Origin of the sequence: Acinetobacter sp. KAM396, assembly GCF_021602765.1 — a bacterium.
GTDB lineage: Bacteria > Pseudomonadota > Gammaproteobacteria > Pseudomonadales > Moraxellaceae > Acinetobacter > Acinetobacter towneri_A.
This window is the reverse complement of record NZ_BPPH01000009.1, coordinates 1-102,411: the sequence shown is the minus strand read 5'-3', so window position 1 is coordinate 102,411 and position 102,411 is coordinate 1. Positions and strand designations below refer to the sequence as shown.

The following is a 102,411-nucleotide window of genomic DNA, read 5'->3' as shown; positions in this document are numbered from 1 at the left end:
TGTTAGATATCGACGATTTTAAAAAATTAAATGATCAATATGGACATTATGTGGGTGACTGTGCTCTACAACATCTCTCTCATATAGTTAAAGGCAATTTACGTAATCATGATTTATTTTGTCGTATTGGCGGTGAGGAATTCATTATTTTACTAAACAATATTAACTTAAATGAAACTCAACGTATTGCGGAACGTATTCGCTTGTGTATTGAACATCAATCATTACATTTAGAAAACTGTGAACCTATAAGATTTACAGTAAGCATGGTGATGTTACATATTCAATTGCCAACCAATCTCCCTTTACAAGAATTAATTATTCAAGCAGATCAGGCGCTATATCAGGCAAAGATGCAAGGTCGTAATCGGGTCATTCTTGCTTCTTATACAAAAATAGCATACAACTGAAATTTGACAATAAAGATTTTCAGGATTGAAATGAAACTTGCAGAATACCTCCAATATGATGCTTTAGGCTTGGCAGAGTTGGTTGCCAAAAAGGATGTTCAAGCTTCTGAATTATTAGATATTGCATTATCACGTGCCGAACAAACGAATCCTCAATTAAATGCCATTATTATTCCAATGCATGAACATGCACGTCAACGCACACAAACACAATTAACAGGTCCATTTGCAGGTGTGCCCTTTTTAGTCAAAGACTTATTTCAACAATATGCAGGCTATCCGACTTCATATGGCTGTCTGGGTTTAAAACGTGCGCATCATCTTGCAGAACAAAATGCAGAAATTGTAAATCGTTGGGAAAATAGCGGAATCGTTACCTTTGGACGTACTAACACGCCTGAATTTGGGATTAAAGGCATTACTGAGCCAGATGCTTGGGGCGCATGTAAAAACCCTTGGAATTTGAAACACAATAGCGGTGGTTCTTCTGGTGGTTCTGCGTCGGCAGTTGCAGCAGGTATTGTCCCAATTGCAGGAGCAAGTGATGGCGGTGGTTCAATTCGTATTCCTGCATCTTACTGTGGTTTGTTTGGTTTAAAGCCAAGTCGTGGACGCACACCATGGGGGCCGCAACTCAGTGAAGCTATGCATGGTGCAGCGATGCAACATATTTTAAGTAAAAGTGTACGTGACAGCGCAGCAATGCTCGACGCAACACATGGTGCAGATGGTCATTCACTTTTCAAAATTGAAGCTCCTGAACGCAGTTATTTAGATGCAATTCAGCAAGCGCCAAAAAAATTAAGAATCGCATATTCGACCCAATCTCCGATTGGTACAGCTGTTTCACAAGATGCCATCAATGCCATTCAAAAAACCGTACAGCTTTTAGAATCTTTAGGGCATGAAGTGGTTGAAGACCGTCCTGCTATTGATGGCATGCAATTGGCCAAAGATTTCATTACCACATGGTTTAGCCAATTTGCTTATTTAATTGCTGAAATTCAAACTCGCCTGCCAAATCATTCCGATAATTTTGAGCTAGACTCTTTGGCTTTGGCTGCCTTTGGCGCAAAAACCACGTCAGTAGATTACATTCGCAATTTGAATAATTGGGGGGTATATGTCGCACAAATGAATCAATTCTTTGAGCGTTATGATTTATACCTCATCCCTGCAACTGCCTCAGTTGCACCAAAAAATGGCGAAGTTAAAACTCCTGCATGGCAAAAACCAATTTTAAAAACACTATTACATGCAGGTAAAGCACATTGGTTAGCGCAAGGTAAATTGGTCGATCGCATTGTCAAAGAAAACCTAAAATGGGTGCCATTTACTCAACTTGCCAATATTACTGGGCTGCCTGCAATGTCTGTGCCATTGTATTGGAATAAAGATAACTTACCATTGGGTTCGCAATTTATTGCGCCTTTTGCACGTGAAGATGTGCTTTTACAACTGGCTGCACAACTTGAAACGGCTCAACCGTGGTGGCATCAATACGCTAAAATCCGTATTTAATGTAGCAATCAATTAGTAAGAAGCAAGCAAACTATACCCATCCAACTTTGCTTGCTTCTATTTTTGATAAAAGAACGGTATCACTGCAAAATCACCAATCTAGGCTTTGGTATCACTCGACATTGACTGCGATTCTAATTGCTTTGGCAATCCCCAAATAAAACACAGACCAACGAGTGTAGATAATCCTGCAAAAATAAAAATCCATTCGCCTGAAACAATATCCCAATAATGCCCTGCCAAAATACTCCCCAGTGCAACACCTAAACCCCACATGGTACTGTAAAGTGCTTGCCCACGACCTTGTTGCCCTGCAGAAAAGTTTTGAAAAATCAACCGCATGGCAATGATATGAAATAATCCAAAACTAAAGGCATGGATGCTTTGTGCAAAAAAATGTGCAAAAAATATGGATGGAAATAAACCAACTATCACCCAACGTAAGCCTGTTAAAATTAAACATACGGCAACCAGTGAACGCCAAGACCAACGCTTTAAAAACAAACTCGCATAGGCAAACATAATGATTTCAGCAACCACCCCGACAGACCACAATAAACCGATCTGACTTGTGCTAAATCCTGCCTGACTTAAAAAATTACTATAAAAACTATAAAATGGTGCATGCGAAAACAGCAAAATCAATTCAATAATAAAAAATGAATAGACCACTGGGCGCTTTAAAATGGGCAATAAGGGTTCAAGTTGTTTTTGTGCAATGGGTGCGGTGCTTGGTTCTTGAATACTGAACGACCATAGAAATGCCAGTAAAGAAATACTGAGTAGCAACATCGGTAACATGGAGATTGGTATAATTTCTAAAATAGCACCTATGCCAAAAACCCCGACAATAAAACCTATAGAACCCCATTTACGCACTTTGCCATAGAGTTCTGCACGTTTCTCGCCCAACCAAAACAAAGTCACGCCTTCAAATTGTGCCAAAATTGCATTTTGAAAAAAGCTAAAAATCAGCATAAGTAATGCAACAGACTGAAAGCTATTCGGAACAATAAAAATCAGTAACCAAATGCTGGCTTCCATCCAAGTTGCGATGCGTACCAAAAGCATCCGTTTGCCTGATTTATCTGCAATCCATCCCCAAATAAAAGGCGCGAAAAATCGAGTTAAAATGGCAATGGAAGATAAAACACCAATTTCCTGATAATTAAAGCCCTGATCTTCTAAATACAGGCTCCAAAAAGGCAAAAACGTCCCAACAATTGCGTAGTAGAAAAAGTAGAATCCACCTAAGCGTGTCGATATATTCAAGGCTTGCATCAATGTGTATTTCCTTGATTTTTCAAACACATAAATAAGTGCATTATCTGACCTGATCTAAAATTTTATGACAACCGATATATTAACACTGTAGTCCTTTAATTTTGAGTGATTGGCTGATTAAAACGCAAAACCCTGAAAATCAGAGCAAATTTTCAGGGTAATATTGAGAAAATTTCTTAAAATTTTTAGCCGCAAGAAGCTTGTATAATAATTTTAGTTTTCGGATCGACCACCACAGTGACTCGATTCATACGATAATCCATTGTTACAGGCTGACCTGGTGTAACCATTCTCACAATTTCAGCTCGGGTAAGCGCTTTAATTTGTGTTTCAGTCAAACCTGTTTTACCAACTAACTGCGCAGCAGATTCTGGGACACAATTTTGCATGGTCTGTGGCACCTGAGTTTGTTCATTGATAGGCTGATTACTACACGCCGCTAAAGTTGCCACACTTAAAACAGCCAAAACACTATATAACTTTTTCATGTTGATACTCGTTTTTAATTTCTTCAACGCAACTTAAAATAACATAACTGATTTAATACTAGAACTCTTGCAAAAATCATTTTTTAATCAATTCCATGTTGTAAATTACAGCTATTAAATTTAGGCGTAAACCCATGCGTTTGCGCCGATTGCGATAATGCTCAGCAAGGAGAATGGTTTGGTGCAACAAAGCCATGCACTTATAAAAATTGGATAAGCCGAGTAGCGTCAGACGCATTTAAAAATCCCCAATATAATTTATGACAAGTTATAACATTTCATATAAATGGTGTGATTTTTTAATGATCAGTAAATTTTTTAAGTATCTAAATACTGAAAAACCAAATCGAATTTTGAGAGTTTTTTATACAATTCATCTTATCTTGATCTTTAATTTGTTTCACTTTTATACATAAAAAATAATGGCTTATCTTAGTAAATACTGCCCTAGGCTAAATTTAAGACAAAAAAATCCCACATGGGAATGTGGGAAAACTAAGAAACTACAGCTATGTTTCGTTCGATTATTTTATCGTCATCTCACCAACAAACAGTGGCAAAAAATTACTTTTTAAGTCTATTTTACACCTTTAACACAGCCATTAAAAAGCATCGAATGATAGAATTTACGCAAAGTTTATTTCTGATCCAACTCTAGCAAACCCAGTTTGGCTTCAGAAATGATCATCTAATTTTCTTCATTTTGCTTTTTCTTTTGCTAAAGTGGGAAAGCACTAACATCAAGACGCTCCACTAGTCTGATGTTACATTGAGTCTCTGTCTAATTTAGATTGATATGCCTTTAAATCACTAGAACTCTAACAATGATGGTTTGATGTTCTTCATTTTCATCAATCAGTTGTAAACGCTTTTGTTCTTTACTCACCACTTTAAAACGCAAGTTTTGATATTCAATAATGCTCGGAATTTGATCAAAATATTGTGCATCAGCATCAAATTCATCTTCAAATAATGATGTACCAAGTTGATAATCAATGCTTTTTAAAACGATGTATTTCACCGTTGTTTTCATCCTAGCATCCTTTCATTAGTTTTTTGCTTTACTTTTATTTGTATCACCGTTCATGTAAAGATTAAACCTATAATTGTAAATTTTGCTGTATTTATAAGCAGTTAAATCATGAATATCTTATTTTAGTATTTCACTTTTTATGTTTTCACACAATTCGATAAAATTCAGTATAGTTGAGCAGCTTACTCTATTCTTTTGTAGATTTATCATGATCAAACAATGCTGTGCTTTACTTGAAAAACGCCAACAGACTGTGGCTTTTATTGAAAGTGCCAGCTCAGGTTACTTATGTAGCCAGTTTTCTATTTATAAAAATAGCGGTGCGAATATTTTACTTGGTGGACTAGTCAGTTACGATCCAAATATTAAACGTGAAATCCTGAAAGTCAGTGCAGAACTGATTGATACTTATAGTGCAGAATCACCCGAAGTCACTCAAGCCATGGCAATTCAGGGGCAAAAGTTATTTAGCCGTGCTGACTTTGTTGTAGCGTGCACAGGCTTACTCAAACCAGGTGGCAGTGCCACACCTGAAAAACCCGTCGGGACATTTTTTATCGCTATTCAATATCTGCAGCAGACTTATCATTACCAATATTTTTTAGAAGGTAATCCCTTACAGCGTCTAAAAAAACTAACCAATTTGGTTGCTCAAAACCTGATTAATTTAATCCAGCAAGATTCTAATACGCCAACGACATCTTGAAATAAACCTAAAGAATAAACTGCATAACTCACACAATTTATTCATGGTTCAGTCGTACACTCATTTTTATGTATTAAGTGGATGATCTATGCCATGCGCTACAACGCTATTCTTTTCGTTACTACCAGTTTATGGCTACCTAGTTTTGCTTTTGCAACTGTTGGTGGTCCACAAAATATTGAAGTTTTAGGTTTAGATCAAGCAGATAAAAAAATCTATTTATTGCGACACTATTTAGATGGTCGCGGACGTTTACCGCAATTGTATTACTATCAACTCAACCGCAAGCAGTCACCTGCGAAACTGATTGAAGTTCAATCACTGTATATCAATCCAAAAACCAAACGCATTGATTATGATCAGAACAGTCAAAAGTTTGATCGTGAAATTGCTAAAATTAGAAAACGGTTGAAACCTTTGACGCCAATCCGAGCCAGTTCTGCCAAAATTAAAACCCTTTCAAAAAAGACAGCTTATGTCGCATCATGGTTTGATCCTGAAATTAAAGTTCCCCAATTCAACTACACCTACCGCATACGCTATGGCAATTTAAAAAGTCCGATTCAACAGGCGGTAGATTATAAAACAGGGTTAAGTATTTCTCAGCGCTATCAAATTCCACAGCAGAATAAAGTGTTGATGACCGTAAAATATTTAGGTATCCCTTTTGAAACAGGTTATAGCATTGAAGACCCTGTTCTTCTGTCACGCTAATCTCAGCAATGATCCCTCAAAAAAATAAGGTTCCATTGCTTAACAATGAAACCTTATCTTCAGCCTAAACTGCTGCATCACATGATGTTCATGCACGGTACAGCTTTTTAGACAACCAATTAAGCAGCCGAACGCTCTGCAATTGGTACAACTTTACGCAATTCTGGGCCTGTATAATCTGCACTTGGGCGGATAATACGGTTATCTGCACGCTGTTCCATCACGTGTGCTGCCCAACCTGTTACACGGCTCATCACAAAGATTGGTGTAAATAGTTTGGTCGCAATGCCCATGAAGTGATACGCAGAAGCATGGAAGAAGTCGGCATTACAAAATAATTTCTTCTCACGCCACATGACTTCTTCACAACGCACTGATACTGGATAAAGTACGGTATCACCTACATCTTGCGCTAAACGCTCAGACCAGATTTTGATAATGCCGTTACGTGGATCATTGTCTTTATAAATCGCATGACCAAAGCCCATGATCTTTTCTTTACGTTCCAACTTGCCTAGCATTTCACGTTCAGCTTCTTCTGGCGATGTCCAATTTTCAATCATTTCCATCGCTGCTTCATTCGCGCCACCGTGTAATGGGCCACGTAATGAACCAATCGCGCCTGTAATACATGAATGCATGTCAGACAAAGTTGATGCGCAAACACGTGCTGTAAATGTTGATGCGTTGAACTCATGCTCTGCATACAAAATTAATGACACATTCATGACTTGTTCATGCAATTCATTTGGTTTTTCACCACGTAATAAATGCAGGAATTGTGCGCCAATTGAATCATCATCCGTATTTTCTTCAATACGCACGCCATCGTGGCTATAACGATACCAGTAGCAAATAATAGCTGGCAAAGTCGCCAAGATGCGGTCTGCTACATCTTGTTGCTGTTCAAATGACTGTTCGGTTTCTAAGTTACCTAGCATTGAAACACCTGTACGCATCACATCCATTGGGTGTGAATCTGCAGGAATACGCTCAAGCACTTCTTTGAGTGCTTGAGGCAATGCACGTAAAGATTTCAATTTTGCTTTATAGGCAGCCAATTGCTCTGAAGTCGGCAATTCACCAAAGAAAATCAAGTATGCAACTTCTTCAAACTGACAGTTTTCTGCCAAGTCTTGCACATCATAACCACGGTAAGTTAAGCCTGCGCCACTTTTACCAACAGTTGAGAGTGAGGTTTTACCTGCCACTTGTCCACGCAATCCTGCGCCTGTGAGTACTTTTCCTTCAGCCATTTTTTTAATTCTCCTGTTTGAACAGCTTGTCTAATGTATTTTCAAAAGTATGATAATCAAGGAATTCGTATAATTCTTTACGTTGTTGCATTTTGTCTAAGACATTCACTTGCGTGCCATCTTTACGAATGGATTGCATCACTTCAAGTGCTGCTTTTTGCATAGCACGAGTTGGTGAAAGTGGATACAACACCATGCGAATGCCCTGCTCAGCCAATTCTTCAGTGGTGTAATAAGGGGTATCACCAAACTCGGTAATGTTTGCCAATACAGGTACACCTACGGCATCACATACAGTTTTATACATGGTAATATCAGTCATAGCTTCTGCAAAAATTGCATCTGCACCCGCTTCCACACATGCGCAAGCACGGTCAATAACCGCCTGTAAACCTTCTTTTTGCAAGGCATCAGTACGTGCCATGACTACAAAGTTTGAATCGGTTTTCGCATCAACAGCCGCTTTAATACGATCAACCATTTCTTGCTGGGTTACAATTTCTTTGTTTGGACGATGTCCACAACGCTTTTGTGCAACCTGATCTTCAATATGAACTGCAGCAGTACCCGCAGCAATCATTTGTTTAATACTGCGGGCAATATTGAATGCACCGCCCCAACCTGTGTCAATATCCACCAATAATGGTGTATCAACACGCTCAGTAATACGACGTACATCTTCCAAGACGTTGTCTAAACTGGTCATGCCCAAGTCAGGTAAACCGTAAGAATAGTTGGCAACACCTGCACCAGATAAATAAATGGCTTTATAGCCTACTTGTTTTGCCATCATGGCAGCATAAGCATTTACCGTGCCGATAATTTGTAATGGCTTTTCGACTTCCAAGGCTTGTCTGAATCTTAAGCCCGCAGATGTTTGTTCTGTCATCTTCCTTTCCGCTTTTCTTACTATATTTTTCGAGATTCGAGTATATCGAGAATGCGAGATCACGCCATGGCTTTTTAGAATCTATACTCTAAAACTTTAGTCAAATAATTTTCAAATTTATTGCACAATAAATTTTCGTGATGTTGGTTATTCTTTATTTTTGATAAACACAGCTTTTTAGTACACTAAATAAGCAAAATTTAAACTATTTTCTAAAAATATGGCTTTTTCAGCTCAAATCATGCCATGTGCAAGTACACTTCGACACAGCACGCTGTACATATATTTGTTATAATGACAATCTCCCTTCTATTTAATTGATGATTTTTTACTCAATATGCACGAACTCGCCCATTTCGCTCCTTTAGGTAAAGATATACCACCAACCAAGCGTGGTCATGAGCGATGTGTAGCGTTATTAGTCAGTGCAACTGAGCTATTTTTAGAGCGTGGTTACGATGCCGTATCTTTAGATGATATTGTACAACACGCAGGTGGTTCTAAAGCGTCGATCTATAAATACTTTGGCAATAAAGAAGGGCTATTCAAGGCCATTTGCGATTATCGCCGTGATAAGTTTTTTCAGGATATTCACATTCCTTTTGAACAAATTGATTCAAATTTACGTGGTTATCTGATTCAAACTTTGTTGAATTTTTACTATCACATTCTAGAACCTGAAAATGCAGCCTTTATGCGTCTGGTATTAGAACAAAGTCAGCGCAATCCTGACATTGCCTTACACATACATGAGCGTGGACCTTTGCATGTTCAATTGTGTATTGCCAAAGTGCTAGAACATGCCAGTCAACAAGGAGTTATTCACTGCGAACACCCAGTTTATTCGGCACAACTTTATTTTGGTATTCTAAGAAATGTTGAGTGGCGCATCATTATGGGGATTCCAAAACAAGAAACATTACAAGAAACAACCAATTATTTAAGTTATTGTGTAGATCGCTTTCTAGAAGCACATCAAAAAGCTTAGAGTTTTTGCAATTTGTGCATCTTATAGTATATTAGCCGATTCCCTTTTTTCACTTAACTAACCAACAACTAATTGTTGTTTTTTCTCATTCAGCAATTATTGTGGAGTAACGAATGGCTCTACGTCACTTTCTAACATTGCGCGATTTTTCGACTTTAGAACTGAATCAAGTTTTGCAACGCGCCATTGAGCTCAAGCGTAAACAGCATAATAATGAAGTTTTCCAGCCTTTTCTTGGCAAAGTTATGGGTATGATTTTTGAAAAATCCAGCACCCGAACCCGTGTATCGTTTGAAGCTGGCATGAGTCAGTTTGGTGGTAGCGCTATTTTCTTATCATCACGTGACACTCAATTAGGTCGTGGTGAGCCAATTGAAGATTCTGCACGTGTCATTTCAAGCATGCTTGACATTGTGATGATTCGTACCTTTGGTCACGACATTGTAGAACGCTTTGCTTCTTACTCTAAAGTTCCTGTCATCAATGCCTTAACTGACGATCATCACCCATGCCAACTCCTTGCAGACATGCAAACCTATGTTGAACACCGTGGTTCAATTGAAGGTAAAACTGTGGCGTGGATTGGTGATGGCAACAATATGTGTAACTCATATATTGAAGCAGCACACATGTGGGGCTTTAATTTAAAAATTGCGACACCGAAAGGTTATGAGCCAGAACAGCGCTTCCTGTCTGAATTTGCACACTGCGTAGAATTGGTCGATTCTGCTGAGGATGCAGCAGTGAATGCTGATCTGATTGTGACCGATGTTTGGGCAAGCATGGGACAGGAAGAAGAACAAAAAATTCGTGAAAAAGCGTTTGCAGACTATCAAGTGAATGAACGCCTGATGGATTTAGCACATCCTGATTGTTTATTTATGCACTGCTTACCTGCGCACCGTGGTGAAGAAATTTCTGAAAATATGCTCGATCACAAAAATGCTGTAGTGTGGGATGAAGCAGAAAATCGCTTACATGCTCAAAAAGCATTGGTTGAGTTTTTATTGAATGAAAATCTTAAAAAAGACTAAGCTTTAAAACCCGTCTTAAATATTCGCAAAACTTTGATGAGTTTTGTTACAAACAGCACCAAAAGGTGCTGTTTTTTTATTTGGCTCGCTATAATCTTGAGTTATGGTCTATTTTTCTAAAATTTCTAAAAGAGCCTAGATAAACAATATGATTGATAAAACACTTGCCACAATTACGCTGTGCACTACTACACTGATCGCGAGTGCTTCACTTTATGCCAAAGCCAGTGAATTAGATCAATATTTAGTCCAACAAAAGATTCTAAGTGCAGATTATAAAATTCAAAATATCGTCGCTTTAAATGAAATTTTAGATGTCATTAGTGATGAAGATTCTCGTACTATGCCTTATCAGGTCGATCAAAATACAGTGATTGAACAAAGTACGGCGACAGACAAACAAATCAATATTCGTGGCATGATTATTTCACCTGACTTCACGCAGTTTGTAGAAAGTACGGGTTATAACAATGTCAAAAATATGATTAAACAAAACTTAATTCATAATTGTGAATCTATTTTTGAGCATCAGTTCCAACGGGTAAATCCCTATGTATTGAACTTAAAACTCAGTGCAGAAAAAACCCAGTTTAATGTGCACTTAGCGAATAATGAATGTCAATTTAAAGTGGACTGAATTGCTTTTAAACTAAAGGAACCTCTGTCTTTAGGTTTAGTATTTAGGTCAAATACGATCTACCGTATTAAACCTTGAGGTTGTAAAATAATGATCAATGCACCTAAAACCACTACCATTCCACCGAACATATCCCAACGTGTTAAATTGACCTGATCTACATACTTTAACCAAATCAAGGCAGTGCAAATATAAATGCCACCATAAGCAGCATAAATTCGCCCCGATGCCGCAGGATGTAAAGTCAGCAGCCATACAAAGGCCGCTAAAGCCAAAACTGTTGGCACCCAAAGCCACTGCGATTTTCCCTGGTTCAAAATTAAATAAGGAAAATAACAACCCAATATTTCCATCACTGCTGTTATAAAAAACAAAAGTATGGTACTGGCAATTTTTGTGATCTGAATATCCATAACTGACTTTACTTAAAAGAGGAATACACAAAAAATAACCCATGTTCAACATGGGTTATTTTCATTCATGATGATGCAAGATAAAAGTTAAGCAGGTTCAGCAGTTTGATCTTCAAATACTTCAAGTTTCAAACCAACCGCTTTACCATTCTCTTTCTTCACAGAAACAGCGACATTACCACCCTGTTCAGCCAATTCACCGAATAAAATCATTTCTGCCAATGGCTTTTTCAAGTGTTCCTGAATCAGACGTTGCATTGGACGTGCGCCCATTAATCGGTCATAGCCATGCTCAGCCATCCATTCACGCGCATCTTGATCAACCTCAAGAATGACTTTTTTATCATCCAATTGAGCTTGTAATTCAGTCAAGAACTTATCTACTACATTTTCAATCACGGTAGTAGGTAGAGCCTTAAATTGAATCACACCATCTAAACGGTTACGGAATTCTGGCGAGAAGGCTTTTTTCATTGCTTCCTGGTTATCATTACTGTTGTCTTGATCCATGAAACCAATACTCACGCGGGAAATACTTTCCGCACCAATATTGGTGGTTAGAACCAAAATCACATTACGGAAGTCTGATTTACGACCATTATTGTCGGTCAATGAGCCGTGATCCATAATTTGCAGCAATAAGTTAAATACGTCAGGATGTGCTTTTTCAATCTCATCTAGCAACAACACACAATGCGGGTTTTTATGAATCGCATCGGTAAGTAAGCCGCCCTGATCAAAACCGACATAACCCGGAGGCGCGCCAATTAAACGTGAAACTGCATGACGCTCCATATACTCAGACATATCAAAGCGTACTAATTCAACACCTAACAATTTTGCCAACTGCTTAGTGACTTCGGTTTTACCCACACCTGTAGGGCCTGCAAAAACAAAGCTGCCGACTGGTTTGTCTGGTGTTTTTAAGCCAGCGCGTGACAGTTTAATTGCAGATGCCAAAGCTTCAATGGCTTCATCTTGCCCAAACACTACGCGTTTTAAATCACGCTCTAAATGTTCAAGTACGCTCTTGTCATCTTTCGATACGGTTTTTGGTGGAATACGTGCAATTTTCGACACGATATCTTCAATGTTTTCAACTGTGATTAAGGTATCATCCTGCTCGGCTCTTAAACGGCGCTGTGCACCCGCTTCATCAATCACATCAATAGCTTTGTCTGGCAAGAAACGGTCATTAATAAATTTAGCCGATAGCTCTACCGCAGACACCAAGGCTTTATCGTCATATTTCACTTGGTGAAATTCTTCAAATTTCGATTTTAAACCACGTAAAATATCAACTGTTTCAGAGATTGAAGGTTCATTGACATCAATTTTTTGGAAACGGCGTGACAGCGCATGGTCTTTTTCAAATACCTGACGATATTCTTGGAATGTAGTCGAGCCAATACAGCGTAAAGTACCATTTGCCAACGCAGGTTTAATTAAGTTTGACGCATCCATAGTGCTGCCCATGCTCGAGCCTGCACCAATAATCATGTGGATTTCATCGATAAATAAAATTGCATCAGGTTTCTTTTTTAAGGCATTTAATAGTTGTTTTAAACGCTTTTCAAAGTCACCACGGTATTTGGTACCCGCGACCAACGCACCAATATCTAAACTATATACTTCAGCATTTTCGAGTGGCTTTGGTGCTTTACCATTCACAATCAACCATGCCAAACCTTCGGCAATAGAGGTTTTACCCACCCCAGGATCGCCCACTAACAATGGGTTATTCTTACGACGACGGCACAGAATTTGTGCAGCACGCTCAATTTCTTTTTCACGACCAATTAATGGATCGGTTTTTCCCTTTTGTGCCTCGGTATTCAAATTTAGCGTGTAAAGTTCTAGCGGGCCTGCGTTGGCAGAGTGTGAACCTTCCCCATCTAACTCTTCAACCTCGTCTTCAGCCTGCGCTTCATTTTTACGCGTACCATGTGACAGGTATTGCGTCAAAGTTAAACGGTTGATTTGATGGCGTTTAAGTAAATAGACCGCAAAAGAATCACGTTCTGAGTACATCGCTACTAAAATATCGGCGCCTTCTACAGTACGGTCACCACCGCTCGATTGCACATGGAAAATGCCACGTTGCAAAATTCGGTCAAAACTTTCTGTTGGATGCGGGGCTTGATCATTATTTTCAGCAAGTTTAGGGGTATGTTGTTCTACATATTCTTCTAGTTCTTTACGCAGTACAACTACATCTGCACCACATGCTTTCAACGCATTTACAGCAGAGTCATTATCTAATAAAGCCAATAATAAATGTTCAACCGTTAAGAACTCATGTCTCTTCTGACGAGCCATGCTAACAGCCAAACGTAAGGATACTTCTAATTGACGACTGAGCATGTAACCCCCTTAATCTTTAGGCTCAATCTGACAAAGCAATGGATGACCTTGTGATCGAGCGTAATTATTGACTTGGTTCGCTTTCGTTTCCGCAATGTCCCGCGGATAGACCCCTGCGATACCTTTTCCTTCATAATGTACAGTTAGCATTACTTGAGTCGCTTGGTCAAGATTCATTGCAAAGTATTGTTGTAAAATTTCAATTACAAAGTCCATTGGGGTGTAGTCATCGTTCATTAAAACGACAGCATATAAAGGTGGACGCTTTAATTGAGGCGGTGCTGTTTGTAACGCAATATCGCCGTCGTCTTCATGCCCCGCATCATCCACACTTAAACGTGGACTCACATGCCAATCGACATAGCCAGATTGGTGAAACGTATTTTTTATTTCATTTAAACAAATTGATCGTTTTTGACTTCGCATAAGGTTTATATATCACACATTATTGAGCACTGGCTTCTGCTTGTGGAATTTCAGAAATAAATGCTGAATCGGCTTCCACAGCTTTACCTTTGCTCCAACTGAAGCGTTTAATCACAGGAGTTGCGCCATTTAAACGGACTTCAATAAAGTCTGGATTAAAGCCTTTAGGCATGCTCCAGCGCCCTGTTAAACGCTCATAATTATCAAAATTAAAATTGCTATCTTCCATCGGAACAACCAGCACTTCTGTGCCTTGAATTAAACGCAGTTCTAGCGTACCGCTTGCACGTCGCTTGCTAGGACTCACTTGCACCAAATCGATCTGATATTCATAAGCATTGTCTGGTAATGGTTTTACCCCAAGATTTTGCACAGTCAGGCTTAAGCCACCACGTTGGCGCAAGACTTCACGATAAATCGCGCTCATGCCTTCAGTACGTTGCTTATCTTCAGTCGCTTGAGTGAAAGCTTGATACAAGTCATTGGAATTACTGACCGCAACATCACGTTCTTGAATCGCAACGTTTAAGCTCTTATTCAGACTTTCAAGACGCGTTTTTTGTTCTTGCACCACTTCAACCAGTTGTTCTGCATCGGCATCGTAACCAACCACAGTTAAGCCCTGACGATGCCCGACTGAATAGCCCAAAAAGCCACTACCTAAAATTAAAATGGCAGCACCAATTGCCAAAGGCGCATTGCTTTCAAGAAATGGCTTTTTTTCTGGCGGTGTAGATGAGGGTGTCGTGGTTGAATTCGACTGTGACGTGGTTTCTGTATCGGTGTTATGCATCGTCATCTCTTGTTTTGATTCATTCAAAACACACATTTAAATCGAAATCTAAATGTGTGTGAAGTTGAAAAACGTGTTCTTATGGTAATAAACCAATCACCTCAAGTCCTGCATGTTCTGCAAAACCAAACAAGAGGTTCATATTTTGTACTGCTTGCCCTGCTGCACCTTTCACCAAGTTATCTTGTGCCACCAAAAGTACTAATTTTTTCGGTTGTGGCTTATACAATGCGATACGCAACTGGTTAGCGCCACGTACCGAGCGCGTTTCTGGTGAACTATTGGCAGGCATAACATCTACAAACTGTTCATTGGCATAAAACTGCTCATATATGCTTTGTAAATCTACTGCATCACCTGCATCAGTTAAATCTGCATAGATAGTGCTGAGCATACCGCGAATCATAGGGACCAAATGCGGTACAAATATAATGTGATTAAACACATCTTTTTGACCTGAAATATTTTCCAGTGCTTCTACAATTTCTGGGTGATGGCGATGTCCTGCTACACCATACGCCTTGAAGTTATCTGCATTTTCAGAATAAATCATACCTAGACTAGCTTTACGACCTGCACCAGATACGCCTGATTTTGCATCAATGATAATGCTTTCAGGTTTCACTAAAGCTTCAGTTTGTTTAAATAGTGGCGCTAAACCAAGTTGCACAGTAGTCGGATAACAACCCGGGTTACCAATCACCTGTGCTTGTTTAATTTGTTCACGGTTGAGTTCAGACAAACCATAAACTGAGTCTTTCAAAATCTCAGGACAAGCATGTTGCATACCATACCACTTTTCAAACTGTGATAAGTCTTGCAAACGAAAGTCTGCTGCTAAATCGACCACCTTGGTATTGGCTGCTACAAGCTCTGCAGCATGTTGCATTGCAACACCGTGGGGTGTAGCAAAGAACACCACATCACATTTTTTTAATTCTTCGATGTTTAAATCTGAGTAGCACAGATCTGTGTGTCCACGCAGACTTGGAAACATATCGTCTACACGACGACCCGCTTCTGTACGTGAAGTCAATACATTTACTTTTACATTTGGGTGTCGTAGCAAAAGACGCAATAATTCAACGCCTGTATAACCTGTACCACCGACAATACCAACTGAAATCACGTGCATTACCTCAATTCAAAAGCATGTTTAAGCTAACGCTATAGTATGACAGGAAGTTTTAGTTTTCTAAACTGTTTTGCTTAGTTATTAGTTGAAATTAGTATTTTCTTTATCTTAAAATATCCAAGTTAGCATCTGGTTTTAATTTATAATAATTTACTAAAATTTAAGCACCCATTCGCCCATTAAATAATGATAGCTATAGTCGGCACCATAATATGAAGCACTGTTACTATAACCCGCATTTAAGCGCACAAATTGGTTTTGATGAATTGGACTCTGTATGTTCAGTTCAAGTAATTCTGTTGATTGGCTCGGTGCATCAGCCACTTTTTCTCGTCCATAACCGAGGGTAATCCCAGTCATCCAACCTTTGTATCTTTTACGCCACCCCAGAGCTAACATACTTTCTTCATAATCTTTAGGATTAAAATACAACCCCGCAACATCATCCGCATCACTTTGATACATACGGTATCGCGCCTGCAATGTTAAGCCATGTTCTAAGGATGGCTGGTAGATTAATTTTAAGCGACCATGATCACGGCGATTATCATCTGAAAATAGTTGCGTTGCTGCCAAACCAACCACAGTAACATGTGGCCCTATTTGCTGATCAACCGCGCCACCCAAATAGGTAAAATGTATACCTTGCTCTAAAGCTGAACGTGTTTCGACCCAATCACGATTTGCAAATACTTCTACTGCGGTACTTTTAGTTAGTGGTTGACGGTAGCTACCATCAAAGGTGGCTAAGGTATGGTCATTTTGTTCAAAGACCCCAGCTTCAAGCGTCCATCCATTTGCAGTTGCAGCTTCTACATTTTTAGCAATAATTGATACTTTGTAAGCGTCACTCTGCCAATCATCAATTTTGTAATTATAAGCACTAAAACGTACACCTAAATAATCATTTGCATTGTTGTATTGAGGAAAAACTTCAGCTGATATTTTTTTTGTTTCAAAACCTTCACTATCATGGCTAATGAAAAACTCCATGCCTGCAGCCAAGTCTAAGGGTTGTATTGCTGACGACTCACCCGACTGCACATGGGTTGAAAGTAAGCAAAAAAAGCATAATGAGAAACCAAAATTCATATTGCTAGATTTCATTTAGTACCCCATTTTTTACGTGTTTTCAAAATTTCATCCAAGTAGCCTAAAATGCTTGCTGGTTGCAACAAGAAACTATAAGCCAAAACATAAATAAAGAAACCCGTTAGGTTTTTACGTATTTTAAGATCCATAGCTTTAAACATACGTTTTTCAATACTGTAGTTGAGAAAACCCAACAAAAAAGCCATAGGCAAGAGTGCCAAAGTCATTGGACCAACTATCCAAAAATGACCAAAACATGCCAAAATAATTCCAGGAATAAAACCAAAGGTAAAGGCAATATCTAACCATGGAAACAGCACATTCCAATAAATAAAGAATGTAGATAACCGCGGCTTAATCAAAATACCTGGATGCTTAATAAAAGCCTCAATCATGCCCCGTGCCCAACGCTGCCGTTGTTTAACAAACACTTTGAGTTCCGTCGGCGCATTGGTAAATACACAAGCATCCTCCGAATGTCCAATACGGTAACCTGCTCTGAGCAATGCCCAAGTAAGTACAATGTCCTCACCTACACATTCAGGCCAGCCACCCACCTCAACCAGTGCATTACGATCATAAATTGAAAATGCGCCTTGAGCCACCAGCGTACCTTGATATAAAGACTGCAAGCGTTTTGTCGCAGCAATGCCCAAAAAATAATCCCACTCTTGCGTTTTTGTCAGTAAATTATGACGTGAATTTCGAACCAAAATTTTACCTGCAACGGCGCGTGTATTCGAGGGATCTGCAACATAGCGCTCCACAATGCATTGCAAAGCAAAATGGTGTAAGTAGGAATCTGCATCAACAGTAAGCACCAAATCATGTTTGGCTAATTTCAAACCCTCATTTAAGGCATGAGCCTTACCTGCATTTTGGGTTAAATCCAATAAAGTCAGCCATGAATACTGAGTTTCAGCCTGTTTGACCAGTTGTGCAGTACGATCTTTAGAACCGTCATTGATCACAATGACTTGCAGTCCACCCAGATAATTCTGTCTATCTACACTCTTAAGCGTGTCTAGAATAGAAAATTCTTCATTGTATGCAGCTATGAGAATTGTAATATTCGGATATACATCTAAAATTTTTCGTTTAGGCCTTTTATCCATCAACAAACTCAAAGCAGCAAAGGAATTCATAAATCCAGGAATAATCGCAATACCATAAATAAAGAATATCGCTGCAACTGACCCAATCAATTGGCTCAAATCACGTATCCAATTTTCAGCCATCCATAAAGAAAACCATGTCCACAGACAGGCTCCAATGAAAGCGATCACAAATTTAACGCGTACAGAAATATAAAACCGTTTAGCAACACTGCTACGATCATGAGTAACCATATACACACGCCCCAACCCAAACACATAATATCAACAAAGTTTCACAAATCAACAATAAAATGTGACCTATGTAACATTTTAAATTATTTATAATTATCTCAACAAAAATAGTTGAGTAAATACTCTAATTATTACCATAAGAAAATAATCATAATCCAGTTTCTACACTTACGCGGAAGTAAAGATTTCGTAAAGTAGCAAGAGCAAGACAATAGATATTTTGAGTTGGAATGTAATAATTAGTTACATTTAATAAAAAACATTTTCAATATTAACCACACCAATATGCTTTACATCATCGGGGTAATCTTACTTAATTATCCTTCAGTACAAATTATATCGTGCAGAACCCTTTTCAGTTGTATATTTCTTCTTTTCAATACTTATGTAAATAACTTTTTGTCTTAATCAAAAGCTACCGCATTTTGCATTATTTTTTAAATAAAGAATAAACCTCAAACAATATTCCACCACCACGGCATCGGTGTACTTTTTAAAATTTTCCGATGCTGCTGGAAATCAACATCATGTTTTTGAACTTCTGCCCAAAAGTTGGGACTATGATCAAAATGCTTGGTATGCGCTAACTCATGTACTGCCACGTAGCGTGTGATTTCCTGCGGAAAAAAAACCAAACCACTATTAAGCATAATGTCATGTTTAGCAGAACAACTCCCCCAGCGAGTTTTGGGCTGACGAATTGAGCAATCACCATATTTCAAGCCTATTTCACTGCTCACTTGCTTTAAATAAATTGGTAAATACTCTTTGGCATAAGCAATAATAAATGCTTTTAAATATGCCGCAGGTTGACGGTCACTGACCCAAAGACAATGCTTTTTTAAATCTAAACTAAAATTTTGCTTTTGTGTTTGATAGTAGATATTTAAAGGCTCACCTAAATTAAAAAGTGACAACTGATTAGGTAGATCCCGCTGCACAAGTCCTTGCTGTGCCTGCTGTTTATGCCAAGTTTCGATCATCCACTGCTCGGATTGCTGCAAAAAATCCTGAATTTGACGCTGAGTACAATATTTCGGCACAGTTAAGCGAATTTGATGCGGCTCAACACGCAATCGTAAACGTGTTGCTTTTGCATGTGCTGTGATTTGAATTTCAGGAAGGTCGGATAACATCATTATTGTTCTTGTTTGAGAATCCACCCCGCCCACCTTTAAAAAAAAAGGAAGAGAAAGTCCTGCTTTTAAAAAAAGGGGTTTGGGGGAGATTAACTCTAAAAGGTGTGGAGTTTAAATTGCAATACGTTCTTCAATGCCATTATTGGTCGCTACTATTGCAATATCAGCTTTATTGATCGCAAAAATACCGTTGGTCACAACACCTGGAATATCATTCAAGGTTTTTTCTAATTCCAGCGCATTTAAAATATTTAAATTATAAACATCTAAAATCACGTTGCCATTATCAGTTACCACACCTTCGCGGTAAGCAGGATCGCCACCTAAAGCCACAATTTTACGTGCCACTGCTGAACGAGCCATTGGAATCACTTCAATTGGCAAAGGAAACTCACGGCCTAACTGCTCTACCCACTTTGAATCATCGACAATACAAATAAACTTACGCGCAATCGAAGCCACAATTTTTTCACGGGTCAATGCTGCACCACCACCTTTAATCATGTGCATGTGACGGTCAATTTCATCGGCACCATCAACATACGCATCTAAACTGCCTACAGAGTTCATATCGACTACTTCAATACCAAGCTTCTTTAATCGCTCAGCAGTCGCTTCAGAACTTGCCACAGCTGCTTCTAATTGTAATTCAGGCAATAAATCAATCAGGAAATTCACAGTACTACCTGTACCTACCCCCAAAATCCCACCTTTAGGCAAATGTTTTAATGCTGCTTTGGCAGCCGCTTGCTTCTTTTCATCTTGGGTAGCATACAGACTCATGACTTCACTCAACTATTTTGACATTTGTTGCCGATTTTACAGCGCAAATGTCTAGGGGTTTGTTACAATACCCGCCTATTTTAAACTGTTAGATGGAAGATTAACATGCTGTCTCGTTTGGTTCGACAAATTTTACAAGCAACGGTCTACGATGTTGCAATCGAAACCCCACTCGACGCAGCGCCACGAATTAGTGAAAAACTGAACAATAACATTCGCTTTAAACGTGAAGACTTACAACCTGTATTCTCTTTTAAATTGCGTGGTGCGTATAATCGTATTAGCCAGCTACCCCAAGATCAACTTAAACGTGGTGTAATTACTGCCTCTGCTGGTAATCACGCGCAAGGTGTAGCACTGTCTGGACAAAAACTAGGCATTCGCGCGATTATCGTTATGCCTCAAACTACGCCAGATATTAAAGTACAAGCAGTAAAACGCTTAGGCGGCGAAGTAGTATTACATGGTGACTCATTCGATGTTGCCAATAAATATGCCATTCAACGTGCTCAAAATGAAGGCATGACCTTTATTCCACCTTATGACGATGAATTAGTCATAGCAGGTCAAGGTACGATTGCCAACGAAATTTTGCGTCAATGGCGCGATGTCGAATACGTTTTCGTTGCTGTGGGTGGTGGCGGCTTAATTGCAGGTGTGGCAGCTTACTTGGGCGATGTCGCACCGCATGTCAAAGTCATTCCTGTAGAATATGATGAATCGGCTTGTTTAAAAGCGGCTTTTGAAGCCAACGAGCGAGTCATTTTGCCGCAAGTTGGTTTATTTGCCGATGGTACTGCTGTCGCACAAATTGGTGAGAAGCCGTTTGAAGTCTTACAACTACAAAAATCAGATCAATCAGGCCCGATTGTTGAACGCGATGTGGTCTTGGTGAATACCGATGAAATTTGTGCGGCAATTAAAGACACATTTGATGAAAACCGCAGCATTGTTGAACCTTCAGGTGCCATGGCTTTGGCTGGTATCAAAAAATATGTCGAGCAACACCAACTGCAAAATAAAAACATGGTGTCAATTGTTTGTGGCGCAAACATGAATTTTGACCGTTTACGCTATATCGCGGAACGTACTGAACTCGGTGAACATAAAGAAGCAATTTTTGCCGTGACCATTCCAGAAGAAAAAGGGGCGTTCCTTAACTTCTGCCGTGCGCTGCAAGGTCGTAATATCACTGAGTTCAACTACCGCGCCAGTGATGCCACTGCCGCGCAAGTCTTTGTCGGCATCAGCCTAAAATCAGGTGAAAAAGAGCGCCACGACATTTATGAGTTGCTTAAAACTCAATACGATGTTGATGATTTGTCAGATGATGAAGTAGCAAAACTACACATTCGTTATTTGGTCGGCGGTCATGCCGATATTGAAAATGAACGTCTATTTCGTGTGGAATTTCCAGAGCGTCCAGGCGCATTACTCACCTTTTTGGAGCGTTTAGGGCCAACCCATAACATTACTCTGTTCCATTACCGTAACCACGGTGCAGCGGAAGGTCGTGTATTGGTGGGTTTAGAAGCTTCGGATGCTAAACAGAACCCAGATGGTTTAATCGAAACTTTGGAAAAGATCACTTATCCATACCAAGAAATTACCAACAACTTGGGTTATCAGCGTTTCTTAAAATAAAAGATTATACACGCCAACAAATACTAAAGACCGCTAATTCCAGCGGTTTTTAGTCATTTCGCTACAGTATAAATCCATAAAATATTTTAGTATATTGCAAGAATAATATAATTTTTTCAGGATGATGCTATGGCGCAATTTGCTGTCATTGGTTTAGGTAGTTTTGGTGCAACTGTGGCGACACAATTGGTCAAACTCAACCATGATGTCATTGGGATTGATAGCAATAAAAAGTTTGTAGAAAACATTGCCGATCAAATTACCCATGCAGTGATTGCCGATGCAACCGATGAACACGTTTTGGAAGAACTGAATATTCAAAATTGTGATGCAGTGGTGGTCGCCATTGGTGAAGATATTGAAGCCAGTATTTTGTGTGTCTTAAATTTAAAGAATTTAGGTATTTCTAAAATTTACGTTAAAGCCAAAAGCAAAGCACACACCATGATTTTGACCCATTTGGGCGTAAGTAAAATTATTCACCCTGAAGAAGATATGGGCGTTCGCATCGCGCAATCGCTGAGTTATCCGATGGTGAGTCGTTATATGAGCCTAAACGACAACCACTATATTGTAAAAGTAATAATTACAGACAACTTGCATGGCATACGCATTCATAGTCTGATGTCACATGCACCCGAAGTGAAACTTTTACTGTTTAAACGTGCCGAAACTATTTTCTATACGCTTGAATCCAATTTAATGTTACAAACAGGTGATATTTTGGTGGTTGAGGGACAACTTGAACCATTAAAGCGCTTATCTAAACAATTTAAGTCAGAATGAAAAAAACAGCGAAACAACCAATTAAAACTGTCAATTTAAGCCCACCTAGTCTGTTGGCGCTTGGCTTTTTAAGCTTTATTTGTATTGGCACAATCTTACTAAAACTACCCATTTCCCATCATGGTGAGATGAGCTGGATCAATGCCTTATTCACTGCTACATCCGCAGTGACCATTACTGGATTGTCGGTGGTGAATATTGGCGATGCTTATACCGTATTTGGACAATTGGTCATTATGTTGTTATTACAATGTGGTGGCTTGGGTTTCATGACCTTTGCAATTTTAGCGGTTTTGAGCTTTTCATCCAAAATTGGTTTAAAACAACAAATTATGGCGCAAGACACCATTGGGCAAACCAACCTATCTAAAGTGTCAATGACCATTAAAGGCGTATTGCTCTACTCATTGTTTTTTGAAGGGATAGGCACAGTTATTTTAACCTTGGCATGGATGCAGGATTATCCATTAAGCGATGCGTTTTTCTATGCGGCTTTCTATAGTGTTTCAGCCTTTAACAATGGTGGATTTTCATTATTTCCAAATAGCTTAATGAGCTTTGCAGATCAATACCTGATTACCTTAACTATTAGTATGCTGTATATCATTGGCGGTATTGGTTTTGTGGTGCTCATGGATATTAAGCGCGCCAAACGCTGGAAAAAACTCTCACCCAACAGCAAACTCATTTTGTCGACCATTGCCAGTTTAAACTTTGTGGCTTTTCTGCTCATTTGGGCGATTGAAGCCAATAATCCACACACCCTTGCAGCCATGAGTATTGGCGATCAAGCCCTCAATGCGTGGTTTCACGCTACCGTTCCTCGCTCTTCAGGTTTTAATAGCCTAGATGTCGCAAGTATGCAAAATAGCTCAACCTTGCTCACCATGCTGCTGATGTTTATTGGTGGTGGCTCGCTCAGTACCGCAGGCGGTATTAAAGTTGGTACATTTATTATTGTCATTTTAAGCGTGATCAGTTTTTTAAGACGTTCAGATGAGGTGCGTGTGTTTAATCATGCCGTATCTGAACGTACCACCTTTAAAGCTTTGGCGGTGATCAGCATTACAGGCATGTTAATTTGCATCGGTTTGTTTAGCTTGCTTGCCCTTGAACCGAAACTAAATTTCTTAGACCTGATGTTTGAGGCTGTATCTGCAGCATGTACAGTGGGTTTATCACGTGGTGTTACGGGTGAATTACAACCTGCTAGTCTAATTATTTTAATGTTGTTGATGTTTGCAGGTCGTTTAGGGCCGCTGACTTTGGCTTATTTAATCGCCACACCACAAAAAAGCCGAATTAAACATCCAACCGCAGATATTCAAGTTGGATAAAAGCTAGATACGATCCGACTTCAAAAACAAACGCCAATCATCAAGATTGGCGTTTTATATTCAGCTAGCAAGGGTAAGAAATCAAACTCAATACGCCTAGAACCAATTCATTAAAGACACACCTAAACCAACATAGGTGGCGCGGTGGTTATAATCAATCAGGCTTTCACCATAACCATCAAATAGTTGAAAATGACCGCGTAATTTGCCACTGATTGGGAAAACCCAGTCAAACTGCGCTGCGCCGTGTGAGTCATCACCACCTTTTAAACTATGACGAAGCATCAAAGAAAAGTCATGCTCTTTCCAGCGATAAAATGCCAACATATCGCCACGCCCGATATAATTTTTAATTTCGGGGTTATTGTCATCACTGCGGTCTTCTTCAATGCGATACCACGGACGTAACATCAAGGCAAAATTGTCTTTTTCAAAACCCAAATTAAACATAACCCGATTCCAACTGCGTGATAGCGGATCAGAACGACCATTGGATTGATGGTTCAGCGTCACACCTAATAAACGACCATACAGCCCCAAAAGTGTATAGTTAGTACGGAACATCAAACTGGCTTCAGGCTCATAATTGGTTTCACGAAATGGACGTGATTCATCACCATTATAAACCTGCCAACGTGATGACTGGGTATAACCTAACCACACATCACCGTTATCCCCCAACAGATTTTCTACTGCTTTGGTTTTTAAAGACAGCTGAAATTTGGTTTCCATTGAGGTCAGATTTTGTTCTTTACCTACTGGAACGGTATTTTGCCCATTCAAACTTTGTGGACGTTCATTTTTATCGGACGTCCAAAAAGTAGGCATCAAATACACCGGTTGATAAGCACGTAAATTCCATGTGCCTAATTTACTATCGGATGAAAGCTCCCAGCGCTTATCCAGTAAAGATACATTCGGATCAAGCTTTGGTACATCAAATGAAAATAAATTACTCACACCCACTGCAATTTTTTCTTTCAGGGTTTCAGGTGCAGGAGCAAGTGCCTGAGCGGCTTGGCGTTCGCTAATTAGTGGTGTTTTTTCTGCTTCAGGAATTTTAAACAATGCATCATAGCACGCCAAACGATCAGCATTTGCCTCTAAAGCCACACAGGCTTCAGGTGTTGCAGGTGCAACTAAGCTAGCTGGGTCTTGTGCATAGGTTTTCGCCACAAACACAGTGCTGAGTGCAGCAACACTCAGCGACAGTCCTCTGTATTCAAAAAGTTTGAACGCGCTCATAAATCACCCCAAGTTTTCGTTGTTATTTCACGTATCAGTTCACTTGTTTAATTTCAAAACCAAGTTCGAGCAATGCTTCACGTTTTGACACAGGTGCGACTACGGCTTTAGATGCTTGCTGCTGACGCAAATATTGCTCCGCAACACGTTTTAAATCGTCTAAAGTCACCGCCAATAAACGCTCTCGCAATACTGTGCGGAATGCGGGTGTACGCGCGTGCAATAATGCATAACATGCAGTAATCGCTTCACCTGCAGGCGAACCTGGTTTATCCATACTAGCAATTAAACCTAAAATCGCTTCTTCTAGTTGATGCGGCAATTGCTCTGTATTAAATAACCAATCAATACTCGCTTCAAAGTCTGCGAAAGTTTCTGCCAAGCGTGGATCACGGTAACTGTAAAAACGGAATGAACATGCATTGCCATCGTAGGTTGCACCGCCACCGTAAGCACCGCCTTTTTCACGGATTGCGCTGTGTAAGAAACCATTACGCAAATATGCAGCCAATACCATCAAAGGTGCAGCATCAGGATGCGACACTTCCACCGCAGGATATGCAGCTGCACAGAATTGCACATTGGCTTGAATCAACCATGCCTGATCTTGCTCTGAATGATATACAGGAACTTTGGTTAAAGCTGCAGAACTCTCTGCGACAGTGAGTTTATCCCAAACTTCTTGAACTTCTTCGACCAAACGATCAGATTGATGTTCTTCACATACCAACAAAAATTGCTTAGGTGCTTGCAGTAATTTATGGTGAATCAATTGCAATTCAGCAATCAGTTTATTGTATTCCGTTGCATCATTTTCAATTTTATCAACCAAATCTACCAACCAATTTAATGCGCCCAAACCTGTATTGTTGTAATCACGCAGCGCCAAAGCACTGTGATGTCGCCCTGCAATTTGCATAGCATAACTGTGCCCAGAACCCGATAAACGTGACTTCCAACGGGTTTTACGTTGTTGCAACAACTCAATAATGCGATCTTTTTCATCAAAACGTAATTGCTCAAATGCCAGTTTCAGCAAGCGGATAGCTTCAAGATTATTCACCAATGATTTGGTGGTTAAGGTGAGCCATGCACTGATCTGATTTTTGTCATCGACTTTAGAACGTAAAGATGCACCCATGCCCAAACCACCGCTGACTGCGGTTTGTAACTGTTGCAATTCTAAATAGTCGTATTCACCTGCACCCACTTCGCCCATCAAAATAGACAGCAAATTAAAATATGGCGATTGAACAATTTCATCAGGAATTTGAATCAATACTTGCTGATAGTAAATTCCATTGGTCCCTGCATGATATAAATTTAAAGGATAATCAATGCGGTTACTGATAATTTCACGCAACTCACCCTGCACAATATGCAAAGCTGCAGGCACATCTTCCAAACCAACTTTTGGCAATAAATTCAAATCATCTGGCGTATCTTGACGGACTTTTAAAGCTTCCGTTTGCGCGACGATTTCTGCTTTTTGCTCATCTGTGAGTTGTGCGCCAATTTCTGCTAAACGTGCTTTTTCAAGTGCGGCATCTTTGGCCGATTTTTCTGCATCTGGCACCAAAGTCATTTGCACACGGTGCGGGTTATCAATTAAATGTGTCTGAATTAATTGCGATAACCACATTGGGTCTTTAAGTTCTTTTTTGACTTGCTCAATCGCAGTATCTACATCCCACACCTGAATTGGGTCATTGTGGTGAATTGCACTGCTTAAACCATTTAAAATCAAGCTCAAACCGTATGGCATACCATCGCCATTAATTTCACGCTGATGCAATTCAATTTGATGCAAAATTGCATCAACCAATGCAGTATCCACAGGCTGTGCAGCCACATCTTGTAAAACTTTTAAAACGCCCGCCTGAAATTCCGCTGCATGTTCAGGGTTAGAACCTTGCACACCACAGAAGAAGGTCATTTCAAAGTTGGAATCATCCACGCCCATCAATGGCCCTGTAGATTGTGCATGCGCCCAAGTTTCCAAATAATGACGCAGTGGTGATGCAGAATTTTCAAGTAAAACACCTTCAACCAAACGCATACCTAAGCGTAATTTAATATCGCTTGCTTCAGGCAATAACCACGCCAAAACATGATAAGTTTTATCTTTCAGTTCTTCTGCATCGACTGCATAGCTTTCAGTCACTGCAACGGGCGCAGTTAAACGACGCTCAGGTTTCGAATACAGCGTTTCGCCCTGCTCAAATTTTGCCAAAGCCAATTGTTCAAACTGTTCTTGTAAATCGTATGCAGGCGTATTGCCGAAAGTCATAAATACCGCATTACTTGGGTGATAATGTGACTTATAAAAATCTACCAATTCTTGATAGGTTAAATCTGGAATATCTTTCGGGTCGCCACCTGAATTGTAGTGGTAAGTTGTTTCAGGGAATAAATGATAAGCCAATTGGTGATAAAGCTGATCGGATGGCGAACTCATCGCACCTTTCATTTCATTAAATACCACGCCTTTATAAACAGGCTCGCCATTTTCCAGCTCAATACGAATACCTTCCTGAGCAAAATCGAGAGGATTTAAATTGGCTGCAAAAGCCGCATCCATATACACCGCAAGCAGGTTTTGGAAATCTTTTTTGTTTTGAGTCGCAAATGGATAAGCCGTCCAATCCGCCGCAGTAAATGCATTCATAAAAGTGTTCAAAGAACGACGAATCATTAAAAAGAACGGGTCACGTACAGGGAATTTTTCCGAACCACACAACACAGTATGCTCTAAAATATGCGCCTCACCTTTGGAATCCATCGGCTGAGTGCGAAATGCGACTAAAAAAACATTTTCATCATGTTCTGTCGCTAAGTGATAATGCACCGCACCTGTCACTTTATGTTTAAATTCAGACACTAAAATGTCTAAGGCTTCAACATGGTGTTGACGTACCAACTGAAACGCAGGATGTACAGTCTGGGAAATGGTTTCAGTGACATCTACAGTCATGTGATCTCCTAAAATAAGCAAATAAAAAACTAAAGCCATTATAGCTTTAGTTCTTTAAATAATTCACGTTGAAAACCCGACTAAATTGCTTGAAATTTGCAAAGTATCAACAAAATATTGCGCTGCGATGCTTGAAGCATAAGCAAAACTAGATCAGGTATTTAAAATAACTATAATTTGGATGATTTTCGACATACACATAATTCTGTTTTTGATAAAAATGTGCTGCCGATTTAGTGTCAGTGTTTAAACATAACGCCGAGAAATTGGCACGAGCTTTTTTCTCTAAATGTTGTAGCAGCTGTTTGCCCACGCCATGTTTACGATAATTTGGCAAAACATAAAAACGACGTACCCGTCCAATACGACTTTCAATATCCTGCTCATTCCATTGCTGGTTTAAACCACCACATGCAACCAGTTGATCACCATCGTAAACAAACAATAAAAATTCACCAGGCTGATTAAAGCGGTTTTTGCCACTTTCCCATTCTTCAATTAAACGATGGACAAAATCAAACCCTTCTTGAGCAGCATGTTTGGCCAAATTCTGTATTTGCGTTGGTAACTCTTGTGCTTCTTTAATTTCGATGTTCATCTCACCTTCCTGATAACTCTGCTAAACCCCTATTTTTCATCAATAACCTTCAATCAGCTGAATTTTATTCATGAAACTACAGCAATCCTGAGCATTGGTGTAAACTTAGTGTTTTTAATTTTGACTGTGATTTAAAGACATGGCAACTGTAGACCTTTTTGCAATTGGTAATGCATTAATTGACCAAGAATTTCAAGTCTCGGATGACTTCCTTATTCAACATAACTTGCAAAAAGGTACTATGCAATTAACCGATGGTGAAACACAAGCAAGTTTATACAACAACTTAATTAAAACGCAAAGACATAAAGGCCAAGCTTCAGGTGGTTCTGCTGCAAATACCACCGTTGCATTTAGTGCTTTAGGCGGTCAAGCCTTCTATGCTTGCCGTGTGGGTAACGATGATTTGGGTGATATATACCTCAAAGGCTTAAATGAAGCAGGTATTCACACCACAACCAAATCAGTCAGTCAAGGTGTTACAGGGACTTGTATGGTACTAGTGAGTGATGACTCTGAGCGTACCATGCACACTTACTTGGGCATTACCGCAGAACTTTCTGCCACACAAATTGATTTTGAGCCACTTAAAACAGCAAAATGGCTTTATATCGAAGGTTATTTATCTACGAGTGACACTGCACGCGCTGCGGTAAAACAGGCGCGTGAAATTGCAAAGGCCAATCAAGTAAAAATTGCACTGACTTTATCTGATCCTGCTATGGTGCAATATGCCCGTGAAGGTTTGGATGAGTTACTAGATGATGGTGTGGATTTGATCTTCTGTAATCAAGAAGAAGCCATGATGTACACAGGAACAGAAACGGCAGAAAGTGCTTTAGAACTGTTAAAACAAAAAAGCAAATACATTGTCATTACATTGAGCGCACAAGGTGCCTTAATTTTTGATGGACACAACTCTTTTAATGTACCAGGTCGTGCAGTCACTGCTGTTGATGCTAACGGTGCCGGAGATGCCTTTGCAGGTTCATTCTTGTATGCACTCAATGCAGGTTTAGGTTTCCAAACAGCAGCTCAACTCGCCATTCTTGTTTCAAGTGAAGTGGTTGCTCAATTCGGCCCTCGTCTTGCTGTAGAGGATTACGCTAAACTTTTGCATAACATTCAAAAGGAATTTGCATAATGAATAAAATTTGTATGATGGAAGACATTCCTGAGCGTGAAGCTCGCTCCTACGAAACGCCAAATGGTGATACGATTTTCATCACCCAACGCGATGGCATGTTTTACGCTTACAAAAATGTGTGCCCACATCTACAAGTGGAACTAGAGTTTTTAGAAAACCAGTTCTTAGACCGCGACCAAGAATATATTGAATGCTCAACACATGGCGCATTGTTCATGGTTGAAACGGGCGAATGTATTTCTGGTCCATGTTTAGGTCAGTCACTCGAGAAAATCGAGATCAGCGTTCATTCAGATGGTGGGATTTACTTAATCAACGACTAAATTTTAGCGGCTTTCCCTAAGCTAAAAAAACTCAAAGTTCCAAATCTTAGCTCTATACAAAACCAGATCATTTATCTATTCTCTCTATGTAGAGTTAGATCAATGATCTGCATCTAATCACATCAACTATAAATATTTCAACAGGCGAGTTTAGCGCATGCATGAGTTTTTATCTGATTTGCACTTAATGCCCTTTCATCTCAGCCTGGTTATTTTAATGCTAATCAGCACTGCCGAAACGATTGGTTACTATTTTAATTTTCGTCCAAGTCAGTTGCTTGAAAATGTATTTTCACAACGGATTACAGAATCGCCGCTTTTAGATGTTAAATTTTCTAAAGTACTGATTTTTGTTTTTTTACTGATGAATTTCAGTGTTTCAGGATATTTTTTACAGTTCTTCATTTACTCACAAAAACAGCATTTTGTTCCTGCATATTACATTATTTTTCCAGCGTTTATTATTGCTATCTTTTTTACAGTCTTCATGATTCACTGTTTAGACCAAGTTATCAAACCTAAATACAGCGTGCGCCAAGTCGATTTGCTCGGACGTTTGGCCACAATTTCAAGTGGCAATGCACGTCCTGGTTTTTCTGCACAAGCACGTGTGCGTGATGAGTTTGGGCAATTGCATTATGTGCAGGTTGAACCTGAATTTGGTGAACTTGAATTTCAAGGTCAAGTAATTATTGTTCGCAAAAAACAATTTCACTATCTTGCCAAAAAAATTTCACCATCAAATAACTTATTTAGCAATCAATAGACCTCTTTTGAAAGTCAAAATTTGATTATGTTGGCCCCATGAAATATCAAAATCTTAACTCGATTCAATGATGATGAATTTAAACAACTTGTTGGAGTTTCTCGTCAATTATTCTTAAAAATAATATCGGTGAGAATACGCTTAACTTGCCTATAAAAAATTTGCAAGACCGTATTCGTTGCGTTTAGAGTAACACTTGATGTTATATTTGAATTTCTTACGCTTTGATAAATCGCAAATTGAGCTATCTGCTAATTAGAATCTAGTTGAAAGCAGTGTGAAACGTACTCTTCAAAAAGTTGAAAATGTTCTGATTCAATCACGAATTTCGCAATGCCGAAAAGTAATCCAAAGTTTAGCGAGACGAATGATTTGATCTTTCAAGTCATTGAGTCACAGATTGAACTTCAAAAAAACCAAGTAAATTCTATAGCGGTAAAAAGAAGAAACATACGTTAAAAATACAGGTCATTTTTAACCTAGAGCTAAACCTAATTGCAAGCATACAGGTCGAATGTGGCAGAAAACATGATCTGACGATTTCTCGTAAATATTTGAATATTTATACATTATGGCAAGTTTAGGCAATAAAAGATTTTATCATATTAGGAGTTAAGTTACTCATTCCAATCAAGAAATTTAAAAATTTATCATTAGCCAAATAGCACAACAGATTAGCTAAGAAATCAGTGCGCATAGGATTACAATTGAACCTATATACGGCAGAATTAATCATTTTCGGCTATGAAAATAACGCTATAGAAAAGGACGGAAATGATGAAGTCTCCGACAAACCTGATACGGTTCATGTTCCCAAGTTAACTTTCTCAAGAGATCCATTGTAGGAAAATAAAATAAGAGAAATCGTCATTAAACTTTAACAAATCAATGAGAATAATTATTAGCTGATAATATCTCTAATTTATTGCTATTTTTAGATTGATTTTTATCCATAGCAATTTAGTCTGATTTGATTTTTTAAAATATAAGTATTTTAGTCAGATTTTAAATAATTAATTACAAGTGTTTCTGTCAAGTTTAAAAAAACTACTTTCCTCCATTTATTTTCTTCACCACCTGAAAATAAAATATTGATTTATAACAATTTAACAATATATTTTCATTTTAACTGTTCCAGCTATTTTTTTTTGTATGTTTTTGTTTAATAATATAAAACACAGTTTAAAAAATAGGCTTATAAAAGTGAGCTTAGTTCCTAAAGATTTAAATAGAAAAGTAGTTCGTGAACTCACGATCATTTTAATAATTAAGGTCGTGCTGTTAATGGTCATCAAAAATATTTGGTTTGATGCCCCAACTATTCCTCAAAATTTTGATTCACAAGTTGCTGAGCGTATTGCTGGCAGTCCTTCCTCAATCAAGGAGACACGTTGATGATTTCTGAAAGCGTGGTCGATCTCTCGCGGTTCCAATTCGCAATGACCGCGATGTATCACTTTATTTTTGTTCCACTGACTTTAGGTCTGGCTTTTATTCTTGCCATTATGGAAACCACTTATGTGATTTCTGGTAAAGAAATTTATAAAGACATGACTAAATTCTGGGGAAAACTCTTCGGTATTAACTTTGCTTTGGGGGTAACCACTGGTTTAACCATGGAATTCCAGTTTGGTACAAACTGGGCGTATTACTCACACTACGTGGGTGATATCTTTGGTGCACCACTTGCAATTGAAGGTTTAATGGCCTTCTTCTTAGAATCGACCTTCATTGGTTTATTCTTCTTTGGATGGGATCGACTCACCAAAGTGCAGCACTTATGTGTAACGTGGCTAGTTGCGCTTGGCTCTAATATGTCCGCACTCTGGATTTTAGTCGCCAACGGCTGGATGCAAAACCCAGTGGGTTCTACCTTTAACTACGAAACCATGCGTATGGAATTGGTTGACTTCGGGGCGTTAATTTTTAACCCTGTTGCACAAGTTAAATTCGTACATACTGTTTCTGCTGGTTATGTAACGGGTGCTATTTTCGTTTTAGCAATTTCAAGTTATTACTTATTGAAAAAGCAAGACTTACCATTTGCACGTCGCTCTTTCGCTATTGCAGCAATTTTCGGTTTAGCTTCTACTTTATCTGTAATTCTACTTGGTGATGAATCAGGTTATGAATTAGGTGATGTTCAAAAAACTAAACTCGCCGCAATTGAAGCAGAATGGGATACTCACCCTGCTCCTGCAGCGTTTACTTTATTTGGTATCCCCAACAAAGAAACGCAAACAACAGATTACGCAGTTAAAATTCCTTATGTCATGGGAATTATTGCAACACGTTCTGTTACCGAAGAAGTAACTGGTATTAAAGACCTGATCGCAAACCACGAAGTTCGTATTCGTAACGGTATGGTTGCTTATCAACAACTTGAGCAATTACGTGCAGGCGACCAATCTCCTGAACTTAAAGCGGCGTTCGAGCAAACTCAAAAAGACTTGGGCTACGGTTTATTGTTGAAAAAATATACACCAAACGTTGTAGATGCGACTGACGAACAAATTAAAATGGCTGCTGCGGATACTATTCCACACGTACCAAGCTTGTTCTGGGCATTCCGTGCCATGGTCGCTTCTGGTTTCTTAATGCTGTTGTTATTCGCACTTGCAACTTTTGCAGTGGCTAAACGCAATGCAGAAAGCAAACCTTGGTTATTAAAATTTGCATTATTCTCATTACCTTTACCTTGGATTGCTGCGCAAACAGGTTGGTATGTTGCAGAAGTTGGCCGTCAACCATGGACAATTGGTGAAGTACTTCCTACACACCTTTCTGCATCTTCACTCAGCACAGGTGACGTATGGGGCTCAATCATTGCATTGGCTGCGTTCTACACCGTATTGCTGATTATTGAAATGTACTTGATGATCAAATTCTCACGTCTAGGCCCAAGCTCGCTTCATACTGGTAAATACCACTTCGAGAAACTTGAAGCTGCGAAAAAAGCCAATGAGGAGGCTTAAGCATGATCGAATATGAATTACTCAAAATCATTTGGTGGGTGCTAGTTGGTGTACTACTAATTGGCTTTGCCCTTACCGATGGCTTCGACATGGGCTCAATGGCAATCATGCCATTTGTAGGTAAAAATGACGAAGAACGCCGCGCTGCAATCAACACGATTGCACCGCACTGGGATGGTAACCAAGTTTGGTTCATTACTGCTGGTGGTGCGTTATTTGCAGCATGGCCTATGGTATATGCAACTGCATTCTCAGGCATGTACTGGGCACTACTCTTAGTCCTATTTGCCCTGTTCTTGCGTCCAGTCGGTTTTGACTACCGTTCAAAACTTGAAAACACCAAGTGGCGTACATCTTGGGACTGGGGTCTAGCTGTAGGTGGTGCAGTTCCTGCATTAGTATTCGGTGTAGCTTTTGGTAACATGTTCCTCGGTGTGCCATTTACCCTAGATGAAACTGTACGTTCAACATATACAGGTAGCTTCTTTGCGTTATTAAACCCATTCGCTCTGGTATGTGGTTTAGTGAGCTTGTCTATGCTTTGTGCGCATGGTGGTGCTTGGTTAATGCTTCGTACAGATGGTGACTTACGTGCACGCTCTGCTAAAGCAACACAAATCATGGGCATTGTGTTCCTTGTGTGTTTCTTAGGTGCAGGTGCATGGTTATACTTCGGTGGTATCGAAGGTTATACCCTTGTTACTCCATACGACACAAATGGCGTTGCGAATCCATTGGCTAAAGAAGTGCTTACCAATGGTAACCCTGGTTGGATGAATAACTACTCAACTTACCCAATCACCATGATTGCGCCAGTAATGGGCATCTTGGGCGGTATCTTGATTATTCTTGCAGCTGGTAAAGGCAAGGCAGGTTTGAGTTTTACTGGTTCATCTTTAGCGGTAATCGGTGCAATTTTAACTGCTGGTTTTGCACTGTTCCCATTCTTAATGCCTTCAAGCCTCAACCCTGTTGCAAGCTTGACTATGTGGGATGCGGTATCTAGTCAAAATACGCTAACTGTTATGACTGTAGCAGCATGTATCTTCGTACCAATTATTTTGTTGTACACCACTTGGTGTTACTACAAAATGTGGGGCGTTATCACCAACAAGCACATTAAAGAGAATTCACACAGCCTTTACTAAGGCTGTGTCTAAGGAGAATAAATTATGTGGTACTTTGCATGGATTCTCGGTATTCTGATGGCATGCTTTGCAGGTGTCTTGAGTGCCCTGTATATTGAATCTCATCAAGACCTTGACGAGGAATAAATAGATGACAGACACTGCAGTGAACGCTGAAACAACAGTTCAAAAACCTAACAAAATTGCGATGGTTATTTCATGTTTATTGGCATTCCCGCTCGCAGCTGTACTGCTTCTACATCCAGCAGCAATGCTGGATGCCAACGGTGAATACAGCCACCGCGCCATGATGTTTATTATGATTGGTATTTCTGGTGGCTTTGTTCATGGCGTTGGTTTCATTCCACGCTTCTGGTTTTGGAAATGGCTCTTTAGCCCGTTTGTGGCATGGCCGTTGATGATTTGGGGTTATTACACTTGGTTCTTTAGTTAATTAAGTGAACATCCTTTAAAAAGAGCGCAAAATGCGCTCTTTTTATTTATTGAATGTCTGGCTATGTTTCAGCATAAAAAAAGCTAAACCATTTGGTTTAGCTTTTTTTAAAACTCAAAATAAAATCTTAGATCAGACCGTTATTTTGGTTCAATAGGTGCAAACGGTGCAACCACATCAGCATTTTGTGCACGATGACGCATAAAATGATCCATTAACACAATCGCAAGCATTGCTTCTGCAATTGGTGTTGCGCGCACGCCCACGCAAGGGTCATGGCGACCTTTAGTCAATACGTCTGTGTCTTCACGGTTTAGGTTAATGGTTTTACCTGGTGTGGTAATACTCGCCGTTGGTTTTAAGGCTATTGCAACACGGATATCCTGCCCGCTTGAAATCCCACCCAAAATACCACCTGCATGGTTTGCCAAAAAACCATCCGTTGTGAGCTCATCACGAGTTTCATGTCCAAACTGTTCTGCCACGGCAAAACCATCACCAATTTCTACACCTTTCACAGCATTGATTGACATCATGGCATGTGCAATATCGGCATCTAAACGGTCAAAAACAGGTTCACCCCAACCCACAGGTACTTTTTCTGCCACAATTTCAAGCTTCGCACCGCAGCTTGTGCCTTGCTCACGCAAAGATGTTACTAAAGCTTCAAAACGTGGCACAGCATCTACATCACCACAGAAGAATGGATTATTGGCTACTTCATTCCAATCCAGTTTTTCAGCTTTTTCTGTACCAATTTGCGTTACATGACCACGAATCACAATACCAAATTTTTCAAACAGGTATTTTTTAGCAATTGCTCCCGCAGCAACGCGCATAGCTGTTTCACGCGCACTAGAGCGACCACCACCGCGATAATCACGGAAACCGTACTTTTGGGTATAGGTATAGTCTGCATGTCCAGGGCGGAACGTTTGCGCAATGTTGCCATAATCTTTAGATTTCTGGTCAGTATTACGAATTAATAAACCAATCGACGTTCCCGTAGTTTTACCTTCAAACACGCCTGAAATAATTTCTACTTCATCGGGTTCTTTACGTTGTGTCGCAAATTTAGATGTACCAGGTTTACGGCGGTCTAAATCTTTTTGCAAATCTTCAGCAGACAGTTCAATGCCTGGTGGCACGCCATCTACAATGGCCATAAGCCCTACGCCATGAGATTCGCCACAAGTCGTTACACGGAAGAGTTGCCCAATACTATTGCCTGCCATGTCCAACGACTCCTTATGCTTGAACAGATTGAATAAATAAATCGCGGTACTGACGACATTGTGCTGCAGTCAGTGCAAAAATGCCTGATCCACCTTTTTGGAATTTAAGCCAATGTAAATCGACCGTATTGAAGTTTTGCTTCATTGCCCATTCAGAATTGCCCACTTCAATCACAATCAGACCATCTTCAGTGAGGTAATCTGCAGCCTGCGCCAGCATTTTACGCACTAAATCTAAGCCATCTTGCCCTGCTGCCAATGCCAACTCAGGCTCATGGTGAAATTCTTCAGGTAAATCTGCCATATCTTCGGCATCAACATACGGTGGGTTAGATACGATTAAATCGTACTGATTTTCTGCTGGAATTTTGGCAAATAAGTCCGATTCCAATAAAGCAATCTGATACTGTTTGTTGTGATGCTCAGTATTGATTTGAGCAACTTCCAAGGCTTCTTTAGAAATATCAGTTGCATCCACTTCTGAATCTGGAAATGCATAAGCCAATGCAATCGCAATACACCCTGAACCCGTACACATATCTAAAATACGTTGTGGTGTTTTTGGTGCAAAATTAGCAGGTAAATTATTATCTGCTTCACGCATTTGACCATTTTCATCTAGACAATATGGCGCAAAACGATTTTCAATTAGTTCTGCAATAGGTGAACGTGGAATCAAAACACGCTCATCTACATAAAATGGTTTATTAAAGAAATAAGCCAAATTCAACAAATATGAAGTAGGTACTTTTTCGTTAATACGTCGTTCAAGCAGACTTAAAAACTCAGCCACTTCGCTTGGTAAAAGTTTGGCATCTAAAATTTCTGGGTCTGCATTCCAGTCTAAAGACATGGTTTGCAATACCAATGCAGAGCTTTCTGCAAAATAATCTTCTGTACCTTGACCTAAATGTGCATCGTATTGACGTAGTGCTGTAACCCCAAAGCGAATAAAATCACGAATGGTTGATAGGTTTTCAGCAGCTTCCTGCAAATGTTCAGGGCTAATTGTCGGTCGATCCACTTAAGGCGCTCCAAGGTCAAATTTTAAAACGCCTTATGATACCTTGTTTTGCTCGGTTTTATAATGTTTAAGCAGTTTCCAAGTAATTTATTTGCTATGGTTTTACTTATTTGATTCCCACAAACTGCCCTTGATAATAATCTGCACGCTCTACTGTCTGTAGCAAAACACATTGCGCGCGCTGCAATTCCGCAAAATCACTTTGAGTAGATAAATAGCAGCGCTGTTTTACACGGTTTTCCCAAAGTTGATGCTGTTGTTGAATATTATTGGCATTGCCTGCGCTGCGTTTCACATAGGCTTTATAGTGTTTTTTGAGTCGTTTAGTTTGTGCTTTTTGCTCAGTTTTAATACATTTTTGCGATTGAGAAATTTTGCCATAACTATTGTTCATACATTGCGTATAGCCTTGTGAAACGCCATTCGCCCAAACTTGAGCTGTACCCAAAGTCAGCATCCCCAATAGTGTAAATGTCCAAACTTTCATATTTTCCCCTGAGCGTAGTCTGGTTTTAAAGCGCGGTAAATTTTCAATATTTTATAATTTTAAAAAACCCAAATTGCTGTATTGATGCTACAAGATTCAGGTTAAAAAGCATATAGTCAATCTCCTGCTTTTTATAGCTGAGTCGATGATAAATGCACAATAATCATTGAAAAATGTGACAATATCCCAATAATTGAATTACTCATTTTATAGATGAAGCTTTCAGCCTTATGAGCTACAAACACAATAATTTGATGGCCATGCGCCAAAGCTATTGGAACGACAACCACTCTGATGCAGTCTTGATTGAAAAACAATTTTTTCAGCAAATTTTGATTGAAAACGGCATTTTTGAAAATGCGTCATTTGATGATGCCAAATATCTATTTTTTTGTTTGCCCAGCGTGATTATTGTAAAAGGTTATGCACACGGTTTTTTACACGATTCTGTAAAATTGATGATTCTCAAATTTATCCAAGACAACAAAGCACAATTGATGAAAAAAGCCGAAACCAAAGTGCAATATCGGATGTAAAAGTACTTTTAAGCCGTTTTTCATACTTTTTTCACGAGGAAACTCGTCGTTCAGCAAGTTGAACTTTTTTAATACGTTAAGACGCGCTAATATCCGTTACAATCTAATTTACCTGCGTATTGCTGATTTAAGGATTGATTTTAATGTCAGATCAGAACGATAAGCTTAAACAACTCAAGACTTCCTCTATGGATCGACGCTTATCCATCGCAAAGGCATCTTTACTGGCAGGAACACGATGGGCAGCCTCGAATGCCACCTCTATGTTTTCAAGCGAAGAAGAAAAAGAACGTAAACGCAAAAAAGCCATGAAAGAACAAGCCGATTATTTGGTGGCTGAAATTGGCAAACTCAAAGGCTCTATCGTGAAGATTGGGCAAATGATGGCGCTGTACGGCGAACATTTTTTACCTGAAGAAATTACGCAAGCACTCAACACGCTGAATAACCAGACTGTCGCATTGGCATGGCCTGCAATTAAACAGCAATTACAGGCGCAGTTAGGTGCCAAACTTGATGATCTCACCATTGATCATGAACCATTAGGCACAGCCTCTTTGGCGCAAGTTCACCGCGCAACTCGCAAGTCAGATGGTTTGGAGTTGGTATTAAAAATCCAATATCCTGGCGTGGCAGATGCGATTGACTCAGATATGAGTCTATTTAGAAATATGCTCAAATTGACTCGCATGGTGCCGCAAACCCGTGAATTTGATCAGTGGTTTGATGAAGTGCGTGAAATGATGCATCGTGAAGTCAACTATCAAATTGAAGCGGAAACGACACGTCGTTTTGCTGCCCGTTTAAAAGATGATCCGCGCTACATTGTGCCGCGAATTGTAGATGAATACTGTAGTGATCAAGTACTGTGTATGACTTTTGAACGTGGTGTACCTATTAACAGCCCTGTTATGCTGTCATTACCTCAAGAACGTCGTAACCAATTGGGTGAAGCCTCTTTGGAAATTGCTGTGCGTGAAGTATTTGAATGGGGCGAAATGCAGACTGACCCGAATTTTGGCAACTACTTGGTTCGCTTAGGTAATGGTGAAGATATTCACGATAAAATTGTACTACTCGACTTTGGTGCTATTCGTCAATTTGACCAACAACTGCTGACCGTGGCGCGTAATCTAATTAAGGCGGGTTATTACCACGACCCACAAATGATGGTGAATGCCATGACGGGTTATGAGTTTTTTGACAGCATCCCTGAAAGCATTAAACCTGACATGGCAAAAGTGTTTCTATTGGCAACCGAAGCCTTTAGTCACTTAGACAATAACCGCGATTTACCTGCAGGCGTGATAGATGAACAATCGCGCTATGACTGGAAAAAAAGTCAGCTGCATAGCCGTGTCATGCAACAAGCATCTAAATCGATGGCTTCGCGTTACTTTAGTGTGCCGCCTAAAGAATTTATGTTTATTAGCCGTAAATTTATTGGTGCCTACACCTTTATGACCGTGATTGATGCGAAAACCAATGTCCGCAAAATGATTCAAAAGTTTATTTAAGTCCCAACTTTTATTTCTTTGATCAAAGCTGTTATATAGACCTAAATGATTGTTGCCCACTCGATGCAATTGTCATTTAGGTCAATTTATTTCAAAAGCGCACATCTTTATAAAAATAATAAGAGGTGGCCCCACTTGTTTGAACAACTAAAAGCGTATTTATAAGTGATATTCCGCTCTAGTTAAGCCACCTTGTTTTGTTGGGGTAGCTGATCATAGTAAAACTCATTGGGTGTCATTTTGTCTAGACTCGAATGAGGTCGTTTTAGATTATAAAACTCAAAATATGCACTCAATTGCTTTTTCGCGTCTGTGACACTGCTATAAGCTTTGAGATACACCTCTTCGTATTTAACGCACCGCCATAATTGTTCGACCATCACATTATCTACCCATCGATCTTTACCATCCATACTGATTTGAAAACAGCGAATCAATCGCTGACTAAACTGTTTAACGATTTAACATTGCCAAAATTGCTTGCGCAGGGTCTTCACTGTTATCGGACAATAATTGCTTATGCATAGTGATATGCTGCATCACCTGAATTTGTGCTGTTTCGATATCAATTAACTTTTCAATTTCTACTGCCAAACGCTCAGGTGTTGCATCCTCCTGAATTAACTCCTGAATCACCTTTTTACCTGCAATAATATTTGGCAATGAATAATAAGGAATTTTCACCAACAGTTTCGCAATCCAATACGTGATCCAATTCAGCTTATAAAACGTAACCATTGGACGATGTAATAGCATTGCTTCTAGCGTCGCCGTGCCTGAAGCCAGTGCAATTATATCGGACGCATTCATCACCTGACGTCCAATTTTAGATTCTGTGCTACGATTTTCCATCAATTGCACTTTGTCTTGTAATGCACTCGGATAAGACTGTAATAACGCTTCAATTTGTTGTTTACGTGCATCATTAATGGCAGGAATTAAAAAGGTAAACTGCGGATATTTTTGCGTCAAAATATAAGCCGCGTCTAAAACTAACGGTCCTAAACGCTCAATTTCACCACGTCGGCTACCGGGCAATAACGCAATATGTTGTTGCTGTTGGTCTAGACCCAATTCTTGTTTTGCTGCAGCAATTGGATTTTCCAACGGCAATTGACTCGCCAAAGGATGTCCGACAAAGGCTGCAGGCACATCCCATTTTTTAAAAAAGGCTTTTTCAAACGGAAATAAACATAGCACCAAATCTATACTGGCTTTAATGCCATGCACTCGACCTTGTCGCCATGCCCATACCGAAGGACTAACATATTGCACGGTTTTAATTGGCAAGTTTTTCTGTTTTAAACTTTTGGCAAGACGTAAATTAAAATCGGGTGCATCAACCCCAACAAAGACATCAACAGGATGTTGGCTCCACTTTTCGACCAAACCATCCCGAACTGCAAAGAGTTTTTTCAAATCTTTGAGTACTTCAACAATGCCCATTACCGATAGAATATCCATCGGATAATGACTTTTAAAACCTTCGGCAATCATTTGCGGACCACCAATGCCTTCAAACTCTGCATCAATGCCTTGCTCACGAAAACGTCGCATAAGTTGTGCCCCTAAAGTATCACCAGATACTTCTCCCACAACGATACCTATTTTAAGTTTCCGATTTTGCAAGCGTTTTATCCTCTAAATTTTAATGGATATGAGTTTTCACATTTTAGCATAGCCACATTATTTTGTAAGAAACAGAAAGTAAGCCGTGGAATGAATCTGCAATCATTTGCGCAGATTTTCTATATTGACTATATCTGTTTTAAGAATAAGTAAATCATTAATCATGACAACAGTTTATTGCCAAAAGTCATAATATATTCACGTTTTTTTGACTTCGGCATATCTTCATGGTTGGTCCTATTGAGTTTATTTTGGCAGGTGTATTGGTCGGCTTCTGTGTGGGTGTGACTGGCGTGGGTGGCGGCTCGCTGATGACTCCCATCCTGATCAGCTTGTTTAAAATTGAACCGCATATCGCAATTGGGACAGACTTACTCTATGCTGCCATTTCAAAATTCTGCGGTTCATTGGTTCATGCCAAAAAAATGAATATTGTATGGCCCATTGTGATTTGGCTTGCAGTGGGCAGTATTCCTGCTTCATTTGCGACCCACTGGGTTTTAGAGAATTATTTAAGCCAATCTACCCATTATAAAATGGTACTGACCGTGGTATTGGGCTTTATGTTGACCTTAACTGGCATCTCAATTATGTTTCGCAGTCAAATTGAATCGTTTTTTAATAAACACCGTAAACAAGAATTGCCCGATATGACCCAGGACCTTGAAAAGGTTAAACTACAAGCTGCAGATAAGCGCGCCCTGATTGTGATTATGGGGATTGTACTGGGTGTATTTGTCACACTTTCTTCAGTAGGTGCTGGTGCTTTTGGCATCATGGCATTGGTGCTCATGTTTCCCAATTTACCCATGATTCGTATTATTGGTTCAGATGTCGTGCATGCTGTGTTACTCACCCTAGTTGCAGGTTTAGGTCACATGAGTTCAGGCAATGTCGATTTTCACCTATTGGGTTGGTTGTTAGTAGGTTCGATTCCTGCAATTGTGGTGGGGACTTTAGTTAGTTCACGTTTACCTGAAAAAGTGATTCGTAAGGTTTTAGGTATTACCTTATTTATTCTCGGAATTAACTTTATGGTTAATCCTGTGAAAACAAAACCGATTAGCACGCCAGAAACTGCAACAGCAGTTTCTGAAGCACAAGCCAGCCAATAATGAGCTTTATCTGACAGAATTTTGCCAAAACAGACCGTTTAATTTATCTACCCGATTCATCACTTATTTTTTAAAGAAGTATTCATCTTTTTATAACAAAATATAGTGAAATTCATGTTATATTCAGGCTATTAAACAATCTTTTGTATCATCAAACCAGTGACGGCAATGAATACTTTACAGTCTAATCCTCTTACACAATCAGACATCGATGACGTGAATATTGAAAGTATTCAGCCACTCGTGACTCCTGCAGAATTAAAAACTGAGTTACCTTTAACTGAAAATGCTTATCAAACCGTTCTTCGTGGTCGTGAAACAATCCGCAATATTTTAGATGGTAAAGACAAGCGTCTATTTGTGGTGATTGGTCCATGTTCTATTCATGACCCTGTTGCTGCACATGAATATGCAGATCGTTTAAAAGAATTAAGCGAAAAAGTAAAAGATTCTCTTTACATTGTGATGCGTGTTTATTTTGAAAAACCACGTACTACAGTGGGCTGGAAAGGCTTAATTAACGATCCAGACATGAATGACTCTTTTAACATTGAAAAAGGCTTGCGTCTTGGTCGTAAACTTTTACTTGAGTTAAATGAAAAAGGTTTGCCATGTGCGACTGAAGCACTTGATCCAAACTCTCCGCAGTATTATCAAGATTTAATTTCTTGGTCTGCAATTGGCGCACGTACTACTGAAAGCCAAACGCACCGTGAAATGTCATCTGGTCTTTCTTCTCCAGTCGGCTTTAAAAATGGTACAGATGGCGGCTTAACAGTTGCTACCAATGCCATGCAGTCGGTAAAACACGGTCACAGCTTCTTGGGTCTTAATGATCAAGGTCAGGTTTCAGTAATTCGTACTAGCGGCAACCCGTATGCACACGTGGTTTTACGTGGTGGTAATGGCAAGCCTAACTACGATGCAGGCTCTGTTGCAGATGCTGAAAATGCTTTAAACAAAGCCAAAGTCAGCACCAAAATCATGATTGACACCAGCCATGCTAACTCAAACAAAGACCCATTCTTACAGCCATTGGTATTAAAAAATATCACTGAGCAAATTTTAGATGGCAATAAGTCTATTGTTGGGATTATGGTCGAAAGTCACCTGAAAGGTGGTCGTCAAGATATTCCTGAAAACTTATCCGATTTAGAGTATGGTAAGTCTGTGACTGATGGTTGTATCGACTGGGACACCACTGAAAAAGCTTTGCTAGAAATGCATGAAGCATTGAAAGACGTTTTAGTGAATCGTTAAGATTTAAAAACGCCATCTTTATGATGGCGTTTCTATTTGTAGCATAGGAAATTCTGCGCGCATGAATGACATTGAAACTCAACTTAGCCAAATTAAAAATTTCCAATTCATTCATGAGCGTTTGTTTTCTTCAGGTCAGCCCACGGCTGAAGAATTAAAACTAATTAAAGAATATGGTATTGGCACTGTTATTAATTTGTCTGAAAGTGATGCTGAACACACCCTTCCTCATGAGGACAAAATTTGTCTGGATGTTGGACTGAACTATATTCAGCTGCCAATTTCATGGGAAACACCATCTTCTGATCAATGTTTATTATTGCTCGATTTGGTCAATCATTTATTAGAAAGCCAAATGGTGTGGGTACATTGCAGCAATAACAACCACGTCAGTAGTTTGATGTATTTATATCGTCAATATTTTATGGATGTGGATATTGCAACAGCTCAAGACTTTTTACATGATATTTGGAAACCCAATGAAACTTGGACAGGCTTAATTCATGCCGTTTCTTTGCAACTACAAGGTCGTAAAGCCACGCAAGATTTACAACAAGCTTTGGAATCTGCTGAACTGTCTTAATTCAGCAGATTACGCAGTTAAATTGCAATGCGATTATTTTGTATGAGAAATCAATACAGTCGCCGTTGCTAAAATACCTTCCTGACGTCCAGTAAAACCTAATTTTTCAGTGGTTGTCGCTTTAATACTAATTTGAGTGACCTCTACATCCAATACATCAGCAACACTTTGGCGCATTTCTAGCGTATGCGGTGCAAGTTTAGGACGTTCACAAGCTACAGTAATATCGGCGTTATTCAGTTTATAACCACGGTCTAAAATAAGTTGATAGACCTGTTTAAGCAATACCCGACTATCTGCACCTTTGTAATTTGGATCGGTATCTGGAAAATGCTGACCAATATCCCCTAGCGCCAAAGCACCTAATAATGCATCGCATAGTGCATGCAGCACTACATCGCCATCTGAGTGTGCTTTTAAACCTTGTGTATGAGGAATTTGAACACCTGCAAGGGTCACAAAATCTCCCGCTTCAAAGGCATGAACATCTAAACCTTGTCCAATACGAATCTGTGCAACCATGTTCAACTCCTGTAGAAATAAATCATTGAAATCTTGTATTCATACTTTCGATTTCGCTATATTAGACCTAGCGCAACATAGTGAAAGTATAAGCGATCATGCTGTTGAAATCTGAGACTCATCTTATCAAAAACTTAAGCACACTGCTGTTATTTGGCTGTTTATATTCATCTTTCTCTTATGCACAAGGGATCGATTGTACGTCTACATCCAATAAAAAGTTAGCGCAGGTGTGCTCGGAGAATTTCTCAGAATTACGTGAAAAATTAAGTGATCAACATTTAACAGCTTATTTGATGAGTGATGCGCCTATTCGCTTGTTAGAAGATACCCAGCAATTGTGGATACAGCGCTTACAGCAGTGCAAAAGCTTGAATTGTTACACTCAGCAATTTGATTTCAGAATTGATCAACTGAATTTTTTCACCTCTATGAATCAAAGCATGACTCAACATTATTTAAAATATGAAAATGGTCAATTTGCTGCGCAGCCCGTACATTTACAAATTCATCAGCTCAATAAAAACAGCATTAAAATTGAAGGCATTGCTTATCGTAATCCAAATAACCGTATTGAAACCCAAAGCATCGCCTTTTTAGCCTATACAACGCCTGAGCAAAAAAACAAAATCATCGACAATGAACATGATTGTAGTTACGACTTTGAATATTCTAAAGCGATCTTAAAAATTCAGACCAAACAAAAAGGTTGTGAACGCTTTGCGGGTATCTATCGTTTATACGATTAATGCTTAATAATAGATTTTATTAAACAAATTAAATGAGCAACCACAACACAATTGGCAAAGTTAAAGCGGCAAATACGGTTTGCAGGCTAATAATTGTTGCCATTAAACGACTATCTCCCCCTAAAACTTGTGTAAGTACATAAGCCGCAGATGCGGTAGGTAAAGCAAAAAACAAGACTAAAATTTGTGACTCCAACACGGGAGTATTTAGACTTAGACAAATTAGCCATGCTAAAGCTGGCATAAATAACAAACGCCCAAATACATTTAATGTCAATACAAACACATCGCGTTGCAAACCATTAAATTGCAATGCTGCTCCCACACACATTAATCCCAAAGGCAAACTGCATAGGGCCATTTGACGAATAAAATGCTCTGCACCTTCCCACAAGGTCAGACCTGCTAAATTAAATAGACCACCAACAATACAACCCAAAATTAATGGATTTTTCATCAATGACCACAGGATTTGCTTTGCCTGTAAAGCCTTAGTATCGCTTAAAGCCAACACTGATAACACATTCACTAATGGGATGCAGAACACCAAAATAATCGCGAACAGCGCCATGCCCTGCACCTGAAACAATGCTGCGACCAAAGCCAAACCGATATAAGTATTGAAACGTACCATGCTTTGCATATACACCCCAAAACGGACTGCGGGGGTTTTAAAATAGCCACGCAAGGCATATAACAAACAACTTACCAAAGCCACAACAAGCCCCACGACCAACAAAATCTGTGTGATTGATTTCGCTTCAATATTTGCTGTTGCGAGGTTTAAAAACAGCATGCTAGGAAATAAAATATAGTAATTTAACTTTTCTGCACCCTTCCAAAATGGCTCATCCAGCATACGTGATTGCTTAAGGAGATAACCCATTGCAATTAAGGCAATCAAAGGGAAAAGTGCAATAAAAATTAAATGGCTCATGGGGTGCTCTGTGTGTTACTGCTACGCTATTGTTTTTGAATTATTGCTTAATAAGTAAAGTAAATTTATTGGATATTATAGAGATTGTTTTGTGTTTACCTCATTAGCTTAGGCTATTTTAAAATCACAGACATGATAAAGATGATGATCGCAACTTACACTTACATCATCTTCCACATAGATTCAGCATTAGCGATGGGTATGGATAGACATCACAATCCCCATACTCGCCAACATGGAAATGACTGCCGTTCCACCGTAACTCATGAGCGGTAATGGGTCACCCGTTACAGGTAAAATACCACTCACCATCCCAGAGTTTAAAAACACAAAGAAAAAGAAAGTAAGACCGACTGTGCCTGCATACAAACGCCCGAAATTATGGAAACAATTCATCCCAATCATCAAACAACGTAAAATAATCGCCGCAAACAAACTGAATAGTAAAAATACGCCAATAAAACCAAACTCTTCGGCATAGGTCGACATAATAAAGTCAGTATGATGTTCAGGTAGATAACCCAAATGCGATTGTGTTCCTTCTAAATAACCTTTACCCGTAAAGCCGCCTGAACCAATGGCGATTTTGGATTGAATAATATTCCAGCCCGCCCCCAAAGCATCAGATTCAGGATCAAACAAGGTCAAGACTCTTTTCTTTTGGTATTCCTGGAAAAAGAACATCCAAAGCAATGGTGCTACAACAGCCAGTGCGGTGATAGCTCCTAAGATTAATCGCCATGACATGCCACTTAAAAACAGTGCAAAGACACCGGGAATAATCAAACCAATGTTTAAGTCGGGTTGCAATGCCACCAAGACAAAAGGAATCATCATAATCACTAAAGCGACAATGATGTGGATAAATTTAGGCGGGAATGCACGACGCGAAAAGTGCCATGCCATCATCAATGGCATGGCAAATTTCATAAATTCACTGGGCTGCATACTGCCAATACCTGGCAAGCTGATCCAACGTTTTGCCCCCATACGGGTTTCACCAATGACCAGAACCAAAGCTAGCATGATCACTGCAAAGATATAAAAATATGGACTGGCAGCTTGATATACCTTCGGCGGAATTTGCGCCAAAATAATCATGGCGATAAAACCAATGCCAAAACTGGTCGCTTGGCGCAGCACCATCCCCATATCTTGCCCGGTGGCACTATATACCACCATTAAACCTAGAATCGCATTTAAAATCAGAAAACACAGCAACCATGGATCTAAATGTAATTTAGTCCAGCGTGAAGATTCATTTTTAATGCTTCTACCATCACGTAATGAGTGACGTAAAAAACGATACTGCTGCGATGGGTTCATGCGACTCGAAAATAATTTAAAATAGACAGGATGAACAATTATAGAAGCAAAGCCGCACAGAGTGAATCATTAAAGCTGAATCGTTAAAGATTCAAGTTTAACGCGTTGTTTATCACACTAGATTTTTATCATCCACGTTGTTGTGAGGCTAAAATTAAACGCGCCAACTCTAGATCATCCGGATAGGTAATTTTAATATTATCTGAACGACCTTGCACAACATTTACAATTTGCCCTGCTGCTTCTAAAGCACTGGCCTCATCGGTAATCGTCAATTGCTGTTTTAATGCAGATTCTATAACTGTTTTAAGCACATCAAGTTTTGCAATTTGCGGAGTTTGCGCTTGCCAGAGTTGATCACGGCTTACCGTAGTTTCAATTTTTGTGCCTTGACTTACCTTTTTTAAAGTATCACGCACAGGAATAGCCAAAATGGCACTTTGATCTGTTGCCAGTGCAGTCTGATACAACTGTTCAAGGCATGCAACTGTCACACAAGGACGCGCTGCATCGTGCACCAAAACCCAGTCATCTGCATGAGCGATTTCAGATAAATAATGCAGTGCATTCAAGACTGAATCCACTCGCTCTGCACCACCTGCGCAAAAATGTGCTTTTGCTTTTTGCGCCAAGTTTAGGCTTTCTGCTACATCATCTGCTTGACCAATCGCTAAAACATAACCTGCCAAAGGCAAATGATTTAAACGTGCGATGCTGTGCTCTAAAACTGTTTGATCTTGAATATACTGATATTGTTTGAGGTCAGTTCTAGAAAAACGACGACCAGAACCCGCTGCGGGAATAACCGCCCAAAGTTTAGGGTGTCGCGGCGGTTGTTGATGCTGCAGGTTGTTGTGATTCATTGTTGCGTAAATCTACTGAGGAGTCTGGTTGAATATAAATTGGTTTATATTGTGTACTTATGGTGCTCATTTGCACAAAGGTTTCATGTGGCTTAATTAAGCCTAAATCTAAACGGGCATGCTCTTCAATCGCTTCTACCCCATTTTTTAAATCATAAACTTCTGCTGCAAGTACGCGATTGCGTTCCTTCAGTTCTGTATTTAATTCTATTTGTTGTTGAATTTTTTCTGTCAGTGCAGCATGGTCACGATAACCACCCTCACCAAACCAGTGTAAATATTGAAACCCTGCGATCAAAAAGATCGCAAGGCCCAACAATGCTTTACTCGCCTTGGAGTCAAATACATTTAATAGAGACATCTACTGATTTCGCTTAGTTCAAACCTTTGAACTCAGCTTTACCGCGATATGCAGCATTAGTCAATTCTTCGATACGAAGTAATTGGTTATATTTTGCTACACGGTCAGAACGGCAAAGTGAACCAGTCTTGATTTGACCTGCTGCTGTACCTACTGCAAGATCTGCAATTGTAGAGTCTTCAGTTTCACCTGAACGGTGTGAAATAACAGTTGTGTAACCATTCGCTTTAGCAAGATAAATAGCATCAAGCGTTTCAGTCAAAGTACCAATTTGGTTGTACTTGATTAGGATTGAGTTACCCACTTTTTCATTGATACCACGTTGTAAGATTTTCGGGTTAGTTACGAACAAATCATCACCGACCAATTGAATCTTATCACCTAAAATCGAAGTCAGGTAAGACCAACCTTCCCAATCAGATTCATCTAAACCATCTTCAATTGAGATAATTGGATATTGATTCACAAGACCTGCTAAATAGTCAGAGAATTGGTTGCTTGTGAATGCTTTGTTGCCTTCACCTGCAAGAATATACTGACCATTTTTGTAGAATTCTGAAGATGCACAGTCAAGCGCCAACATGATGTCAGAACCAGCTTTGTAGCCAGTCTTCTCAATAGCTTCAAGAATAACTGTGATGGCTTCTTCGTTAGAACGTAAGTTTGGCGCAAAACCACCTTCGTCACCCACTGCTGTGTTCAAACCTTTTTGGTTCAATACCGATTTTAATGAGTGGAAAATTTCTGCACCAGCACGTAATGCTTCAGAGAATGAAGTGAAGCCGACTGGCTCAATCATAAATTCTTGAATATCAACGTTATTGTCCGCATGTGAACCACCATTTAAGATGTTCATCATTGGTACAGGCATAGTTAAAATGCTGTTGTTACGAAGGTTAGCGATGTATTGGAACAGGGGAATTTTCTTTTCGTCAGCAGCAGCGCGCGCAGCAGCCAAAGACACGGCTAAAGTTGCGTTTGCACCTAATTTTTCTTTGTTTTCAGTACCATCAAGTGCAATCATAGTGTTGTCGATGTCTTTTTGTTCAAACACCGACTTACCAAGTAAAGCATCACGAATCAAAGTATTTACGTTGTTTACCGCAGTTTTAACGCCTTTACCTAAATAACGTGCTTTGTCGCCATCACGAAGTTCTAGAGCTTCACGAGAACCAGTTGAAGCACCTGATGGTGCACATGCACGGCCAACTACGCCAGATGCTAAGATTACGTCTGCTTCGATGGTTGGGTTACCACGAGAGTCCAAAATTTCACGTGCACGAATGTCAACGATTTGGCTCATGAACAATTCCTCAGTTGATTAATAACGTGATGCTTTAGGCATCAATGATTCTATAATTTAATAATGGGTCTAATTTAGTGTGTATCTAGCTTTTGGAAACCTTTTACCAAAGTATCCAACTCTTTAAGCTGTGACAAGAACGGCTCAAGTTGTGATAAACGCAACGCACATGGGCCATCACACTTTGCCTGCTCTGGTTCAGGATGTGCTTCTAAAAATAAACCTGCCAAGCCAGTTGCCATACCAGCACGTGCCAATGTGGTAATTTGTGCACGACGACCACCTGCCGAATCCGCACGACCACCTGGAGTTTGCAAAGCATGGGTTACATCAAAGAACACAGGTACATTCATTTCTTTCATAATGTCAAAGCCCAGCATATCGACAACCAAGTTGTTGTAACCAAATGCTGAACCACGTTCGCAAAGAATCAATTTGTCATTCCCTGCTTCTAAACACTTATGCAAAATATGACGCATTTCGTGCGGTGCAAGGAATTGTGCTTTTTTGATGTTGATAATGGCTTGAGTTTTCGCCATCGCTTCAACTAAATCGGTTTGACGGCTTAAAAAAGCAGGAAGCTGAATAATGTCCGCCACTTCTGCCACAGGCGCCGCTTGATACGGCTCATGTACATCGGTAATGATTGGCACATTAAAATGCTTTTTAATGTCAGCTAGCCATTCAATGCCTTTTTCTAAACCCGGACCACGAAATGAGTTCAGGCTAGAACGGTTGGCTTTGTCAAAACTAGCTTTGAATACATACGGAATATTTAAGCGTGTGCAAATATCCACATAAGTTTCAGCAATTTCAAATGCAAGGTCTTTAGACTCAAGTACATTCATGCCGCCAAACAATACAAATGGCAAATGATTCGCCATTTGTATATCACCCAAACGAACAATTTCTTGTGGTTTTAATTGTGACATTTCAACTTCCTAGTTTATCCCTAAAGCCATCTTATTTGTTTTTTTGATGCTGTTGTTTTGCTGCATCAATAAAGCTAGCAAACAATGGATGTCCATCACGTGGCGAGCTGGTAAATTCTGGGTGGAATTGTACCGCAATAAACCATGGATGTTGCGGAATTTCAACCGTTTCAACCAAGTGCTGAATAGGTGAATAACCCGAAATTTTAAGACCAGCTTCTTCAAGTACTGGAATATAACGGTTATTCATTTCATAGCGATGGCGATGACGCTCTACAATTTCTGCCGAACCATACACTTCACGAGTTTTAGTACCTTCAACCAATTCAGATTTTTGTGCACCTAAACGCATAGTGCCACCCAAGTCAGAATCGACAGAACGCTGTTGAACTTCACCGCGCTCATCTAACCATTCAGTAATCAAACCAATAAGTGGCGACTTAGTCGAACGGTTAAATTCTGTTGAACTTGCATCGGCAATACCTGCCACATTACGGGCATATTCAATCACAGCCAACTGCATACCCAAACAAATTCCCAAGAATGGTACACTGTTTTCACGTGCATATTTGATGGCTTGCATTTTGCCTTCAGTACCGCGCTCACCAAAGCCGCCCGGTACTAAAATTGCATCAGCCTCTTTAAGTACGCTATTAACGTCTTGGCTTTCAAGCTCTTCTGCATTGACATAGTCAATTTCAACTTTGACGCGGTTTTGAATACCCGCATGTAATAATGCTTCGTTTACAGACTTATAGGCATCTGGTAATTCAACATATTTACCCACCATCGCCACACGAACGCTGTATTCTGGGTTTAATAATGCATCGACTACGTTATCCCAATCAGATAAATCTGCTTCTGGAAAATCATTGAAGCCAAAACGCTCACAGATTAAATCATCTACGTCTTGTTCATAAAATGTACGTGGAATTTGGTAGATAGTTTTTGCATCTTTACATACCACAACCGCACGTGCTTCTACGTTAGTAAATAACGCAATTTTACGGGTTGTGTCTGCATCAACATCGTGCTCAGTACGGCAAATGAGAATATCTGGCTGAATACCGATAGATAACAATTCTTTGACTGAGTGTTGAGTTGGCTTGGTTTTTAACTCTGCCGCAGATTTGATATATGGCAATAAAGTTAAGTGCATAAGCATGGTGCGCTTATGCCCTAATTCCACCATCAATTGGCGTACAGATTCCATGAATGGGAGAGATTCAATGTCACCTACTGTACCGCCAATTTCTACGATTGCGACATCGTAGCCTTCGCCAGCGCGAAGTACACGTTCTTTAATATTGTCGGTAATGTGTGGAATCACCTGAACGGTACCGCCCAAGTAATCACCACGGCGCTCTTTATTTAGAACGTCTTGATACACACGACCAGAGGTAAAATTATTTAACTTGGTCATTTTCGCACGACGCAAGAAACGTTCGTAATAACCCAAATCTAAGTCAGTTTCGGCACCATCCTCTGTGACAAAAACTTCACCATGTTGGAAAGGACTCATTGTCCCTGGATCGACATTAATGTATGGATCCATTTTGACCATGGTTACTTTTAAACCACGGGCTTCTAAAAGTGCAGCAACTGAAGCAGCTGAAATACCTTTACCTAGTGATGAAACTACACCACCAGTTACGAAAATAAAATGGGTCATTGGGTTTCTCGTACAATCGAGCCTAAACAGGCCTGCAATGTTGCGCAATTTTACTTTACTCTGCACCAATAAAGCAAAGTCATTCCGCATCAATTCATAGAACAATAAACAATTGGCTATTTTATCAGCATTTCCTGTAAAAAATTAGAACTTCTTGAGAGGATTTTCATCTGTCATTTTATTGCTATAATACGTCCGTCTATCCGATCTTTAATTTTGTGCAATTATGAATAAGAAACTTTTAATTTGTGGTGCAATTGCAACGGCGTTGTTAGTGACTGCATGTGTAAAAAAAGAACAGCCAAAGCAAGATGAGCAAGAACAAGTAGAGGTTCAAACTGAACAAACTACTGAAACTACTCAATTTGAACCGCTAGAACCTGTTGAAAACATTCAAGATGCTGAACCAGAATCGCCCGCACAGGTAGAAGTGGAACGTACTGAAACAGCGAACACCACGACTGAAATCCCTCGTGAAACACCTTCACAACCTGCTGCTGCACCTGCACCTAAAGCGGCAGCTCCTGTTGCAGAAGACAAACCAACTCAAGCACGTCCAAGCAATAACGCAGGTGCTCAATCTGAAGATGATGCTGTTGCCGCTGCAATTGCTGCTGCAACCCCAGCACTTGAGAACTAAACGCTCACTTAAAACTTAGCTTTAAGTCAAAGTCAGTTTTAACAAGTCAGTTCTCATCTTGGATTTGAATTAACGTAAAAAAACCCAGTCATTTCGTACTGGGTTTTTATTAACTTGAATGAGTCGTCACCAGGATAATTCGTGAATATACTTTAAATGCAAATACATACTTCTGTATGCAATTGTGCGATTCACTTTAACTTGCCTGCTGCAACTGCGAATGTACTTTAAAATAATTCGAAATCAAACGTGAAGCCCAAGATTTAGTAAAACCGACACCTTCATAAAAACCACAATGACTGCCTTTACGGGTCGTCACTACCATAATATTTGGCATTTTTCGGATGGTTTCTTTATAAGGGTCAAAGTTTTTGATGTGACACACAGGATCATCTTCTGCATTTAAAACCATAAGTGGAATTTTGACATGCTCAAACACATAAATTGGGTTAATGGCTTTTGTGTAGCTGTCATAGTCTTCAAAACCCGCCATTTCAAAATATGCCTTTTCAAACTCGGCTAGACTGGTCGCACTCAATACTTGTGATAAAGATTTAAGATTTTTCCAAATGTCCTGATGGGGGTGAATAAAAAACTGGAATAATTTTTTGGTCATCACTTTACTGTAAAAAGGATGCACGTATTGAAAGCCTAATTCGGTGTTATATCCTGGGCACAGTGCAAATGCTGCTTTAATTGGGGTTTGCTCACCTTCTTCACCCAAATAGCGCACTAATAATCCTGACCCTGCCGAAGAACCGACTCCATATAATTCAGAATGAGGAAATTGCTGCTGAATAAACGCTATTTGCTCACGCAAATCATGTGTCGAACCGAAGATATTTATTTGTGGTACAGGCATAGGTAAATCACCATGTCCCCGACGTAAACATAAGGCAATGCGCCACTGTGTCTGTTGATGTAAATCACGCACCAACTCACGCATACTCTCCAAAGAACCTGTAATGGTGTGCATTAAAACAATCGTGGGAGTATCTGCAGGCAAGTCGTACCCCACCCAAGCAACTGCGGTGATACCGCCATCTTGCATAGTGAGTTGATCAACCTGATCATACTGCTGACGAATGGTTTTCTTTTTAATTAAATCAAAATACAAAAGATGCACGTGCGTATTTGACAACCACGGCGTTGGTCGGTATTTTTCTTTGAGCTGGGGTAAATAATCCAATACCCGACGGATTTCCCCATGCGGATGATAATATAGTGTCGGTATATCTGCGCCTGTGATCTGATCTAAAACCGCTTGTGTAATTTGCGCTATTTTTTGTAGTGTAGACATCATTTTACTCCCAGCAATCCATTTACTTCATCCCACAGCGACCTAAAAACGATTTCTATAAAACAACTACATCGCCATACACACGCTTTATTTTATTTTTCAGTTGGCATAAAGGCAATCATACGTTGTCCCATTTGTACAGCCAATGCTTCTAAACCACTCTTCGGGCGAATCATCACTTCAAAGTCCACAATTTGTCCTTGTGTATTGAATTGAATCATATCAATTCCTTTAAGTTTTTTATCTCCGACATTGGCGGAAAATTCAAGTACAACATTGCAACCATCTTCCGTATAAAACTCACGGTGATAAGAAAAGTTTTCAAAAACCTGAATTACATTGGTTAAAATAAAAAACACCACTTGTTTGCCCGCATACGGTTGATACGCCACAGGTGAGCGAAACACCACATCATCTGCCAGCAATTCACTCAGAATAGACATATCGCGGTTTTGCAGCATTGTATGCCAACGCTGTACGGCTGATTTTGTTGTTTCTAAGATCATCTTAAGTTCCTTTTTTTATTTTGATATTTCCTTACTATGTAAAGTGCCTAAGCGAGACTGAAGCACTGCTTTAATTCGAAGCACAGGAAAAGTAGATTAGAAAATTTTGTATAAGAATCACTCTCAAGCTCCATTTTTTCAAAGGACAGAGACGGTTATTAACCCTCTCCCTAACCTTTTCTCATAAGGAAAGGGAGAAGGAGTTGCATTAAATTTTCGCAGCCAATTCAGCACCCTGACGGATTGCACGTTTGGCATCTAATTCACCTGCTTCTTTCGCCCCACCAATCAAATGTACATTCTTACCTGCTGCCTGTAATTGCTCATACATGGCGGTGTAAGATTCCTGCCCCGCACAAATCACTATATGATCAACCTCTAGCACTGTGCTTTGACCATTTACGGTAATGTGCAAGCCTTGATCATCAATCAGGTCATAACTTGCCCCTGCAATCATTTTAACGTCACGTTTTTTTAAACCTGTGCGATGAATCCAGCCTGTTGTTTTACCCAAGCCTGCACCCACGGACGATGCTTTACGTTGTAACAAATAAATTTCACGTGGAGATTCTTCAACTTTTGCAGCTTTTAAACCACCAACATGCGCATAATTGGTATCAATGCCCCATTCATCGTAGAATTTTTCAGGATTTAGGCTACCACTTTCACCTTCATGGCTTAAATATTCTGCAGTATCAAACCCAATACCGCCTGCCCCAATAATCGCAACACGTTGACCTACAGACTTACGTTCTTTTAAAACTTCAATATAACTCAGCACTTTAGGATGATCGATACCTGGAATATCAAGCTGGCGTGGGGTTACCCCTGTTGCCACGACAATTTCATCAAAGGAAGAATTTTCTAGCTGCTCAAAAGTCGCCACATGATTCAGTTGTAGTTTAATATTCGGTTGTAACTCAATTTGACGCTTGAAATAGCGTAAAGTTTCATAAAACTCTTCTTTACCAGGAATAGTTTTGGCGATATTAAACTGCCCACCAATTTGATTCGATGCTTCAAAAATCGTCACCTGATGCCCACGTTCTGCTGCATAGGTTGCAAAGCTTAAACCCGCAGGCCCAGCGCCAATCACCGCAATATTTTTAGTTTGAGTCGCTTCTTTAAAAATCAGTTCTGTTTCATGGCAAGCACGTGGATTAACCAAACATGAAGCAATTTTCATAGAGAAAATATGGTCTAAACAGGCTTGGTTACATCCAATACAAGTATTAATTTCATCACTACGTCCTTGCTCTGCTTTTTGTACAAAGAACGCATCGGCTAGCATTGGACGTGCCATAGACACCATATCGGCATGTCCTGCAGCCAAAACATGCTCAGCCATTTCAGGGGTGTTAATACGGTTTGAAGTGATCAGTGGCACTTTAACCAAACCTTTTAATTTCTCTGTCACCCATGTAAAAGCTGCGCGAGGGACTTTGGTAGCAATGGTTGGGATACGTGCTTCATGCCAGCCAATCCCTGTATTGATAATGGTTGCACCTGCTTTTTCAATCGCTTGTGCCAATTGCACCACTTCTTCAAAACTCGAACCGCCTTCGACTAAATCCAACATCGACAAGCGGTAAATAATAATAAATTTTTCACCGACTTCTGCACGGGTACGCTTCACAATTTCAATTGGGAAGCGAATACGGTTTTCATAACTGCCGCCCCATTCATCATCACGATGGTTCGTACGCGCAGCAATAAATTCGTTAATTAAATAACCTTCTGAACCCATAATTTCCACACCATCATAGCCTGCATATTGCGCTAATTTGGCACAGTTCACAAAGTCGGCAATGGTTTGCTGTACTTCTGCCGAAGTCAGTGCATGTGGTTTACTTGGGTTAATCGGTGCCTGAATTGCTGATGGTGCGACAATATCAGGCTGATAAGAATAACGCCCCGTATGTAAAATCTGTAAGGCAATTTTGCCCCCTGCATCATGCACAGCCTGAGTCACTACTTTGTGTTTTTCTGCCTCTTGAAGAGTATCGAGTTTATTACCACCTGCAAATGTTAAGCCTGCATCATTCGGTGAAATTCCACCTGTAACAATCAGACCCACACCACCTTTGGCACGCTCTGCATAAAAAGCCGCCATGCGTTCGTATCCACCCGGTGCTTCTTCTAGTCCAACGTGCATTGAACCCATTAAGACCCGATTTTTTAAAGTGGTAAACCCTAAATCTAGAGGTGCAAGTAAATGTGGATAGTCAGACATATAATCTCCCTGCTGGCAAAAATGCTGGCTGTTTTATGCTTAATGCAACTTGTTGCATACTTTTATATTCTAGATTTGATTTTTATGCAACATGTTGCATAATAAAAGCTGAAAAATAATGTTGCTCTGTTTATGTCGCTCGCTCACGTTTTATTGACCAGTCTAATTGAAAAACCCAGTAATGGTATTGAATTGGCACGCCGTTTTGACCGTTCTATGGGTTTTTTCTGGAATGCGACCCATCAACAAATTTACCGTGAACTGAATGGCATGCTAAAAAAAGGCTGGATTTCAACCTTAGAAGATGAAGATTCTAGCAGTCGCAGCAAAACCTATCAGGTAGAAGCGTTAGGACGGCATGAACTGGCAAGATGGATGATTGAGCAAAGCCCTCCTGCGCAATTACGCGAAGAGCTTATGGTACGTTTACGTGCCGAAGCCCAACTTGGCGGCAACAGTGTCTTGCCAGAACTGGAACGTCATTTGTTGCTCCATAAAGCCAAGTTGCACACCTATCAACAGATTTTTGCCAAAGACTTTAGCCAAGCACCAGCGAATAACCGCACCCTGTATATTCATAAAATGATTTTGCAGCTGGGAATAGATCAGGAAATTGGCTGGATTGCATGGCTAGAAAACGTGATTCCTGAACTAAAAAAATTTGATGCCGAAGCTTCATCTTAAAAGTATATTTTTAAGTAAAAGCCCCCCATCAAAACTAAATCAGGATTACTCACCATACAGAAATGATCAGGCTATGCTATAAAGAATAACGTATCTTTCATCACAACCATGCAAGGAAATGCTGATGCCTTTTTACCGCATGCTCGATGGCGAAGCCCTATTTGTACGTGAATTTGGTCAAGGTGAGCCTGTGGTTGTACTTTCAGGTTTAGGCATGCACAGTTGGCAATGGTTGCCGTTTCAATATCAACATAAAAAACAGTATCGTTTTATTATTCCAGATTGGCGTGGCTTTGGAGGTTCTACCCTGTGTGCCGTTCCAGAATTGGATGCCATTTCTAGCCATTGGCAAGATTTAAACAGTCTACTTCAACAGCAGAACCTGCAGCAATTTAAACTGATTGGCTATTCCATGGGTGCAACCACTGCTATGCATGGTATGCAGCATGGGCAACTGACTGCCCATTTAAGCAGTTATTTACAAATTGACCAATCCCCTAAAATTGGAGTAGATCAAAACTGGCCTTATGGCCTATTTGGCAATCAACACCAACAATTTAAACAGTTAATGATTCATCTGTCCGATTTTTTGCATGATCATGCGCAATATACTGATATTCATCAAATGGATATATTGCAGCGTAAAAATTTAGTCGAACTTTGGCTGAAATTAATCGAGCTACAAGCCAGCAATAAAATTAGTCCGTTTTTATTTAAACTCGCCGTCAAACGTCCTGTTTTACAACGCTATATTTTGCCTACACAGCGTTTAGATTATTTACGTTGGTATATCGACAATTATTTACACCATCAGGAAGATTATCGTGAGGCTTTAACTCAACTCAGTTGCCCGACAGTGTTTTTTACAGGTGCACAATCGATCTTGTATGCGGCAGAAGGACAACGTCAAGTGGTAGCAGCTATGCCAAATGCGAAACAAGTGATATTTCACCAATCTGGGCATACTCCTTTACTAACTGAACCCCTGAAGTTTAGTCAGGAAATTGGGCGGTTTTTAAAATTAAACAGCTAAATTGCTAAAACAAAATGGTGGAAGTCTTCAACACCTTCCACCATAACATCATATCCACATTTAATTGGCAAAAGACGCGTTGGCTCTTTGGGCATAACCTAAAATTAACGCATGCACGTCATGCATCCCTTCTTAGGTATTCACGACTTCTCAAATGACTAGATGTCGTGGCTCACAAAATTGATTGATGATGTCATTACTACCAAGCATATCACGCGCCCATTGGGCAATCTCAAGGCCTTGCCACAGTTGTTAAGTTTAATCAACGAAGTTCCTTCGAGTGAAACAGTGCCCTCGTCTTTCATACCACTAAAAAATATAAAGTAATTTTTAACCTAGCATGATTTAAGCTTACATATCAGCAAGTTTCTTTTGAATGAGCTGATTGGTCCTCAAAGGACGTACGAAATGAATCCGATGCATCGTATACTGATGCGCAGTAGGCCAATAACATTCAGCTGTCACCCCTAGCACCTTATGCGATAACAGATCTCGCCATGTTTAAACAAGTGCTAGACAATGTTTTGAGCAAGACGAAAATATGTTACCTAACGTGCATGGTTTAAATAGGCGCTATCGCGAATCATAGACTCAGTTTCAGTCAATTGCTGTTCAAGCAAAATAGCCTTGAAGGTTTACATTTTTAAAACTTAAAATTCTGAAAAAATTGCTGCAGATTTGTTTTTCACTTTTCGACACCTATACTCAAATCTGACCATCCATCAAGAGGATAATACATGCGTAAATTAGTGGTTTTTTCGGGTGCAGGTATGAGCGCAGAAAGCGGAATCAACACCTTTAGAGATAGTGATGGCTTATGGGAAAAGCATCGTGTAGAAGATGTCGCAAGTCCTGAAGCATGGGCAAGAAATCCTGAATTAGTACAGCGCTTTTATAATGAACGCCGAAAAAACATTCTTAATGCGCAGCCTAACTTAGCGCATTGCTTAATTGCTGAGCTTGAAGATGATTTTGATGTGCAAGTGATCACCCAAAATATTGATGATTTGCATGAACGTGCAGGCAGTTCTGAAGTTTTACATTTACACGGCAATATTCGTTTAGCTAAAAGCTCAGGGCCTCATGCACAATACACCACTGAATTTTTTCCAATTGAAGGTGACTCACTGAACTTGCAACAGGATCTTTGCCCACAAGGCTATCCTTTACGTCCGCATGTGGTTTGGTTTGGCGAAGCAGTTCCTGCTTATGAAGAAACACTGGATTTGGTTCAAGATGCCGATATTTTTATTGTGATTGGGACAAGTTTGATGGTGTACCCTGTTGCCGGATTAGTACACGAAATTCCTGCAAATTGTCAGGCTTATTATATTAATCCAAAAGCCGTACAAGCTCAACTTCCTGCTCAATTTCAACGGATTTCAAAAACTGCCACTGAGGGCATGCAGCAATTATTCGATCAATTACATAAAATTTAAAGTAATTACAGTATCCAAATTTGCCTACTAGCAAGATGTCATGAATATGCTTAGGCTATTTTGACATCTTGCAGAATTGCATGATTTTTTTAATAGTTTTAGGCATCTCTTTAAAACTTTGTTACCATCGCTCTTTCTCTGTGTTTGTGATGTTTACTGCATATGACCTCATCTTATCAGCAACAACTTAATGCTAAAGTTGCCCGTATCTCTGCCCAATTTGCCGAATATAATCCACCTGCCTTAGAAGTATTTGCCTCACCAGAACATAATTACCGTATGCGGGCAGAGTTCCGGATTTGGCATATTGAAGATGATCTGTTTTATGCCATGTTTGAACGCAATGAAGATAAACAGAAAAAAGTTATTCGTGTAGATGAGTTTCCCATTGCAGACCGCAGCATTAACTTATTAATGCCAAAGCTGTTAGCCGCACTAAAAGCCAACCCTTTATTATCGGCTCGTTTATTTGAAGTGCATTTTTTAGCAACATTAAGTGGCGAAATGTTAGTTTCACTGCTTTATCATCGCAAACTTGAGTCTGATTGGGAGTCTGCAGCCCAAGCATTGAGCAAAGCATTAAACATTAAATTGATTGGACGAAGTCGTGGGCAAAAGTTTGTGCTATCCGATGAGTATGTAGTTGAACAATTACAAGTTTTTGATCGCACTTATACCTATAAGCAAATTGAAAGTAGCTTTACCCAGCCAAATGCGCAAGTTTGCCAAAAAATGTTGGAATGGGCGTGTACGGTTGCCGAACATTCTGAGCAAGATTTATTAGAACTTTATTGTGGCAACGGTAACTTTACCCTGCCGCTATCGACCCGTTTTCGTCGCGTACTTGCCACTGAACTGGCTAAATCTTCGGTATATGCAGCGCAATGGAATATTGAACAAAACCAGATTGAGAATATTCAAGTCGCACGTTTATCGGCTGAAGAATTTACTCAAGCCTATAACGGTGAACGTGAATTCCGCCGTTTGCAAGAAGCGAACATTGATCTTTCAGGTTATGATTTTGATACGGTCTTTGTCGATCCGCCACGTGCAGGAATTGACGATGACACCTTAAAACTCCTACAGCGTTTTGAGCGTATTATTTACATTTCGTGTAACCCTGATACCTTGCATGACAATTTAAAAACCTTGTGTCAAAGCCATAAAGTGACGCAATTTGCACTGTTTGATCAATTTCCGTACACCCATCATGTTGAGTCAGGTGTTTTACTGGAAAAGATTTAAACAATTTGTTGCATTATTCTTCAATATTTACAAGTTCTGCTTTTGATCGCTCGTAAATATTATGATGTAAATTAATCAGTTATCGCATTACAAGCCCTTTAACTGTCATAATTTCGTTAAAACAATGCAATATCATCGAAATTTCTGCAACTCGATTGCTGCTTTTATCACTTAGGTCGACTTGATTTATTTTTTATATTGGCTATATTTCGATCTATGTTAGGTTGTGAATGAAGGCTCTATGAGTTTTTGGCAAAAGTTGTTCTCTACAGAACAGCAAAACGAGCATAAAAATCAAATTGCTTGTGTTGAAAATGATTGCTCTTGCAAGACAAATGAACAACTTCTCGAAGCTTTAACCAAAGCCACAGATGAAGATGTCATTATCGGGATTAAGAAGGTTCTCGCTTCGCGAGGTTATAGCCGCAAAGAGTTAAATGAACTCCAGCATCTACCATTCCAGTAATGGAATATGATAAAAAAGGCATTTAGTTGAACTAAGTGCCTTTTTTAATAGCTGCATTTATATTAGAACAATAAATTTTATAAATCGCGACACATGCTTGAGCTTGCACAAAAACGCTAATCTTTTCAAACGAAGTCAATCATATCTTCACAATCATGCGCTAATATTTTTAAAACAATCATATCACTGCCATATTTTAATTATTCAAACCGAGAAAATGAGAATGAAAAAAACCAGCCTTAGCTTTCTTGCTCTACTCAGCCTGAGTTTCACAGCGTGTAGCCCAATGCCAAAAGAATGTGCCGATACTTGGGAGAAAATGGAAACTTTGGCTAAAAGCATGGGCATTTCAGACGAACAACTCAAACAGAAAAAAAAGCAATTTGAAAATGAAGTCAAACAAATGAAAAGTGAAGAAGCAGTCAAAATCTGCACGATGCAAGGCACAGCTTTAGGTTTTATCGGACAATAAATTTAGCCAAGCCTAAACTGTTCTAATGTTAGGGTTTACAGCCTTGATCATCTATATAAGCTAAAATTGATCCTAAATTGCGATGGGTACGAGTATGACGTTGCAATTGAGGAATGTATGCTGTAGAAATTGAACCATCTAAATACAAGGCATTTGCTGTTTTCAGCTCATCTTTAAAAAAGGTGGCAAATTGATGAAAAGTCACAGGTGTGTTGCTAATCACAAAGTAAAGGCTTTGATCTTTTAACCCAACTCCGTTTCTAATTTTATAAGAAGTACTGTCTGCCAAAAAACGTGAATTTAACTGGTGATTAATAACCAACATTGGGCCAGACTGTGTCGCATACTGTGCTTTTTTGAACGCTTGATTGACAAATTGTTGGGTTGTGCCTAAAAACACCTGCTGATGATTCCACGCCAGTACACCATTGGGCTGAATTAAAAAATTCCCCCATCCTTGTTGCTGTCGGTTTAGGTTTTTAATTTGCCGTCCTTGTTCTACATACAAACCCACAGGCGAATAATCTGGATGAAACATGCCTGCATTCATGGCAAATTGCATGTTTCCACAAGGCTGCAGATTTTTTTGTAGTTGAGAAATTTGCAGATACGGTTTCCCTTGCTGATCTTGCAGATATAAACCTAATTGAGACAATTGTGTCACTTCCACCACATCTACATTGATTTTACTGTTATTGACCGTCCATGCACGAATTTCTGCCTGTGCAGTAGACGTGCAGAATAAATAACTGAGCAATAAGCACTTCCACCGAGAACAAAACATTATCATCTCCCTACCCGCCATGTTACAAATTGTGCATATAACTGAATGGGTTATCGCATATTTGTGTCAGACGCAGTACACTATAAAACCTGATTTCTTTTCTCTACTCATGTTACTTTATTGGTCAAGCGTACGATGCTCAAGCAGAAAACACGATTTCCTTTAGGGGCACATTTAATTGTGAAACACTTCGGCTATAGCCATCATGGCATCTATGCTGGGCGTGGTCGCGTGATTCACTATTCGGGTTTTGCACATCTTTTCAAAAAGCACCCGATTGAAATGACCAGTATTGAAAAGTTTAGTCACGGCAAAAATATTATTGTGCAGTCATATCATGCGCCCAAGTATAAAGGACGCAAAGTGGTGCGTCGTATGCGTTCTAGAATGCACGAAAATAATTATCATCTGATTATGAATAACTGTGAACATTTATGCACTTGGGCCATTACAGGTGTAGAAAGCAGTCCGCAAGTATTTAAGATGATGGACCGTTTGACCACCATTGGTTATGTCAGCTCATTGATGAGTTATATGAATAGTATGATGCTGACCCTAACCACCACTTGCTTTGCTTTGGTTCTCTATATTAAGAAGAAACTACGCGACAAAGCCAAAATGCAGTTACCGCAAATCCTGATGAAACAGGAACAACATAAAAACCGCTAATGCTGACATTATAGCGACACTATGTATTTCATAAAATATTTTAAAACAAAATCAAAAGCCCAACCTGAATTGATCAAGTTGGGCTTTTAAATTACAAGCTAAAACCTAAATAAGATTTTACTTACCCGGCTTAAAGCTGTCTTTTAAGTCTAAAATACGGTTAAACACTGGTTTTTCCGCACTGTGATCATACTGATCTGCAACAAAATAACCTTCACGTTCAAATTGGAAACGATCTTCAGGTTGTGCCTTTACCAATGTAGGTTCAACAATGGCTTGTACCACCGTCAATGAATCAGGATTCAAGTTCGCTAAGAAATCATCACCCACTTCTGGGTCAGATTCGGTAAATAAGCGATCATATAAGCGAACTTCTGCCGCAACGCCTTTACTTGCAGAGACCCAGTGAATCACGCCTTTTACTTTACGACCTTCTGGGTTTTTGCCCAAAGTTTCAGGGTCAATTGAACATTTCAGCTCAATGACTTCGCCGTTAGCATCTTTAATCACTTCATCACACTTGATTACATAAGCATGACGTAAACGTACTTCTCCTTCAGGCACTAAACGCTTAAAGCCTTTAGGCGGCACTTCTTCAAAGTCTTTACGGTCAATGTAAATTTCAGAAGTCAGCGGAATGATACGTTCACCCATATCTACATTTGGATGACGTGCATGGACCAAATCTAATGCTTCTGGCAAGTTAGTCAAAGTCACTTTAAGTGGATTTAACACCGCCATACCACGTGCTGCAGTATTTTCCAAAGATTGACGGATGCAATATTCAAGCATTGCCACATCCACAATACCATCCGACTTAGACACACCTACACGCTTACAGAAATCACGCAAACCTTCTGGTGTAAAGCCACGACGACGCATACCTACCACTGTTGGCATACGTGGGTCATCCCAACCATTCACAAAACCGCCTTCAACCAATTTACGCAATTTACGCTTAGATGTGATGGTGTAATCAATATTCAAACGGCTAGATTCATACTGACGCGGCACAGCCTCGGATTTCACCTTTTCCACCACCCAATCATAGAATGGACGATGGTCTTGGAATTCTAAAGTACATAGTGAATGAGTAATGCCTTCAATGGCATCTGATAATGGATGCGCATAATCATACATTGGGTACATTTTCCATTTATCGCCCGTTTGGTGATGCGATGAATGTAAAACACGATACAAAATCGGATCACGCATGTGTACGTTTGGCGATGCCATATCAATTTTGGCACGGAGTACTGCCTGACCTTCGCCTAATTCACCATTGCGCATTTTTTCAAATAAAGCCAAGTTTTCTGCTACTGGCGTATCACGATATGGCGAATTTTTACCCAGCTCTACAAAAGAACCACGATTGAGCTTAATCTCATCAGGGGTTTGCAAATCGACATAAGCATCGCCTTGTTCGATCAGCTGAATTGCCCATGTATATAATTGATCGAAATAGCTTGATGCATAGCGTGGTTCGCCATTCCACTCAAAACCCAGCCATTTCACGTCATTGGCAATACCATCAACATATTCTTGTTCTTCTGCATCTGGGTTGGTGTCATCAAAACGTAAGTTACACACCCCTTGATATTCTTGTGCGATGCCAAAGTTCAAGCAAATTGCTTTCACGTGACCAATATGCAAATAACCATTCGGCTCAGGTGGAAAACGTGTCACCACCTGCTGAGTGCGACCCGCCGCAATATCATCGGTAATGACTTGACGTATAAAGTCTAAGCCCGGCTGTTGTTCTTGCTGCACAGCATCGACAGAGGCATTTGAACTTGGTGTCGGGGTGTTTGGCAGAGATGCAACAACATCATTTGGCTTCATAGCAATAAAATCACTTCTAAAATAAAATTGGATAAACTAGGTTACAGAAACTTCAGTAGTGAAGCATACATCACCCATTAGAACGCTTTTCCTTGTTTTTAACAAAGAAAATAACGTTTTTACTTGCCTTGTAGTTTACAGTTTGCTTATGCTTCTCTCAACCAAAAAACCCATGGCATTCGTGTCCATGTTTAGGAGATTACACAATGAGTTTTCCTCAAGTCGAATTAAACACCAATAAAGGTCGTATTGTTTTAGAATTGAACGCTGAAAAAGCACCAATTACAGTTGCTAACTTCTTAGAATACGTTCGTGATGGTTTTTATGACGGCGTAATTTTCCACCGTGTTATTGATGGTTTCATGATCCAAGGCGGTGGCATGGATGAAAACTTCAAAGAAAAAGCAACACGTGATGCGATTGAAAACGAAGCTGACAACGGCTTAAGCAACGATGTTGGTACAATTGCAATGGCTCGTACCCAAGCACCTCACTCTGCTTCTGCACAGTTCTTCATTAACGTAAAAAATAACTCTTTCTTAAACCACACAGGCAAAACTGCACAAGGTTGGGGTTATGCCGTGTTTGGTAAAGTTGTTGAAGGTATGGACGTTGTAGATGCTATTAAAGGCGTGCGTACTGGCAACCGTGGTTATCACGCAGATGTTCCACTAGAAAATGTGGTGATTGAATCTGCAAAAATCATTGCTGAATAAGAATCTTACCCGACCTCGCTTACGCACATCATTTTAAAGTACTGCTTTAAAATTCGTTTAGGGAGGAGAAATCCCTCTTTTAAAAGAGGGATTTCGTGAGATTCCAAGGAATAATTCGTGACCTATCTGTTTATCGCAGATTTACACTTGTCACCAAATCACCCTCGACTTGTTCGGGGGTTTTTAGATTTGCTAGACGCTTATCAAAATAAAAACACCCAACTGTATATTTTAGGCGACTGGTTTAATGCATGGATTGGCGATGATTACACAGCGCCATGGCTCGATGAAGTTGTTGCACATTTAAAGCAGTTTAGCCAAGCTGCTGGTAATCATATTTACTTTATTGTCGGCAATCGAGATTTTGCTTTAGGTCAGAAATTTCTAGATCAGTTTTCAGGGCAACTCCTACCCGATGTGTACACCCTGCAAATTGGCTCGCAACGAGTACGTTTAGAACATGGCGATGCCCTGTGCACCGATGATGTATCTTATCAGAAATTCCGTAAAATCATTCGAAACCCCATCATTTTAGCCATCTTAAAGAAAACACCATTGGCTTTCCGACAAAAACTTGCACAAGGTTTCCGAAAAAAAAGCCAACAAGCCAATCAAGTTAAAAGTTATGACGTCATGGACGTGAATGCAAATGCAGTTGCACAAGCCTTGCAAGGCGCCGATGTGTTAATTCATGGGCATACGCATCGTCCAAATATTCACAATGAACACGGTAAGCCAAGAATTGTATTAGGCGATTGGCGCACAGATGCTGCGCAAATTTTAGAAATTAATCCACAACAAAACAATATGGAATTAAAATTAAAGATATGGAGTTACTAGGATAAAAGTTGACAACATTAACTTCTAAGACTTGCCAAATTCGTTTTTAATATATTAATATTTCAATAACTTAGTTTTAAAAATTTATAATATGAAATTCAACGTTCAAAAAATAAATGCTGTATTTTCCATTTTTATGCTTTTAATATTTTTTGTAGCTGCTATTAATTTAGATGAACACTTATCGTCTTTTGTTCAAAAAAATTTCACTTTTCTATTGATCATTTTCTTATTTAGTATCTCACTCATGCTATATGATTTATTATCAATGATCAAAGCTAAGAAGGATCAGGAGTTTTCTTTTTCAAATAAAAATAAAGAACTAATCAATAAAATTTCAAAGCTTTCTTATGAAGAGAAAAACATCTTATCTTTATTTATGAATGACAAAGTTCAAGAAAAAGCATTAAATCCTAATGATCAAGCAGTAGTTTGGCTAGAAACAATTAAATTTATTTTTAATACAGGTAAAACAGAAGGAAATAAAAAAATTTTTAGAATAGAACCCACTCTATCAAAACATCTTCTACAAAATCCAAATAGCTTATATTGAAGAAATGCCCAATAAATATTGGACTTTTATATTTTAGTACCCGCCTTCAAACTGAATGACTTCGGCATCTGCTTTATATTTGGTCAAAAACTCGCGTAACAAAGTCATCAACATACTGGTATTTACCCAACTGCGACAAATACTGTGCCTAAATCCAAATACTTTTGCATCACTTCGTGCTGGGGCGATAAAATTTCCGCTGCTTTGCCTGGCGGGCATCTCGTCTTAACCGCGTAAATAGCACATGGGTTCATTTCGCTAGCATAGCAAGGCATGTTAAGCTTTTAGCGCACACCTGCCCCAAATATAGCCTTTAAATGGAGATGATTTATGGATTTGCTTAACGTTGCACAAACTCGTTATACGACCAAAGCCTATGATGCGAGTCGCACTATTCCTACCGCACAATTTGAGCGTTTACTAGAAATTCTGCGTTTAGCACCATCTTCCATAAATATTCAACCGTGGCATTTTTTTATTGCAGATCACCCTGAAGCCAAACAACGTATTGCTAAAGCTTTAGTAGGAAAGTACGCCTATAACGCACCTAAAGTTTTAGATGCTTCGCATACCATTTTATTTTGCACCAAAACTGACATCAGCGAATTACATTTAGAAAACCTACTTAATCATGACGCTGCGAGTGGACGCTTTAAAGATGAAGCCGCCAAGCAAGGTCAAAAAGACAGTCGCACAGGTTATGTCGATTACTACCGCAATGAAAAAGGCGATATTCAGCGCTGGGCTGAAAATCAAACTTTTATTGCGCTTGGGCAAATGCTGTTGGCTGCAGGCATTGAAGGAATTGATGCAACGCCAATGGGCGGTTTTGATGAAGCAATTTTAACCCAAGAACTGCAACTCACTGAGCAAGGACTAATTCCTTCGGTTTTATTGTGTTTAGGCTATCGTAGCGAACAAGATTTTAATGCCAAACTGCCTAAATCACGCCTAGATAAACGCGAGATTTTCACGCAACTGTAAAACAAACATGCGATAACACTAGGGACAAAATTTGTCCCTTTTTTTTGGTCTAAATTTTGCTTTATCTATTTTTACAATCTTTACTCAATCTCTAGCAAAAATAAAAATGAGGTGTGTGATGCTCAATTTACTTACTATGCCGCTCAAACTAGAATGCCGACGTTGTAAAAAGCTGTATTTATATCAAGCTAAACCAACTTATCCGAACGTGCGCTGCCCGATTTGCGATAGAACCACAATGCTGCATGGTCTTGCAGAAACTGCAGATGTATTACGACATCCTTTGCGCTTTTTATTGAGTTTTCTTAAACCGTCATGGCATAAGCGAGGCAAAGCACACTAAGCAATGCCAAGCCAAGCCCAATTATGGTCGTGCTTTTCAGTTTTTCTTTAAAGAACAATACACCGCTGATCACACCAAATAGCACTACTAAAATATTCATCCCTGCAAATACCACTGCAGGACTGTCTTTAAGCAGCATGTGAGCTTTAACATACAAGGCAATATTTGCAAAATTCAGTGCACCCAAAATTAAACCTGCACTGATATTTTGCATACTGCCCTTGCTTTTATCGCGGATTAAGATATAAACCATCGCTAAAACAAAAGCACATACAAACATCAAATTCAGCGCAACCGCAAATTGCAGTCCTAAACCTGTGGTGTATTTAAGTAAAACATCTATCAGTGCATAACCTAGCCAAACACAGCTCAAATATAGGATGCCTTGTTGCACTTTAGCAGACTGCCCTGCAGCACGATGCGAATACAAAATAAATAAGACCGCCACAATGCCAAGTGAGATTCCCACAATTTTGAGTTGGCTAAAATTTTCCTGAAAAATAAAATAAGCAGCAGCCAAAGACAAAACCACTGACAAACGCTGTGCAATTTCAGTTTTTAAAATACCTGCGCTGTCTAACGATTTTGCTAACGCTAAAAAAACACTGGGCAACAACACACCTAAACTAAGAATAAGCCACCACGGCGTGTGTTGCAGTGAGATCGTGCTCAAGTTGGGTTTAAACCAATAAAAACACAATACACTGGCACTGACATAGTTCCAGGTGATCATCTGCATAGGGTTAAAACCCTGCATCTTGCAGACTTTTAATAAAATAGAGACCAGTACACTACAAAAGGCTGCGGCTACAATCAGTTCCATGACACGCTCGAAGATTGCTGTTCAATCATTATTTTTGTTCTTGATTGGGAGTTGTGGATTCATCAGTAAAAAGCCCACAAGGACTGTGGGCTTTCTAGTTCTTAATTAAATTAAGAATTACTTATAGCGTTCAACCATTTTCTCTAAAGAAATTGGGCGAATTTTGTCTGCATTACCCGCAGTACCAAATGCTTCATAACGGTCGATACAAATTTGTTTCATTGCATCTACAGTTTTTGCGAAGAATTTACGTGGGTCAAATTCGCTTGGCTGTTCTGCCATCATACGGCGCATTGCTCCAGTAGAAGCTAAACGTAAATCTGTGTCGATGTTGATTTTACGCACACCATGCTTGATTGCTTCAATCAATTGCTCAACAGGTACACCATAAGTTTCTTTGATGTCACCGCCGTATTGGTTAATCACTGCCAACCATTCTTGTGGTACAGAGCTAGAACCGTGCATTACAAGGTGTGTATTTGGCAATACAGCATGAATTTCTTTAATGCGGTCAATTGCCAGAATATCGCCTGTAGGTGGACGAGTAAACTTGTATGCACCGTGCGAAGTACCCACAGCAATCGCCAAAGCATCAACATTAGTATCTGCTACGAAACTGCGTGCTTCTTCGACTGAAGTTAACAGTTGAGAGTGGTCAAGTACGCCTTCTGCGCCCACACCATCCTCTTCACCCGCCATACCTGTTTCAAGACTACCTAAACAGCCAATCTCACCTTCAACCGATACACCGCACGCATGCGCCATTTGCACAGTACGACGAGTGACTTCGACGTTGTATTCATACGAAGTTGGTGTTTTACCATCTTCACCCAAAGAACCATCCATCATTACAGATGAAAAGCCAAGTTGGATAGAACGCTGACATACGTCAGGGCTTGTACCATGATCTTGGTGCATAACCACTGGAATATGTGGCCACTCTTCAATTGCAGCCAAAATCAGGTGGCGCAAGAATGGCGCACCTGCATATTTACGCGCACCTGCCGAAGCTTGAACAATTACAGGTGAATTGGTTGCATCTGCGGCTAACATAATTGCGCGCATTTGTTCTAAGTTGTTGACGTTAAACGCTGGAACGCCGTAAGCATGTTCACCGGCATGATCCAAGAGCTGGCGCAATGAAATAAGAGCCATAATTTCCTCCCAAATAATGTTGCCTATTCTACCCTGTGATTTGTTTCAATTCAGCAACAAATCACCCTTTTAAAAAAAAAGTCCCTGCAAAGGCAGGGACTTTTAAACAAATTACTACAATCTGTCGTTTTTCAGCACTTTTATTGCGCTTCGGAAGCAGCAACTTCTGTGTCTGCAGTTGCAACATCAGCAGGTGCATTTGCAACGTCTTCAGGAATATCGGTATTGCCTTCATCCAAGATTGGTTGGTCAATTGCATCGATTGCAGCTTGTTGTTCTGGTGAAACTTGAGCGTTATCTACAACTGCAGAAGATGCATCAGTTTCAGTCGCAGGTGCGCTTTCTTTTTTGGCACAAGCAGTCAAGGCTAAAGATGCAGCAATTAAAGCAGCAAGTGTTAGTTTTTGAATCATCGTCATTTCCTACAATTAGGTCATTCGTTATGATTTAGTTTATTGCACATTTATGACATTTTTATGACTAGATTGTGACGCAAATGAGAAAAGGCTGACCGAAGCCAACCTTTTGCATATTTTTGAAGTTCTAAAATGAAGAATAGTTTAGCAATTAAGCACGTTCTAATAGCACTGCAACTGCAGGTAAGGTTTTACCTTCGACAAATTCAAGGAATGCACCACCACCTGTAGAGATATAACCGATTTTGTCTGCAACGTCATATTTGTCAATTGCAGCTAAAGTGTCACCACCACCTGCAATAGAGAAACCTGCAGATTCTGCAATTGCCAATGAAAGTGCTTTGGTGCCTTCACCAAATTGATCAACTTCAAATACACCCACTGGGCCATTCCAAAGAATTGTTTTTGAAGTTTTTAAAATTTCTGCAAATGCTTTTGCAGTTTCTGGACCTACATCTAAAATCATGTCGTTGTCTGCAACATCTTCAACTTTTTTTACAGTTGCTTTCGCTGCTGCCAATGAACCCAAGAAATCTTCGAAGTTAATTTCAGCCGCATCTGCAACCACAACATCGGTTGGTAATGGTACAGAAACTTTTGCAGCAATTGCTTTTGCAGTGTCAATCAAATCATTTTCACATAATGATTTGCCTACGTTAAAGCCTGCTGCAGCAAGGAAAGTATTGGCAATACCACCGCCTACAATGAGTTGATCGCAAATATCAGACAATGAAGTCAATACATCTAACTTGGTCGATACTTTAGAACCTGCAACAATTGCTACCATTGGTTTTTCAGGTGTTTTTAAAGCACGGCCCAAGGCATCTAATTCCGCAGCCAATAATGGGCCTGCTGCTGCTACTGGTGCTAAACGCGCAACGCCTTCGGTCGATGCTTCTGCACGGTGCGCGGTGCCAAACGCATCCATCACAAATACATCACACAATGCTGCATATTTAGCGGCAAGTTCTGGGTTGTTTTTCTTTTCGCCATGGTTAAAACGGCAGTTTTCCAATAAAACCACTTGACCAGGAGCAACCTCTACACCATCTAAATAATCAGTGATTAGTTGAACATCTTGACCTAGCGCTTGGGTTAAATATGCAGCTACAGGTGCCAAAGATTGTTCAGCTTTTGGCTCACCTTCAACAGGACGACCTAAGTGAGAATACACCATCACTGCCGCACCTTTGGCAACAGCAGCTTGAATCGTTGGCAATGCCGCACGTAAACGTGCATCGCTGGTGATTACACCATTTTTAACAGGTACGTTTAAATCTTCACGAATAAGAACACGCTTACCTGCTAAATCGAGGTCAGTCATACGCTGAAAGTTCATGTATAGCTCACTTTATTGATATCAAAACGCCACGATTTTAAATGATTATGCAGAAAAAGGTTAGCAACTTTTGTAGAATTGCTGTTTAAAGCAAAAGTTTTGATTATGATAGAGAAAAGTCACCATCTTTCTAGAAACTATGTCTATTCATCCCGATCCAAATATCAATCGTTTAAATGTTTTGGGCGAAGCTCTCGCGAGTTGTTGCTTTGATCCTATTACTGGATATTTTCGTAACGGTTTTTGTCATACCGCCCCAACCGATTTAGGTCAGCATACCGTTTGTGCACAAATGACCTCTGACTTTTTAAATTTTTCGCAAAAAATTGGCAATGATTTAATCACGCCAGTACCTGAAGTTGGATTTAACGGCTTACAACCAGGTGATTTCTGGTGTATTTGCGTCACCCGTTGGGTTGAGGCCTATCAAGCAGGTCATGCGCCACCGATTAAAATTCAAGCCTGTCATCAATCCGTATTGTCTTATGTGCCTTTAGATATATTGATGGATTATGCAGTGTGATGATCTGATGCAACTTCCAGAAATTATTTTAGCGTCAAGCAGCCAAACCCGTCAGCAATTGATGAATCGTCTACATTTGGCGTATAAGTCAATTTCACCTGATATTGATGAGTCTGCAAAGGATGAATTGCATGCAGATGATTTGGCACGACGCTTGGCTTTTGAAAAAGCACGCTGTATCGCGCAGCAATATCCTGATGCGATTGTGATTGGTTCAGATCAAGTGGCATGGCGTGAACAGCAGCCAGATATTTTTATAGGTAAACCGCTCACTTCAGAAAAAGCCATACAACAATTACAAGCCAATTCAGGTCAAACGGTTTATTTCAGTACTGCGCTGAGTGTGCAGCAGCAATCTACAGGCTTTGAACAAACGGTTGTAGAACACTACACAGTTAAATTCCGCAGCTTAACCGACTATGAAATTGCACGCTATGTTGCAAAGGAACAACCGCTAAATTGTGCAGGTAGTTTTATGTGCGAAGGTTTGGGCATTAGTCTGTTTGAAGCAATGCAAGGCAATGACCAAACTACTTTGATGGGACTGCCGATGATTCAGTTATGCCGCATGTTAAGAATGCTAAATATTCAAGTTCCCTAAGTTTTAAGCTGCGTCATTAAACAGTCGTGAATATTTATCTAATGCTCTAAATCACCTTGCCCTTTACAGCGACAAATTGGACAATATTGAGATTATTGATAAAACTTGCTTAGGCTATTTTATGTCGCAACCTTTTGATGTTTTGGGCGGAATTACCGCAGAACAATTCCTAAGTGAATATTGGCAAAAAAAACCACTTTTGGTACGCAATGCACTCCCAGAAATTGTCCACCTACTCGAACCTAGTGATGTGATGGAACTCGCTCTTGAAGAAGATGTGACTGCCCGTTTAATTAAACAAAAAGATCGTGATCCAAATCAATGGACTGTGAAATCATCACCACTGATTAAGGCAGATTTTCAAAAAATGCCAAAGTTATGGACGCTGTTGGTACAAGCCGTGGACCATTACTCTTTTGATCTCGCTGAACTTTGGAAAAAATTTCCTTTTATTCCGCAATGGCGACGTGATGACATTATGGTGTCTTATGCGCCTAAAGGCGGCTCTGTAGGTCAGCATTTTGATTTTTACGATGTTTTTTTAATACAAGGCTATGGACATCGCCGTTGGCAACTTGGACAAATGTGTGATGCCGAAACCGAATTTGTCCCAGGGCAACCTTTAAAATTATTGCCTGAAATGCAGGTCAATTTTGATGAAGTTCTTGCCCCTGGTGATTTACTCTATGTGCCACCGGGATTGGCACATTATGGCGTGGCAGAAGATGACTGTCTGACGTTCTCGTTCGGTTTCCGTATGCCGAATATTAGTGAAATGATGGATCGCGTGAGCGATAAATTCTCTGCCGATGAAATGTTACGAACGCCACTACAAGACATTCTTCGTGAAAAAAGTACGCAAATTGGCGAAATGACTGCGACAGAACTGGATTATCTAAAAGCAGAATTGTGGGCACGTTTGCAAAACTCATCGGTGTTGGATGATGCCATTTTAAGCTTAATGTCTGAACCGAAATATCCTGAAAATATTCCTGAAGTAGATGAAATGGGTGTAGGCGATTTAGAAGATGCGCTAGATCAGGGTTATCAAATCATGTTAGAACCCGCGTCTCGCCTGCTTTATGTAAATCAGCAAGATGCAGTTTTATTTTGGGCGAATGGTGAAGCGATTTGTGTCGCAGAAGAATCTATCGCCGTGCTGCAAAAAATCGCCAATGGTGAACGTGTGCTGCTCGATGAAAACCTTTATGATGCAGATATTCTGGAAAATTTGGTACAACTGCTCAATGAATCCATTTTAATGTTGTTACCTGCTGAAGACGCTTAAAATATTCGTTTGAGCCCCCTCAAGATGATCAATTCAGATTGGGGGAATTTGGATGAGCGGGATCTAAAGTTAAAACTGCCTGAATTAACGTATAGCCAGGTGTCGAATTTAATTTTAATTGCCCGCCAACCCGTTCTAAACGCATTTTCATACTGCGCATCCCAATACTCATACCATGTTCAAGCACACTATTGGCTTCAAAACCTACCCCATCATCCTGCACTTTAAGTACCAATTGCGTCGGTGGTAAAAATTGCATACTGACGGATACATGCTTGGCTTGGCTGTGCTTAATCACATTGGTTAAACTTTCTTCTAATACCCGCATCAAATTTAAGCACTGTAACGAATTCGGCTCAATCATCCATTCATTTGGAAAATCCCACTTGGAATGAATATCCATTTCATCCATCAATTGACTAAAACGATGACGTACTGGCGCGACCCAAATTTTAGGATTTTCAGGTACTTTAGAGCCAATGGAAGAACCACTATCAATAATTTGACGTAAATCATCGCGCAGTAATTTCAGCATAGATAAAAACTGCTGATTGCTCATGTTCTGTTCGCTTTGGTCGACCATAATCATGGAACGTACCAAAGATGCACCCAAACCATCATGCAAATCATGCGAGAGATGAATCCGTTCTTGCAAACGCACATTTTCCAATTCTAAATAATGCTTTTCTGACATACTGCGTTTTAAATCATCACTAACTTCAAAAACTTTTAACTCTAAATCTTGATTAAAGATTTCAATTTTTTGAATATTTCTTTTTAAACGCATGCCTAAAATAATCGCAATAAATAAAGTAATTACTGGCGAGGTATACGGTGATAATGGCTGATATAAACTTGCCGTTGCAGCATTACTTAAACGAAATACATCTACACCCGCAAAAAAGCCAATCAAGGTTAAACAAAATAGCAGCAGATATACTTCTGTTTTAGGAGATTTATACGTTAAATACGCTAAATAAAAATAAACCAGGACCAGTAAACTGGCATAACTTAAAAAGACAATCCCAAATACCAGTTTGACATAATCCAATGGCGTTAAAAACACACAAACGATTACCGCTAAACTCAGAATAAAAATACTTTCTTCCAATATTGGAAAGCGTTGATTGACAAACCTGATTAAATACAGACTAAAAGCTAAAACATAGAGGATAAAAAAGCTTAAATTGGCTTGAGATGCCACCAATACAGTTGGGTATGGAAAGGTTTCTGTGGTTAAAAAATGAGAAATAAATAATAACCACAATACACAACTCAGCGCAAACCAGCCAAAACTCGGTTCACGGCGTAAAAATAGCCAAATAATCAAACACAAAATGCCTAAAGTGGCAGATAAAATCGCATTAATTTCAAATAAAGTACGTTTATTCCATATACTTTGCTGGTGCTGTTCAATATTGTTATGCACATTATTAAAACTTATTTTTCCTATACCCGCATTTTGAAATGCGTATCCATTTATATAGACCAATATTTGATTTTTACCTTGTTTTAAACCAGCAATAGGTAAAATCCAGTAACGTGGCATATTCCAGCTTTTTGATAATGGTTCTTCTAAATGTTGGCTTGCCCAAAGTAAATCTTGATTCAGATAAACTGCCCCTGCACTATTTAGATAATCCAGCGCAAAAACGATGGGTTGATTTAAACGATGTTCACTCTCACAAAACCACTCCCACTCTATTTTGTACCACGCCCCACCATTATAATTTTTCCAGCGATCATCCCAAACGTCAGGCAGTTGTACATTTTCCCAACCCGTTTCAGGTTTTTTATTGTGTGAAGCTGTTTTGGCAGAGCTGATTGAAAGTACGTGCACATTACAGTATTGATTAATTGGATACACCACTTGCTGCGCATAGCTTTGCCATGCATAGAGCAATAACAACACGCCTAAACCACACTGCGAAAGCCTTTGAATCATAAAAGACCTAAAGTTCTAGCTGTACTGACAGCCTTAGTACGTTTAGTGACAGACAACTTCCGATAAATATGTTTGATATGACTTTCAACGGTATAACGCGACACAAATAATTGCTCAGCAATTTCACGGTTACTTAAGCCCTGCGCCACTAGATTTAAAATTTCTAATTCACGATTGGTGAGCTGTTCATAATTTGAGTTGAATACTTGAGCATCCGCTTGACCTATTAAATCTTCGGTCAGCACAGGCACTTTTTGATGCGAAATTTGCGATAAAATTTCACGGGCAATAAATGGGTCTATGGGTGCGCCACCTCTTAAAATGCTGCGAATTGCGATAATAATTTCGTCATCGTCACGTTCTTTAAGCACATAGCCTGTTGCACCTGCTTGAATTGCAGAAAATAAGCTGTCTTGGGTGCTCCATGCAGAGATCACCAAAATTAATGCGCTCGGATCTCTAAAATGTAATTGTTCGATCAGCTCTTTACCATTGCCATCGGGCAAACCTAAATCGACCAAAGCCAAAGCAATTGGATGATCTTCTATACACGTCATTGCGGCTTTAAGATGACTCATGAAAAATAGCATGTCGTCTTGATAGCCAATATCATGCAAAATTTTTCTAATACGTGACTGAATAATAGGCTCATCTTCAACAATTAAAACCGGTACGGGTAATATCGCTTCCATTTCTGCCATCATTCATCCCCTAGATTATGTTTGTAAATATATCAATCGTTTTGATGTAAACACTATCCCTAGAATTAAGGAGTTTTTCAAATTTAGCTTATTTTATAAACTTGAGCATAGCACTGAAACATGAAACTCGAGCATTAAATAAAAAATAAATGAGAAGTGAATTACTATTTTATTTTTAGAAGTTGCTTCGTATTTTAATGAGTAGCGCAGCATAGATATGCTTTGATGCCAAGAACAACCTCAAAGCAAATCTAGAACCGTATTTAAAAGATGGTCGATAAATTAATAATAAATTTTGGAGCTATGTGCATGTAAAAAAGCAGGAATCAACCCCGTTAAAGCCGCACGAATATCCGCACGTTCATTGATTAATTGATGCGAGCCTTCTTCTAACATGAGTAAGGTTTGCAGGCGGAATTTACGCCGAATAAACTCAATGTTATAGCGCCAATCAACGGTTTGATCTTGCGCTCCTTGTGCCAACCAAACAGGTATACGGCAAGCTGGACGCTCTTCCATCTCCAACATCCATTTAGACATGGCTAAAATCCAATCCATGCCCATCATTCTAGGTTGCAGAGGGTCTTTTAAACGCACAAAGCGTAAAAATTCAGGATTATGATTATTACGTCGGAAATGTCGCGGCACTTCACGCTTAATTCGGCGGATAATGCCCAGACCAACGGGGTTATGCCACCATGCCGATTTTGCAGGACGAATCAAAGGTGATAAGAGCAACACACGCTCTACAAATGGATTTTCACGACGCTGTGCAAACTCCAACAAATGATGCATCCAAATTGCACCACCCGTACTTTGTCCAATGCCTAACCATGGCTTTGGCAATTGATGGGCATTTTTTACATATTGATAAACTGCATGTAATACATGTTGATAATGATCAAAATTTTTGATGTTAGCTGGAGAACCATCACTCAAACCATGTCCAGGTAAATCATAAGTCAGAACACTAAAGCCCTGCTCTAATAACTCTTTGACGATAGGTTGATAAATCCCGCTATGTTCCAAATAGCCATGCAGCAAAAATACCGTACCCTGCACCTGATCAAATTTGGTTTTGCTTAAATCGGGTTGAAAAATCTGCACATGCAATTTAAACAACGGCATTTGTACATAGCCTTGCCAATGCGCACAGTCCAACAAATGAAAACCATAAAGCTGTCGATAGGCTTGTAACTCAACACTCGGTTCAAAGGGACGATTCAAATTTAGGGGTTGTAGAATTTGTGGCGTAGTTTCCCGACTCGGCACTGGCAAATCTAATTGCTTCAACACACTTGGGTTTAGAAATGGATTATCTGGCATTATGGCACCTCGCGACATGCGCTAGAACCAATCAAGACATCCCGAATGGTGGCAAGCATTTCATAATTGGCACGGCGGCTGTGATCATAATTTTGTTCACTTGGACGCCATGCAGTCAGTTGAGTCGGCATTGGAGCTTCGACAGGAATCGTTTCAATTCCATTTAAAGCAAATAAACGGCGAGTGCGTGGCATGTGATAACGATCAGTAATCAAAATCACTGTCGGCGCTCCCCCCTTTTTTTGTAATAATAAAGAACTAAAACGTGAATTTTCACAAGTATTCATGCTGCGATCTTCTAATAATTTTGCATCGACATCATATTTTTTTAACCAACGCTGCATATAAGGTGCTTCTACACCACTCAGTACAATCGGTAATTGATATTGTTTTACCACCGCTAAGGTCGTTTCTAAACGCAAACGTGTGTAGTCATTGACCACAATATCTTTGCCATTATCATCTAAAGTTAAGCCACCACCTAAAACCACAATCGCATAAGGTTTAGAACTTGCAGGTATTTTTGGAATATTTTGTTGCTGAATTAAGGCAATATCTTTAAAGATTTCTTCATCTACAAGTTCACTTTCGGTTTCGGCAATTTTATGAGTGCTTAAAAATGCCAAGTATTGTTCCATCAGTGCCTGATTTTCATGACTATCTAAATTGAGTAAAGCTTTTACACTTTCAGATGGGTCTTCCACAATCGCTTCCGAAGCCGCATTCGACACCAACAATGGGACTTGCGGCAACTCTTGTTCAGAGGCTAATTTTTTTTGCGTTTGTTCCTCTAAAATTAGCGCTTGTAAGGCTTTATAACGTGCCTGAATTAAAGTTAAATTTTGCGAGTTTTCAGATTGAATTTCTTGCTCCATGAGCTTCAGATAAGCTTGTCGCGCAATCCATAAATCTGAACCAGGTTCCAAGTCCAAGCTATCTTGATCACTAAACGCCGCCATTTGCTGACTTTTTGCTGCCACTTGATTCACTTCTACAGGCACCAAAGTGTTCAGTGTTTTGACCACCAAAGTAGAATAAAAAGGTGAATAAATAAAAATCATGAACGCTGCAAACAATACAAATAGCAAGGCAGCAATTTGTACCAATCTGAGCATCCAATGATTCTGTTTCATCTTCACTTAACCTACAGGTTGATGCGCACGAATCAAACCTGATTCATCAAATAACACAGGTTCAGGTTCGAGTGAAATACCAAAACGGCTCAAAACATCTTTCTGCACAGCACGATAGGTGTGTTGCACATCTGCCAAAGTGGCATCGGCATAATTGACTAAAACTAATGCTTGTTTATGAAACATACCCACCGCACCCAGTTGTTTTCCCTTCCAGCCAGCTTGATCAATCAACCAGCCTGCTGCAATTTTAACTTGCGCATTTGGCTGTGGGTAATGGGGTATATTTGGAAATTGTGCTGCAATTTGGTCAAATTGCTGAATAGAAATCACAGGATTTTTAAAGAAACTGCCCAGGTTTGGATATTCTGCAGGATTCGGTAGTTTACTTTGGCGAATTTGAATAACTTGTTGCTGCAAGTTTTCAGCAGTTTGCTCATCGCCTACAGCAGCTTTTAAGTCGCCATAATTTAATTTTAAAGCTGCCTGTTTCGACAATTTAAAGGTCACATGGGTAATGATGTAGCGGTTAGGATGTTCTTTAAAAACACTGTGTCGATAGGCAAACTGACAATCTGCTGCGGCAATTGAGCCCAACTGTTGCCGTTCACGATCATAAACCTGCACAGATTCAATAAACTCACCGACTTCAACGCCGTAGGCACCAATATTTTGTACAGGTGAAGCGCCTACCAAACCTGGAATTAAAGCCAGATTTTGCAGACCATAAAATTTTTGCTCCGTGCTCCATAACACAAAATCATGCCAGACTTGTCCTGCACCTACTTTTAGGGTGACACTTGCATCATCTTCAGCACATTTTTCGATGCCTTGAATATCCATGTGCATGACCAAGGCATGAAGATGTTCAGGCAATAACATATTGCTACCACCTGACAATATCAGCACATTTAATTGTTCTGTATTCGCAAATGCTAAAGCATCCTGCACATCTTGAATATTTACAACTTTGACATAATGCGATGCAGTTGCATCTAAATTGAGCGTATTGAAAGGTTTGAGTTGCATATTGTATTGAATGTGCATGACTTAAACCTTCAATTCAAATTGTTGTTGTAAAACTTTCACCCAAGCACGACTACTCGACTCGCATTGATCGAGCACTCTCTCGAAACCATCGGCTTCGCCATAATAAGGATCGGGTAATTCTTGCTGCGTATAATGCGGATCGTGTTCGCTCATTAAGGCAATTTTGGCACGCAAGCTACCAAATTCAGCTTCAGCACGGTGCATTAAGTCTTGAATATTGCTTAAGTTTTCAAAATCCATCGCCAAAATTAAATCAAACTCGACAAAGTCTTGTATATGTAACTGACGCGCACGCAGTCTAGATAAATCATAACCGCGCTTAAGCGCATGTTTTTGACTGCGTAAATCTGGGGCTTTACCCGGGTGATAATTACTGGTTCCAGCAGAATCTACCCACACATTGAGTTGTTGTTCATCACAAAAATGTTGAAGTACAATTTCTGCCGTAGGTGAACGGCAAATATTTCCTAAGCAAACACATAACACCTTGTATGGCGTTTGGGATGACATAAACAACCTCAGAGCTACTTTATTTTTAAGAGTCTTATGTTAAGTTATTTATGATATGAATCCTATATCGTGACTGCACAATAATGTTGAATTAGGTATAAATAATAAGGATAAGCGTATGCAAAATTTTCAATTTCAAACCGTTGGCAACATTATTTCAGGACTTGGCTCAATTTCTGAGCTATACAATATTTTAAAAGCAAAGCCTTACCAACGCCTATTATTGGTTACCGATGCTGGGATTTTACAGCAACAATTGCATCTGCCTATTTTAGAGATTTTGGAACAACTTCAACTGGATTATGCAATTTACGCCAATGTACAAGCAGACCCCGCAGAACAGATTGTTTTAGATGCGGTTGCCTTTGCCAAGCAGCAAAAAATTGACGTGGTTTTAGGGTTTGGCGGTGGCAGCGCTATGGATGTTGCCAAGATCATTGCTGTAGTGAGTCATCCTGAACAACACCAACAACTGTCAGACTTATATGGTGTGGGCAATGCTCAAGCACCACGTTTGCCTTTAATTTTAGTACCTACCACTGCGGGCACAGGTTCTGAAGTGACACCTATTTCGATTGTCACCACAGGTGCGACCAGTAAAACTGGCATTGTCTCGCCTGTTTTATATGCCGATGTTGCTATTTTAGATGCCAATTTTACCCGCAAACTACCTGCACAGATTACTGCAACCACAGGAATTGATGCGATGGTACATGCCATTGAAGCCTATACCTCCAAAATAAAAAAAAATGCTTATTCAGACTTACTGGCAAAACAGGCACTGCGTTTATTGGATCAAAACTTGAAATTGGTGCTTGAAGATGGCAGCAATATGCAAGCACGTCAAAACATGCTATTTGGCTCAATGTTGGCAGGACAAGCCTTTGCCAATGCTCCTGTGGCTGCGGTGCATGCACTTGCCTATCCTTTAGGTGGACATTTCCATATTTCACATGGGCATAGTAATGCATTGGTACTGACCGAAGTTTTAAAATTCAATGCACCTGCTGCCAAACAGTATTATGCAGAATTGATGTGTTGCTTAGACCCACGCAGCAAAGGCTGCACAAATGGATTATGTGATTTGTTTATTGATCATTTACAAAATCATTTAGATCAAAGTGGCTTGGTGTTAAAACTTAATGCACTAGGCATAGCAGAAAATATGCTACCACAACTGGCAGAAGACGCGATGCTACAAAGCCGTTTACTGCAAAATAACTCAAGAGTAATGCAAATGCAGGATGCTTTAAAGATTTACCAAGCCATTTATGCTTAACTTTTTGTACTTAACTTGCTGTATTTAAATTTATAAACCACAGATTCAGCTTGTGCTTAATAGAATAAGACTGGTTTAATTCAACCTAAAAGTTTCGTCAATAAAATCTGAAAACAGACTTATTTCAACTGAATGTTATGTAATTCACCATCAAAATTTTGCAAAATATCTTTCACAATCGGTTCTTGATGCAGCAAATTTTCAGCACATTGGTAAGCTCGTTGTTTGCGCTGTTGCTGCAAAATATATGGCGTTGTCTCATCCACATTTTCATATTGCACTTTAAACAGCGTTTTACTCCACTGTTCTTTTAAAGCACTTTCTAAAGCATGTTGCAGTTGAGTCAATAACTGCTGATATTGCTCAGGAATATGAAAAACTGATTCAGCATTAATCTGCCCCATCATCACACCATGCTGCGCTAATTCTTGCACGGCAGGCGACAACTCGCTTTGTCTAAACCAATATTCCCACTTGTCTAAAGTCCACTCACCTTCTAAAACTTGGGGTTGTAGACGCAGAATATCCTGCGGCATTAATTGATCATCGGCATTGGATGCTGTGGTTTGCTGCTGTTGCGCTGTCACACTAGCAACACTTGGTTCGACTTCAGCTGCTGCTAAATCAAATAAAGCGCTTTCTGCATCATTTGCATTTGGCGTAACTAACGATGAAGCATCATTCAATTGTAGTGTAGATGAAACAGGCAATGTTTCGGCTGATGCAGCAAGATCACCTAACGGTGCAACGGCATCAAAACTTTCTAGCAAAAATTCATCATGACTGTGCACATCAGACGCAGTGCTTGCCAATGCAGTATTATCATCTAAACCAAACAATTGCGCTTCTGCATTTGGATCAAACACGATAGATTCAGATTGTGTATCCTCTGCTTGCATTGCAGTTTCTTCATTCACTGCAGGTTCTGACATAGATTCTGGTGAAAGCGCAGCTGTTGAATGAAGCGCTTCCTGAGTCGTTTGTTGCGCTTGAATCGTCTGTTGGTCTTGATGCGTTAAAGCTTCAGGCTCATCTTCATCTAAAAAATCATCTGAAGAAGGTTCTGTAACATTGGTCTGTGCCGTGGTGTGATCTGAATAATCCTCATCTTCACAGTCAAATCCATCAAGATCAGGCACAACTGCATACTCAGATTGAAAATCGGGTGTTGCAACAGCATCCAATGCAGTCACTTGCTGTTCTGTTTGCATTGTATTTGAAGTTGCCGTAACTTGTTGAGCTTGCTCCATTTGGGCAACTGGCTGGGCAGTCGTTGTTTGCACCGTGTTTTGTGGTGCAGCAACCATCACTTCATTGGCTTGCAAAGGTCGAAATGCAAGTAAACGCAGTACGCACATTTCAAAGCCTTGTTCTTGGGTCACGGCAATTTGTAAATCGGCGCGTCCTTTACAGGAAATTTGATAATAAAGTTGTAAATCTTGTGCAGAGATCAGACCCGCAAGCTGTTGAATTTTTTGATTAATTTCAGCACTGTATTTCAGGTTTAAATCTGGTAGATATTGCATGATTGCCAATTCATGCAGTGTCGAAATTAACTGATCCAACACCAAAGAAACATCTAAAGCTTGTTGTCTAAATTGTAATAAGAGCTGACTTACACGCTGCTGTTGGTTTTGATGAATCGCTAAAATCAAATCATAGATAATGGTGCGGTCAATTAGACCTAGCATGTCTTTCACATCTTGATGATGAATTTCACCCTGACCATAAGCAATAGCTTGGTCTGTCAAAGACATCGCATCACGCAAAGAACCTTGCGCAGATTCAGCAATCTGCCAAATCGCATCTTGCTCTGCAACAATCTGTTCTTTGGCTAAAATATCGGTTAAATGACTGGTAATTTCATCGACCTGCAATGGACGCAAAGTAAATTGCAAACAGCGAGAAATCACAGTAATAGGGAGTTTTTGTGGGTCTGTGGTCGCAAACAGAAACTTCACATGCTCAGGCGGTTCTTCCAAAGTTTTTAGCAAAGCATTGAAGGAATGCGTAGACAGCATGTGCACTTCGTCAATCAGATAGACCTTAAAACGTCCCTGAGTCGGTGCATAAGGTACGTTATCAAGCAACTCACGCGTGTCTTCAACTTTGGTACGTGATGCCGCATCAATTTCGATTAAATCAATAAAACGGCCTTCATTCACCGCGGTACAGGTCGGACACACTTCGCACGGAGTAGATGTCACGCCTGTTTCACAGTTCAGGCATTTGGCTAAAATACGTGCAATGGTGGTTTTACCTACACCACGTGTTCCCGTAAAAAGATAAGCATGGTGTAAACGCCCACGTTCCAAAGCACTGGTCAATGCCCGTGATACATGGTTTTGTCCCACCAATTCATTAAAATTACGAGGACGATATTTACGCGCAAGTACCTGATACATGAATGCTCCTTTTTACAGGTCTAAGCATACTGTTTTTTTGGCAAAGAGTGAACGCACAATCACGCCTAAAACCAGCCTTTACGCCCTTGCAATTGCCGATCTGCACAGCGAATGGCTTCCTGACTCAGTCCCCAAAGTCGATAATCACCAATTAAAGAACCTGCAGCAAAATTATGGGTATAGGCAAAACTGAGTTGTCGGTCAGGGTCACACCACGCGCCTGAACCATTAAAACCCATGTGTCCAAAACCTTGTGAGCGTTTACCCAAACTTAATACGCGGTGATAGCCCAATCGCCAATGCATCGGGATAGGCATGACCCGATCACGCTTCACATATTGCACTTGGCTTAATTGCTGAAAAACTTCAGGCTGAATCAATTGCCGACCTTGCCATGATCCACCCTGCGATAACATGGCATAAATACGTGCCAAACTTTGTGCAGTAAATACACCATTAGCCGCAGGAATTACGGCTTGTAAACCTGTATCGCTAAAAAAACTAAAATTTTTCATACCTTTGGGAATCATGCCATCCTGAAAGTCTTGCGGATTTTGCCCACTCCATGCAATGACTTTATCGAATATTGACACAGGACGTTTGCCCGATTTAGCTTGGTTTTGAAATTTAGCTGGCTGTTTATTTGTGGGTGATGCATCTGTTTGCACTGATGTCACAGCAGTTTTAAATGGTCGTGCGACACGGGAAAGCTCAGATGCAGGCACACCAAAATACGCCCCATCCAAAGCCAAAGGTTCAACCAAGTATTGCTGCATCAATTTAGCCAATGTTTGGCCCGTCGCTTTTTCTAAAATCCCACCGACCAACCAACCAAAGGTTAAAGGTTGATATGCCGCCTCACTCGCCACATCAAAACGAGGCGTGGCTTGAGCCAACACATTCAGCATATGCGACCAATCTGCCATTTCAGTCGCATCGGCTATGATATTACGAATGTCATATAAACCACTTTGATGACTGAGTACATGCCTTAAGGTCATCATTGCTTTGCCATTTTGGGCGAATTCAGGCCAGTATAAATAAATGGGAGTATCGTAATCGACCAGTCTTTGACTGACCAAAATATGCGCCAGTGTCGCTAATACACCTTTGCCTGTGGAATAACATACCGATAACGTATCAGCTTGCCAGTCTTCATCTGTCGACTTTTTACCTGTGTAAATATCGACGACTTTCTGACCTTGAAAGTACACCGCTAAAGCTGCACCGCCCTGTTGGCTATGTGCATTTTGCAAACGGCTAAACTGCATCGCTAAATCACGAAATTCAGGTGCAACCCATCCACGATAATTTTCAGTTTCAGCAAAAATATAATCCTTTAAAAGTCGCATCATCCTGTTTATCTCGTTTTTATTATTAATAAACATCTAGCGCAAATAAAAAGCCTAAATCCAAAGGATTTAGGCTTTCGATCACTGAATTAAAGCGCGGTGACAACACCTGTCACGTGCGGTTTTTGGTTTTTACTGTTTCGTATTAAAAAGTCTGTATTTTTAGCTTCCGTTCCAGTTAAAAACTCAACTTTAGATGGCAAATACATAGGTAACTTAAACCAGACATCGGCTTCATAGGCATCTGGCAAAGTCAAACTCGATAAGGCTTTGGCTTTACTCCACATGCCGTGCGCAATCGCTTGCTTAAAGCCAAATGCTTTTGCAGTAATCGCGTGGATATGGATTAAGTTAAAATCGCCAGACGTTAAGGCATAACGACGACCCGTATTTACAGAAATATCCCATTCAGCTTGAACGGCATAGTTTGGCGCTTTGTTTTCTGCAGATTTTGCAGCTGCTTTAGTGGTGGTTTTTTGACGTGCTAAATACGTGGTTAAACCTTCAATCACCACCTCATTGCCTACTTTCACAGTGGTAATAAAATCAAACTGTACGCCTTTATCATGTGGTTGCAATTCACCAAATTTGCATGACAAGGTCAGTTGTTCATTCAATCCAACTTTACGGCTTTGTTTAACTTGATTACGAATATGCACCAAGCCCAAAATTGCAAATGGAAATGCTTCTTGGGTCATCATGTGCATTTGCAGACTTTGTGACAATACAGCCAAATAAATTGCAGGAATATAGCCGTTATTTTTAAACCCTGTCACTGCGTTATAGGCTTTTAAATGCTTTTGATCGACCTTGAATGAATCCACCACATATTCAACTTGCGGCAGAACTTTTTCACCTTTTGGCTTTTTAAAAATTAAGCCCTGAATCACTTTTGGATAGGCTAAATAGGGTTTTGGAAGTTGACTAAAATGGCGAGTATTCATACTGAACCTTTGAGAAGTTTTTCTAATTTATTGAAGGAGGTTCTCTCTCCCACTGGGAGAGAGCTAGAGAGAGGGTTAATCATATATCCCCTTATCTCCCTCTCCTAAGTCCTCTCCCTAAGGGAGAGGACTTTAATGGGTTAAGCCCCTAACAAGCTTTGACCACAAACACGTACCACGTTACCGTTAATACCTGTCGATGCCGATGAAGCAAAGTAAGCAATGGTTTCCGCAACATCTACAGGTAAACCACCCTGACTCATAGAGTTCATACGGCGACCTGCTTCACGAATGGCAAAAGGAATTGCAGCAGTCATTTGCGTTTCAATAAAGCCTGGTGCAACCGCATTAATCGTGATTCCGTTGTTTAACACAGGGGCGGTAAATTTCACTACGCCAATCACACCTGCTTTGGATGCTGCATAGTTGGTTTGACCTAAGTTGCCTGCAATACCTGAAATAGAAGATACGCAAATAATACGACCATTAGCATTTAAACCATCATTTGCCAATAAGTAATCGTTGACACGCTCAATTGCAGACAAGTTGATGTTAATGACTAAATCCCAAAGCTCTGGTTTCATATTTGCCAAAGTTTTGTCACGTGTAATCCCTGCGTTATGCACAATAATGTCTAAACCGCCTTGTGCAGCGGCAGCTGTTTTAATTTGCTCGCCTGCATCTGCAGCAGTAATGTCAATTGCTAAGGTTGAACCACCAATTTCAGCGGCAACACGGTCTAAATCTGCTTGTTGTTGCGGTACATCTAGGCAAATCACGTGCGCACCATCACGTGCCAATACATGCGCAATAGCTTCACCAATACCACGGCTTGCACCTGTCACCACAGCAGTTTTACCTGCCAATGGTTTTGCCCAATCTACCTCTACAGTTGCAGCATTCGAGACACGAATCACCTGACCTGATACATAAGCTGAACGTGGTGAAATGGCAAAACGTAACGTAGATTCTAAGTTTGCTGCGGCACCTTGATCTACATAAATTAAGTTAGCCGCAATACCTTTTTTAAACTCTTTACCTACCGATTTAATAAAACCTTCCAAAGCACGTTGTGCTATAGCTTTTTTTACACTGCCTGCAGTTTCTGGTGTAGTGCCAACCACAACCACGCGACCCGAAGCCTGAATTTGGCGTGGGATTGGGTTAAAGAACTCATAAAGCGCTTTTAATTGTTCAGAGTTTTCAATACCTGAAGCATCAAACACCACCACTTTAAATTTAGATTCTTTATCGCCTGGATTGAATGCACCTAAATTTAAGCCCACTTTTGCCGCAGCTTGTTGCAATTCTGCATTGTTACCTGCATAACTGTTGGCATGTACATTAGCTAAAACTTGTGCAATTGATGCAGACAAATCACTTGCTGGGGCTGCACCTAAAAGTACTGCACCTTTTACCACTGGTGTTGCAGACTCAAAACGATCTAAAAAAGTTGGGGATGGTAAACCCAAATTTTTAATGACAAATTTACCAATAGGAGATTTTGCAAATGTTTGATATTGATCAGTCATGATTATTATCTCTCATAAATTCATTTTTGATGGATTACACGATATCTTATCTTTTAACATCAATTTTGATGCCAAATACCCACATTTCAATAGCGTTACCCGTTTGTGTTAAATCATACTTGAGTTAATTATGAGATGTCTTGACCTGAATGCATTCCGCAATGTCATTGTAGTCAATACAGCTGTCATACTATTGTGCTAATGTACACATCAAGTAGACCTTTAACATGCTTGGAAAAGCCTTATGAGCAAAACAACTCAAGAAAATCCAGCAGTGGAAAATTCTGCAAAGGATTCTGTGTCAAATACATCAACTGGTACTAAACGTACAAGCAAAAGTACTAACACTGCAACCCGTTCCAACACGAGTACGACAAAAACTACACGTACCCGCACGACTAGCCGTGCTAAAACAACTGCTTCAACGCAAACAAAAGCACCATCTAATACTAATACCTCTGTTCAACAGGATAAAATTATGAGCCAAAACACTGTTCGCCGCGTTGCTATTATCGGTGGTAACCGTATTCCTTTCGCACGTTCAAATGGTGCTTACTTTAGTGCATCTAATACAGATATGTTTACAGCAGCATTAAATGGTTTGGTTGAACGCTTCAATTTACAAGGTCAACGTTTAGGTGAAGTGGTTGCTGGTGCAGTACTCAAACACAGCCGCGACTTCAATATGACCCGTGAGTGCGTACTGAATACTGCCCTTGCTCCTGAAACACCTGCTTACGATATACAACAAGCATGTGGTACTGGCTTGCAGGCTGCTTTTTTAGTTGCGAATAAAATTGCACTGGGTCAAATCGAAGTTGGTGTTGCAGGCGGTGTAGATACAACTTCTGACGCACCAATTGCTTTTGGTGATGGTTTGCGTAAAGCATTGCTCGAATTGAATATTGCAAAGACAGGTAAAGACCGCTTAAAAGCATTAACCAAAATCAATATTAAAGATTTAATGGATGCGCCACGTAACGGTGAACCACGCACAGGTTTATCAATGGGCGACCACCAAGCCATTACTACGTTGGAATGGGGCATCTCTCGTGAAGCACAAGACGAGTTAGCAGCTTCATCTCACCAAAAAATGGCGGCTGCCTATGACGAAGGTTTCTTTGATGATCTCATCACGCCATTCTTAGGTTTAGAACGTGACAATAATTTACGTGCAGATTCTACTGTAGAAAAACTAGCGAAGTTAAAACCTGCTTTTGGTAAAGGCGACGCGCGCACTATGACGGCGGGTAACTCGACTCCACTAACCGATGGTGCATCTTGCGTATTACTTGCCTCTGAAGAATGGGCAAAAGCCAATGGTCACGAAGTCTTGGCATATTTGACTTTCCAAGAAACTGCAGCAGTTGATTTTGTGGGTAAAAAGGAAGGTTTGTTGATGGCACCTGCATACGCTGTTCCACGTATGCTTGAACGTGCAGGTTTAACATTACAAGACTTCGACTATTACGAAATTCACGAAGCGTTTGCTTCACAAGTCTTGTCGACCTTAAAAGCATGGGAAGATCCTAAGTTCTGTAAAGAGCGTTTAGGTTTAGATGCACCTTTAGGATCGATTGATCGTAGTAAATTAAACGTTAAAGGTTCATCTTTAGCAGCTGGTCACCCATTTGCAGCAACTGGTGGACGTATTCTTGCCACTGCTGCGAAACTTCTGAATCAAAAAGGTTCAGGTCGCGTATTGGTATCAATCTGTGCGGCAGGCGGTCTAGGCGTAACAGCTATTATTGAAAAATAATTCTACCTAAATATTTTAGATCGGAATAAAAGCCACTTAATTTATTTAAGTGGCTTTTTTATACCTCATACTTTATAGCAATAAACATTTAATTCATTTCTATCGTTTTATTTACCTGAATGTTGTGGGGCATACCCCAGTTTTGCTTCAACATGGTCATAACAATATTGAAAAATAAAGGTATATAGCAAAATACTGAGCGTCATCAGCAAATCAATCAAAATTGCCTGCATCAAGGATTTTTCTAAGGCATACGCCACCATCGGAATAGTGGCGAGCATTAAGCCACCTTCAAAACCAATTGCATGTAAAATACGTATTTTAAAAGTTCTGTGTAATTGGTGCTTTGCTTCAAACTTTTCAAAATAATGATTAAACAACATATTCCAAAGCACCGATGTCACTGCCATTGCAATACCTAGACCACCTGTCACTTGCATTGGCATTTCAAACATATAACTTAATACCAAGGCAATAATGACCAATAAAATCACTTCATAACTCAGAGCATGTACCCATCTTCTTTTGGAAATCAACATCTGCTAACTCAAATACTTATTCTTCACCGCTTATTTTATTTTCATTTAATTGACTGTTCGAGTTAGAATCTATCAATAATATTGAAAAGTAAAACGAATGCTCAGCCATGAATATCAATCAAGATCAGCTGATTATTTTTATCACCGTCATGGAGACGGGGTCTTTTTCTGCAGCTGCACGTCAATTGGGTAAAGTGCCTTCGTCAATTAGTATGTCCATCGCCAATTTAGAAATTGATTTAGAACTAAAACTGTTTGAACGAGTTGGACGTGAACCTCTGCCTACTCCACAAGCACAGAGTCTTTACGAAAAAAGTAAACAACTGCTCATAGAAATGAAGCAGTGGAAACAGCATGCTTTCGCGCTCAGCTCTGGCCTAGAATCACACTTAAATATAGTGGTGGTATCTGAATTACTACACACTCGCTGGACAGATTATATTGTGTTACTAGAACAGCAATTTCCTGAATTGCAGATCAATATTTTCTCTGCGCCACAAGAAGATGCACTGCATTTACTCATGACTCAAGCAGCGGACTTGGCCTTTATGTTTGAACGTGAACAATTACAAAGCAGTGAACAATTTGTTGAGTTAAAGCGCGAAGTTTTAGTACCTGTTGCGGCCAAACACACCGCATTGGCTGCTCTATCTCAGGTGAGTTTTGAGCAAATTGCACAGAGTCGGCAAATTGTGGTGGCCAGCCGTGATCAACAGATTAAACCTGAATTATTGTTCTCTAAACAGTATTGGCGTACCGACAATCATCACTCTGCCTGCAGCATGATTAAACAGGGTTTAGGCTGGGGTGTCCTGCCCTTAGAAATGCTAAATGAATATCCCGAATTGCAAACCGAATTGAAGATTTTGCAATTGCTCGACTTCACACCGAAATTTGAATATTTTGTCGATTTAGTCTGGAGTCGGGAAAGCCAATTGGGTGCTGCTGCTCATTTTTTGATTAATCACGTCCGAAATCTGAGAAAAACTGGCAAATAATCTATAAACTCGGCCCCTTTTGACTTGGGTTAAAAGCTGTTTGTGATATAACTGAATGTATAAGCATTAACCTAAGAACTAGATCTCGCATGACCCAGACAGCCTTACACCAATTAAAAAACTTAACCACAATTGTTGCAGACAGTAGCGACTTAGCTGCGATTGAAAAGTTTCGTCCTTTGGATGCGACCACCAACCCATCTTTAATTACTGCTGCAGCCAATCAACCTGAAAATAAAGCGTTGATTGAAGCTGCATTTGAGCAAGCTAAAGCTGAAGGTTATACAAATGATCTATTGATTGAGCGCAGCATTGATATTTTAACGGTCAAATTTGGTGTAGAAATTCTAAAGCTCATCAAAGGACGCGTTTCAACTGAAGTAGATGCTTCTTTGTCTTATGACACTGAGGCAACCATTACCAAAGCTAAAGAACTTTTAGCACTGTACCAGGCTTATGGTGTTCATTCAGACCGCATTTTGATTAAGATTGCTTCGACATGGGAAGGCATTCAAGCGGCTAAAGTATTGGAAGCTGAAGGTATTCACACCAATTTAACCTTGTTGTTTGGTTTGCATCAGGCACATGCTTGTGCAGATGCCAAAGTGACGTTAATTTCACCATTTGTGGGTCGTATTTTAGATTGGTATAAAAAAGCTGAAAATGTCATGTACTACCCTATTGAGAAAGATCCAGGTGTACTTTCGGTGAAGAAGATTTATCAATTCTATAAACAGCACCAAGTACAAACTGAAATTATGGGCGCGAGTTTCCGCAGTATTGATCAAGTTTTGGCTTTAGCTGGTTGTGATTTGCTGACCGTTGCACCAAATTTATTGGCAGAACTAGAAGCTGATGAACGAGAAGTCGCTGCAGCATTATCAAGCAATGCCATTCAAGTTCAGGATAAACCATTGGCAGCAATTGAAAAAGAACAATTCAAAGCGCAACTAGAATCAGATTTGATGGCGTTCCAATTGTTGCAAGGTGGTATTGACGGCTTTATTAAAGCACGTGAGCAACTTGCTACCCTATTACGCCAATCTTTCGGCTTAGATGCGCAGATAAAAGTCTAAACATTTGCCTAGCTTTGTAAAAGTCCAAAATTTGTACTAAGCCACAAAACCGATGTTGTTATACTGCAACATCGGTTTTTAATGGGGTGAATTTGCGTGTTTGGTATTAGTGACCTCAGCACTTTTATAATTGGTACCACCTTAATTGTGCTCTTACCTGGCCCAAACTCACTCTATGTCATGTCAGTGGCCTCACGCTTTGGAATACGCACAGGTTATGCAGCTGCATTCGGTGTATTTACGGGTGATCTGATTTTAATTGTATGCACCATTTTAGGGGCAGCCTCATTACTGCATGCTTTTCCATGGCTATTCACCTTATTCAAAGTGGTTGGTGCGCTTTATTTAGGCTATTTAGGTATTAAACTACTGATTGCAGCCTATAAAACATGGTTTCCAAGAGCCAGAACTTCACACGGTAATACAATCGCTACGAGCAATAAAACTGAACGGGTTCATCCATACCGAACCGCTTTAATGATTAGCGTCATTAACCCCAAAGCAATTTTGTTTTATTTGTCTTTTTTTGTGCAATTCGTCAATCCTGATTATCCATACCCGATGCTGAGCTTTGCTATTTTAGCCATCGTCTTACAAATCATTAGCATGGGTTATTTGTCTGTGTTGATTTTTTCAGGAGTCAAATTGGCCAGTTATTTCAATCAGCGTTATAAAATAGCAGCCATTTGCGTTGCAAGCATTGGTATTTTGTTCTGCGGTTTTGGCTTTAAACTGGCAAGCTCAACGCTATAAAAAGTATAAAAACACTTTTGACTATTTGTTCAAATGTGTATGATCTGTTCATCAATTATAGAAAATATGTCTAAGAAAGCATGCAAAAACTTTTAAATGACTTCTCTGTGCCGACAGTATTTGCAGGCTTTATTACCTTCTTGGTCGGTATTAGTGTTTCTGCAGTTTTAGTGATTCAGGCTGCACAGATTTTAGGTGCAAATGCTGAACAAATCAGCTCTTGGTTTTGGGCGCTGGGTTTAGGTATTGGTCTAAGCGGGCTGATTTTATCTTGGAAATTTAAATATCCTGTGGCGACGTCATGGTCTACCGCAGGCTTGGCACTGATTATCGCCACGGGCAGCGGTTATAGCTTGCACGAAGCAATTGGCGCGTTTTTATTTTGTGGTGTACTCACAGCAGTGCTTGGTTTTTTGGGTATTTTTGAAAAGGTGTTGACTTATATTCCACAAAGTTTAACCAGCGCCATGTTGGCAGGCGTGCTACTTAAATTTGGAATTGCCCTATTTACCAGTCTGCAAGAAGCATGGGCATTTATCTTGTCTTTATTGGCAGCCTATGTATTGGCAAAACGATTTAGCCCACGTTATAGCATTGTTTTAACTGTATTGATTGGGGTCGCATTATGCCCAATCTTCTTACAATTTCAAATGCCGAGTGTGCAATGGAGTATTGCGCAACCTATTTGGATGCAACCTGAATTGAGTTGGTCTTCCATTTTAGGTTTAGCTCTGCCTTTGTTTGTCATTAATATGGCATCGCAATATTTACCCGGTCTTGCCATGATCAAAAGCTATGGCTTTAACCCGAATGTACGTCACTTAATTGGTTGGACAGGCACAGCACAAGCTATTTTCGCGCCATTTGGATGTTTTAGTGTCAATATCGCATCTATCAGTGCTGCTATTAGTTTAGATGATCAATCGCATCCCGATGCCAGTAAACGCTATATTGCGGGAATTAGCTGCGGTTTATTTTATATTTTGATGGGGATATTTGCAGCAACACTCACCAGTTTGCTAATGTCATTCCCTGCTGTTTTTATTACGGCTTTGGCAGGAATTGCACTGCTCGGTACAATTGGACACAACATCGCCCTCGCCTTTCAGCACGTCGCAGAACGTGAAGCCGCTTTATTGACCTTTTTATTTAGTGCTTCTGGGGTGCAGTTTTTAGGTATTGGCTCTGCATTTTGGGGACTGATTTTTGGTTGTCTGGTTTTGGCTGTTTTCAAGTTTAAACAAAGCTAAAGCTAAATAACTTAAGTAGTTAAAAACACTTTTCCCGAAGCATCGTATTGATTTACTGTATACACGATAAATTACTCAGCTGCTGTGCTTCTGATAAATTCCACCGTTTTCGCAAAAGTTTGCTGGCTTTCTTTTTGGTGCATAAAAAATTGATATTCGTGAATCAACCATGCTTTTGTATCTGGATAAAATGCTGTCGTCACAGGAATTTGCTGTTGCTGTAATGCATGCAGCATCGGCATAGATTGAGTTTCTGTTAAAAAGTCTTTGTTACCACCACTGATAAATACCGCAGGATATTTTGCCGTTAAATGTTGAATAGGCGAAATATTCTTCAGAAATTCACTGTCCTGTTTCCGATCTCCCGTGTAAGCCTGCACCAAATTATAAACACCCCACTCTACGATATTCATTTCATCTGGCGCAGTTTCAACAAACGCTTTTAGATCATAAATCCCGCAGTGCAAAATCAGTCCTTTTAGTTGTTTGCGCTGAATAGTCGGCTGTAAATTAGACTGCTGTGCAAACGTTGGATTACTCAATAATGCAGCATAATGGCTCGCTAAATTCGCCCCTGCTGAATCGCCTGCTAAATATAATTGTTGTGGATTAAGCTGATACTTTTCTGCATGTTGCGTGATGTAATTTAAAGCCTGATCAATTTGTTGCAACTGAGTAGGATAAGTTGCATGCGGGGCAAATTGATATTGTACTGCAATCACATTAAAGCCCTGTGCAGCCAACAATTTAAAATAGCCACGCGCATGTGCTTTAGAACCTGCAATCCAGCCACCACCATGAATCCAGACAATTGTCGGGCGTGCGGCTAAATCTTGCAATTGACTGTCTTGATACAAGTCAAAACTCAAATTGGGCTGCGTTGCATACACAATATCATGCTGCACTTGTATGTTTTTAGGTGCATACCAATCCATGATTATTTGCTGCAAGCCTGTGGTGAGATTAAATGCACTCGCAATGATTCGACTGTTCTGCTGCGTGGTTTGGCAAGCACTTAACAACATAAAACACAGCAACATCCAAAATAATTTCAAACCACAATTCCTTCAAGATTCATACACCCAATTCAAACCCAAGTTATTCAAAACATTTGGGTCTGTTTATTTATGAAATATAGCAACTTATTTTATCGTATAGCTTTGCCGTTGAGTTGTGCAATTTTATCATCTTCAGCCTATCATTTTTTCAGCAAATTGGGCGGGTAATTAAATGAATTATCAATCTTTTTTTAGATTTTAAATTGAACCTGTATAGACTATATGCTATCAATAAAGTGTAAGGCGCATAATCATAATTTCTGGAGTTACCCGCATGTCGTACCAAAATATTCTAGTCCCTGTAGATGGTTCACAAATTTCTTTTTCAGCGGTCAAACATGCAGCTGAAATTGCCAAAGTATTTAACAGCAAACTCACCCTAATTAGCCTTGTTGCGGAAGACCCATTTACCGATTCAGACTTTTACTATAATTATTCATCTGCCATTATGAAAGAATACTTTGTGCAAGCAACAGCCAATGCACAAAAGGCTTTAAAAGAAGCAGATGAAATTGCGCAAGCGGTAGGTGTAAATGCAGAAACTCACGTGGTTGAAGGTTTGGTTTCTGCTGAAGGTGTAATCAAAACTGCGAAAGAATTAAATGCCGATGTGATTGTGATGGGTTCACATGGTCGTAAAGGTTTCCAAAAATTATTGTTGGGTAGCTTTGCCACAGACGTATTGCGCCGTACAGAATTACCAGTGCTTATAGTTAAAGCTTAATCACAAATTTAAACCATATTTTTATCATAAATTTTAAATAAGGATTTGCCATGACAACTTATAAACACTTACTTGTTCCAGTAGATGAGTCGCCTATGTCTTATGCTGCAGCCGAACAAGCACTTTCATTGGCAAAAGATCTAAATTGCCCTGTTACCATTATGAGTGTAATTGCAGTTGATCCTTTTGTAGGTGTGGACTTCTACAAAGTTGCCCCTGCAATTACCGATTATTTCATGCAGGCTGAACAAAATGCACAAAATCGTTTGGCTGAAATTCAGCAATCTTTTAGCCGTGAAGGTATTTCGGTAGATACCAAAATTATCCGTGGTGTTGCAGCTTCAGAAGGGATTGTACAAATTGCCAATGAAATTGGTGCAGACCTCATTATTATGGGTTCACATGGTCGTACTGGAGTGAAAAAGATGATGCTCGGTAGCGTTGCTCAAAACGTATTGACTCAATCTCCTGTTCCTGTTTTGGTTGTTAAGGTTTAATTCAGTACTAACTGTGCTTTGCCCCAGTAAAAAACAAAATAAAAAAAATCCCGTTCGCCAGTGAACGGGATTTTTCTGGATAAACTTTTAAATTTTACTAAACTGCATATTCATACAGTTGGCTGAATTGAATATTCATTTCAGAGTAAAACTTAATTGACACGATGTGGTAAACGGAACATTTCATGCGTATCAGTATAAAAACTGCGACCATCTAAATTCAGTTCAATTTCCTGACCACATTCCAATAACACATGTTTTCCGACTTCGACCCATTTAAAACCATCACGAGTATTTTGCTTTTTCTTTGATGCCACCAAAGACACCAAAATTTCACGACCATTCACTGCTTTCGCAAGCATTGTTTGCATTTTTTTCAATATTTACACCAATTCATTTATAACTTACAAATTAAGCTCAATTTAAATTTTGAGCATAGTTTTTTAATACAACAACATGCATCACACTTAATTTGCAGTACATAGAAAATAAATGCAGCACAGCATGATGATGAATAACTACGAGAGAATAGAGATATTTTTATTGTACAGGTTACATTATAACATAGATTTAAAATCTTTGCAGCACCAGCTAGAAATTTGTAAAGATAATCTTAATAAAAGTAGAATTTCTTAATCAACTCATAATGCTTTGTGTCAGATTATCTCCCAAATATAAGTAATGGTATTTAATCGCACAACCCCACTTCGGTGGGTTTTCTTATTAGGCTAAATAAATCACGAGAGCAACTACAATCTGTTTGACGCTTATCTTCTGATTTTTTTATCTACAAAATTCTAAAAATAAAAAGAGTATGGTTTTTTTACCCGTACTCTTTGTGAGCGACCACGCTATCTATTAGCGCATGGTCACAAATTCTTCTGCAGCAGTTGGATGAATGGCAACAGTATTATCAAAGTCTTGCTTAGTCGCGCCCATTTTGACTGCGACTGCGAAACCTTGCAAAATTTCATCCATGCCATAGCCAATACCATGCACGCCCACGACTTTCTGTTGATCACCAACGCAGACCAATTTCATTTTAGACACTTGACGATGCTGAGTTACAGCGGTGTACATTGAGGTAAAAGAGGATTGATAGACTTTAACCCGATTTTGCCCAAACTGTTCAATAGCTTGTGCTTCACTTAAACCCACCGTACCAATAGGCGGATGACTAAAGACCACTGTGGCAACATTTTGATAATCTAAATATTCATTTGGTTTGTGATTGAATAAGCGTTCCGACAATTTGCGTCCTGCGGCAACAGCAACTGGTGTCAGCTCAATTTTTCCAATAATATCGCCCACCGCATAAATACCCGTTTGGCTGGTATTTTGGAATTGATCTACAACAATATATCCCTTTTCATCAATCTGTACATTCGCAGCAGCCAAGTTCAATGCTTGTGTATTTGGTTTACGTCCAACCGCCCAAATTAAGCAATCGATCTCGTGCTGTGAACCATCTTCAAGGTGTAATAACAAAGACTGATCTGCTTGGCGCGTAACTTTCTTTGGAATGGCTTGAGTATGCACTTGGATATGTTCATCTCGCATACATTCAAGTAATGTTTCACCTAAAAATTGATCTAAACTACGCAGCGGGAATTGCTTACGAATAAACAATCCGACTTGTGAGCCTAACGCATTTAAAACTCCAGCCAGCTCTACAGCAATATAACCAGAACCAACAATTGCCGTGCGTTTTGGTAATTGTTGCAATTCAAAAAAACCGTTTGAATCAATACCTAGTTCCGCCCCTTCAATCTCTGGAAGTGTTGGCTCGGTGCCTGTCGCTATTAAAATGTGATCTGCAGTGTATTGCTGCTGATTTACTTGAACTGTTTTTTCATCTACAAAATGAGCAAAACCCTGAATCACATCAACTTTGTTTTTAGCTAAACCAGATTGATACGATGAGTGGATACGCTGAATATAAGCTTGACGATTTTGAATTAAGGTATTCCAATCATGTAGTTTTAATTCAGTGTTAAAACCATAATCTGGACCATATTTTTGAATGGCATCAGCGATTTGTGCTGAATACCACATCACTTTTTTAGGCACACACCCCACATTGACACAGGTCCCACCTAAATTTGCAGCTTCAAATAATGCACATTTTTTTCCATATTGCGCCGCTCGATTGACCGATGCAATACCACCACTTCCCGCCCCAATTACCAAATAGTCATAATGTTTAACCATTTCATGCCTCAAATTTCGTGATTTTTGATAAACATCTGCATAAATTAAGCGCAGAAAAAAAGTGATTTTCATCAAAACTAACACATAAAACTGCATTTCCCAAGTCAGCCGAGCTGACTAACTCCACAAAATCGAGACACTGTCATTCAACTCATTTCACTGGTTATAAAAATGACTATACTCTTAAATATTATGCTTGTAAGCGTTAAAACAAAACTTTAATTTTTTAATCTTTGGGTCAATGTAAAGCTGCTTTTTTACGTACTGATCTGTAGCTAAATCACTTTCGGCTGTTCCCCACCTCAACCGATACATCAATCAAGCCCCAAGCATGTTGTATGAACTCGCACCCATCAATACTAAAGCACAAATTCTTGCTTCAAGATTTAGAGAACTATTCTGCAAATGAAGGCAATCATATTATTTGTGAAGAATATGGAGCAGATTTACAAACTTGGATAAACGCCGATTGGACTAAAAAATTGTAAACTCTAAAATCGACATTTAATGAAAAATTACTTGCTCAGTTAAACAAAATTAATACCTACTCTAGGAAGGATTATCAACTTCGCTGTGACTAAGCTAGATTATTTT

General features: G+C 39.7%; 100 protein-coding genes and 5 pseudogenes. 49 read left to right on the top strand and 56 right to left on the bottom strand.

The genetic code is table 11. The features are described 5' to 3' along the window. Positions 1-410: GGDEF domain-containing protein (locus tag L6C30_RS07065; protein WP_236162664.1), on the top strand; the 410-nt coding region annotated here is incomplete at its 5' end. 30 nt (positions 411-440) lie between these two features. Continuing rightward, positions 441-1,931, top strand: a complete 1,491-nt coding sequence (locus L6C30_RS07060) for an amidase (RefSeq protein ID WP_236162665.1) — start codon at positions 441-443, stop codon at positions 1,929-1,931. Positions 1,932-2,030: 99 nt separating this feature from the next. Here L6C30_RS07060 and L6C30_RS07055 read toward each other — a convergent pair whose 3' ends face one another. The 4 genes and pseudogenes from L6C30_RS07055 to L6C30_RS07040 all read right to left on the bottom strand — a co-directional run bounded on the left by L6C30_RS07055 (position 2,031) and on the right by L6C30_RS07040 (position 4,736). After that, complete coding sequence (locus L6C30_RS07055; protein ID WP_236162737.1) at positions 2,031-3,212, bottom strand: MFS transporter; 1,182 nt, start codon at positions 3,210-3,212, stop codon at positions 2,031-2,033. A gap of 188 nt (positions 3,213-3,400) precedes the next feature. After that, positions 3,401-3,601 (bottom strand): annotated as a pseudogene (locus L6C30_RS07050) (I78 family peptidase inhibitor); the annotation flags it as partial. A gap of 178 nt (positions 3,602-3,779) precedes the next feature. After that, positions 3,780-3,875, bottom strand: a pseudogene (locus L6C30_RS07045) (IS5/IS1182 family transposase); the annotation flags it as partial. Between the two features lie 630 nt (positions 3,876-4,505). Further along, a complete protein-coding gene (locus L6C30_RS07040) occupies positions 4,506-4,736 on the bottom strand; it encodes a hypothetical protein (protein ID WP_234114903.1) in 231 nt (76 codons plus the stop codon). Between the two features lie 208 nt (positions 4,737-4,944). On the opposite strand from L6C30_RS07040, the gene L6C30_RS07035 reads away from it, so the two are divergent. Both L6C30_RS07035 and L6C30_RS07030 read left to right on the top strand, forming a co-directional pair. Continuing rightward, the gene (locus L6C30_RS07035) at positions 4,945-5,442 is read left to right on the top strand and encodes a CinA family protein (protein ID WP_236162666.1); all 498 of its coding nucleotides are present in this window, start codon (positions 4,945-4,947) and stop codon (positions 5,440-5,442) included. A 93-nt stretch (positions 5,443-5,535) separates the two neighbouring features. After that, complete coding sequence (locus tag L6C30_RS07030; protein ID WP_236162667.1) at positions 5,536-6,156, top strand: aminotransferase; 621 nt, start codon at positions 5,536-5,538, stop codon at positions 6,154-6,156. 119 nt (positions 6,157-6,275) lie between these two features. On the opposite strand, the gene prpC is transcribed toward L6C30_RS07030, so the two are convergent. Next, on the bottom strand, positions 6,276-7,412 hold the full coding sequence (gene prpC / locus L6C30_RS07025; protein ID WP_004973461.1) for a 2-methylcitrate synthase: 1,137 nt from the start codon (positions 7,410-7,412) through the stop codon (positions 6,276-6,278). A 4-nt stretch (positions 7,413-7,416) separates the two neighbouring features. After that, the gene (prpB, locus tag L6C30_RS07020; RefSeq protein WP_236162668.1) at positions 7,417-8,301 is read right to left on the bottom strand and encodes a methylisocitrate lyase; all 885 of its coding nucleotides are present in this window, start codon (positions 8,299-8,301) and stop codon (positions 7,417-7,419) included. 337 nt (positions 8,302-8,638) lie between these two features. Between prpB and L6C30_RS07015 the strand changes: the two genes are divergently transcribed. From L6C30_RS07015 to L6C30_RS07005, 3 genes are all read left to right on the top strand, one after another. After that, positions 8,639-9,289: a TetR/AcrR family transcriptional regulator gene (locus tag L6C30_RS07015; RefSeq protein ID WP_236162669.1), complete on the top strand. Its 651-nt coding sequence runs from the start codon at positions 8,639-8,641 to the stop codon at positions 9,287-9,289. Between the two features lie 113 nt (positions 9,290-9,402). Continuing rightward, positions 9,403-10,323: an ornithine carbamoyltransferase gene (argF, locus tag L6C30_RS07010; protein ID WP_236162670.1), complete on the top strand. Its 921-nt coding sequence runs from the start codon at positions 9,403-9,405 to the stop codon at positions 10,321-10,323. A 148-nt stretch (positions 10,324-10,471) separates the two neighbouring features. Further along, the gene (locus L6C30_RS07005; protein ID WP_230244987.1) at positions 10,472-10,960 is read left to right on the top strand and encodes a hypothetical protein; all 489 of its coding nucleotides are present in this window, start codon (positions 10,472-10,474) and stop codon (positions 10,958-10,960) included. A 59-nt stretch (positions 10,961-11,019) separates the two neighbouring features. Here the strand turns inward: L6C30_RS07005 and L6C30_RS07000 are convergent, their stop codons facing one another. The 9 genes from L6C30_RS07000 to rpiA all read right to left on the bottom strand — a co-directional run bounded on the left by L6C30_RS07000 (position 11,020) and on the right by rpiA (position 20,454). Then, positions 11,020-11,373, bottom strand: a complete 354-nt coding sequence (locus L6C30_RS07000; RefSeq protein ID WP_230244989.1) for a YnfA family protein — start codon at positions 11,371-11,373, stop codon at positions 11,020-11,022. Between the two features lie 87 nt (positions 11,374-11,460). Beyond that, the gene (clpA, locus tag L6C30_RS06995) at positions 11,461-13,737 is read right to left on the bottom strand and encodes an ATP-dependent Clp protease ATP-binding subunit ClpA (RefSeq protein WP_236162671.1); all 2,277 of its coding nucleotides are present in this window, start codon (positions 13,735-13,737) and stop codon (positions 11,461-11,463) included. 9 nt (positions 13,738-13,746) lie between these two features. Beyond that, positions 13,747-14,163, bottom strand: a complete 417-nt coding sequence (clpS, locus tag L6C30_RS06990; protein WP_236162672.1) for an ATP-dependent Clp protease adapter ClpS — start codon at positions 14,161-14,163, stop codon at positions 13,747-13,749. Between the two features lie 19 nt (positions 14,164-14,182). Further along, positions 14,183-14,956, bottom strand: a complete 774-nt coding sequence (locus tag L6C30_RS06985; protein WP_236162673.1) for a DUF6776 family protein — start codon at positions 14,954-14,956, stop codon at positions 14,183-14,185. Between the two features lie 79 nt (positions 14,957-15,035). Continuing rightward, positions 15,036-16,091: an N-acetyl-gamma-glutamyl-phosphate reductase gene (gene argC, locus L6C30_RS06980; RefSeq protein WP_236162674.1), complete on the bottom strand. Its 1,056-nt coding sequence runs from the start codon at positions 16,089-16,091 to the stop codon at positions 15,036-15,038. Positions 16,092-16,244: 153 nt separating this feature from the next. Then, on the bottom strand, positions 16,245-17,198 hold the full coding sequence (locus tag L6C30_RS06975; protein ID WP_236162675.1) for a hypothetical protein: 954 nt from the start codon (positions 17,196-17,198) through the stop codon (positions 16,245-16,247). Beyond that, positions 17,195-18,421, bottom strand: coding sequence for a glycosyltransferase family 2 protein (locus L6C30_RS06970; protein ID WP_236162676.1), 1,227 nt, complete (start codon positions 18,419-18,421; stop codon positions 17,195-17,197). The genes L6C30_RS06975 and L6C30_RS06970 overlap by 4 nt, the downstream gene beginning before the upstream one ends. 566 nt (positions 18,422-18,987) lie before the next feature. Next, entirely contained in the window at positions 18,988-19,671 is a 684-nt protein-coding gene (locus L6C30_RS06965; RefSeq protein WP_236162677.1) for a M48 family metallopeptidase, read from the bottom strand. A gap of 111 nt (positions 19,672-19,782) precedes the next feature. Next, a complete protein-coding gene (rpiA, locus tag L6C30_RS06960; protein ID WP_019837303.1) occupies positions 19,783-20,454 on the bottom strand; it encodes a ribose-5-phosphate isomerase RpiA in 672 nt (223 codons plus the stop codon). Positions 20,455-20,559: 105 nt separating this feature from the next. On the opposite strand from rpiA, the gene ilvA reads away from it, so the two are divergent. The 3 genes from ilvA (at position 20,560) to L6C30_RS06945 (ending at position 24,221) form a co-directional block, all read left to right on the top strand. Next, the gene (gene ilvA, locus L6C30_RS06955) at positions 20,560-22,098 is read left to right on the top strand and encodes a threonine ammonia-lyase, biosynthetic (protein ID WP_236162678.1); all 1,539 of its coding nucleotides are present in this window, start codon (positions 20,560-20,562) and stop codon (positions 22,096-22,098) included. A gap of 129 nt (positions 22,099-22,227) precedes the next feature. Next, complete coding sequence (locus L6C30_RS06950) at positions 22,228-22,884, top strand: TrkA family potassium uptake protein (protein ID WP_230245002.1); 657 nt, start codon at positions 22,228-22,230, stop codon at positions 22,882-22,884. Next, positions 22,881-24,221: a TrkH family potassium uptake protein gene (locus tag L6C30_RS06945; RefSeq protein WP_230245004.1), complete on the top strand. Its 1,341-nt coding sequence runs from the start codon at positions 22,881-22,883 to the stop codon at positions 24,219-24,221. Before L6C30_RS06950 ends, L6C30_RS06945 begins: the two co-directional genes overlap by 4 nt. A gap of 96 nt (positions 24,222-24,317) precedes the next feature. Here the strand turns inward: L6C30_RS06945 and L6C30_RS06940 are convergent, their stop codons facing one another. From L6C30_RS06940 to L6C30_RS06930, 3 genes are all read right to left on the bottom strand, one after another. Next, positions 24,318-25,466 (bottom strand): phospholipase A, encoded by a 1,149-nt coding sequence (locus tag L6C30_RS06940; RefSeq protein WP_019837299.1) that lies wholly within the window; start codon positions 25,464-25,466, stop codon positions 24,318-24,320. Between the two features lie 34 nt (positions 25,467-25,500). Next, positions 25,501-28,440: an insulinase family protein gene (locus L6C30_RS06935; protein ID WP_236162679.1), complete on the bottom strand. Its 2,940-nt coding sequence runs from the start codon at positions 28,438-28,440 to the stop codon at positions 25,501-25,503. A 148-nt stretch (positions 28,441-28,588) separates the two neighbouring features. Continuing rightward, complete coding sequence (locus tag L6C30_RS06930) at positions 28,589-29,038, bottom strand: GNAT family N-acetyltransferase (RefSeq protein WP_236162680.1); 450 nt, start codon at positions 29,036-29,038, stop codon at positions 28,589-28,591. Positions 29,039-29,177: 139 nt separating this feature from the next. Here L6C30_RS06930 and L6C30_RS06925 point away from each other — a divergent pair, with 139 nt between their 5' ends. From L6C30_RS06925 to L6C30_RS06885, 9 genes and pseudogenes are all read left to right on the top strand, one after another. Continuing rightward, positions 29,178-30,182 (top strand): adenosine kinase, encoded by a 1,005-nt coding sequence (locus L6C30_RS06925; RefSeq protein WP_236162681.1) that lies wholly within the window; start codon positions 29,178-29,180, stop codon positions 30,180-30,182. Between the two features lie 14 nt (positions 30,183-30,196). Next, positions 30,197-30,508 carry a Rieske 2Fe-2S domain-containing protein gene (locus L6C30_RS06920; protein ID WP_171066651.1) on the top strand — a complete coding sequence of 104 codons (312 nt, stop codon included), beginning with the start codon at positions 30,197-30,199 and terminating at the stop codon, positions 30,506-30,508. Positions 30,509-30,665: 157 nt separating this feature from the next. Then, a complete protein-coding gene (locus tag L6C30_RS06915) occupies positions 30,666-31,274 on the top strand; it encodes an OB-fold-containig protein (protein WP_236162682.1) in 609 nt (202 codons plus the stop codon). 38 nt (positions 31,275-31,312) lie between these two features. Continuing rightward, positions 31,313-32,019, top strand: a pseudogene (locus tag L6C30_RS06910) (transposase family protein); the annotation flags it as partial. A gap of 458 nt (positions 32,020-32,477) precedes the next feature. Beyond that, positions 32,478-32,669 carry a cytochrome oxidase putative small subunit CydP gene (gene cydP / locus L6C30_RS06905; RefSeq protein WP_070155611.1) on the top strand — a complete coding sequence of 64 codons (192 nt, stop codon included), beginning with the start codon at positions 32,478-32,480 and terminating at the stop codon, positions 32,667-32,669. Further along, a complete protein-coding gene (locus L6C30_RS06900; protein WP_236162683.1) occupies positions 32,669-34,249 on the top strand; it encodes a cytochrome ubiquinol oxidase subunit I in 1,581 nt (526 codons plus the stop codon). Before cydP ends, L6C30_RS06900 begins: the two co-directional genes overlap by 1 nt. Positions 34,250-34,251: 2 nt before the next feature. Then, positions 34,252-35,397, top strand: coding sequence for a cytochrome d ubiquinol oxidase subunit II (cydB, locus tag L6C30_RS06895; RefSeq protein ID WP_168417375.1), 1,146 nt, complete (start codon positions 34,252-34,254; stop codon positions 35,395-35,397). A 24-nt stretch (positions 35,398-35,421) separates the two neighbouring features. After that, positions 35,422-35,523 carry a cytochrome bd-I oxidase subunit CydX gene (cydX, locus tag L6C30_RS06890; RefSeq protein ID WP_004860610.1) on the top strand — a complete coding sequence of 34 codons (102 nt, stop codon included), beginning with the start codon at positions 35,422-35,424 and terminating at the stop codon, positions 35,521-35,523. Positions 35,524-35,527: 4 nt separating this feature from the next. Next, positions 35,528-35,830, top strand: a complete 303-nt coding sequence (locus L6C30_RS06885; protein ID WP_019837288.1) for a cyd operon YbgE family protein — start codon at positions 35,528-35,530, stop codon at positions 35,828-35,830. 140 nt (positions 35,831-35,970) lie between these two features. Here L6C30_RS06885 and aroC read toward each other — a convergent pair whose 3' ends face one another. From aroC to L6C30_RS06870, 3 genes are all read right to left on the bottom strand, one after another. Next, on the bottom strand, positions 35,971-37,065 hold the full coding sequence (aroC, locus tag L6C30_RS06880) for a chorismate synthase (RefSeq protein ID WP_070154613.1): 1,095 nt from the start codon (positions 37,063-37,065) through the stop codon (positions 35,971-35,973). Positions 37,066-37,078: 13 nt separating this feature from the next. Continuing rightward, complete coding sequence (prmB, locus tag L6C30_RS06875) at positions 37,079-38,089, bottom strand: 50S ribosomal protein L3 N(5)-glutamine methyltransferase (RefSeq protein ID WP_236162684.1); 1,011 nt, start codon at positions 38,087-38,089, stop codon at positions 37,079-37,081. Between the two features lie 106 nt (positions 38,090-38,195). Beyond that, a complete protein-coding gene (locus L6C30_RS06870) occupies positions 38,196-38,576 on the bottom strand; it encodes a DUF1311 domain-containing protein (protein WP_081406292.1) in 381 nt (126 codons plus the stop codon). A 230-nt stretch (positions 38,577-38,806) separates the two neighbouring features. Here L6C30_RS06870 and L6C30_RS06865 point away from each other — a divergent pair, with 230 nt between their 5' ends. Together L6C30_RS06865 and L6C30_RS06860 are read left to right on the top strand one after the other, a co-directional pair. Then, the gene (locus L6C30_RS06865) at positions 38,807-39,112 is read left to right on the top strand and encodes a hypothetical protein (RefSeq protein WP_236162685.1); all 306 of its coding nucleotides are present in this window, start codon (positions 38,807-38,809) and stop codon (positions 39,110-39,112) included. Positions 39,113-39,255: 143 nt separating this feature from the next. Beyond that, positions 39,256-40,629, top strand: a complete 1,374-nt coding sequence (locus L6C30_RS06860) for an AarF/ABC1/UbiB kinase family protein (RefSeq protein ID WP_236162686.1) — start codon at positions 39,256-39,258, stop codon at positions 40,627-40,629. A gap of 182 nt (positions 40,630-40,811) precedes the next feature. On the opposite strand, the pseudogene L6C30_RS06855 reads toward L6C30_RS06860, so the two are convergent. Beyond that, positions 40,812-41,051, bottom strand: a pseudogene (locus L6C30_RS06855) (integrase core domain-containing protein); the annotation flags it as partial. Between the two features lie 31 nt (positions 41,052-41,082). After that, positions 41,083-42,258 (bottom strand): lipid-A-disaccharide synthase, encoded by a 1,176-nt coding sequence (lpxB, locus tag L6C30_RS06850; RefSeq protein WP_236162687.1) that lies wholly within the window; start codon positions 42,256-42,258, stop codon positions 41,083-41,085. A 227-nt stretch (positions 42,259-42,485) separates the two neighbouring features. Here lpxB and L6C30_RS06845 point away from each other — a divergent pair, with 227 nt between their 5' ends. The 3 genes from L6C30_RS06845 (at position 42,486) to L6C30_RS06835 (ending at position 45,216) form a co-directional block, all read left to right on the top strand. After that, on the top strand, positions 42,486-43,373 hold the full coding sequence (locus tag L6C30_RS06845; protein ID WP_236162688.1) for a sulfite exporter TauE/SafE family protein: 888 nt from the start codon (positions 42,486-42,488) through the stop codon (positions 43,371-43,373). A 168-nt stretch (positions 43,374-43,541) separates the two neighbouring features. Beyond that, positions 43,542-44,633, top strand: a complete 1,092-nt coding sequence (locus L6C30_RS06840) for a 3-deoxy-7-phosphoheptulonate synthase (protein WP_236162689.1) — start codon at positions 43,542-43,544, stop codon at positions 44,631-44,633. A gap of 61 nt (positions 44,634-44,694) precedes the next feature. Beyond that, positions 44,695-45,216, top strand: coding sequence for a hypothetical protein (locus L6C30_RS06835; RefSeq protein WP_236162690.1), 522 nt, complete (start codon positions 44,695-44,697; stop codon positions 45,214-45,216). Between the two features lie 33 nt (positions 45,217-45,249). Here L6C30_RS06835 and ispF read toward each other — a convergent pair whose 3' ends face one another. Next, entirely contained in the window at positions 45,250-45,738 is a 489-nt protein-coding gene (gene ispF, locus L6C30_RS06830; RefSeq protein ID WP_019837276.1) for a 2-C-methyl-D-erythritol 2,4-cyclodiphosphate synthase, read from the bottom strand. Positions 45,739-45,836: 98 nt separating this feature from the next. Between ispF and L6C30_RS06825 the strand changes: the two genes are divergently transcribed. Then, positions 45,837-46,487: a hypothetical protein gene (locus L6C30_RS06825; RefSeq protein ID WP_236162691.1), complete on the top strand. Its 651-nt coding sequence runs from the start codon at positions 45,837-45,839 to the stop codon at positions 46,485-46,487. 28 nt (positions 46,488-46,515) lie between these two features. On the opposite strand, the gene L6C30_RS06820 is transcribed toward L6C30_RS06825, so the two are convergent. The 7 genes from L6C30_RS06820 to L6C30_RS06790 all read right to left on the bottom strand — a co-directional run bounded on the left by L6C30_RS06820 (position 46,516) and on the right by L6C30_RS06790 (position 53,881). Continuing rightward, the gene (locus L6C30_RS06820; protein WP_236162692.1) at positions 46,516-47,424 is read right to left on the bottom strand and encodes an AEC family transporter; all 909 of its coding nucleotides are present in this window, start codon (positions 47,422-47,424) and stop codon (positions 46,516-46,518) included. A gap of 189 nt (positions 47,425-47,613) precedes the next feature. Then, on the bottom strand, positions 47,614-48,750 hold the full coding sequence (gene rodA, locus L6C30_RS06815; RefSeq protein ID WP_236162693.1) for a rod shape-determining protein RodA: 1,137 nt from the start codon (positions 48,748-48,750) through the stop codon (positions 47,614-47,616). Positions 48,751-48,878: 128 nt separating this feature from the next. Continuing rightward, complete coding sequence (ispD, locus tag L6C30_RS06810; RefSeq protein WP_236162694.1) at positions 48,879-49,613, bottom strand: 2-C-methyl-D-erythritol 4-phosphate cytidylyltransferase; 735 nt, start codon at positions 49,611-49,613, stop codon at positions 48,879-48,881. Further along, positions 49,567-49,974, bottom strand: coding sequence for a septum formation initiator family protein (locus L6C30_RS06805; RefSeq protein WP_236162695.1), 408 nt, complete (start codon positions 49,972-49,974; stop codon positions 49,567-49,569). The genes ispD and L6C30_RS06805 overlap by 47 nt, the downstream gene beginning before the upstream one ends. Before the next feature lie 13 nt (positions 49,975-49,987). Further along, entirely contained in the window at positions 49,988-51,277 is a 1,290-nt protein-coding gene (eno, locus tag L6C30_RS06800) for a phosphopyruvate hydratase (protein WP_236162696.1), read from the bottom strand. A 74-nt stretch (positions 51,278-51,351) separates the two neighbouring features. Beyond that, positions 51,352-52,209, bottom strand: a complete 858-nt coding sequence (kdsA, locus tag L6C30_RS06795) for a 3-deoxy-8-phosphooctulonate synthase (protein ID WP_230245041.1) — start codon at positions 52,207-52,209, stop codon at positions 51,352-51,354. A gap of 31 nt (positions 52,210-52,240) precedes the next feature. Beyond that, positions 52,241-53,881, bottom strand: coding sequence for a CTP synthase (locus L6C30_RS06790; protein WP_236162697.1), 1,641 nt, complete (start codon positions 53,879-53,881; stop codon positions 52,241-52,243). A gap of 226 nt (positions 53,882-54,107) precedes the next feature. Here L6C30_RS06790 and L6C30_RS06785 point away from each other — a divergent pair, with 226 nt between their 5' ends. Continuing rightward, positions 54,108-54,521 (top strand): internalin, encoded by a 414-nt coding sequence (locus L6C30_RS06785; RefSeq protein ID WP_236162698.1) that lies wholly within the window; start codon positions 54,108-54,110, stop codon positions 54,519-54,521. Between the two features lie 196 nt (positions 54,522-54,717). On the opposite strand, the gene L6C30_RS06780 is transcribed toward L6C30_RS06785, so the two are convergent. From L6C30_RS06780 to L6C30_RS06770, 3 genes are all read right to left on the bottom strand, one after another. Continuing rightward, complete coding sequence (locus tag L6C30_RS06780; RefSeq protein ID WP_236162699.1) at positions 54,718-55,824, bottom strand: YheT family hydrolase; 1,107 nt, start codon at positions 55,822-55,824, stop codon at positions 54,718-54,720. Between the two features lie 89 nt (positions 55,825-55,913). Beyond that, complete coding sequence (locus tag L6C30_RS06775; RefSeq protein ID WP_236162700.1) at positions 55,914-56,327, bottom strand: nuclear transport factor 2 family protein; 414 nt, start codon at positions 56,325-56,327, stop codon at positions 55,914-55,916. A 208-nt stretch (positions 56,328-56,535) separates the two neighbouring features. Next, on the bottom strand, positions 56,536-58,560 hold the full coding sequence (locus tag L6C30_RS06770) for an NADPH-dependent 2,4-dienoyl-CoA reductase (RefSeq protein WP_236162701.1): 2,025 nt from the start codon (positions 58,558-58,560) through the stop codon (positions 56,536-56,538). A 132-nt stretch (positions 58,561-58,692) separates the two neighbouring features. Between L6C30_RS06770 and L6C30_RS06765 the strand changes: the two genes are divergently transcribed. Together L6C30_RS06765 and L6C30_RS06760 are read left to right on the top strand one after the other, a co-directional pair. Beyond that, positions 58,693-59,244, top strand: a complete 552-nt coding sequence (locus tag L6C30_RS06765) for a PadR family transcriptional regulator (protein ID WP_236162702.1) — start codon at positions 58,693-58,695, stop codon at positions 59,242-59,244. A 124-nt stretch (positions 59,245-59,368) separates the two neighbouring features. Beyond that, positions 59,369-60,277, top strand: a complete 909-nt coding sequence (locus L6C30_RS06760) for an alpha/beta fold hydrolase (protein WP_236162703.1) — start codon at positions 59,369-59,371, stop codon at positions 60,275-60,277. Positions 60,278-60,337: 60 nt separating this feature from the next. On the opposite strand, the pseudogene L6C30_RS06755 reads toward L6C30_RS06760, so the two are convergent. Further along, a pseudogene (locus tag L6C30_RS06755) lies at positions 60,338-60,788 on the bottom strand (acyl-CoA dehydrogenase family protein); the annotation flags it as partial. A gap of 226 nt (positions 60,789-61,014) precedes the next feature. Between L6C30_RS06755 and L6C30_RS06750 the strand changes: the two are divergent. From L6C30_RS06750 to L6C30_RS06735, 4 genes are all read left to right on the top strand, one after another. Next, a complete protein-coding gene (locus L6C30_RS06750) occupies positions 61,015-61,716 on the top strand; it encodes a Sir2 family NAD-dependent protein deacetylase (RefSeq protein WP_236162704.1) in 702 nt (233 codons plus the stop codon). 162 nt (positions 61,717-61,878) lie between these two features. Then, positions 61,879-62,961, top strand: coding sequence for a tRNA (uridine(54)-C5)-methyltransferase TrmA (trmA, locus tag L6C30_RS06745; protein ID WP_236162705.1), 1,083 nt, complete (start codon positions 61,879-61,881; stop codon positions 62,959-62,961). Between the two features lie 241 nt (positions 62,962-63,202). Further along, positions 63,203-63,427 (top strand): hypothetical protein, encoded by a 225-nt coding sequence (locus L6C30_RS06740; RefSeq protein WP_004973321.1) that lies wholly within the window; start codon positions 63,203-63,205, stop codon positions 63,425-63,427. 223 nt (positions 63,428-63,650) lie between these two features. Then, positions 63,651-63,899 (top strand): hypothetical protein, encoded by a 249-nt coding sequence (locus L6C30_RS06735; protein WP_236162706.1) that lies wholly within the window; start codon positions 63,651-63,653, stop codon positions 63,897-63,899. 28 nt (positions 63,900-63,927) lie between these two features. Here L6C30_RS06735 and L6C30_RS06730 read toward each other — a convergent pair whose 3' ends face one another. Next, entirely contained in the window at positions 63,928-64,683 is a 756-nt protein-coding gene (locus L6C30_RS06730) for a phosphodiester glycosidase family protein (protein ID WP_236162707.1), read from the bottom strand. Positions 64,684-64,818: 135 nt separating this feature from the next. Here L6C30_RS06730 and L6C30_RS06725 point away from each other — a divergent pair, with 135 nt between their 5' ends. Then, a complete protein-coding gene (locus tag L6C30_RS06725) occupies positions 64,819-65,352 on the top strand; it encodes a lecithin retinol acyltransferase family protein (protein WP_096900868.1) in 534 nt (177 codons plus the stop codon). Positions 65,353-65,469: 117 nt separating this feature from the next. Here L6C30_RS06725 and L6C30_RS06720 read toward each other — a convergent pair whose 3' ends face one another. Next, the gene (locus tag L6C30_RS06720; protein ID WP_236162708.1) at positions 65,470-67,194 is read right to left on the bottom strand and encodes a glutamine--tRNA ligase/YqeY domain fusion protein; all 1,725 of its coding nucleotides are present in this window, start codon (positions 67,192-67,194) and stop codon (positions 65,470-65,472) included. 206 nt (positions 67,195-67,400) lie between these two features. Here L6C30_RS06720 and L6C30_RS06715 point away from each other — a divergent pair, with 206 nt between their 5' ends. The 3 genes from L6C30_RS06715 to L6C30_RS06705 all read left to right on the top strand — a co-directional run bounded on the left by L6C30_RS06715 (position 67,401) and on the right by L6C30_RS06705 (position 69,303). Continuing rightward, a complete protein-coding gene (locus L6C30_RS06715; RefSeq protein ID WP_004973310.1) occupies positions 67,401-67,910 on the top strand; it encodes a peptidylprolyl isomerase in 510 nt (169 codons plus the stop codon). Positions 67,911-68,027: 117 nt separating this feature from the next. Next, positions 68,028-68,750: a UDP-2,3-diacylglucosamine diphosphatase gene (locus tag L6C30_RS06710; RefSeq protein WP_236162709.1), complete on the top strand. Its 723-nt coding sequence runs from the start codon at positions 68,028-68,030 to the stop codon at positions 68,748-68,750. A 91-nt stretch (positions 68,751-68,841) separates the two neighbouring features. Further along, positions 68,842-69,303 carry a super-infection exclusion protein B gene (locus L6C30_RS06705; RefSeq protein ID WP_236162710.1) on the top strand — a complete coding sequence of 154 codons (462 nt, stop codon included), beginning with the start codon at positions 68,842-68,844 and terminating at the stop codon, positions 69,301-69,303. A gap of 33 nt (positions 69,304-69,336) precedes the next feature. On the opposite strand, the gene L6C30_RS06700 is transcribed toward L6C30_RS06705, so the two are convergent. Continuing rightward, complete coding sequence (locus tag L6C30_RS06700) at positions 69,337-69,522, bottom strand: hypothetical protein (protein ID WP_236162711.1); 186 nt, start codon at positions 69,520-69,522, stop codon at positions 69,337-69,339. 111 nt (positions 69,523-69,633) lie between these two features. On the opposite strand from L6C30_RS06700, the gene nfsB reads away from it, so the two are divergent. Both nfsB and L6C30_RS06690 read left to right on the top strand, forming a co-directional pair. Continuing rightward, positions 69,634-70,287, top strand: coding sequence for an oxygen-insensitive NAD(P)H nitroreductase (nfsB, locus tag L6C30_RS06695; protein ID WP_236162712.1), 654 nt, complete (start codon positions 69,634-69,636; stop codon positions 70,285-70,287). Between the two features lie 118 nt (positions 70,288-70,405). Then, complete coding sequence (locus tag L6C30_RS06690) at positions 70,406-70,630, top strand: hypothetical protein (protein WP_236162713.1); 225 nt, start codon at positions 70,406-70,408, stop codon at positions 70,628-70,630. Here L6C30_RS06690 and L6C30_RS06685 read toward each other — a convergent pair. From L6C30_RS06685 to L6C30_RS06670, 4 genes are all read right to left on the bottom strand, one after another. Next, positions 70,593-71,453 (bottom strand): DMT family transporter, encoded by an 861-nt coding sequence (locus tag L6C30_RS06685; RefSeq protein ID WP_236162714.1) that lies wholly within the window; start codon positions 71,451-71,453, stop codon positions 70,593-70,595. The two genes, L6C30_RS06690 and L6C30_RS06685, sit on opposite strands and share 38 nt — an antisense overlap. 117 nt (positions 71,454-71,570) lie before the next feature. Then, positions 71,571-72,608 carry a class II fructose-bisphosphate aldolase gene (fba, locus tag L6C30_RS06680; RefSeq protein ID WP_236162715.1) on the bottom strand — a complete coding sequence of 346 codons (1,038 nt, stop codon included), beginning with the start codon at positions 72,606-72,608 and terminating at the stop codon, positions 71,571-71,573. Positions 72,609-72,748: 140 nt separating this feature from the next. Next, a complete protein-coding gene (locus L6C30_RS06675) occupies positions 72,749-73,021 on the bottom strand; it encodes a hypothetical protein (RefSeq protein ID WP_026438127.1) in 273 nt (90 codons plus the stop codon). Between the two features lie 154 nt (positions 73,022-73,175). Further along, positions 73,176-74,363: a phosphoglycerate kinase gene (locus tag L6C30_RS06670; RefSeq protein WP_236162716.1), complete on the bottom strand. Its 1,188-nt coding sequence runs from the start codon at positions 74,361-74,363 to the stop codon at positions 73,176-73,178. 139 nt (positions 74,364-74,502) lie between these two features. On the opposite strand from L6C30_RS06670, the gene L6C30_RS06665 reads away from it, so the two are divergent. From L6C30_RS06665 to L6C30_RS06655, 3 genes are all read left to right on the top strand, one after another. Continuing rightward, on the top strand, positions 74,503-74,886 hold the full coding sequence (locus L6C30_RS06665) for a DUF2237 family protein (protein WP_236162717.1): 384 nt from the start codon (positions 74,503-74,505) through the stop codon (positions 74,884-74,886). 7 nt (positions 74,887-74,893) lie between these two features. Continuing rightward, positions 74,894-75,487 (top strand): nucleoside triphosphate pyrophosphatase, encoded by a 594-nt coding sequence (locus L6C30_RS06660; RefSeq protein WP_236162738.1) that lies wholly within the window; start codon positions 74,894-74,896, stop codon positions 75,485-75,487. A 121-nt stretch (positions 75,488-75,608) separates the two neighbouring features. Beyond that, positions 75,609-76,775 carry a cupin domain-containing protein gene (locus L6C30_RS06655; RefSeq protein ID WP_236162718.1) on the top strand — a complete coding sequence of 389 codons (1,167 nt, stop codon included), beginning with the start codon at positions 75,609-75,611 and terminating at the stop codon, positions 76,773-76,775. A 28-nt stretch (positions 76,776-76,803) separates the two neighbouring features. Here the strand turns inward: L6C30_RS06655 and L6C30_RS06650 are convergent, their stop codons facing one another. The 6 genes from L6C30_RS06650 to L6C30_RS06625 form a co-directional block, all read right to left on the bottom strand. Further along, the gene (locus L6C30_RS06650; protein ID WP_236162719.1) at positions 76,804-78,720 is read right to left on the bottom strand and encodes an ATP-binding protein; all 1,917 of its coding nucleotides are present in this window, start codon (positions 78,718-78,720) and stop codon (positions 76,804-76,806) included. Continuing rightward, on the bottom strand, positions 78,717-79,421 hold the full coding sequence (locus L6C30_RS06645) for a response regulator transcription factor (RefSeq protein ID WP_236162739.1): 705 nt from the start codon (positions 79,419-79,421) through the stop codon (positions 78,717-78,719). The genes L6C30_RS06650 and L6C30_RS06645 overlap by 4 nt, the downstream gene beginning before the upstream one ends. Before the next feature lie 282 nt (positions 79,422-79,703). Next, positions 79,704-80,747: an alpha/beta hydrolase gene (locus L6C30_RS06640; RefSeq protein ID WP_236162720.1), complete on the bottom strand. Its 1,044-nt coding sequence runs from the start codon at positions 80,745-80,747 to the stop codon at positions 79,704-79,706. Further along, the gene (locus L6C30_RS06635) at positions 80,747-81,880 is read right to left on the bottom strand and encodes a YdcF family protein (RefSeq protein WP_236162721.1); all 1,134 of its coding nucleotides are present in this window, start codon (positions 81,878-81,880) and stop codon (positions 80,747-80,749) included. Before L6C30_RS06635 ends, L6C30_RS06640 begins: the two co-directional genes overlap by 1 nt. 6 nt (positions 81,881-81,886) lie before the next feature. Beyond that, positions 81,887-82,927 (bottom strand): UDP-N-acetylmuramate dehydrogenase, encoded by a 1,041-nt coding sequence (gene murB, locus L6C30_RS06630; protein ID WP_236162722.1) that lies wholly within the window; start codon positions 82,925-82,927, stop codon positions 81,887-81,889. 3 nt (positions 82,928-82,930) lie between these two features. Next, a complete protein-coding gene (locus L6C30_RS06625; RefSeq protein WP_236162723.1) occupies positions 82,931-83,440 on the bottom strand; it encodes a low molecular weight protein-tyrosine-phosphatase in 510 nt (169 codons plus the stop codon). Positions 83,441-83,558: 118 nt separating this feature from the next. Here L6C30_RS06625 and L6C30_RS06620 point away from each other — a divergent pair, with 118 nt between their 5' ends. Next, a complete protein-coding gene (locus L6C30_RS06620) occupies positions 83,559-84,719 on the top strand; it encodes an iron-containing alcohol dehydrogenase (protein ID WP_236162724.1) in 1,161 nt (386 codons plus the stop codon). Positions 84,720-84,838: 119 nt separating this feature from the next. On the opposite strand, the gene dnaX is transcribed toward L6C30_RS06620, so the two are convergent. The 4 genes from dnaX to L6C30_RS06600 form a co-directional block, all read right to left on the bottom strand. Next, complete coding sequence (gene dnaX, locus L6C30_RS06615) at positions 84,839-87,124, bottom strand: DNA polymerase III subunit gamma/tau (RefSeq protein WP_236162725.1); 2,286 nt, start codon at positions 87,122-87,124, stop codon at positions 84,839-84,841. Positions 87,125-87,189: 65 nt separating this feature from the next. Next, positions 87,190-88,476, bottom strand: coding sequence for a serine hydrolase (locus tag L6C30_RS06610; RefSeq protein WP_236162740.1), 1,287 nt, complete (start codon positions 88,474-88,476; stop codon positions 87,190-87,192). 89 nt (positions 88,477-88,565) lie between these two features. Beyond that, positions 88,566-89,420, bottom strand: coding sequence for a MaoC/PaaZ C-terminal domain-containing protein (locus L6C30_RS06605; protein WP_236162726.1), 855 nt, complete (start codon positions 89,418-89,420; stop codon positions 88,566-88,568). 140 nt (positions 89,421-89,560) lie between these two features. After that, the gene (locus tag L6C30_RS06600; RefSeq protein WP_236162727.1) at positions 89,561-90,952 is read right to left on the bottom strand and encodes a 3-oxoacyl-ACP reductase; all 1,392 of its coding nucleotides are present in this window, start codon (positions 90,950-90,952) and stop codon (positions 89,561-89,563) included. Between the two features lie 244 nt (positions 90,953-91,196). On the opposite strand from L6C30_RS06600, the gene L6C30_RS06595 reads away from it, so the two are divergent. After that, positions 91,197-92,711: an acetyl-CoA C-acetyltransferase gene (locus L6C30_RS06595; protein WP_236162728.1), complete on the top strand. Its 1,515-nt coding sequence runs from the start codon at positions 91,197-91,199 to the stop codon at positions 92,709-92,711. 107 nt (positions 92,712-92,818) lie between these two features. Here the strand turns inward: L6C30_RS06595 and aceI are convergent, their stop codons facing one another. After that, positions 92,819-93,250 (bottom strand): chlorhexidine efflux PACE transporter AceI, encoded by a 432-nt coding sequence (gene aceI / locus L6C30_RS06590; RefSeq protein ID WP_236162729.1) that lies wholly within the window; start codon positions 93,248-93,250, stop codon positions 92,819-92,821. A gap of 107 nt (positions 93,251-93,357) precedes the next feature. Between aceI and L6C30_RS06585 the strand changes: the two genes are divergently transcribed. From L6C30_RS06585 to L6C30_RS06570, 4 genes are all read left to right on the top strand, one after another. After that, positions 93,358-94,248, top strand: a complete 891-nt coding sequence (locus L6C30_RS06585; RefSeq protein WP_236162730.1) for a LysR family transcriptional regulator — start codon at positions 93,358-93,360, stop codon at positions 94,246-94,248. An 89-nt stretch (positions 94,249-94,337) separates the two neighbouring features. Next, positions 94,338-95,324, top strand: a complete 987-nt coding sequence (gene tal / locus L6C30_RS06580) for a transaldolase (RefSeq protein ID WP_236162731.1) — start codon at positions 94,338-94,340, stop codon at positions 95,322-95,324. A 96-nt stretch (positions 95,325-95,420) separates the two neighbouring features. Continuing rightward, positions 95,421-96,077, top strand: coding sequence for a leucine efflux protein LeuE (gene leuE / locus L6C30_RS06575; RefSeq protein WP_236162732.1), 657 nt, complete (start codon positions 95,421-95,423; stop codon positions 96,075-96,077). 80 nt (positions 96,078-96,157) lie between these two features. Then, positions 96,158-97,327 (top strand): benzoate/H(+) symporter BenE family transporter, encoded by a 1,170-nt coding sequence (locus L6C30_RS06570; RefSeq protein ID WP_236162733.1) that lies wholly within the window; start codon positions 96,158-96,160, stop codon positions 97,325-97,327. A gap of 71 nt (positions 97,328-97,398) precedes the next feature. Here L6C30_RS06570 and L6C30_RS06565 read toward each other — a convergent pair whose 3' ends face one another. Next, positions 97,399-98,352, bottom strand: a complete 954-nt coding sequence (locus L6C30_RS06565) for an alpha/beta hydrolase (RefSeq protein ID WP_236162741.1) — start codon at positions 98,350-98,352, stop codon at positions 97,399-97,401. A gap of 307 nt (positions 98,353-98,659) precedes the next feature. On the opposite strand from L6C30_RS06565, the gene L6C30_RS06560 reads away from it, so the two are divergent. Together L6C30_RS06560 and L6C30_RS06555 are read left to right on the top strand one after the other, a co-directional pair. Next, on the top strand, positions 98,660-99,109 hold the full coding sequence (locus L6C30_RS06560; protein ID WP_236162734.1) for a universal stress protein: 450 nt from the start codon (positions 98,660-98,662) through the stop codon (positions 99,107-99,109). A gap of 50 nt (positions 99,110-99,159) precedes the next feature. Beyond that, a complete protein-coding gene (locus L6C30_RS06555) occupies positions 99,160-99,606 on the top strand; it encodes a universal stress protein (protein WP_019837227.1) in 447 nt (148 codons plus the stop codon). 152 nt (positions 99,607-99,758) lie between these two features. Here the strand turns inward: L6C30_RS06555 and L6C30_RS06550 are convergent, their stop codons facing one another. Both L6C30_RS06550 and gorA read right to left on the bottom strand, forming a co-directional pair. Beyond that, positions 99,759-99,977 carry a hypothetical protein gene (locus L6C30_RS06550; protein WP_236162735.1) on the bottom strand — a complete coding sequence of 73 codons (219 nt, stop codon included), beginning with the start codon at positions 99,975-99,977 and terminating at the stop codon, positions 99,759-99,761. Positions 99,978-100,464: 487 nt separating this feature from the next. Further along, positions 100,465-101,817: a glutathione-disulfide reductase gene (gorA, locus tag L6C30_RS06545; RefSeq protein WP_236162736.1), complete on the bottom strand. Its 1,353-nt coding sequence runs from the start codon at positions 101,815-101,817 to the stop codon at positions 100,465-100,467. Positions 101,818-102,411: the final 594 nt, after the last annotated feature.

What these genes read in the sequence shown, in the direction of transcription:
- L6C30_RS07060 (WP_236162665.1), top strand. Translation starts at nt 441, where the DNA reads ATGAAACTTGCAGAATACCTCCAATATGATGCTTTAGGCTTGGCAGAG.
- L6C30_RS07055 (WP_236162737.1), bottom strand. Translation starts at nt 3,212, where the DNA reads ATGCAAGCCTTGAATATATCGACACGCTTAGGTGGATTCTACTTTTTC.
- L6C30_RS07040 (WP_234114903.1), bottom strand. Translation starts at nt 4,736, where the DNA reads ATGAAAACAACGGTGAAATACATCGTTTTAAAAAGCATTGATTATCAA.
- L6C30_RS07035 (WP_236162666.1), top strand. Translation starts at nt 4,945, where the DNA reads ATGATCAAACAATGCTGTGCTTTACTTGAAAAACGCCAACAGACTGTG.
- L6C30_RS07030 (WP_236162667.1), top strand. Translation starts at nt 5,536, where the DNA reads ATGCGCTACAACGCTATTCTTTTCGTTACTACCAGTTTATGGCTACCT.
- prpC (WP_004973461.1), bottom strand. Translation starts at nt 7,412, where the DNA reads ATGGCTGAAGGAAAAGTACTCACAGGCGCAGGATTGCGTGGACAAGTG.
- prpB (WP_236162668.1), bottom strand. Translation starts at nt 8,301, where the DNA reads ATGACAGAACAAACATCTGCGGGCTTAAGATTCAGACAAGCCTTGGAA.
- L6C30_RS07015 (WP_236162669.1), top strand. Translation starts at nt 8,639, where the DNA reads ATGCACGAACTCGCCCATTTCGCTCCTTTAGGTAAAGATATACCACCA.
- argF (WP_236162670.1), top strand. Translation starts at nt 9,403, where the DNA reads ATGGCTCTACGTCACTTTCTAACATTGCGCGATTTTTCGACTTTAGAA.
- L6C30_RS07005 (WP_230244987.1), top strand. Translation starts at nt 10,472, where the DNA reads ATGATTGATAAAACACTTGCCACAATTACGCTGTGCACTACTACACTG.
- L6C30_RS07000 (WP_230244989.1), bottom strand. Translation starts at nt 11,373, where the DNA reads ATGGATATTCAGATCACAAAAATTGCCAGTACCATACTTTTGTTTTTT.
- clpA (WP_236162671.1), bottom strand. Translation starts at nt 13,737, where the DNA reads ATGCTCAGTCGTCAATTAGAAGTATCCTTACGTTTGGCTGTTAGCATG.
- clpS (WP_236162672.1), bottom strand. Translation starts at nt 14,163, where the DNA reads ATGCGAAGTCAAAAACGATCAATTTGTTTAAATGAAATAAAAAATACG.
- L6C30_RS06985 (WP_236162673.1), bottom strand. Translation starts at nt 14,956, where the DNA reads ATGCATAACACCGATACAGAAACCACGTCACAGTCGAATTCAACCACG.
- argC (WP_236162674.1), bottom strand. Translation starts at nt 16,091, where the DNA reads ATGCACGTGATTTCAGTTGGTATTGTCGGTGGTACAGGTTATACAGGC.
- L6C30_RS06975 (WP_236162675.1), bottom strand. Translation starts at nt 17,198, where the DNA reads ATGAAATCTAGCAATATGAATTTTGGTTTCTCATTATGCTTTTTTTGC.
- L6C30_RS06970 (WP_236162676.1), bottom strand. Translation starts at nt 18,421, where the DNA reads ATGGCTGAAAATTGGATACGTGATTTGAGCCAATTGATTGGGTCAGTT.
- L6C30_RS06965 (WP_236162677.1), bottom strand. Translation starts at nt 19,671, where the DNA reads ATGATGTTATCCGACCTTCCTGAAATTCAAATCACAGCACATGCAAAA.
- rpiA (WP_019837303.1), bottom strand. Translation starts at nt 20,454, where the DNA reads ATGAGTCTGTATGCTACCCAAGATGAAAAGAAGCAAGCGGCTGCCAAA.
- ilvA (WP_236162678.1), top strand. Translation starts at nt 20,560, where the DNA reads ATGCTGTCTCGTTTGGTTCGACAAATTTTACAAGCAACGGTCTACGAT.
- L6C30_RS06950 (WP_230245002.1), top strand. Translation starts at nt 22,228, where the DNA reads ATGGCGCAATTTGCTGTCATTGGTTTAGGTAGTTTTGGTGCAACTGTG.
- L6C30_RS06945 (WP_230245004.1), top strand. Translation starts at nt 22,881, where the DNA reads ATGAAAAAAACAGCGAAACAACCAATTAAAACTGTCAATTTAAGCCCA.
- L6C30_RS06940 (WP_019837299.1), bottom strand. Translation starts at nt 25,466, where the DNA reads ATGAGCGCGTTCAAACTTTTTGAATACAGAGGACTGTCGCTGAGTGTT.
- L6C30_RS06935 (WP_236162679.1), bottom strand. Translation starts at nt 28,440, where the DNA reads ATGACTGTAGATGTCACTGAAACCATTTCCCAGACTGTACATCCTGCG.
- L6C30_RS06930 (WP_236162680.1), bottom strand. Translation starts at nt 29,038, where the DNA reads ATGAACATCGAAATTAAAGAAGCACAAGAGTTACCAACGCAAATACAG.
- L6C30_RS06925 (WP_236162681.1), top strand. Translation starts at nt 29,178, where the DNA reads ATGGCAACTGTAGACCTTTTTGCAATTGGTAATGCATTAATTGACCAA.
- L6C30_RS06920 (WP_171066651.1), top strand. Translation starts at nt 30,197, where the DNA reads ATGATGGAAGACATTCCTGAGCGTGAAGCTCGCTCCTACGAAACGCCA.
- L6C30_RS06915 (WP_236162682.1), top strand. Translation starts at nt 30,666, where the DNA reads ATGCATGAGTTTTTATCTGATTTGCACTTAATGCCCTTTCATCTCAGC.
- L6C30_RS06900 (WP_236162683.1), top strand. Translation starts at nt 32,669, where the DNA reads ATGATTTCTGAAAGCGTGGTCGATCTCTCGCGGTTCCAATTCGCAATG.
- cydB (WP_168417375.1), top strand. Translation starts at nt 34,252, where the DNA reads ATGATCGAATATGAATTACTCAAAATCATTTGGTGGGTGCTAGTTGGT.
- cydX (WP_004860610.1), top strand. Translation starts at nt 35,422, where the DNA reads ATGTGGTACTTTGCATGGATTCTCGGTATTCTGATGGCATGCTTTGCA.
- L6C30_RS06885 (WP_019837288.1), top strand. Translation starts at nt 35,528, where the DNA reads ATGACAGACACTGCAGTGAACGCTGAAACAACAGTTCAAAAACCTAAC.
- aroC (WP_070154613.1), bottom strand. Translation starts at nt 37,065, where the DNA reads ATGGCAGGCAATAGTATTGGGCAACTCTTCCGTGTAACGACTTGTGGC.
- L6C30_RS06870 (WP_081406292.1), bottom strand. Translation starts at nt 38,576, where the DNA reads ATGAAAGTTTGGACATTTACACTATTGGGGATGCTGACTTTGGGTACA.
- L6C30_RS06865 (WP_236162685.1), top strand. Translation starts at nt 38,807, where the DNA reads ATGAGCTACAAACACAATAATTTGATGGCCATGCGCCAAAGCTATTGG.
- L6C30_RS06860 (WP_236162686.1), top strand. Translation starts at nt 39,256, where the DNA reads ATGTCAGATCAGAACGATAAGCTTAAACAACTCAAGACTTCCTCTATG.
- L6C30_RS06845 (WP_236162688.1), top strand. Translation starts at nt 42,486, where the DNA reads ATGGTTGGTCCTATTGAGTTTATTTTGGCAGGTGTATTGGTCGGCTTC.
- L6C30_RS06840 (WP_236162689.1), top strand. Translation starts at nt 43,542, where the DNA reads ATGAATACTTTACAGTCTAATCCTCTTACACAATCAGACATCGATGAC.
- L6C30_RS06835 (WP_236162690.1), top strand. Translation starts at nt 44,695, where the DNA reads ATGAATGACATTGAAACTCAACTTAGCCAAATTAAAAATTTCCAATTC.
- ispF (WP_019837276.1), bottom strand. Translation starts at nt 45,738, where the DNA reads ATGGTTGCACAGATTCGTATTGGACAAGGTTTAGATGTTCATGCCTTT.
- L6C30_RS06825 (WP_236162691.1), top strand. Translation starts at nt 45,837, where the DNA reads ATGCTGTTGAAATCTGAGACTCATCTTATCAAAAACTTAAGCACACTG.
- L6C30_RS06820 (WP_236162692.1), bottom strand. Translation starts at nt 47,424, where the DNA reads ATGAGCCATTTAATTTTTATTGCACTTTTCCCTTTGATTGCCTTAATT.
- rodA (WP_236162693.1), bottom strand. Translation starts at nt 48,750, where the DNA reads ATGAACCCATCGCAGCAGTATCGTTTTTTACGTCACTCATTACGTGAT.
- ispD (WP_236162694.1), bottom strand. Translation starts at nt 49,613, where the DNA reads ATGAATCACAACAACCTGCAGCATCAACAACCGCCGCGACACCCTAAA.
- L6C30_RS06805 (WP_236162695.1), bottom strand. Translation starts at nt 49,974, where the DNA reads ATGTCTCTATTAAATGTATTTGACTCCAAGGCGAGTAAAGCATTGTTG.
- eno (WP_236162696.1), bottom strand. Translation starts at nt 51,277, where the DNA reads ATGAGCCAAATCGTTGACATTCGTGCACGTGAAATTTTGGACTCTCGT.
- kdsA (WP_230245041.1), bottom strand. Translation starts at nt 52,209, where the DNA reads ATGTCACAATTAAAACCACAAGAAATTGTTCGTTTGGGTGATATACAA.
- L6C30_RS06790 (WP_236162697.1), bottom strand. Translation starts at nt 53,881, where the DNA reads ATGACCCATTTTATTTTCGTAACTGGTGGTGTAGTTTCATCACTAGGT.
- L6C30_RS06785 (WP_236162698.1), top strand. Translation starts at nt 54,108, where the DNA reads ATGAATAAGAAACTTTTAATTTGTGGTGCAATTGCAACGGCGTTGTTA.
- L6C30_RS06780 (WP_236162699.1), bottom strand. Translation starts at nt 55,824, where the DNA reads ATGATGTCTACACTACAAAAAATAGCGCAAATTACACAAGCGGTTTTA.
- L6C30_RS06775 (WP_236162700.1), bottom strand. Translation starts at nt 56,327, where the DNA reads ATGATCTTAGAAACAACAAAATCAGCCGTACAGCGTTGGCATACAATG.
- L6C30_RS06770 (WP_236162701.1), bottom strand. Translation starts at nt 58,560, where the DNA reads ATGTCTGACTATCCACATTTACTTGCACCTCTAGATTTAGGGTTTACC.
- L6C30_RS06765 (WP_236162702.1), top strand. Translation starts at nt 58,693, where the DNA reads ATGTCGCTCGCTCACGTTTTATTGACCAGTCTAATTGAAAAACCCAGT.
- L6C30_RS06760 (WP_236162703.1), top strand. Translation starts at nt 59,369, where the DNA reads ATGCCTTTTTACCGCATGCTCGATGGCGAAGCCCTATTTGTACGTGAA.
- L6C30_RS06750 (WP_236162704.1), top strand. Translation starts at nt 61,015, where the DNA reads ATGCGTAAATTAGTGGTTTTTTCGGGTGCAGGTATGAGCGCAGAAAGC.
- trmA (WP_236162705.1), top strand. Translation starts at nt 61,879, where the DNA reads ATGACCTCATCTTATCAGCAACAACTTAATGCTAAAGTTGCCCGTATC.
- L6C30_RS06740 (WP_004973321.1), top strand. Translation starts at nt 63,203, where the DNA reads ATGAGTTTTTGGCAAAAGTTGTTCTCTACAGAACAGCAAAACGAGCAT.
- L6C30_RS06735 (WP_236162706.1), top strand. Translation starts at nt 63,651, where the DNA reads ATGAAAAAAACCAGCCTTAGCTTTCTTGCTCTACTCAGCCTGAGTTTC.
- L6C30_RS06730 (WP_236162707.1), bottom strand. Translation starts at nt 64,683, where the DNA reads ATGTTTTGTTCTCGGTGGAAGTGCTTATTGCTCAGTTATTTATTCTGC.
- L6C30_RS06725 (WP_096900868.1), top strand. Translation starts at nt 64,819, where the DNA reads ATGCTCAAGCAGAAAACACGATTTCCTTTAGGGGCACATTTAATTGTG.
- L6C30_RS06720 (WP_236162708.1), bottom strand. Translation starts at nt 67,194, where the DNA reads ATGAAGCCAAATGATGTTGTTGCATCTCTGCCAAACACCCCGACACCA.
- L6C30_RS06715 (WP_004973310.1), top strand. Translation starts at nt 67,401, where the DNA reads ATGAGTTTTCCTCAAGTCGAATTAAACACCAATAAAGGTCGTATTGTT.
- L6C30_RS06705 (WP_236162710.1), top strand. Translation starts at nt 68,842, where the DNA reads ATGAAATTCAACGTTCAAAAAATAAATGCTGTATTTTCCATTTTTATG.
- L6C30_RS06700 (WP_236162711.1), bottom strand. Translation starts at nt 69,522, where the DNA reads ATGCCCGCCAGGCAAAGCAGCGGAAATTTTATCGCCCCAGCACGAAGT.
- nfsB (WP_236162712.1), top strand. Translation starts at nt 69,634, where the DNA reads ATGGATTTGCTTAACGTTGCACAAACTCGTTATACGACCAAAGCCTAT.
- L6C30_RS06690 (WP_236162713.1), top strand. Translation starts at nt 70,406, where the DNA reads ATGCTCAATTTACTTACTATGCCGCTCAAACTAGAATGCCGACGTTGT.
- L6C30_RS06685 (WP_236162714.1), bottom strand. Translation starts at nt 71,453, where the DNA reads ATGGAACTGATTGTAGCCGCAGCCTTTTGTAGTGTACTGGTCTCTATT.
- fba (WP_236162715.1), bottom strand. Translation starts at nt 72,608, where the DNA reads ATGGCTCTTATTTCATTGCGCCAGCTCTTGGATCATGCCGGTGAACAT.
- L6C30_RS06675 (WP_026438127.1), bottom strand. Translation starts at nt 73,021, where the DNA reads ATGATTCAAAAACTAACACTTGCTGCTTTAATTGCTGCATCTTTAGCC.
- L6C30_RS06670 (WP_236162716.1), bottom strand. Translation starts at nt 74,363, where the DNA reads ATGAACTTTCAGCGTATGACTGACCTCGATTTAGCAGGTAAGCGTGTT.
- L6C30_RS06665 (WP_236162717.1), top strand. Translation starts at nt 74,503, where the DNA reads ATGTCTATTCATCCCGATCCAAATATCAATCGTTTAAATGTTTTGGGC.
- L6C30_RS06660 (WP_236162738.1), top strand. Translation starts at nt 74,894, where the DNA reads ATGCAACTTCCAGAAATTATTTTAGCGTCAAGCAGCCAAACCCGTCAG.
- L6C30_RS06655 (WP_236162718.1), top strand. Translation starts at nt 75,609, where the DNA reads ATGTCGCAACCTTTTGATGTTTTGGGCGGAATTACCGCAGAACAATTC.
- L6C30_RS06650 (WP_236162719.1), bottom strand. Translation starts at nt 78,720, where the DNA reads ATGATTCAAAGGCTTTCGCAGTGTGGTTTAGGCGTGTTGTTATTGCTC.
- L6C30_RS06645 (WP_236162739.1), bottom strand. Translation starts at nt 79,421, where the DNA reads ATGGCAGAAATGGAAGCGATATTACCCGTACCGGTTTTAATTGTTGAA.
- L6C30_RS06640 (WP_236162720.1), bottom strand. Translation starts at nt 80,747, where the DNA reads ATGCCAGATAATCCATTTCTAAACCCAAGTGTGTTGAAGCAATTAGAT.
- L6C30_RS06635 (WP_236162721.1), bottom strand. Translation starts at nt 81,880, where the DNA reads ATGAAACAGAATCATTGGATGCTCAGATTGGTACAAATTGCTGCCTTG.
- murB (WP_236162722.1), bottom strand. Translation starts at nt 82,927, where the DNA reads ATGCACATTCAATACAATATGCAACTCAAACCTTTCAATACGCTCAAT.
- L6C30_RS06625 (WP_236162723.1), bottom strand. Translation starts at nt 83,440, where the DNA reads ATGTCATCCCAAACGCCATACAAGGTGTTATGTGTTTGCTTAGGAAAT.
- L6C30_RS06620 (WP_236162724.1), top strand. Translation starts at nt 83,559, where the DNA reads ATGCAAAATTTTCAATTTCAAACCGTTGGCAACATTATTTCAGGACTT.
- dnaX (WP_236162725.1), bottom strand. Translation starts at nt 87,124, where the DNA reads ATGTATCAGGTACTTGCGCGTAAATATCGTCCTCGTAATTTTAATGAA.
- L6C30_RS06610 (WP_236162740.1), bottom strand. Translation starts at nt 88,476, where the DNA reads ATGCGACTTTTAAAGGATTATATTTTTGCTGAAACTGAAAATTATCGT.
- L6C30_RS06605 (WP_236162726.1), bottom strand. Translation starts at nt 89,420, where the DNA reads ATGAATACTCGCCATTTTAGTCAACTTCCAAAACCCTATTTAGCCTAT.
- L6C30_RS06600 (WP_236162727.1), bottom strand. Translation starts at nt 90,952, where the DNA reads ATGACTGATCAATATCAAACATTTGCAAAATCTCCTATTGGTAAATTT.
- L6C30_RS06595 (WP_236162728.1), top strand. Translation starts at nt 91,197, where the DNA reads ATGAGCAAAACAACTCAAGAAAATCCAGCAGTGGAAAATTCTGCAAAG.
- aceI (WP_236162729.1), bottom strand. Translation starts at nt 93,250, where the DNA reads ATGTTGATTTCCAAAAGAAGATGGGTACATGCTCTGAGTTATGAAGTG.
- L6C30_RS06585 (WP_236162730.1), top strand. Translation starts at nt 93,358, where the DNA reads ATGAATATCAATCAAGATCAGCTGATTATTTTTATCACCGTCATGGAG.
- tal (WP_236162731.1), top strand. Translation starts at nt 94,338, where the DNA reads ATGACCCAGACAGCCTTACACCAATTAAAAAACTTAACCACAATTGTT.
- L6C30_RS06570 (WP_236162733.1), top strand. Translation starts at nt 96,158, where the DNA reads ATGCAAAAACTTTTAAATGACTTCTCTGTGCCGACAGTATTTGCAGGC.
- L6C30_RS06565 (WP_236162741.1), bottom strand. Translation starts at nt 98,352, where the DNA reads ATGTTGTTAAGTGCTTGCCAAACCACGCAGCAGAACAGTCGAATCATT.
- L6C30_RS06560 (WP_236162734.1), top strand. Translation starts at nt 98,660, where the DNA reads ATGTCGTACCAAAATATTCTAGTCCCTGTAGATGGTTCACAAATTTCT.
- L6C30_RS06555 (WP_019837227.1), top strand. Translation starts at nt 99,160, where the DNA reads ATGACAACTTATAAACACTTACTTGTTCCAGTAGATGAGTCGCCTATG.
- L6C30_RS06550 (WP_236162735.1), bottom strand. Translation starts at nt 99,977, where the DNA reads ATGCAAACAATGCTTGCGAAAGCAGTGAATGGTCGTGAAATTTTGGTG.
- gorA (WP_236162736.1), bottom strand. Translation starts at nt 101,817, where the DNA reads ATGGTTAAACATTATGACTATTTGGTAATTGGGGCGGGAAGTGGTGGT.